Annotated in this window: 99 protein-coding genes, 1 tRNA gene and 1 pseudogene (1 of these 101 only partly in view); 62 read left to right on the forward strand and 39 right to left on the reverse strand. The window is 34.4% G+C overall.

Annotated features, from left to right (window positions below; all coding sequences use genetic code 11):
• Positions 1-5 precede the first annotated feature (5 nt).
• The 3 genes from ACFQ0I_RS03615 (at position 6) to ACFQ0I_RS03625 (ending at position 2,384) form a co-directional block, all read left to right on the forward strand.
• A complete protein-coding gene (locus ACFQ0I_RS03615; protein WP_379939415.1) occupies positions 6-1,118 on the forward strand; it encodes an NAD(P)/FAD-dependent oxidoreductase in 1,113 nt (370 codons plus the stop codon).
• Position 1,119: 1 nt separating this feature from the next.
• The gene (gene mtgA / locus ACFQ0I_RS03620; RefSeq protein ID WP_379939417.1) at positions 1,120-1,803 is read left to right on the forward strand and encodes a monofunctional biosynthetic peptidoglycan transglycosylase; all 684 of its coding nucleotides are present in this window, start codon (positions 1,120-1,122) and stop codon (positions 1,801-1,803) included.
• A 119-nt stretch (positions 1,804-1,922) separates the two neighbouring features.
• Positions 1,923-2,384 carry a GreA/GreB family elongation factor gene (locus tag ACFQ0I_RS03625; protein ID WP_379939418.1) on the forward strand — a complete coding sequence of 154 codons (462 nt, stop codon included), beginning with the start codon at positions 1,923-1,925 and terminating at the stop codon, positions 2,382-2,384.
• On the opposite strand, the gene ACFQ0I_RS03630 is transcribed toward ACFQ0I_RS03625, so the two are convergent.
• The 6 genes from ACFQ0I_RS03630 to ACFQ0I_RS03655 all read right to left on the reverse strand — a co-directional run bounded on the left by ACFQ0I_RS03630 (position 2,385) and on the right by ACFQ0I_RS03655 (position 8,986).
• Positions 2,385-3,299: an ABC transporter ATP-binding protein gene (locus ACFQ0I_RS03630; protein WP_379939420.1), complete on the reverse strand. Its 915-nt coding sequence runs from the start codon at positions 3,297-3,299 to the stop codon at positions 2,385-2,387.
• Between the two features lie 88 nt (positions 3,300-3,387).
• A complete protein-coding gene (locus tag ACFQ0I_RS03635) occupies positions 3,388-5,532 on the reverse strand; it encodes a prolyl oligopeptidase family serine peptidase (protein WP_379939422.1) in 2,145 nt (714 codons plus the stop codon).
• Positions 5,533-5,624: 92 nt separating this feature from the next.
• Positions 5,625-6,614: an aspartate-semialdehyde dehydrogenase gene (locus ACFQ0I_RS03640; protein ID WP_379939424.1), complete on the reverse strand. Its 990-nt coding sequence runs from the start codon at positions 6,612-6,614 to the stop codon at positions 5,625-5,627.
• Positions 6,615-6,758: 144 nt separating this feature from the next.
• A complete protein-coding gene (gene mscL / locus ACFQ0I_RS03645; RefSeq protein ID WP_379939426.1) occupies positions 6,759-7,160 on the reverse strand; it encodes a large conductance mechanosensitive channel protein MscL in 402 nt (133 codons plus the stop codon).
• Positions 7,161-7,236: 76 nt separating this feature from the next.
• A complete protein-coding gene (alr, locus tag ACFQ0I_RS03650; protein WP_379939428.1) occupies positions 7,237-8,346 on the reverse strand; it encodes an alanine racemase in 1,110 nt (369 codons plus the stop codon).
• On the reverse strand, positions 8,339-8,986 hold the full coding sequence (locus ACFQ0I_RS03655; protein ID WP_379939430.1) for a thymidine kinase: 648 nt from the start codon (positions 8,984-8,986) through the stop codon (positions 8,339-8,341). The genes alr and ACFQ0I_RS03655 overlap by 8 nt, the downstream gene beginning before the upstream one ends.
• A 106-nt stretch (positions 8,987-9,092) precedes the next feature.
• Between ACFQ0I_RS03655 and ACFQ0I_RS03660 the strand changes: the two genes are divergently transcribed.
• From ACFQ0I_RS03660 to ACFQ0I_RS03670, 3 genes are read left to right on the forward strand one after another with little or no spacing between them, the layout of a single operon-like run.
• Positions 9,093-9,836, forward strand: coding sequence for a hypothetical protein (locus ACFQ0I_RS03660; RefSeq protein WP_379939432.1), 744 nt, complete (start codon positions 9,093-9,095; stop codon positions 9,834-9,836).
• Positions 9,836-10,507 carry a 16S rRNA (cytidine(1402)-2'-O)-methyltransferase gene (gene rsmI, locus ACFQ0I_RS03665; protein ID WP_379939433.1) on the forward strand — a complete coding sequence of 224 codons (672 nt, stop codon included), beginning with the start codon at positions 9,836-9,838 and terminating at the stop codon, positions 10,505-10,507. Before ACFQ0I_RS03660 ends, rsmI begins: the two co-directional genes overlap by 1 nt.
• Before the next feature lie 6 nt (positions 10,508-10,513).
• Entirely contained in the window at positions 10,514-10,858 is a 345-nt protein-coding gene (locus ACFQ0I_RS03670) for a HopJ type III effector protein (protein WP_379939435.1), read from the forward strand.
• Positions 10,859-11,019: 161 nt separating this feature from the next.
• On the opposite strand, the gene ACFQ0I_RS03675 is transcribed toward ACFQ0I_RS03670, so the two are convergent.
• Complete coding sequence (locus tag ACFQ0I_RS03675; protein ID WP_379939436.1) at positions 11,020-11,610, reverse strand: carboxymuconolactone decarboxylase family protein; 591 nt, start codon at positions 11,608-11,610, stop codon at positions 11,020-11,022.
• A gap of 68 nt (positions 11,611-11,678) precedes the next feature.
• On the opposite strand from ACFQ0I_RS03675, the gene ACFQ0I_RS03680 reads away from it, so the two are divergent.
• Together ACFQ0I_RS03680 and ACFQ0I_RS03685 are read left to right on the forward strand one after the other, a co-directional pair.
• Positions 11,679-12,689: a dipeptide epimerase gene (locus ACFQ0I_RS03680; protein ID WP_379939438.1), complete on the forward strand. Its 1,011-nt coding sequence runs from the start codon at positions 11,679-11,681 to the stop codon at positions 12,687-12,689.
• A 5-nt stretch (positions 12,690-12,694) separates the two neighbouring features.
• Positions 12,695-13,714: an aminotransferase class I/II-fold pyridoxal phosphate-dependent enzyme gene (locus ACFQ0I_RS03685; RefSeq protein ID WP_379939441.1), complete on the forward strand. Its 1,020-nt coding sequence runs from the start codon at positions 12,695-12,697 to the stop codon at positions 13,712-13,714.
• A gap of 48 nt (positions 13,715-13,762) precedes the next feature.
• Here ACFQ0I_RS03685 and ACFQ0I_RS03690 read toward each other — a convergent pair whose 3' ends face one another.
• On the reverse strand, positions 13,763-15,259 hold the full coding sequence (locus ACFQ0I_RS03690) for a SusD/RagB family nutrient-binding outer membrane lipoprotein (protein ID WP_379939444.1): 1,497 nt from the start codon (positions 15,257-15,259) through the stop codon (positions 13,763-13,765).
• Between the two features lie 11 nt (positions 15,260-15,270).
• Positions 15,271-18,465 carry a SusC/RagA family TonB-linked outer membrane protein gene (locus ACFQ0I_RS03695; protein WP_379939446.1) on the reverse strand — a complete coding sequence of 1,065 codons (3,195 nt, stop codon included), beginning with the start codon at positions 18,463-18,465 and terminating at the stop codon, positions 15,271-15,273.
• A gap of 182 nt (positions 18,466-18,647) precedes the next feature.
• Here ACFQ0I_RS03695 and ACFQ0I_RS03700 point away from each other — a divergent pair, with 182 nt between their 5' ends.
• From ACFQ0I_RS03700 to ACFQ0I_RS03715, 4 genes are all read left to right on the forward strand, one after another.
• Positions 18,648-19,919: a D-alanyl-D-alanine carboxypeptidase/D-alanyl-D-alanine-endopeptidase gene (locus ACFQ0I_RS03700; RefSeq protein WP_379939448.1), complete on the forward strand. Its 1,272-nt coding sequence runs from the start codon at positions 18,648-18,650 to the stop codon at positions 19,917-19,919.
• A gap of 164 nt (positions 19,920-20,083) precedes the next feature.
• On the forward strand, positions 20,084-20,506 hold the full coding sequence (locus ACFQ0I_RS03705) for an OsmC family protein (RefSeq protein WP_379939450.1): 423 nt from the start codon (positions 20,084-20,086) through the stop codon (positions 20,504-20,506).
• A gap of 53 nt (positions 20,507-20,559) precedes the next feature.
• Entirely contained in the window at positions 20,560-22,248 is a 1,689-nt protein-coding gene (recJ, locus tag ACFQ0I_RS03710; RefSeq protein ID WP_379939451.1) for a single-stranded-DNA-specific exonuclease RecJ, read from the forward strand.
• A 104-nt stretch (positions 22,249-22,352) separates the two neighbouring features.
• The gene (locus ACFQ0I_RS03715) at positions 22,353-23,618 is read left to right on the forward strand and encodes an MFS transporter (RefSeq protein ID WP_379939454.1); all 1,266 of its coding nucleotides are present in this window, start codon (positions 22,353-22,355) and stop codon (positions 23,616-23,618) included.
• Here the strand turns inward: ACFQ0I_RS03715 and ACFQ0I_RS03720 are convergent.
• Positions 23,615-24,367, reverse strand: a complete 753-nt coding sequence (locus ACFQ0I_RS03720) for a UDP-2,3-diacylglucosamine diphosphatase (RefSeq protein WP_379939456.1) — start codon at positions 24,365-24,367, stop codon at positions 23,615-23,617. The two genes, ACFQ0I_RS03715 and ACFQ0I_RS03720, sit on opposite strands and share 4 nt — an antisense overlap.
• A 227-nt stretch (positions 24,368-24,594) precedes the next feature.
• A complete protein-coding gene (locus ACFQ0I_RS03725) occupies positions 24,595-25,047 on the reverse strand; it encodes a 6-pyruvoyl trahydropterin synthase family protein (protein ID WP_379939458.1) in 453 nt (150 codons plus the stop codon).
• A 115-nt stretch (positions 25,048-25,162) separates the two neighbouring features.
• Here ACFQ0I_RS03725 and ACFQ0I_RS03730 point away from each other — a divergent pair, with 115 nt between their 5' ends.
• Entirely contained in the window at positions 25,163-25,804 is a 642-nt protein-coding gene (locus ACFQ0I_RS03730; RefSeq protein WP_379939459.1) for a 2OG-Fe(II) oxygenase, read from the forward strand.
• 100 nt (positions 25,805-25,904) lie between these two features.
• On the opposite strand, the gene ACFQ0I_RS03735 is transcribed toward ACFQ0I_RS03730, so the two are convergent.
• The 3 genes from ACFQ0I_RS03735 to ACFQ0I_RS03745 are packed head-to-tail and all read right to left on the reverse strand — an operon-like array spanning position 25,905 to position 27,941.
• On the reverse strand, positions 25,905-26,081 hold the full coding sequence (locus ACFQ0I_RS03735) for a hypothetical protein (protein ID WP_379939461.1): 177 nt from the start codon (positions 26,079-26,081) through the stop codon (positions 25,905-25,907).
• Between the two features lie 28 nt (positions 26,082-26,109).
• Positions 26,110-27,444 (reverse strand): MATE family efflux transporter, encoded by a 1,335-nt coding sequence (locus ACFQ0I_RS03740; protein WP_379939464.1) that lies wholly within the window; start codon positions 27,442-27,444, stop codon positions 26,110-26,112.
• Positions 27,441-27,941 carry a GNAT family N-acetyltransferase gene (locus ACFQ0I_RS03745; RefSeq protein ID WP_379939466.1) on the reverse strand — a complete coding sequence of 167 codons (501 nt, stop codon included), beginning with the start codon at positions 27,939-27,941 and terminating at the stop codon, positions 27,441-27,443. Before ACFQ0I_RS03745 ends, ACFQ0I_RS03740 begins: the two co-directional genes overlap by 4 nt.
• Positions 27,942-27,987: 46 nt before the next feature.
• Between ACFQ0I_RS03745 and ACFQ0I_RS03750 the strand changes: the two genes are divergently transcribed.
• The 8 genes from ACFQ0I_RS03750 (at position 27,988) to ACFQ0I_RS03785 (ending at position 33,666) form a co-directional block, all read left to right on the forward strand.
• Complete coding sequence (locus ACFQ0I_RS03750) at positions 27,988-28,782, forward strand: universal stress protein (RefSeq protein ID WP_379939469.1); 795 nt, start codon at positions 27,988-27,990, stop codon at positions 28,780-28,782.
• A gap of 6 nt (positions 28,783-28,788) precedes the next feature.
• Positions 28,789-28,862: transfer RNA gene (locus ACFQ0I_RS03755), tRNA-Ala, on the forward strand.
• Positions 28,863-29,398: 536 nt separating this feature from the next.
• Positions 29,399-29,629, forward strand: a complete 231-nt coding sequence (locus ACFQ0I_RS03760) for a helix-turn-helix domain-containing protein (protein WP_379939471.1) — start codon at positions 29,399-29,401, stop codon at positions 29,627-29,629.
• Positions 29,630-29,709: 80 nt separating this feature from the next.
• Positions 29,710-30,918, forward strand: a complete 1,209-nt coding sequence (locus ACFQ0I_RS03765) for a primase-helicase family protein (protein WP_379939473.1) — start codon at positions 29,710-29,712, stop codon at positions 30,916-30,918.
• 208 nt (positions 30,919-31,126) lie between these two features.
• On the forward strand, positions 31,127-31,987 hold the full coding sequence (locus ACFQ0I_RS03770; protein WP_379939475.1) for a toprim domain-containing protein: 861 nt from the start codon (positions 31,127-31,129) through the stop codon (positions 31,985-31,987).
• Entirely contained in the window at positions 31,965-32,480 is a 516-nt protein-coding gene (gene mbpA, locus ACFQ0I_RS03775) for a mobilization protein MbpA (protein WP_379939477.1), read from the forward strand. The genes ACFQ0I_RS03770 and mbpA overlap by 23 nt, the downstream gene beginning before the upstream one ends.
• On the forward strand, positions 32,477-33,334 hold the full coding sequence (locus ACFQ0I_RS03780) for a relaxase/mobilization nuclease domain-containing protein (RefSeq protein ID WP_379939480.1): 858 nt from the start codon (positions 32,477-32,479) through the stop codon (positions 33,332-33,334). The genes mbpA and ACFQ0I_RS03780 overlap by 4 nt, the downstream gene beginning before the upstream one ends.
• A 17-nt stretch (positions 33,335-33,351) precedes the next feature.
• A complete protein-coding gene (locus tag ACFQ0I_RS03785) occupies positions 33,352-33,666 on the forward strand; it encodes a DUF6730 family protein (RefSeq protein WP_379939482.1) in 315 nt (104 codons plus the stop codon).
• Between the two features lie 123 nt (positions 33,667-33,789).
• Here ACFQ0I_RS03785 and ACFQ0I_RS03790 read toward each other — a convergent pair whose 3' ends face one another.
• Positions 33,790-33,966, reverse strand: coding sequence for a hypothetical protein (locus tag ACFQ0I_RS03790; RefSeq protein WP_379939486.1), 177 nt, complete (start codon positions 33,964-33,966; stop codon positions 33,790-33,792).
• A gap of 231 nt (positions 33,967-34,197) precedes the next feature.
• On the opposite strand from ACFQ0I_RS03790, the gene ACFQ0I_RS03795 reads away from it, so the two are divergent.
• Complete coding sequence (locus ACFQ0I_RS03795) at positions 34,198-35,262, forward strand: HNH endonuclease domain-containing protein (RefSeq protein ID WP_379939489.1); 1,065 nt, start codon at positions 34,198-34,200, stop codon at positions 35,260-35,262.
• Positions 35,255-36,115 carry an HIT family protein gene (locus ACFQ0I_RS03800; protein WP_379939491.1) on the forward strand — a complete coding sequence of 287 codons (861 nt, stop codon included), beginning with the start codon at positions 35,255-35,257 and terminating at the stop codon, positions 36,113-36,115. The genes ACFQ0I_RS03795 and ACFQ0I_RS03800 overlap by 8 nt, the downstream gene beginning before the upstream one ends.
• Positions 36,116-36,127: 12 nt before the next feature.
• On the opposite strand, the gene ACFQ0I_RS03805 is transcribed toward ACFQ0I_RS03800, so the two are convergent.
• The 6 genes from ACFQ0I_RS03805 to ACFQ0I_RS03830 form a co-directional block, all read right to left on the reverse strand.
• Positions 36,128-36,361, reverse strand: a complete 234-nt coding sequence (locus ACFQ0I_RS03805; RefSeq protein WP_379939493.1) for a helix-turn-helix domain-containing protein — start codon at positions 36,359-36,361, stop codon at positions 36,128-36,130.
• A gap of 433 nt (positions 36,362-36,794) precedes the next feature.
• Positions 36,795-37,655 carry a HipA domain-containing protein gene (locus ACFQ0I_RS03810; protein WP_379939495.1) on the reverse strand — a complete coding sequence of 287 codons (861 nt, stop codon included), beginning with the start codon at positions 37,653-37,655 and terminating at the stop codon, positions 36,795-36,797.
• Positions 37,656-37,713: 58 nt separating this feature from the next.
• On the reverse strand, positions 37,714-38,028 hold the full coding sequence (locus ACFQ0I_RS03815) for a HipA N-terminal domain-containing protein (RefSeq protein ID WP_379939497.1): 315 nt from the start codon (positions 38,026-38,028) through the stop codon (positions 37,714-37,716).
• A 2-nt stretch (positions 38,029-38,030) separates the two neighbouring features.
• Positions 38,031-38,240 (reverse strand): type II toxin-antitoxin system Y4mF family antitoxin, encoded by a 210-nt coding sequence (locus tag ACFQ0I_RS03820; protein ID WP_106659579.1) that lies wholly within the window; start codon positions 38,238-38,240, stop codon positions 38,031-38,033.
• A gap of 306 nt (positions 38,241-38,546) precedes the next feature.
• Positions 38,547-39,764, reverse strand: coding sequence for a tyrosine-type recombinase/integrase (locus ACFQ0I_RS03825; protein WP_379939499.1), 1,218 nt, complete (start codon positions 39,762-39,764; stop codon positions 38,547-38,549).
• Positions 39,765-40,016: 252 nt separating this feature from the next.
• Positions 40,017-42,893, reverse strand: a complete 2,877-nt coding sequence (locus ACFQ0I_RS03830; protein WP_379939501.1) for a triple tyrosine motif-containing protein — start codon at positions 42,891-42,893, stop codon at positions 40,017-40,019.
• 357 nt (positions 42,894-43,250) lie between these two features.
• Between ACFQ0I_RS03830 and ACFQ0I_RS03835 the strand changes: the two are divergent.
• From ACFQ0I_RS03835 to ACFQ0I_RS03880, 10 genes and pseudogenes are all read left to right on the forward strand, one after another.
• Positions 43,251-46,301: pseudogene (locus ACFQ0I_RS03835) on the forward strand (SusC/RagA family TonB-linked outer membrane protein).
• Positions 46,302-46,312: 11 nt separating this feature from the next.
• Positions 46,313-47,824, forward strand: coding sequence for a RagB/SusD family nutrient uptake outer membrane protein (locus tag ACFQ0I_RS03840; RefSeq protein WP_379939503.1), 1,512 nt, complete (start codon positions 46,313-46,315; stop codon positions 47,822-47,824).
• Between the two features lie 19 nt (positions 47,825-47,843).
• Complete coding sequence (locus ACFQ0I_RS03845) at positions 47,844-48,704, forward strand: hypothetical protein (protein WP_379939505.1); 861 nt, start codon at positions 47,844-47,846, stop codon at positions 48,702-48,704.
• A 212-nt stretch (positions 48,705-48,916) separates the two neighbouring features.
• The gene (locus tag ACFQ0I_RS03850; RefSeq protein ID WP_379939507.1) at positions 48,917-50,401 is read left to right on the forward strand and encodes a glycoside hydrolase family 30 protein; all 1,485 of its coding nucleotides are present in this window, start codon (positions 48,917-48,919) and stop codon (positions 50,399-50,401) included.
• A 19-nt stretch (positions 50,402-50,420) separates the two neighbouring features.
• Positions 50,421-51,878, forward strand: coding sequence for a glycoside hydrolase family 30 protein (locus tag ACFQ0I_RS03855; RefSeq protein WP_379939509.1), 1,458 nt, complete (start codon positions 50,421-50,423; stop codon positions 51,876-51,878).
• 23 nt (positions 51,879-51,901) lie between these two features.
• Entirely contained in the window at positions 51,902-53,644 is a 1,743-nt protein-coding gene (locus ACFQ0I_RS03860; protein WP_379939511.1) for a cellulase family glycosylhydrolase, read from the forward strand.
• 13 nt (positions 53,645-53,657) lie between these two features.
• Complete coding sequence (locus tag ACFQ0I_RS03865) at positions 53,658-54,731, forward strand: glycoside hydrolase family 16 protein (RefSeq protein ID WP_379939513.1); 1,074 nt, start codon at positions 53,658-53,660, stop codon at positions 54,729-54,731.
• 42 nt (positions 54,732-54,773) lie between these two features.
• Positions 54,774-56,441: a hypothetical protein gene (locus ACFQ0I_RS03870; protein ID WP_379939515.1), complete on the forward strand. Its 1,668-nt coding sequence runs from the start codon at positions 54,774-54,776 to the stop codon at positions 56,439-56,441.
• Positions 56,442-56,508: 67 nt separating this feature from the next.
• Complete coding sequence (locus ACFQ0I_RS03875) at positions 56,509-58,053, forward strand: sugar porter family MFS transporter (RefSeq protein ID WP_379939517.1); 1,545 nt, start codon at positions 56,509-56,511, stop codon at positions 58,051-58,053.
• A 65-nt stretch (positions 58,054-58,118) separates the two neighbouring features.
• Complete coding sequence (locus ACFQ0I_RS03880; RefSeq protein ID WP_379939519.1) at positions 58,119-59,384, forward strand: glycoside hydrolase family 2 TIM barrel-domain containing protein; 1,266 nt, start codon at positions 58,119-58,121, stop codon at positions 59,382-59,384.
• 34 nt (positions 59,385-59,418) lie between these two features.
• On the opposite strand, the gene ACFQ0I_RS03885 is transcribed toward ACFQ0I_RS03880, so the two are convergent.
• The 5 genes from ACFQ0I_RS03885 to ACFQ0I_RS03905 all read right to left on the reverse strand — a co-directional run bounded on the left by ACFQ0I_RS03885 (position 59,419) and on the right by ACFQ0I_RS03905 (position 68,905).
• Complete coding sequence (locus tag ACFQ0I_RS03885) at positions 59,419-60,261, reverse strand: alpha/beta hydrolase family protein (RefSeq protein WP_379939521.1); 843 nt, start codon at positions 60,259-60,261, stop codon at positions 59,419-59,421.
• The gene (locus ACFQ0I_RS03890; protein WP_379939523.1) at positions 60,262-63,021 is read right to left on the reverse strand and encodes a PD-(D/E)XK nuclease family protein; all 2,760 of its coding nucleotides are present in this window, start codon (positions 63,019-63,021) and stop codon (positions 60,262-60,264) included.
• A 73-nt stretch (positions 63,022-63,094) separates the two neighbouring features.
• On the reverse strand, positions 63,095-64,435 hold the full coding sequence (locus ACFQ0I_RS03895) for an OmpA family protein (protein WP_379939525.1): 1,341 nt from the start codon (positions 64,433-64,435) through the stop codon (positions 63,095-63,097).
• Between the two features lie 123 nt (positions 64,436-64,558).
• The gene (gene kbl / locus ACFQ0I_RS03900) at positions 64,559-65,752 is read right to left on the reverse strand and encodes a glycine C-acetyltransferase (protein WP_379939527.1); all 1,194 of its coding nucleotides are present in this window, start codon (positions 65,750-65,752) and stop codon (positions 64,559-64,561) included.
• A 21-nt stretch (positions 65,753-65,773) separates the two neighbouring features.
• A complete protein-coding gene (locus tag ACFQ0I_RS03905) occupies positions 65,774-68,905 on the reverse strand; it encodes a UvrD-helicase domain-containing protein (RefSeq protein WP_379939529.1) in 3,132 nt (1,043 codons plus the stop codon).
• Between the two features lie 125 nt (positions 68,906-69,030).
• Between ACFQ0I_RS03905 and ACFQ0I_RS03910 the strand changes: the two genes are divergently transcribed.
• The 7 genes from ACFQ0I_RS03910 to ACFQ0I_RS03940 all read left to right on the forward strand — a co-directional run bounded on the left by ACFQ0I_RS03910 (position 69,031) and on the right by ACFQ0I_RS03940 (position 72,908).
• Complete coding sequence (locus ACFQ0I_RS03910) at positions 69,031-69,639, forward strand: superoxide dismutase (protein WP_379939531.1); 609 nt, start codon at positions 69,031-69,033, stop codon at positions 69,637-69,639.
• 167 nt (positions 69,640-69,806) lie between these two features.
• Complete coding sequence (locus ACFQ0I_RS03915; RefSeq protein ID WP_379939533.1) at positions 69,807-70,382, forward strand: RNA polymerase sigma factor; 576 nt, start codon at positions 69,807-69,809, stop codon at positions 70,380-70,382.
• Between the two features lies 1 nt (position 70,383).
• A complete protein-coding gene (locus ACFQ0I_RS03920; protein ID WP_379939535.1) occupies positions 70,384-70,560 on the forward strand; it encodes a hypothetical protein in 177 nt (58 codons plus the stop codon).
• A gap of 23 nt (positions 70,561-70,583) precedes the next feature.
• Complete coding sequence (locus ACFQ0I_RS03925; protein WP_379939537.1) at positions 70,584-71,420, forward strand: mechanosensitive ion channel family protein; 837 nt, start codon at positions 70,584-70,586, stop codon at positions 71,418-71,420.
• Positions 71,421-71,428: 8 nt separating this feature from the next.
• A complete protein-coding gene (locus ACFQ0I_RS03930) occupies positions 71,429-72,250 on the forward strand; it encodes a GIN domain-containing protein (protein ID WP_379939538.1) in 822 nt (273 codons plus the stop codon).
• Between the two features lie 5 nt (positions 72,251-72,255).
• Positions 72,256-72,465 (forward strand): lipopolysaccharide assembly protein LapA domain-containing protein, encoded by a 210-nt coding sequence (locus ACFQ0I_RS03935; protein WP_379939540.1) that lies wholly within the window; start codon positions 72,256-72,258, stop codon positions 72,463-72,465.
• Positions 72,465-72,908 carry a hypothetical protein gene (locus tag ACFQ0I_RS03940; protein WP_379939542.1) on the forward strand — a complete coding sequence of 148 codons (444 nt, stop codon included), beginning with the start codon at positions 72,465-72,467 and terminating at the stop codon, positions 72,906-72,908. The genes ACFQ0I_RS03935 and ACFQ0I_RS03940 overlap by 1 nt, the downstream gene beginning before the upstream one ends.
• 674 nt (positions 72,909-73,582) lie before the next feature.
• Here the strand turns inward: ACFQ0I_RS03940 and ACFQ0I_RS03945 are convergent.
• From ACFQ0I_RS03945 to purN, 4 genes are all read right to left on the reverse strand, one after another.
• Positions 73,583-75,481 carry an amidophosphoribosyltransferase gene (locus tag ACFQ0I_RS03945; RefSeq protein ID WP_379939544.1) on the reverse strand — a complete coding sequence of 633 codons (1,899 nt, stop codon included), beginning with the start codon at positions 75,479-75,481 and terminating at the stop codon, positions 73,583-73,585.
• A gap of 86 nt (positions 75,482-75,567) precedes the next feature.
• On the reverse strand, positions 75,568-76,509 hold the full coding sequence (locus ACFQ0I_RS03950; protein WP_379939546.1) for a PfkB family carbohydrate kinase: 942 nt from the start codon (positions 76,507-76,509) through the stop codon (positions 75,568-75,570).
• A 101-nt stretch (positions 76,510-76,610) separates the two neighbouring features.
• Positions 76,611-77,252, reverse strand: a complete 642-nt coding sequence (locus tag ACFQ0I_RS03955; RefSeq protein ID WP_379939547.1) for a ribonuclease H1 domain-containing protein — start codon at positions 77,250-77,252, stop codon at positions 76,611-76,613.
• Between the two features lie 53 nt (positions 77,253-77,305).
• Positions 77,306-77,869: a phosphoribosylglycinamide formyltransferase gene (gene purN / locus ACFQ0I_RS03960; protein ID WP_379939549.1), complete on the reverse strand. Its 564-nt coding sequence runs from the start codon at positions 77,867-77,869 to the stop codon at positions 77,306-77,308.
• 259 nt (positions 77,870-78,128) lie between these two features.
• On the opposite strand from purN, the gene ACFQ0I_RS03965 reads away from it, so the two are divergent.
• From ACFQ0I_RS03965 to pyk, 5 genes are all read left to right on the forward strand, one after another.
• Entirely contained in the window at positions 78,129-78,362 is a 234-nt protein-coding gene (locus tag ACFQ0I_RS03965) for an acyl carrier protein (protein ID WP_007647141.1), read from the forward strand.
• Between the two features lie 13 nt (positions 78,363-78,375).
• Entirely contained in the window at positions 78,376-79,626 is a 1,251-nt protein-coding gene (gene fabF / locus ACFQ0I_RS03970; RefSeq protein ID WP_379939551.1) for a beta-ketoacyl-ACP synthase II, read from the forward strand.
• Positions 79,627-79,633: 7 nt separating this feature from the next.
• A complete protein-coding gene (gene rnc, locus ACFQ0I_RS03975) occupies positions 79,634-80,374 on the forward strand; it encodes a ribonuclease III (RefSeq protein WP_379939553.1) in 741 nt (246 codons plus the stop codon).
• 119 nt (positions 80,375-80,493) lie between these two features.
• Entirely contained in the window at positions 80,494-80,979 is a 486-nt protein-coding gene (locus tag ACFQ0I_RS03980) for an IPExxxVDY family protein (RefSeq protein ID WP_379939555.1), read from the forward strand.
• Positions 80,979-82,415 carry a pyruvate kinase gene (gene pyk, locus ACFQ0I_RS03985; RefSeq protein WP_379939557.1) on the forward strand — a complete coding sequence of 479 codons (1,437 nt, stop codon included), beginning with the start codon at positions 80,979-80,981 and terminating at the stop codon, positions 82,413-82,415. The genes ACFQ0I_RS03980 and pyk overlap by 1 nt, the downstream gene beginning before the upstream one ends.
• 126 nt (positions 82,416-82,541) lie before the next feature.
• On the opposite strand, the gene dinB is transcribed toward pyk, so the two are convergent.
• Positions 82,542-83,639, reverse strand: coding sequence for a DNA polymerase IV (gene dinB, locus ACFQ0I_RS03990; protein WP_379939559.1), 1,098 nt, complete (start codon positions 83,637-83,639; stop codon positions 82,542-82,544).
• A gap of 57 nt (positions 83,640-83,696) precedes the next feature.
• On the opposite strand from dinB, the gene ACFQ0I_RS03995 reads away from it, so the two are divergent.
• Genes ACFQ0I_RS03995 through ACFQ0I_RS04005 form a run of 3 tightly spaced genes read left to right on the forward strand, consistent with a single transcriptional unit; the run spans position 83,697 to position 85,633 of the window.
• A complete protein-coding gene (locus tag ACFQ0I_RS03995; protein ID WP_379939561.1) occupies positions 83,697-84,179 on the forward strand; it encodes a CYTH domain-containing protein in 483 nt (160 codons plus the stop codon).
• 9 nt (positions 84,180-84,188) lie between these two features.
• Entirely contained in the window at positions 84,189-84,764 is a 576-nt protein-coding gene (locus ACFQ0I_RS04000) for a YciI family protein (protein WP_379939563.1), read from the forward strand.
• Positions 84,764-85,633, forward strand: coding sequence for an endonuclease/exonuclease/phosphatase family protein (locus tag ACFQ0I_RS04005; RefSeq protein ID WP_379939565.1), 870 nt, complete (start codon positions 84,764-84,766; stop codon positions 85,631-85,633). Before ACFQ0I_RS04000 ends, ACFQ0I_RS04005 begins: the two co-directional genes overlap by 1 nt.
• A 2-nt stretch (positions 85,634-85,635) precedes the next feature.
• Here ACFQ0I_RS04005 and ACFQ0I_RS04010 read toward each other — a convergent pair whose 3' ends face one another.
• The 5 genes from ACFQ0I_RS04010 to ACFQ0I_RS04030 form a co-directional block, all read right to left on the reverse strand.
• A complete protein-coding gene (locus ACFQ0I_RS04010; protein ID WP_379939567.1) occupies positions 85,636-86,574 on the reverse strand; it encodes an endonuclease/exonuclease/phosphatase family protein in 939 nt (312 codons plus the stop codon).
• Between the two features lie 33 nt (positions 86,575-86,607).
• A complete protein-coding gene (gene pbpC / locus ACFQ0I_RS04015) occupies positions 86,608-88,959 on the reverse strand; it encodes a penicillin-binding protein 1C (RefSeq protein ID WP_379939569.1) in 2,352 nt (783 codons plus the stop codon).
• 119 nt (positions 88,960-89,078) lie between these two features.
• Positions 89,079-89,390, reverse strand: a complete 312-nt coding sequence (locus tag ACFQ0I_RS04020; protein ID WP_379939571.1) for an antibiotic biosynthesis monooxygenase family protein — start codon at positions 89,388-89,390, stop codon at positions 89,079-89,081.
• Between the two features lie 3 nt (positions 89,391-89,393).
• Entirely contained in the window at positions 89,394-94,958 is a 5,565-nt protein-coding gene (locus tag ACFQ0I_RS04025) for an alpha-2-macroglobulin family protein (protein WP_379939573.1), read from the reverse strand.
• Between the two features lie 84 nt (positions 94,959-95,042).
• Positions 95,043-96,065, reverse strand: coding sequence for an isoaspartyl peptidase/L-asparaginase family protein (locus ACFQ0I_RS04030; RefSeq protein ID WP_379939574.1), 1,023 nt, complete (start codon positions 96,063-96,065; stop codon positions 95,043-95,045).
• Positions 96,066-96,189: 124 nt separating this feature from the next.
• Here ACFQ0I_RS04030 and amaB point away from each other — a divergent pair, with 124 nt between their 5' ends.
• The gene (gene amaB / locus ACFQ0I_RS04035; RefSeq protein WP_379939576.1) at positions 96,190-97,743 is read left to right on the forward strand and encodes an L-piperidine-6-carboxylate dehydrogenase; all 1,554 of its coding nucleotides are present in this window, start codon (positions 96,190-96,192) and stop codon (positions 97,741-97,743) included.
• Between the two features lie 322 nt (positions 97,744-98,065).
• A complete protein-coding gene (locus tag ACFQ0I_RS04040; RefSeq protein ID WP_379939578.1) occupies positions 98,066-100,516 on the forward strand; it encodes a helix-turn-helix domain-containing protein in 2,451 nt (816 codons plus the stop codon).
• Between the two features lie 132 nt (positions 100,517-100,648).
• Here the strand turns inward: ACFQ0I_RS04040 and ACFQ0I_RS04045 are convergent, their stop codons facing one another.
• Together ACFQ0I_RS04045 and ACFQ0I_RS04050 are read right to left on the reverse strand one after the other, a co-directional pair.
• Positions 100,649-101,782, reverse strand: coding sequence for an ATP-binding protein (locus ACFQ0I_RS04045; RefSeq protein WP_379939580.1), 1,134 nt, complete (start codon positions 101,780-101,782; stop codon positions 100,649-100,651).
• Positions 101,783-101,827: 45 nt separating this feature from the next.
• The gene (locus ACFQ0I_RS04050; protein WP_379939582.1) at positions 101,828-102,580 is read right to left on the reverse strand and encodes an SDR family NAD(P)-dependent oxidoreductase; all 753 of its coding nucleotides are present in this window, start codon (positions 102,578-102,580) and stop codon (positions 101,828-101,830) included.
• Between the two features lie 227 nt (positions 102,581-102,807).
• On the opposite strand from ACFQ0I_RS04050, the gene ACFQ0I_RS04055 reads away from it, so the two are divergent.
• From ACFQ0I_RS04055 to ACFQ0I_RS04105, 11 genes are all read left to right on the forward strand, one after another.
• Positions 102,808-103,914: a DUF4382 domain-containing protein gene (locus tag ACFQ0I_RS04055; protein WP_379939584.1), complete on the forward strand. Its 1,107-nt coding sequence runs from the start codon at positions 102,808-102,810 to the stop codon at positions 103,912-103,914.
• Positions 103,915-104,100: 186 nt separating this feature from the next.
• Positions 104,101-105,105, forward strand: coding sequence for an AAA family ATPase (locus ACFQ0I_RS04060; RefSeq protein WP_379939586.1), 1,005 nt, complete (start codon positions 104,101-104,103; stop codon positions 105,103-105,105).
• A 115-nt stretch (positions 105,106-105,220) separates the two neighbouring features.
• Positions 105,221-106,087: a DUF58 domain-containing protein gene (locus ACFQ0I_RS04065; RefSeq protein WP_379939588.1), complete on the forward strand. Its 867-nt coding sequence runs from the start codon at positions 105,221-105,223 to the stop codon at positions 106,085-106,087.
• A gap of 7 nt (positions 106,088-106,094) precedes the next feature.
• On the forward strand, positions 106,095-107,756 hold the full coding sequence (locus ACFQ0I_RS04070) for a BatD family protein (protein WP_379939591.1): 1,662 nt from the start codon (positions 106,095-106,097) through the stop codon (positions 107,754-107,756).
• Entirely contained in the window at positions 107,756-108,763 is a 1,008-nt protein-coding gene (locus ACFQ0I_RS04075; RefSeq protein WP_379939593.1) for a VWA domain-containing protein, read from the forward strand. The genes ACFQ0I_RS04070 and ACFQ0I_RS04075 overlap by 1 nt, the downstream gene beginning before the upstream one ends.
• 114 nt (positions 108,764-108,877) lie before the next feature.
• Positions 108,878-109,915, forward strand: a complete 1,038-nt coding sequence (locus ACFQ0I_RS04080) for a vWA domain-containing protein (RefSeq protein WP_379939595.1) — start codon at positions 108,878-108,880, stop codon at positions 109,913-109,915.
• 180 nt (positions 109,916-110,095) lie between these two features.
• Positions 110,096-110,935: a tetratricopeptide repeat protein gene (locus ACFQ0I_RS04085; protein WP_379939597.1), complete on the forward strand. Its 840-nt coding sequence runs from the start codon at positions 110,096-110,098 to the stop codon at positions 110,933-110,935.
• Between the two features lie 46 nt (positions 110,936-110,981).
• The gene (locus ACFQ0I_RS04090) at positions 110,982-111,359 is read left to right on the forward strand and encodes a four helix bundle protein (protein ID WP_379939599.1); all 378 of its coding nucleotides are present in this window, start codon (positions 110,982-110,984) and stop codon (positions 111,357-111,359) included.
• Between the two features lie 19 nt (positions 111,360-111,378).
• Complete coding sequence (locus ACFQ0I_RS04095; RefSeq protein ID WP_379939601.1) at positions 111,379-113,148, forward strand: BatD family protein; 1,770 nt, start codon at positions 111,379-111,381, stop codon at positions 113,146-113,148.
• Position 113,149: 1 nt separating this feature from the next.
• Complete coding sequence (locus tag ACFQ0I_RS04100; RefSeq protein ID WP_379939603.1) at positions 113,150-113,899, forward strand: tetratricopeptide repeat protein; 750 nt, start codon at positions 113,150-113,152, stop codon at positions 113,897-113,899.
• A gap of 42 nt (positions 113,900-113,941) precedes the next feature.
• Positions 113,942-114,568 carry a carbonic anhydrase gene (locus ACFQ0I_RS04105; RefSeq protein ID WP_379939605.1) on the forward strand — a complete coding sequence of 209 codons (627 nt, stop codon included), beginning with the start codon at positions 113,942-113,944 and terminating at the stop codon, positions 114,566-114,568.
• Positions 114,569-114,578: 10 nt separating this feature from the next.
• On the opposite strand, the gene ACFQ0I_RS04110 is transcribed toward ACFQ0I_RS04105, so the two are convergent.
• Entirely contained in the window at positions 114,579-115,127 is a 549-nt protein-coding gene (locus ACFQ0I_RS04110) for a CvpA family protein (RefSeq protein WP_379939607.1), read from the reverse strand.
• Positions 115,128-115,234: 107 nt separating this feature from the next.
• On the opposite strand from ACFQ0I_RS04110, the gene ACFQ0I_RS04115 reads away from it, so the two are divergent.
• Positions 115,235-115,343, forward strand: partial view of a hypothetical protein gene (locus tag ACFQ0I_RS04115; protein WP_379939609.1) — the start only. Its footprint extends 248 nt past the window's final position; only the first 109 of its 357 coding nucleotides appear in the window; its start codon is at positions 115,235-115,237; its stop codon lies off the right edge, out of view.

The raw sequence follows: 115,343 nt of genomic DNA on the forward strand, positions 1-115,343 counted from the left end.
ACAAAATGAATCTGTCCTATTGGGAATTAAAATCGTGGTTTACCAACGTCGATTATACCATTGTTGGTAGTGGTATTGTGGGTTTAAGTTGTGCCTTGCAATTAAAAGACCAATTTCCAAAGGCCAATATTTTAGTATTAGAAAGAGGCATGTTGCCACAAGGTGCCAGTACAAAAAACGCAGGATTTGCCTGTTTTGGGAGCCTTAGTGAAATTATTGAAGATTTAAAATCACATTCTGAAGACGAAGTGGTTCAACTTGTAAAAAAGCGTGTAAATGGTTTGCAGTTGTTAAGAGAAACCTTAGGAGACCAAACGATAAATTATCAAAACCATGGTGGGTACGAGTTGTTTTTTAATAATGACGACTTGCTTGACACCTGTCTTTCAAAACGAGAAGCTATCAACAAATTGCTGGAACCCATCTTTAAAAAGGACGTTTTCAGTATAAAACCAAATAGTTTTGGATTTAAAAACATTAAAGAGCAGTACATTTTTAACCAATTCGAAGGGCAGATAGATACCGGAAAAATGATGGATGCACTGCTACACAAAGTACAATCAAAAGGCATTAAAATATTAAATAATATAAGGGTTGAAAGTTTTTCTGAAGATTCAAATTCAGTCAAAGTGAATACGGATATAACAGATTTTTCAACCTCTAAATTATTAATTGCAACAAATGGGTTTGCATCACAACTCATTAAAGAAGCTGTAAAACCAGCGCGGGCACAAGTACTTATAACCAAACCCATCAAAAATCTTTCTATTAAAGGAACGTTTCATCTCGATAAAGGCTATTATTATTTTAGAAATATCGACAACCGTATTTTATTTGGCGGAGGAAGAAATTTAGATTTTAAAGCAGAAGAAACAACCGAGTTTGGGCAAACCGAATTAATTCAAAATAAATTAGAAAGTATTTTAAAAACAGTAATTTTGCCTAATACACCTTTCGAAATAGAAAGCACATGGAGCGGAATTATGGGTGTAGGCAATCAAAAAAAACCTATTGTAAAAGAACTGAGTAATCATGTATATTGCGGTGTAAAACTGGGAGGCATGGGAGTCGCCATTGGAAGTATAATAGGTAAGGAATTAGCACAATTAATAGCATAGTATGTTTAAAAAGTTATTTAGATTTTTATTAAAAATTATGGGGTGGTTTTTTGCCATTTCTATTGGGTTGGTTATTGTTTATAAATGGGTGCCAGTTCCTGTTACCCCATTAATGGTAATACGTACGGTACAGCAAGTATCTAGTGGGGAAAAGGTTGTTTGGAAACACGATTGGGAATCTATAGACAATATTTCTAAAAACCTTCAGCTCGCAGTAATTTGTAGCGAAGACCAGAATTTTTTAAACCATTATGGTTTCGATATGAAAGCTATTGAAAAAGCGATTGCATTCAACAAAAAAGGCAAACGCACTCGTGGCGCAAGTACCATTAGCCAGCAAACCGCCAAAAACGTTTTTTTATGGCCCCATCGAAGTTGGGTTCGTAAAGGTTTAGAGGCTTATTTTACTTTTTTAATAGAATTGGTATGGTCTAAAGAACGTATTATGGAAGTGTATTTAAACAGCGTTGAAATGGGTAATGGCATTTATGGTGCCGAAGCTGCTGCACAACATTGGTTTAGAAAACCTGCCGCTAACTTGCGCCAACAAGAAGCTGCTGCCATTGCTGCCGTTCTTCCAAGTCCGTTGCGCTATCGAGCAAATCCGGCAACAAATTATATTCAGAGTAGAAAGAACTGGATAACCCGACAGATGCGCTTTTTTGGGCCTTTAAACTATGATTAAATTAAAGTTACAAAGTTACAAAGTTACAAAGTTTCAGAGTTTCAGAGTTTCAGAGTTTCAGAGTTTCAGAGTACATAGTACAAATTTAAAAGTCCTAAAATAGATAAATTCTATAATCCATGATTTCGTCTTTGAAAATTAAAGAAGATTTGTATTTGCTTTGTTTAGCTTTTGTTGAACATAGGTATAACACCATTCAAAACACCATAACAGAAATACAGGAATCTTTAACATCTGAAACAAAAAGTTCTGCAGGCGATAAACATGAAACAGGGAGAGCGATGCTTCAGCTAGAACGTGAAAAGACAGGAAATCAGCTAGCTGAAATTCAAAAAATAAAAGAAACTTTATCAAAAATAAATGTTTCGAAATCGTCTGAATTTATTGGTTTAGGAAGCCTTGTTTACACAACTAAAAGCAACTATTTTATAGCCATAAGCGCGGGCGAATTTAAAGTTGAAAACAAGGTGTTTTATGCTATTTCTCCAAACACTCCCATCGGGCAACTGCTAATGGGTAAAACAGTTGGAGACGAGGTTGTATTTAGGGAACAAAGGTTTAAAATTATAAACGTGCAGTAGCTATTTTATGATTGATAGATAGATGGTAGAACCTATTTTCAATGTTGATTTATTTTCAAAAAACAGTTTTTTCCCATTTAAATCGGCTTCAATGAGCCAATAAGATCCTTTAAAATACGATTGTACTACCAAGGCTTTTAGGTCTGATTTTTCAACCACTTGTAATTGATGCGCATACACAATCCCATAATTTTCTATCTCATTAAATTCATCAAAAAAGGAAGCAATTAATTTGTTTTCAGGGTTTTTATAAAGTTCCTGTGGTGTGCCTGTTGCCATAATTTTAGCATCATGTAATACCATCATATTATCAGAAAAAGATAAAACATCGTCTTTATCGTGAGTCGCAACAATACAGGTAATATTTTTTTCTTTTAAAAATTTAAATAAACTTCGGCGTAGCGATTGTTTTTTAAAATTATCGATATGGCTAAAAGGTTCATCGAGCAGTAAAATTTCTGGTTGTTTCGCAATAGCTCTGGCAATGGCGACACGTTGTTTTTGTCCGCCACTTAATTCTTTTACTTTAATATCTGCATAAGGTTGTAACTCAACAACATCTAAGAGTTCGTTAATGCGTATTTGCTTTTCTTCTGGATAAAAATTAGAGAGAAACGCCCCAATATTTTCAGCAACCGAAATAAAAGGCATTAAATCGAATTCTTGAGCAACATATTTCATGTAAGACGGACCAATAATCAGGTTGTGTTCTGGTCCTAAAATCGGGTTGTCTTTCCAAAATATTTCCCCTTCATTTAAATTGTAAGTACCGTAAAGCAATTTTAAAAGAGTACTTTTTCCAGAACCACTTTCTCCAATAATAGCATAATGTTCACCAGCATTTACTGAAAAACTAATGTTTTCTAAAATGAGCTGTTTTTTATATTTAAAGCTGAGGTTTTTTACGTGTAGCATACAAGAAATAATGTCTCATCGAGCGCGGTAGAGATGTTTTAAAGTAGTTCTCTATTGCGTTCTAGCGGACAAAATTATGGTTTTTATTTTAAGGATTGTTTTTATTTGGCAATTCTTTAAATCCCATATTGTATAATGTGAAGCCGAAAATGTCGGCATACAGTTCTATAATTTTATTTACTGGCGTTCCGGCACCATGACCCGCATCGGTTTCTATACGAATTAAAGTTGGGTTTTTTCCGGATTGTTTGCTTTGCAATTCGGCAGCAAATTTAAAACTGTGCGCAGGCACCACACGATCGTCATGATCGCCTGTTGTTATTAATGTTGCAGGATATTCAACGCCCGATTTAACGTTATGAAGCGGCGAATAGCTTTTTAAATATTCGAACATTTCTTTAGAATCTTCCGCCGTACCATAGTCGTAAGCCCAACCTGCGCCAGAGGTAAATTTGTGATAGCGTAACATATCTAAAACGCCCACCGCTGGCAAAGCGACTTTAGCTAAATGAGGACGCTGCGTCATAGTTGCACCAACCAGTAAGCCTCCATTCGAGCCTCCGCGAATGGCTAAATAATCGGATGCTGTATAGTTATTTGCAATTAAATAGTCTGCAGCGGCAATAAAATCGTCAAAGACATTTTGCTTTTTCATTTTAATACCTGCATCGTGCCAGGATCTGCCATATTCGCCCCCGCCTCTTAAGTTAGGAATAGCTAAAATGCCGCCTTGTTCCATCCAAACCGTGTTGGCAATACTGAAAGCAGGCGTTAAACTAATATTAAAACCACCATAACCGTATAAAATAGTTGGATTGGTTCCGTTTAATTTTAAACCTTTTTTATGAGTGATTATCATGGGTATTTTGGCACCATCTTTCGACTCGTAAAATACTTGACTGCTTTCGTAATTATTGCTGTTAAAATCAATTTTAGGCTGCCAATAGAGCGTAGTTTTACCAGTTTTAGGATTGAATTTATATAAGTTTGAAGGCGTAAAATAATTAGTAAAAGCATAGTATAAATAGGAATCGTCCTTTTTACCACTAAATCCGGTTACTGTGCCATTGCCAGGAAACGCAATGTCTGTAATTAATTGTCCTTCATAATTATATTGTTTTACTTTAGAAAACGTATCGACCATATAATTAGCAAAAAAGTAACCACTACCTTTTGATGGCGTTAAAACATGTTCTGTTTCGGGTATAACGTCTTCCCAATGTTCTGGTGTTGGGTTTGCGGCATCCACCGAAACGATTTTTTTGTTTGGAGCATTTAAGTTTGTTAGCAGATATAGTTTGCTTCCAACATTATCTATTACAGATGTGTTGCTATCTGTATGGTTTAAGATGGTAATAAATGGACTGTTTTTAACCGATAAATCTTTGATATATAATTTGTTGCCGGATGTTGAAGTGCGGGGAGTTAGAATTAAATAGTTATTGTCTTCGGTAACAGTAGCATAAATATAGCGGTGTTTTTCTTCAGGAGCGCCTCCATAAATTAAAGCGTCATTTTTTTGGGGCGTCCCGAGTTTATGATAATATACTTTATGCTGATCGGTTTTTGCTGATAGCTCACTTCCTTTGGGTTTATCGTAACTTGAGTAATAGAAACCTTCGTTTTTGTACCATGAAATTTGAGTAAACTTTACGTCAATTAAGGTGTCTTCTATTTGTTTTTTTGTTTCGGTTTCAATAACGATTATTTTTCGCCAGTCGCTCCCGCCTTCAGAAATGGAATAGGCTAAAAGCGTTCCATCTTTTGTGAAACTAAGTCCGTCTAACGAGGTGGTACCATCTTGAGAAAAGGTATTCGGATCTAAGAAAACTTCACTGTTGTTATCATCTAACTTTCTGTAAAGTATATCCTGGTTTTGCAAGCCATCATTTTTATAGAAATAAGTGTTTTTACCTTCTTTAAAAGGTGCCCCAACTTTTTCGAAGTTCCATATTTTAGCCAGTCGTTTTTTTAGCTCGTTTATATACGGAATTTGCTTTAAATAATTGGAAGTACAAGCATTTTGTAATTTTACCCAAGCTTCGGTTTCTGCACTTCTATCGTCTTCAAGCCAACGATATGGGTCTTTTACATCGACGCCAAAGTAAGTATCTACGCTATCTACGGTTTTTGTTTCTGGGTAATTCAAATTGGTATTTTTATTTTCTAATTTATCATTTTTACAGCCAAAAAACAAAACAACTGCAAAAATTGGAAATATTAAATTTTTCATGATTTTGAAACCTTATTGTTGTTTCAAAAATAATGAAAAAAAAAGCTTCTGTGGTTTATTACAGAAGCTTAAATTATTAAAGGTTAGTATAATTACACTAAATTATTTTCAATTAAATATTCTGCAATTTGGATGGCATTAGTTGCTGCTCCTTTACGTAAATTATCGGCAACAATCCACATGTTTAGAGTGTTAGGTTGCGACTCGTCTCTTCTTAAGCGACCCACAAAAACTTCATCTTTATCATGTGCTAAAATAGGCATTGGGTAGCTGTTGGTTGCCGTATTATCTTGTAATACAACACCCGGAGTTTCGCTAATAATGCGTCTAACATCTGCCAAATCAAAGTCGTTTTCAAACTGCACGTTTACAGATTCTGAATGTCCACCAGCGGTAGGAACACGTACAGCGGTTGCAGTTACCGAGAATGTTTTGTCGTTAAAGATTTTTTGTGGCTCTCTTGCCAATTTCATTTCTTCTTTAGTATAGCCATTTTCTAAAAATACATCGCAATGAGGTAATATGTTTCTACTGATTGGATAAGGATATGCCATCTCTCCTTCAATACCCGCAATTTCGTTTTCTAATTGTTTAACAGCTTTAACGCCTGTACCAGAAACCGATTGATAGGTTGAAACTACCACACGTTTCATTTTATATGCTTTATGAAGTTGCGATAATGCCAAGACCATTTGTATGGTAGAGCAGTTTGGATTTGCTATAATTTGATCGTCTTTCGTTAGCTCGTGCGCATTAATTTCTGGGACAATTAATTTTTTAGAAGGATCCATTCTCCAAGCCGAAGAGTTATCAACAACCGTAGTGCCCGCTTCAGCAAATTTTGGAGCCCATTCTAAAGAGGTATCGCCACCAGCCGAAAAAATAGCAATTTGCGGTTTTGCAGCTACGGCATCAGCTAATCCTATTACGGTATATTCTTTATTTTTATAGGTTAATTTTTTTCCAACAGAGCGTTCAGAGGCAACCAATAATAATTCGGTTACAGGAAAATTGCGTTCTGCAAGAACTTTAAGCATCACTTCGCCAACCATTCCAGTGGCACCAACAACAGCTACTTTCATTTATATGTAATTTTAAGATTCAATTTTATTTTCTGGGCAAAACTAATTATTAATTCTATTTTAAAGCGAAAAAAAAGCCCTTGTTTTATTAAAACAAAGGCTTTTTAACAACAAATAACACAATGTTATTTATTTAACAGATTGTTATTTTTTCAATAAATCTCTTATTTGAATCAATAATTCTTCTTGTGTAGGACCTGCAGGTGGTGCTGGAGCAGCTTCCTCTTTTTTCTTGGTTTTGTTAATACCTTTTATAAGCATGAACATTACAAATGCTACAATTATAAAGTCGATTAAACTTGTAATAAAGCTACCGTACATTACAGCAATTTCTCCAGTTACAGCCCCGGCTTCGTCTGCAACGCCTGGAGTGATAACATATTTTAGATCGTTGAAATCGGATTGGAAAATCAATCCAACTAATGGCGACACAATGCCCGCGGTAAATGACGTTACTACTTTGTTAAAAGCAGCACCCATAACAAAAGCAACGGCTATATCAACCAAGTTGCCTTTCATTGCAAAATCCTTAAATTCTTTAAGCATAAATATTAATTTTAATGGTTACAGTTATTAGACACCAAGATAGCGAAAAAAGTCACAATTGTAAAAGGAAATATATTTATTGACCTACAAATAGGCGTTTTACACGCTGAGAAATACCCGTAATAAGTTCGTAAGAAATGGTGTTAGCGGTTTCTGCTAATGCTTCGGCAGTTGCGTTTGGTCCAAAAACAATAACTTCATCACCTTCTTCACAGTCAATATCGGTAACATTTACCATAATCATATCCATACACACATTTCCTAAAATTGGTGCTTTTTGGTTATTAATTATTACATAGCCTTTTCCTTTTCCATATTGTCGGCCAATACCATCAGCATGACCAATTGGAAGTGTTGCAGATTTTATCACAGAATCTGTTGTATAAGCACGATTATAACCAACCGAATCGCCTTTTTGAATGGTGTGAATTTGAGATATAATAGTTTTTAATGTGCCTATTGGTTTGAAATTTTTGTTCTCTTTTGCTGAATTTCCAAAGCCGTAAAGCCCAATGCCCGATCGAACCATATCAAAATGTGCTTCGGGGTAATTAAGTATTCCCGAAGTATTACAAATATGAAGTAATGGTTTATAATTTAGAGCTTTTGTAATGCTGTCGGCTATTCGTTTAAATTTCGCTATCTGGTTTAAAGTAAATTCTTTTTCATTTAAATCTTCACTCGCAGCAAGATGCGAAAAAATTGATTTAACGGTAATAGCTGTTGTTTTCTTTACGGTTGTGCTGAGGTAATCTACATCAGTTTCCGAAAATCCTAAACGATTTAAGCCTGTATTAAATTTAATATGAACCGGATAATTGGTTTGATTTTCTGCAGAAGCAACAGCAATAAATTGGTTTAAAATTTTAGCGTTGTACAAATTGGGTTCTAGGCAATTATCAATTAAAATTTTAAAATTGGCCGCCTGCGGATGCAATACTAAAATAGGTTTTGTGATGCCCGCATTGCGTAGTTGCACGCCTTCGTGTACAAACGCTACCGCAAAATATTCGACTTCAAGTTTTTGTAAATAATTGGCAATCTCGCAAGCGTCGCTTCCGTAAGCAAAAGCTTTTACTACTGCCATGAATTTGGTATTGCTATTCAGTCTCGATTTTAAATGGTCAAAATTATGTTTTAATGCATTTAAATCGATTTCAAGTAAGGTTTCTTGTGCTTTAGGCATCTGGAGTATTTGGTTTTGAAGGTACTTCTTCGGCGTCATTCACTTTCATGTTTCTAACCTTATCGCGCATCATTGCTTTGTAATAAGCGGCTCTACTTAAAGGTTCGTATTCGTCTACTTCGCCTAATAAAACTAAATTATCATTCTTAGCTTTACGATAACTGTATTGGGCTAAATTACCAGTTCTTGTACAAACGGCGTGTACTTTGGTAACATATTCGGCTGTCGCCATCAAGTTAGGCATGGGGCCAAACGGATTGCCTTTAAAGTCCATATCTAAACCCGCCACAATAACACGAACTCCTTTATTGGCCAAATCGTTACAAACACGAACAATTTCATCATCAAAAAATTGGGCTTCGTCTATTCCAACTACATCACAACCATCGGCTAAAATAGGAATATTGGCTGCCGCCGGAACAGGTGTTGAGCGAATTTCGTTGGCATCGTGCGATACCACCATGTTTTCGTTATAGCGCACATCAATGGTAGGCTTAAAAATCTCAACTTTTTGTCTTGCAAATTGAGCACGTTTAAGCCGGCGGATTAATTCTTCCGTTTTTCCAGAAAACATGGAGCCACAGATAACTTCAATCCATCCAAATTGTTCTTTATGATTTACCGTATTTTCGAGAAACATTTTGTAATTTTAGCACTAAAATAAAGCGATTATTCGTTTTTATAAAGGTGGCGTAAATTTATTAAAAATCAAATGCCTAAATAGCATTAATTTAAAAATTATTAAAATGAAGAAGAAGTTAGAGTCTGAATTGGTGAGTATAGCTCATAGAATTCTTAAGCTGAAAGGAAAGGAAGATGTAATTAAAATGCACGCCGAAGTAGCGGTACTATTTGAAAAATTATCGGTGCTAAAATTTGCTAACGAAAATCTGGATGCCGATTTGCCCACCATTGGAAGTGGTACTTCTTTTTACGACACCATCAATAGCACTTTCAACAACAAAATTAGCGATAACATAGAAGTAGAAGACAGAATATTTGTAAATCTTGATGAAGTAGAAGACGATAATATTATGGAACATGGCATTGAAACCATTAAGGATATGGTGGCACAAATGCCAAAGGAAGCAGACGAGATTGAAGCCGTTTTAGAAGAAACTGTTATCAAACAAAAACATAAAGAAACAGACTTTGACGAAATAATGTCGGGGTTTAAAAATATGCCTGTTTTTGAACCGGTGACCAAAAATCAAACAAGCATTTCTACCGAAAAAAAATCGTTAAACGATAAATTAAAAGTTGGTGGATTTAATATAGGATTAAACGATAAAATAGCTTTTATAAAACATTTGTTCGACGGAAAAAGTGAAGATTACGAACGTGTAATGTCTCAGTTAAATTCTTTCGATTCGTTCGCAAACGCCAAAGATTTTTTAATCAATATTGTGAAACCAGATTATAACAACTGGGATAAAAAAGAAGAATTTGAAACACGTTTTCTTCAAATTTTAGAAAGCCGATTTAGTTAATGAGTAAACTCTATATTGTACCAACACCCATCGGGAATTTAAAAGACATGACTTTTAGAGCTGTTGAAGTTTTAAAAGAAGTCGATTTAATTCTTGCCGAAGATACGCGCACATCTGGAAAGCTTTTAAAGCATTTTGAAATTTCAACACACATGCAAAGTCATCATATGCATAACGAGCATAAAACGGTTGAAAACTTAATTCAAAAATTAAAAAGCGGAACCACCGTGGCATTAATTAGCGATGCCGGAACTCCGGCTATTTCAGATCCTGGTTTTTTATTAACCCGCGCCTGTATAGAAAATAATATTGAGGTTGATTGTTTGCCGGGGGCAACTGCCTTTGTGCCAGCATTAGTGAACTCTGGATTGCCTAATGATAAATTTGTGTTTGAAGGTTTTTTGCCCGTAAAAAAAGGCAGACAGACACGATTGCTATTGCTTGCCGAAGAAAGCAGAACCATTATTTTTTATGAATCTCCGCATAAATTGGTTAAAACGCTCAGTCATTTTTGCGAGTATTTTGGAGACGATAGAGAAGTGTCGGTATCTAGAGAATTGACAAAATTATACGAAGAAACCATACGAGGCACCGCCAAAGAAGTTTTGGAACATTACACTAACAAACCACCAAAAGGAGAGATAGTAATTGTGGTTGCAGGAAAAAAATAAATATTCATGAACATAAAGGAATTTATAAATAAACTGAAAACGAAACCTAGTACTGTTGAGTTTTCTGAAACCATGGCGGCAATAGACACAAACTACAATTTTACGCCAACCGCTTTTAAAAATGGCGAATTACAAAACAAGGCAGGAGAAAATTCGGGTTCATGTAAATTATTGGCATTTGCCAAATTGCACGGCTTTACAAAAGAGGATACCTTGGCATGTTTTGGAAGATTTTATTTTGAAGATGTTCTAAAAGACCCAAATGGTACCGGACATCAAAACATTAGAAATTTTATGAAAACGGGGTTTGATGGGGTGACTTTTGAAGGAGAACCCTTGAAATTGAAATAAGATTCGTCCAATTTGGTAAGTTAGGATGCCAATGCTATATCCATTTTAACCAATATAAAGCAACTAACAACAGTCATGTTTTTAAATCCTATATGGAGATAAAAACATTGAAAAACGTTCGTGTATTCGTGGCAAACGAGAGATTCCTGCTTTCGCAGGAATTAATGGTGCTTCCCTTTTTCCCAACCATGTTTTCCTAAATACTGTTCGCCACTTTCTACCGCGCCACTTTCAATAGTGGTTCCCATGCTATCATTCCATCTGTTCAAATACCCAAAGAGTGAAATAACACCGAGCATTTCCACAATGTCTCCTTCATCCCAATACTCGTACAAGCGTTTTTTTATATCTTCATCTACAGCGTTTGGCACTTGCGATGCCGCTAAACTAAAATCTAACGCAGCTCGCTCTGCATCGCTAAAAGCTGGGTGCGTGCGGTATTCCCAGATATTATCAAGTTGCTCTTGTTCGGCGCCGTATCGCTCTGCAGCACGTATGGCATGCGCCTGACAGTACCTGCAACCGGTAGCATTACTACTTACCCAGGCAATCATACGTTTTAAGGCAGAAGTAACGCGTCCTTCGTTCGCCATTACGGCTTTGTTTAAATTTATAAACGCCTTAGAAATGGCTGGTCTTTGCTGCATGGTGAGTACCGAATTCGGACAAAAACCGAGTGTTTCGTTAAAGAATTCGGCTAGTTTTTGGGTTTCCAAATCATGGTCCGGAGAAAGTGGTTTTACTAGAGGCATATTTTTAAAATTTCATTATACTCAAAGGTATAATTTTATTAACTTTCATCAATCATTTAAAGGTTTTTATGAAAGTTATTTTAAGATCATTCAATTTAAAATTAAAGCATACATTTTCAATTTCAAGAGAGTCATACAACATACAACCAACGCTGATTGTAGAATTAAACGATGGCGAATTTTCAGGGTTTGGAGAAGCTACCTCCAATCCGTATTACAATGTTACAGTTCAAAAAATGATAGATGCCATTACGGACATTCAACCCGAAATAGAAGCAGCATCACATAGTTCTCCAGAAACATTTTGGCAACACATGTACCCGCATTTAAAACATAATATGTTTGCGCTGTGCGCATTAGATTTGGCTTACAACGATTTATATGCGCGAAAACAAGGCAAAAAACTATACGAACTTTGGGGTTATAATATCTCAAACAATCCGTTAACTAATTACACCATCGGCATTGATACGGTCGAGAAAATGGTTTCTAAAATGAAGGAGATGCCTTGGCCTATTTATAAGATAAAATTAGGCACTAAAGAAGACATTAAAATTGTTACCGAATTACGAAAACATACAAATGCCATTTTTAGAATTGATGCAAATTGTGGCTGGACGGTTGATGAGACCGTTAAAAACTCTAAAATTTTAAAAACGCTTGGGGTTGAATTTTTAGAACAGCCTTTAAAAGCCGACGATTGGGATGGACATAAAGACGTGTTTAAAAAATCGGTTTTACCCGTTATTGCAGACGAAAGCTGTCAAGTAGAAGCCGATGTGGCGCGCTGTTATAATCATTTTCATGGTATTAACGTAAAATTGGTAAAATGTGGAGGGTTAACATCTGCAAAGCGTATGTTGTTACATGCTAAAGAACTCAACATGAAAACCATGGTAGGTTGTATGACCGAATCTTCGGTGGGTATTTCGGCCATTGCCCATTTATTACCGCTATTAGATTATGTAGATATGGATGGCGCTTTGTTGTTAGATCAGGACATAGCCGAGGGTGTCACTATTAAAAATGGCGTAGCGACTTACAGTGATTTAAACGGAACCGGTGTTTCTTTAATTTAGTCTTTATGATTATTGATACATTTCCTGATAGAGAAATACTTGTAAAAGGCAAACCGTATTTATACTTTGGAGGGACTTCGTACTTAGGGTTGACTACACATCCAGATTTTCAGAAAAACTTTATTACGGGAATAAAAAAATGGGGTACGGCCTACGGAAGTTCTAGAAATGCCAATATTAAGCTCGCCATTTTTAATGATGCAGAACAGCTTTTTGCAAAATTAATTGGGGCTGAAGCGGCGGTTACTTGTTCGTCGGGTACTTTAGCTGGCAAATTGGTAGTAGAATATTTATCTAAAACAGACAACAGGTTTTATCACTACCCGAAAACGCATCCAGCCATTTTGCAAAGTAAGAGTCTGCCCTTATTTATAAATAATCAATTGCATCCAAACTTGCTAACTTCTGTAACAGAAAACATAGTGATTACTGCCGATGCTTTTCTCGGTTTAGAAGTAACACCCACAAGTTTTGAATTTTTAAACGCCATTCCTTCCAACAAAAAAATAACCTTGGTGGTGGACGAATCTCATAGTTTAGGCATTGTAGGTCGTAATATTGAAGGGGTTTTCAAAACCATTTCAAATAAAAATCTGGTGAGGAAAATTATGGTGTCTTCTTTGGGCAAGGCATTAGGAATTTCGGGAGGGATTGTGGCTTCCGACAAATACTTTATTGATGCTTTAAAAAATGAATCCGATTTTATTTCCTCTTCTAGTATAAGTCCAGCTTATTTAGAGGCATTTATGGTATCGCAAGATTTATATATAGCACAGCGAAACAAATTGCAAGCTAATTTAAATTTTTTGTTTGATGGCTTGCATTTAAATAGCGATTTTAAATTCGATAAAAACTATCCCGTTATTTATTGTGAAGACGAAAAAATATTTGAAAATTTATTTGAAAAGGGCATAATCATAACCAATTTTAGATATCCAACCTATAAAAAAACGATGAGCCGAATTGTTATTACGGCGAGTCATACTTTTCAGGATTTGGAAAAATTAAAAGAGGTATTAAATTAAAACCCCACTTAAATTAATAAGCGGGGTTTTGGGCATTTGGTTTTTAGACTATTCAAATAACCAAATATCTACAACCGAGCTACTCTCGTTATATGGAATATTAGGATTTGAGTCTGTTTCAGACGTTGGATAAATAGCTCTCACATACCATTTACCAAGATATTCGTCATCTGGTTGTTGTATTCTTAGAGCTAAACCTTTAAATACATCCGAAGAGAAATTATATCTACGGAAATCGCTAAACGTTTCAGTACTATGAATGTTTGCAATATACTTTTCGCGCATAATGTTGTTAAGCTGTAAATTGGCTTGCCCCACAGCTATTGATGCATCTGCTAAATATGCAGTGCCATCAACACCTAATTTACTCATATTTGCTTGAATACCTGCTAAATAAGCGGTATAACCCGCAGCGGTAGTTCCAGAACTTGTGGTGCTGCCGCCATTAGCTAAAAACTCAGCTTCAGCTTTCATAAATAGGGCTTCAGAATAAGTGAGTAAAATTAAAGGCGAATTGCTAGAAGTTAAAAAACCGCCATCTTTGTAATACACGTTTCCAGAAAAACCATCAGACGATTCGCCATCTCCACCATTCATAAAACCGCGCCAAGGTGTTCCAACCGGAGCAGCTACTCCTACGCCTGTTTCCTTTACAAACAAAGCAGATAATCTTGGGTCTTCGGTTATTGTAATAAACGGGTATTGATTTCCATTCATTAAACTTATAAGCTGATCGTTAAGCGCATAATAAAAGTTTGATGTGCTTCTTTGCACCACGTTAATGCTGTAAAAAGGATTGATTTTATCATCTGGATAATTTAACTGAAAATCATCGGCATTCGAAGTAAATCCTTTGGCTAAAGAGGTTAAAACATCGGATGCTGTAGTGCCTCCGTTTTTAATCATTTTTAGCTGCATTCTCGCTTTATAAGTATATGCTGCTTTAAGCCATTTGCTAAAACCAGTCGTTCCACCACCATAAATAATGTCTTCAGATCCTAAGGTAAAACCAGAATTATCTGGCGCTTCTAAGGCAGCAATTGCTTCATTTAATAACGCATAAGCTTGATTGTAAACTGTTTCTCCATCATCTAAAGCAGGATAGCGATATGCATCAGGATTGGCCGCTTGAGAATATGCGACATCGCCCCAACATTCAACGGCAAAACTTATGTTTATGGCTTCCAAAATTTTAATTACTGCGCCATAATGCAGCGCTCCATTTTCGGTAGCTTTACTTTCTAAAACGCGAATATCTGGTAGAATATCTGTATAAATAATATTCCATGTACCGGATAGTGAGGTATAACCACTGGCACCAAATCCGTAGCTTCCAAAATTTTGAACGTAATTTCCAAATACAGTAGCGGCATAATAGTTGGCCAAAACGGTATTTTTCATAACGGGGGCTATAATATTGTTCATCTCTAATATGGCCTCGTCTTGAACGCCAGATGGTGTATTAACATCTAAGTAGTTATCACAACTATTAGCCATAAATATCAAAGAAACAACTAGCGTTAAGTTTGTTATATATTTTTTCATATTTTTCAATTTTAAAATTTGAATGAAACACTAAACGAATATGATTCTGCCAACGGAATGCTTCTTCCTGTAAAGCCATTAATATTACTTCCGGCGCTATAATCGCTTCCTTCGGGATCATACCCATCAAAAGGTGTCCAAATTAAAATATTGTTAGCACTTGCATTAAGGGTAATATTATCAATACTCTTACTTATAAGATTTCCTTTTAAGGTGTATGATAATCCTATGTTTCTAAGTTTAACCCAAGAAGCATCCTGTAGTAGTACTTCGGCATTTCTTCTCCAATATGCGGTGGTGTTAAAAAGATTATACAATGCAGATGATGTAGGCGATGTGTCGACCACCGTAGTATTTGTAATATAAGCACCCGCATTGTTAGGATCTGCCATTACACCATCAAACACGTAAGTGTCGTTTTCTCTAAATTGCAAGGTATATTCTGAACTACCCATTCTGTTGTTAATATAACTAGTCCATGAGTATTTATCACCGCCTTTTTTCCATTCAAATAAGAAATTAAAATTAAAATTTTTCCATTTTATTGTATTGCCAAATCCCATGGTAAAGTCTTCGGTAGAATTCCCAACAATTACCTTGTTATTAAAATCTGTAGTTGGTAAACCATTACTTCCAAGTATTAATTCGCCATCTTCGGTTCTATTGGAAAGGTATCCATAAATAGATCCAATGCGATCGCCTTCTTTAGGTTGTAAATATAAATTTGCTCCTGTTGGGTCTGGATCTGGGGTTACAAAATCGATATAAGGCACATCGTCTGGTAAGCTTGTAACTTTACCATCATTTTTAGAAAATGTATAATCGATAGAATAAGTAAAGTTGTTTGTTTTTATAATATCGCCGCTTATTAATATTTCATGACCAAAGGTGTTATACGTTCCTGCATTTCTTAAGTAAGACGTATAGCCAGAGGTTGGAGGGGTGTTTACAGGGAAAATAGCGTCGGTTACTTTATTGTTAAAATAGGCGTAATCTATACGCATACGATTATTGAAAAAGCGGAAATCGGCACCAAACTCCCAGCCTTTTGTTCTCTCTGGGCGTAAATTAGGGTCGCTAGACTGGTCGTCCAGTTCATAACCACCCACACCATTCCATGGGAAATCGCTATCTACAGAAAAATAAGGGCGACCACTTAAACCAAATCCAGTTCCATTACCTGCTTCGGCATAGGCAACACGTATTTTTCCAAATGAAAAGGCAGAATTTGAATCTTTTGAAAACAAACTATGAATATCGTAAGCTAAACTAGCAGAAGGGTAGAATACAGAATTGTTTTTAAACGGTAGCGTTGATAGCCAGTCGTTTCTTCCTGTGAATGTTAAAAAAAGCTGATCGTATAGCCCTACTTTAAGTTCGGCAAAAACACCAACTTCTCTGTAGGTTGTAACATCGTTTGATACAGCAAAGCCTGTTTGTGTGTTACTTATGTGGTTTACACGAGGGAATAATAAATCTTCGCCGTATTGTCTATTAGACACCCATTGTTTATCAGACACTTGATTACCTAAAAGTAAAGATGAGGTAATGTCATTTGAAAAATCGTGGGTAAAATTGACTAAAAGGTTCGATTCTAAGCCTGTGAAATTCACATTTTGATTGACAATGAATCCGTTTTCGCCAGCACCTTCATCTAAATCTGGAGCCACGAAACGGTTAAAAATAGAATTGTAATTATCTATTTGGGCCGAATAACTTACGTTAACCCATTCCGTTGGAGACCATATAAGTTTTGTATTGGCAAGCCAGCGATTAGAATCTTCGTTTAACGAACTATATTTGGCATTGTACAATGGGTTGTCAATAAATCCAGGGTATGGATTTCTTCTAGAACCATCAGGATTTAAAAAGTCTGATATAGGAAATGTTGGTGTCCAATACCCAAGAGCAGACATAATAGATTTGTCGCCTCCTGTTGGTTTTCGTGAATCTGATTTGGAATAACTTATAGAAGCATCCATTCTAAAAGAATTTGTTGCTTGGTATCCAGAATTTAATCTAATGGTAGTTTTGCCATAATCGGTTCCAGGAATAATGCCTTCTTCACTGGTATTTGAAGCAGAGGCAAAATAATTAAATTTATCTGAAGCTCCAGAAATGCTAACATTCACATTCTTATCAATCCCAGTATTAAATACATCGTCAAAAGGGTTGTAAGATCTATCGTTCGATAAATCTACCACGGTACCGTTATACTCAAAGCTGTCATCGGTGTATCTAACTCCCCAAGAATATGGACCATTACCACTACCTACACCAGTTAAGGTATAACCATCTTCTGTTTCGGGCGTGTAAAGTCTGTATGGTCTTCCATATCTTCCTTCTCTAAAAACATATTGTAAATTGGGGGTCTTTTTTACATTACTCGAAGAGATTGAGCTAGAAACAACTATTGATGCTTTACCTTCTTTTCCTTTTTTGGTGGTAATAATAATAGCACCATTAGCAGCTCTAATTCCATATAAAGCGGTAGCAGCAGCACCTTTCAAAACGTTGAATGATTCAATGTCGTCTGGATTTATATCGTTAGACCGCGATGTCGCAGAGTATTTTTCGCTGCTAGACACCCAGGCATTTTCTCCGCTACCTGTTAAATTTGGCACGTAAGAATCGTTGTTAATAGCAACCCCATCTACAACAATTAAAGGTTGGCTACTTACCGATGGACTCATAGAAGAAAGTCCTCTAATGGTAATATCAAAACCACTACCTACAGACCCTGAAGTTTTGGATATTTTTAAACCTGCAACCTGACCTTGTAATGCAGAAATTGCATTGCTTCTTCCGGCGGTATTAACATCACCTGCCTGAATGGTGGTAGCAGAATATCCTAATTCTTTTTCATTTCTTTTAATACCAAATGCTGTAATTACTACTTCATCAAGTTTACTGGCGTCTTCTTCTAAGATTACATTTATTAAAGCCTTTCGGACCAATACTTCTTTGGTCTTAAAACCTAAAAATGAAAATATTAATAAATCACCTTGTTTTGCCGAAATTTTATATTTCCCGTCAAAATCTGTTGCCGTTCCGCCACTTGAGTTTTGCACTTGAATATTAACACCTGGGAGAGGTACATTAGAAGCATCTGTTACCGTACCACTAACCGTAATGTTTTGGGCAAACAAGGCAGTATATGCGGTCGTAAAAAAAACAAGAAAAAGGAGGGTCGTTTTTTTTTTCATATAAAGAAAATTAGATTGTTATTCACTCAAATATATAAAAAAACTGACCCTATTTTTCTGTCATATAATACGTTTTTATTCAAAAAGCTTACATTTTTATCAATAAACTCAATTTTTTTTGATAATTATGTCAATGAGATAAAATTGAAATTTGTAAGATCCTGATAAATGCCAAATTCGTTATGCGTCGATTAAAAAGAAGTATCATTTTAATATGTTTTGCGGTACTAATTTGTGGGTGCAAACCTACTTTTGTCTCTAAGAAACTCTCTGAAGAGATAAACAACGATTTTTTTAACAACCAATTTACAGGAATATTGGTATATAATCCCAAAACAAAAGACACCATTTTTAAGTATAATGCCGATAAATTTTTCGTGCCTGCAAGCAACGCTAAAATTTTCACACTATATTCCGCATTATCGCTATTGCCAGAAAAAATACCAGCCTTTAAATACAGTGTAAAAGAAGATGGCATCAGTATTTTAGGTACTGGCGACCCTACTTTTTTACACCCATATTTTAATGATAGTACCGCCTTAAAAATGGCTGAGAAATTTAAAAAAGTAAATCTAGTTCTAAACAATTTATCGGAAGACAAATTCGGTCCTGGTTGGGCTTGGGAAGATTATGACGCTTATTTTAGTCCGGAGAGAAGTAGTTTTCCAATGTATGGTAATGTGCTAACAATTAGCAATCAAGATAGTTTAAAAAGTATCCCAAGTACTTTAAAAAATAACATTCAATTGTCGAAGGCTCCAAAACGCAGAAAATATAATGAAAACTCGTTCTTTTTTAATGCCAATGAAAAAGAAACCATAGAAGTTCCTATGGTTATTGATACGATTTTAGTTTCCAAATTATGGAACGCTATTTTACCAGAAAAAGTTTCTTTGTCTAATTATTCGGGTGAAAAAATGGAGCATATTGCTTATAGTGTTCCTTCGGATTCTTTGTATAAACGAATGATGCTTGTTAGTGATAACTTTTTGGCAGAACAAATTTTGATTCTTGCATCGTCAACAATTTCAGATACATTAAGTCCAGCGGCGATTAGAGTCCTTGTGTTAAATAATCAATTACAAGATTTAAAACAAAAACCCCGCTGGGTGGATGGTTCTGGTTTAAGCAGATATAATTTGTTTACACCTACATCGTTTGTTCAAGTTTTAGATAGATTGTACAAAGAACTTCCTCAAGAACGTTTGTTTAATTTATTTCCTGTAGGGGGACAATCTGGTACCATAAAAAATTATTATAAGGGCAACACAAAACCATACCTCTACGCAAAATCTGGGTCGTTAGATAATAATTACTCCTTAAGCGGGTACTTATTAACAAATTCAGGAAAAACCTTAATTTTTAGTTTTATGAACAATCATTTTACGGTGCCAACGGCTGAAGTAAAGAAACGAATGCAAGCTGTTTTCGAGTGGCTTCGCGATAATTATTAGGGTGTTTTTTTATGTTGAAAGCGTTAAAAAGGTACTGATTAGAAAAGTGATGCAGATGTAAAAGTAAAGCGTTAATAAAAAGCTATTAATGGCTGCCATAAAGGTTATTTTTTAAATTAATATGTAGTATTTTTGAGGTTTCGAATAACCTAAAAATTATAAAAATGACGAATCTTATAACAACAACTTGGTTGGGTAACATGAAGTTTGAAAGCACCAATCCTTCAGGGCATAACTTGTTTATTGATGCAGGTCCAGAAAACGACGGACATGGTGAAGGCTACCGCCCCAAAGCATTAATGTTGTCGGCATTAGCGGGTTGTTCAGGATTAGACGTGGCGTCACTTATAAAAAAAATGAAGCTGGATGTTGCCGATTTTAAAATAGACATTGAAGCAAATCTTACCGAAGAGCATCCAAAATATTACGATAAGGTGGCGATGCATTTTCATTTTTACGGCGACCAATTAAGCGAAAAGAAACTTCAAAAAGCGGTCGATTTATCGGTCGAGAAATATTGCGGTGTTATGGAAATGTTTCGTCAGTTTGCCACAGTATCTATCGAAACACATTTTCATAAAAAATAAATCACAGCACCAAAATTTATACTTTCTAAACTTGTAACTTTTCAATTAATTACATGCGCTGGACTTTAAAACCCAAACCTGAAACGAAAAAACTGGAAGCACTGCAAAAAGCACTTCAGGTAGATGAGGTAATCGCTGCTTTATTGTTGCAACGTGGTGTTGAAACTTACGAAGAGGCGAAAGCTTTTTTTAGACCAAGTTTAGACAATTTACATGATCCGTATTTAATGAAAGATATGGATAAAGCTGTTGCCAGAATTGAAAGGGCATTTGCTAATAAAGAGAATATTTTGGTTTATGGCGATTATGATGTGGACGGCACAACTGCCGTGGCTTTGATGTCGTCGTACCTGAAATCGAAATACAACTTAGTTTATACCTATATTCCTAATAGATATGATGAGGGTTATGGCATTTCTTACAAAGGCATCAATTTCGCATTAGAGAATAATTTCACACTCATCATTGCGCTCGATTGCGGTATTAAGTCTGTCGATAAAGTCGCTTATGCCAAAAAATTAGGCATCGATTTTATTATTTGCGACCACCACAGGCCAGGAGACGAAATACCGGATGCTGTTGCTGTTTTAGACCCTAAAAGAGACGATTGTACTTATCCCTATAAAGAATTATGTGGTTGTGGCGTTGGTTTTAAATTATTGCAGGCACTTGCTCAAAAAGACGGGAAAACTATTGATGATTTAACCGAGTACTTAGATTTAGTGGCCGCTGCAATTGGCGCCGACATCGTACCTATTGACGGCGAAAATAGAGTGCTAGCCTATTTTGGGTTGTTAGTAATAAATACCAATCCAAGACCAGGCATTAAAGCCATTCTCGATAAAGTTGAAAAGACAGAGTTAACCATTACAGACGTCGTTTTTATTGTGGCTCCCCGAATCAATGCTGCCGGACGTATGGAGCATGGGAATTATGCCGTAAGATTGTTAACCGAAGAAGATGAAGCCTTAGCCAACAAATATGCTGAAGAGATTAATGATTATAATTTGGAACGACGTGAAACAGATAAACAAATTACAGAAGAAGCTCTTAAGCAAATTGAAGAACAAAACGAACAGGACCGCCTTACTACTGTTGTTTACCATAAAGATTGGCATAAAGGCGTTATTGGTATTGTGGCTTCTAGATTAACCGAAACCTATTACAGACCTACCTTAGTTTTTACAAAAAGTGGCGATAAATTGGCGGCTTCGGCACGTTCGGTTCGCGATTTTGATATTTATAATGCTATTGAAGCCTGTAGTGAATATATTGAACAATTTGGTGGCCATAAATACGCAGCAGGATTAACGCTTTTAGAAGAAAATTATGAAGCGTTTAAACAAGCTTTTGAAGTTGTCGTATCAAAAACCATAGATAGAAACCTGTTGACGCCCGAAATTAAAATTGATACTAAAATAGATTTACAAGATATAACGCCCAAATTTTACAGAATATTAAAACAATTTGCTCCGTTCGGACCAAGTAATATGACACCTGTTTTTATGACCGAAGATTTATTAGATACCGGTTATGGAAGGTGTGTTGGTGAAGACAAGACGCATTTAAGAATAACGGTTAAACAGCCTCAATCGAATAGTTTAGTGGCTATTGGTTTTGGCATGGGAGATAAACTTAATATTATTTTAAACGGACAACCATTTAAAGCCGTTTACTCTATAGATGAAAACGAATGGCAAGGCAATGTCTCGTTACAACTTAAATTAAGGGATATTAAGTAATTTTAGTTTTTAAAAAATAAAATACATTTACCATATCCTGCAAGGATTTTATAAGCGTGTAGGTATTAATAAAACAGATTCCCGCTTTCTCAGGGATATAAAATATGGCAAAAACAGATCCTTATGCTGCTTTAAGAATAAAAGAATTTAATATCTTTTTGCTATTGCGCTTTGCATTAGTCTTTGGTTGGTCTATGCAGTTTATTATTATTGAGTGGGAAGTTTATAGAATCACAAAAGATCCTTGGGCTATTGGTTTAATAGGATTAATGGAAATTATTCCGGCGTTTACCATGGCTTTATTTGCGGGTCATATAGTAGACCAAAAAGAAAAAAGAAACCTTCTAGCCATCTGTATTGCCGCTTTTTCATTAATTAGTTTTGGGTTGTTTTTATTAACATGGCCAGAAATCGTTGCAGAATGGTCTACCAAAACCATTTTATACAGTATTTATGCATTGGTGTTTTTTGGCGGGTTTTTGCGTTCCTTTTTTGGACCAACCATATTTAGTTTGGTGGCGCTAATTGTCCCAAAAAAAATATACCCAAATGCCGCTACTTGGAGCAGTTCTACATGGCAAGTGGCATCTGTTTTAGGACCTGCATTTGCAGGTTTTTCTATTAAATGGATTGGCGTGCATTGGGCATTATGTATTGTGTTTGGGTTGGTAATATTTTCGTTGATGGTGTTGTTGTTTATTAAGAGGAAGCCCATATTAAATCCGAAAATTGGCGAGCCAGTGATTGAAAGTTTAAAAGAAGGGGTTCGGTTTGTATTTAAAACAAAAGCTATTTTAGGCGCGATTTCCTTAGATATGGTAGCTGTATTATTTGGTGGTGCCATTGCTTTACTGGCAGTTTATGCGCAAGATATTTTAAAGGTTGGCGCCGAAGGTTTTGGTATTTTAAGAGCAGCGCCTGCTGTAGGAGCGTCTATAACAATGCTGTTTACGGCATATCTTCCAATTAGTAAAAATGCAGGGAAGAAATTATTAGGGGCTATTTTCGGCTTCGGAGTTTGCATTATCGTTTTTGGGTTTTCAACCATATTTTGGGTTTCTGTATTAGCATTATTTTTTAGCGGTGTTACCGATGGGGTTTCGATGGTAATACGGCAAACCATTTTGCAAATAAAAACCCCCGACCATATGCGTGGAAGAGTATCGGCAGTAAACTCGATGTTTGTTGGCTCTTCGAATGAATTGGGTGCTTTTGAAAGTGGCTTAACGGCAAAACTAATGGGAACTGTTAATGCCGTAATTTTTGGAGGTACGATGACGTTGTTAATTGTTCTAACCATTGGGGCAAGAAACAAAACGCTTAGAAACCTAGATTTAACTAAAGATTTGGAAGAACACGATAGAGATTAATATTCTTTTAACTCAAAAGTATCGCCGTTAAAAACACCGTAGGTATAATATTGAATCCAATCGCCTAGATTGATGTATTTTGATGTTGCATTAAGTGAAATTTCTAAAGGTAAATGGCGGTGCCCAAACACAAAATAATCGTAATGTTTTTGGTTTAATTTTTCTTTAGAATATTGTACTAACCATTCGTTTTCTTCTCCTAGAAATTTCGCGTCGTCATCACCCGAAATAAGTTTATTTTTTACAGACATGTATTGGGCGATACGCATCCCGATATCTGGGTGTATCCATTTAAATAACCACTTAAATACAGGATTCGTAAACACTTTTTTCATGCGTTTATACCCTTTGTCTCCAGGACCTAAGCCATCGCCATGACCAATAAAAAACGTTTTGTTATTAAAGGTGAATTCTTTAGGTTGGTGAAATACAGGGATGTTTAATTCTTCTTTAAAATAGCCATTCATCCATAAATCGTGGTTACCAACAAAAAAGTAGATAGGAATTCCGGAATCGGATATTTCGGCTAGTTTACCAAGGGTTCTTGTAAACCCTTTTGGTACCACGGTTGTATATTCGAACCAAAAGTCGAATAAATCGCCTACCAAAAATATGGCTGCTGCATCGTGTTTTATACTGTCTAACCACGCCACAAATTTCTTTTCACGCGGGCGAGAAGCTTCGATGGTTGGTGCTCCCAGATGGTTATCGGAGGCGAAATATATTTTTTTTCCTTTGGGAATATTCATGGGGTAAATATAAATAAATTAGCCACAAATGCACGAATATTTGTTTTAGAACTAAACGTAGCTGACAAGCGCGTTAGGGATTGCAGCGGTATCCTTTTTAAAACGGGCTAGTAATAAACTAACTTTCTTGTAAATAATTGACAGATAGCAACGTTGCTCACTCCTCGCTATAATGTTTTAAAAAGATTTAGCGGAAAGCCCGACCTGAAAGGGAACGCCCAAATATTTTAAATATTATCGTAAGCGTACCATTCGGCAAAAGAACTATCGGTTTCCTGAAGCTTTAGGGAATGTAAATCGATATTTTCGGGTAAACGGCGCTTTATTTTTTTTGCAAAATCTACTACCATCATTTCGCTGGTTGGTTGATAATCTACCAGTAATACGTTGTGTCCGCGTTCTTCGAGTTCTTTAGCTAGCTCGACGTGTGGCGTGTTTTTGTTGAAAACCGTAGCATGATCGAATACGTTAACAATCTCTTCTTTTACAATTTTTTTTAAATCGCCAAAATCTATAACCATGCCGTACTTTACATTGGTTTTATCTGAAATTGGTTTTCCTATAACAGTAACCGAGAGTTTGTAACTGTGACCGTGTACGTTTTTGCACTTGCCATCGTAACCGTAAAGTGCATGGCCAGTTTCGAAAGAGAATAGTTTTGTAATGCGAATAAAGCTCATTATAGATGAATTTAAGATGCAAAGATAATCGTTTTGTAAAAGCAATACGATTTTAGATTACATTTGACGGCTAATTGGCGTTTTTTATGAAATATCCAATATAAATGCGCGAATTATGAGTCATCTTTTTGAAGCTATTGATTTTGTTGAAAACTCACTATACGAACAGATAATTTCGGATATAGGAACACAACAGTTTAGTATTGTTGAAGATTTTTTTACAAGCGATGAGGTGTTGCTTTTAAGACAATCGCTTTTAGAAAAGTACGATGAAGATGAGTTTAAAAAGGCGGCAATTGGTAATAGATTGAACGAAAGTATTGTAAAATCTATTAGAGGCGATTTTATTTTGTGGATGGACGAATTGAACGCAGATGCTACCGAAACGGTGTTTTTTAATAAGATTAACGATTTAGTTGGCTATTTAAATACCACCTGTTTTTTAGGGATTTTACACAAAGAATTTCATTACGCCATTTATCCGAAAGATACTTTTTATAAGAGGCATATTGATACCTTTCAGAATGATGATAGGCGCAAATTATCGTTTGTTTGTTATTTAAATGAAGACGGTTGGTTACCAGAAAATGGCGGTGAACTGGTCTTGTATTTAGATGAAAACGGTAAAGAAACTGAAAAAGTTATTTACCCATTTCCAGGGCGCGTGGTAATTTTTGAAAGTCAGATAATTGAGCACGAGGTAAAACCTGTGCATACCAAACGCTTTAGTATAACGGGTTGGTTAAAAACGCGTTAATTAGCGTCTTTTTCTACGGTTAACAAAATAAACAATTATTAAAACAAGGGCTAGCACTAGAAACAATCCGTTTCCACTTATAAATGACATAATATCCATATTATTCTTTATTAATTCTGTTTTTATTGTATCTGTAAATAAAATAAGCTAACAATACAAGAATTACAAAAGGCAACATAGAGCCAATAAAAACACCTATTTCATATTCTTTATTAGGTGCGTTCTGTATTTTTTCTTTAATGTTGATGTCTTGCAATAAAGCCCAAAAAAGCTGCATATTATAAGCTTGTTATTTTATTACAAAGTTAGTTGTTTTGTGAAAGTGGCCTAAATGTTTTTCTAAATTTCACAATTAAAGGAATCCCTCTAGCAATAATCCAGAATGTAAGTGCAATAAAAATACCATGTAGTTTATAACCTATACTATCTAACCAAAAAAGAATGGGTATAAAAACGATGAATGTAGAAAATAGCAATACATTTCTTAAGTGCTTCATGTTGCCTAACCCTTTAAAAATGCCATCAAAAATAAACGCTATGGCGCATAAAGGTTGCATGAGTAGAATAATCCAAAAAGAATCGTAAAAAAGGGATAAAACTTCGGGGTCTTTTGAAAAAAGACGTCCTAATGGATAATAGAATATGGCTCCAATTAGAGCCATGGCAATACCGATACCAATACCATACTTTATTAATGTATTACTTAATTTAAGAAGCGAGCTATACGCTTTAGCACCCAATAATTTTCCAGATAAAATATTACCAGCACTCGCATAACCATCTATAAAAAAAGCACAAAAAAACCACAAATTTATTGCTATCGTGTAGGCTGCAATATATGCTGCCCCGTAACCTGTAGCAAAACGCGTAGCAAAATAAAGTGTTATGTTTAATGCTAAGGTTCTAACAAACAAATTGAGAATCATGATAATGAATCGGTTAATTTCTTTGTTTAAAGGAAAACTTAATCTTAAGGGAATGCTTGTTTTTTTAAGTAAATAATAGGCCGATAATAAGGCCATTAAACATTGTGCGGCTAGACTTGCATAAGCAGCTCCTTTAATATTCATGGCAGGAATGTAATTTTGAATACCAAATACTAGAATATAGTCTAAAACAATATTTGTTAAGGCACCAATAATGGCAATAATCATGGGGTAATACGTATTTTGTAAGCCTCTAAACGTGCCAAAAACTGCCATGGTAAATAAGGTGAAAGGAAAACCGAAAACACGTATTTTATAATAATCTACGCTATATTCTAAAATTAAATTGGAGGCATTATAAAGTTTAAAAATATGTTTGGCGAAGGGATAAGTAGATAGAATAATTAAAATGCTTAACGAGGTAATTATAAAAATAGCCTGAGCAGGTAAGTTTTTTACTTTTTCTAGTTTATTAGCGCCTACATATTGAGAAACTATCGATGAAATAGCACTTCGTGTTTGCCCTAAAACCCAAATAATCATAGAAATAAATGCGCCAACAATTCCAACAGCGGCTAAAGATTCGGTGGCATTTACATTAATATTTCCAATGATGGCCGTATCTGTAATTGATAAGATAGGTTCTGATATGCCTGCAATTAAAGCGGGAATTGCTAATTTATTGATGTGTTTTAGACTAATATTTATACTCATATAATAAGTTCGTAACAATAAAAAGGATATTCGCTTTGTTTCGGGAAATAAATACCTTCTAAACGTTTATAGCCTCTTTGTTCGTAAAATGTTAGGTTTCGTTTGTTTTGCGAAAAAGTATCTAATCTAATGGATGTATAATTGTTTTCTCTAGCATAAGATTCTGCAAAACTCATGAGTTCTTGAGCGTAACCACGCGCTTGATAATTAGGATGTATCGCTAACCTATGAATGTAAATATTGTTAGTATTGGGTGTAAGCCATTTTAAGGGTTTGTAAAAAGGATCCATAAAGGTTGATATGGTAATGCAGCCAATAATGGTTTGGTGTTTTTCTAGAACAAACAATTCGTTGCGTTTTACATCTTCTACAAACACTTCTTTATTAGGATAGTGTTGGTTCCATTGCAAGATATTTTTTTCAATTAATTGAGCAGCGCAGGCTTTTGTAAGCTCTAAAATTTTATCGATATCTGCGTAAGTTCCTTTACGAATCATTTATTTGATTACTTTTGCATCAAAATTAAGTCGAAAATTTTTAATCATGAAAAATATATTAGTACCTGTTGGAGCATCAACAAACGCCTTAAGTAATTTACAATACGCTGTAGATTTCGCTGAAGCCTTTGGAGCAAAACTTTATGTTGTTCAAGTCTATAATGTATATACCAAAGCAGGCACCATGATAAAAATAGATCATATTTTGGAGCAAGATACGTTAGATTATTTAAACGATTTGGTATCTAAGGTTAATACAAAAAATGTTGAAATTATTGTAAAAGCGCTTAAAGGAAAGTTTGTAGATACTATAGAATTGGCGTGTAAAGCAGCAGAAATTGATTTAATTTTAATAGAACCTAGAATTTATTCTGAAGATGAAGACTTGTTTTTAGGAAAAACATCAGGAAAAATCGTTAAGCAAACTACCATTCCTACCTTAATTATACCAGATGGCTATGTTTATAAGCCTATCGAAACTATTTTAATGGCAGTAAAATCGGCTCTAATAAAAAAAGAAGGCGTTTTAAACCCGTTAAAAGCAATAAAAGATAATTTTAAGGCTGTTGTAAATCTTTTGTTAGTAAAAACTCCATATTATTCTGAAGGAGATTTTAATATAAACGATGAATTGTCTAATATTGTATCGGAAATAAGTTATTCTGAAAACCCAACCACTTATCATGGTGTTTTAGAACATTATAAGTCGCACAATCCAGATATGCTTTGTGTAGTTAGAAGAAAAAGAGGGTTTTTTATGAAAAAATGGGAGAAAAACCAGATTTATAAAAAAGATTTTAACAGTAGCTTACCTGTTTTAGTGTTAAGCGAATTAAAATAATTAAATGGGGATGTAGCTCAGTTGGCTAGAGTGCTTGACTGGCAGTCAAGAGGTCGTGGGTTCGAATCCCATCTTCTCCACAGTGATAGCAAGGCTTTACAAGGTTTTACCTTTTAAAGCCTTTTTAATTTGCACGCAATTTGCACGCGCTAGAAGCATTTAATTAAATTTGCATCCATTTGATGCCAATTGGTTTAATTTGTTTTCATTTAGTTTCATTTCATCTTAAATGTTTACTTTTTAATAATTTTTTACGATGTAATGTTTTGTAATTAAATATGTTATAATTATCAAAATCTGCGTTTTCAAACCTCACCATTTATCAAAACCCGTGAATTCCATTGTTAATAACTCAAAAACTGCCATAAAATGTCAGTTTTTGCTCGTTTAATTTGTTGCCATTTGTAGCCATATGACATAAAAAAAAATTCTACTCCAAAAATACCATTAAATTTGTTGCTGTTTGTGTTAATTTGTTGTATGTCAAATATTTGTGTATAACTAAACTATTTTATTTTTTCTTTCAACAGCCACGTTTTATACCTTTATTACCATAATCCCGTAAGGGAAAGCAAAAGCGCTTTTGTTCATTTTATTAATCTATAAAACAATAAAAATGGACACTATTTTAATACTAGAACGATTAGATCGTTTAGAAAAACTACTTATAGGAAGCAAAGAGGTCTTGACCTTTGACGAAGCTAGTGACTATACTGGCATATCCAGAAGCTACCTTTATAAACTGACAGCTTCAGGAAGAATTCCACACTCTAAACCAAACGGGAAAATGCTCTTTTTTGAGAAGAAGAAACTTGAGGATTGGTTACTTCAAAATGGAAGGGAATAATACTTCATAGACTTTCAAAATTCAAAACAAATTAGTTTAACCCTATACCATGATTTAATTGTGGTATAAAAACAATTATTATGGAAAAGATACCCTATGTACGTGTTGGCACCTCTTATTATAAACTTGTAAAGGCACCAACCATAGCCGGACATTTTAACGAGATCCTTGTGCATTGGAACATGGAAACCATCAAACAGGATCATGGTAAAGACCATTTAAGTAAAATTCCGAAATACGATGGCTTTACCTGTATTCCAAGCCATATAAATTTTAAACAGGAATATTTAGGGTTTTATAACATCTATTCCCCTTTGGGCAAAGGGCCCAAAGAGGGAGACATCTCTTTGTCCTTAAAATTTGTAAAACACATCTTTGGTAAACACTACGAATTGGGCTTGGATTATCTACAGCTATTATATCTAAAACCCATTCAGGTACTTCCTATCCTTTGCCTCGTCTCCAAGGAACGCTCCACGGGAAAAAGTACCTTCTTAAAATGGCTCAAGGAAATCTTTGAAAACAACCTGACCTATTTGACCAATGACAGTTTTAGCAGCCAGTTCAATGCCGATTGGGCGAACAAACTTTTAATCTGTATTGACGCAGTTCTGTTCAATAAAGAAGAGCTCACAGAGCGTATCAAATATTTGAGCACTACTAATATAAATAAGCTGGAAGCCAAAGGCAAGGATAAACGTGAAGTGGAATTCTTTGGAAAGTTTATTCTGTGTAGTAACAATGAAGACAATTTTATAAAGATTGATGCCAATGAGACCAGATTTTGGGTAATTAAAATCCCAACCGTTGATAAAGAGCAAACCAACTTCCTTGAAAACCTAATCAAGGAAATTCCAGCTTTTATGCATTTTTTATCAAACAGAAAACTAAGCTCTAGGCATTTAACCCGGATGTGGTTTACAGCACACCAAATTAAAACCCAAGCATTGGTAAAACTGGTTCAGAATAATCGTAATCGGGTTGAAAAGGAGCTGGCGAGTATTCTTATGAGTGTGCTTGAAAAATTCGATATAGAGACTGTAGATCTCTGTCCAATGGATGCCTTGTTAGCACTCAACAAAACCCGAGTGAAAACAGATTTGACACAATTGCGAAAATTACTGAAAACAGATTGGAAATTAAACAATCAGGAGAACTCGAACAAATATCAAAAATTTGTGATTTGGACCGATGGCGATATGACTTTGGTGGATGCTAAAGGCAGATATTTTACCGTAGAAAAGGATTTCTTGACCAAAAATTTTGATGAAACGATGACGGAATCGTAAAACCCCAATGTTTATAAGGGCTAAGACTGTCATCAAACTGTCATCATTTTGTCATCAAAAAAAATAATGATGATAGAAAAGAGGTTGAAAAAAACATAAATGATGATGTGATGACAAATCGATGATGGATTAAACCCAGTGATATAAGGGCTTTAGAGGGTATTGTCATCAAATCATCAAAAAAAAACAGCTAAAAAACCATTGGCTTATGAAAAGAAAAATAAATTGTGAAACAGCCCGTAATTTTTCAGTGGTAAAGGCACTGGAAAAATTAGGGCACTTTCCAAAAAAGACAACGGAAAAAGAAGCTTGGTTTCTGAGTCCTTTCAGGTCAGAAGCCCAAGCCTCTTTTAAAGTCTCTAAAACCAATAACCGATGGTACGACCATGGCGAAGGTGTAGGTGGTAACGTGATAGATTTAGTTTGTAAGATTTTAAAATGTTCCATAAAGGAAACCTTGGACTATTTAAACAATGGCATAACAAATTTTTCATTTCAGCAGCAAAAGGTTTTTAATGATAATGAAATCCAGATTGATATAACCAAAATTCAAGAGTTAACACATCCTGCCTTAATTCAATATCTAAGTTCCAGGGGAATTTCAATAGCCATTGCCAAGGCCTATTGTAAAGAGGTTTGGTATGGGTATAAAAATGCTCATTTTTTTGCCATCGGATTACAGAACCACAAAAATGGCTGGGAGTTGCGAAACAAGTTCTATAAAAACAGCAGCAGCCCAAAATCGTATACATCTCTTAAAAACAATCATAAGCAATTAATCATTTTGGAAGGTATGTTCGATTTGTTATCACTTGCCACCATAGATGAAGATACGATGAACATTTCAGACATTATTATTTTAAACTCCATCGCATTTATTAAACAGATAGAAAAACACATAAGTAAATACGAATTGGTGCAACTCTATTTGGATAATGACAACGCTGGAAAAAAAGCTGCTCAATATTTAATCAGTACATACAATCATGTCATTGATAAAAGTTCATTCTATAAAAACCATAAAGATTTAAACGACCTATTAAGCCATGAAAAAGGAAGAGAAAAATGATTTTTATTTTAAAGATGAACCGAAGCAGATTCTAATGATTCCTACTGAAGTAATCGGTCAATCAGATAGTTTGGAACTTGATTTGGAAAAGGATCTATCGGAAAACGAAAAGCTTGTGGGTAGGAATTCGAGATGTGTGCCTGTGGACACATTCTCGTTTGCTCCCCTTGGTCGCAAAGGAAAAAAAGTGTTTAAGGGGAAAGGTGACCTCGTTAAGTTTCGATGCTCCGTTTATGAAAAGAAGCTGTTGAATGTGAAGGCAACCAGTTGCGGATTGAGCTTAAGTGAATACATTCGGCGTAGCCTATTTCAAATAGAAATCACGGAACGTTTTACGGATGAACACATCGCACTTTATAAAATGCTGATTAAATACCACAACAATTTTAAGTCCATAGGCAACATGTTCAAAAAGCGGAATCCTAAATTGACCCAAGAAGTCTATGATTTGGCGAATGAAATTAAAGTACATCTTAAAAAATTCCAGGAATGATAGGAAAAGGAAAGAGCATATCACATACCAAAGCTTCCATGTCCTACGGATGGGATCAGGAAAAAGATGCCGAAATTGTTCTAAAGGAATTCCTGTATAGCGATTCTCCGGCAGAAATCACCAAAGAGTTTAAAATGCTCCAGGACCAGAATCACAACTGTACAAAGAACACGATATCCTTTATAATCAGTCCAACGATAGAAGATGGCAAACGATTAGAAACAAAGGATCTGAACGAAATCACAAAACGTTTTATAAATGAAATGAAATTAGGAGAACGGCAAGCCATTGCCTTTGTACATAAGGACAAAGAACACCGCCACATCCATTTATATGTGAACCGGATTGATTTTAATGGAGTTGCCTACAACGACAGTTTTATAGGGAAACGCAGTCAGCTGGCTGCTGAAAAAGTGGCGGAACAAATGGGATTGACCACCGTAAAACAAGTCCAGTTTGAAAAGCAATTTAATTTAGGGGAAATCCGATCAGAAATTAAACGCCGTCATGATCTGACGATGAAACAATTTAAACCTAGATCCTTTGATGATTATGTAAAGACAATGCAGGTTAATGGGGTAAAAGTGATTCCAACTATTAACAACCAAAACAAGTTACAGGGCTTTCGGTTTGAGTTCAATGGGCATAACCTAAAGGGCAGTGAAATCCACCGAAATATGTCCGTTGGTAATATTGGAAAACAAATATCAAGCATTCAAGGTAAAAGTATTTTAAAAGAAAACAATGTAAGTATCAAACTAGCTGGTAAAGTGGTTGACCTGACACCGAGTTTAGCCCTGAAGATTACAAAGTTTATTATTAAAAAAGCAATACAAAAAGGAATCGGATATTAAATTTAAAAACAGCAACTATGACAAAGCTTGAAGAATTAACAGCACTCTTAGTTAATGAAATCAATGATTTTAACAAGGGCGTTGAAAAACTAGAAAAAATCAGTGAGCAAATAAACTCGACCAAAATCAAAATGGATTTAACCGAGTACAAATCCATCATTGAAGAACATCAGAAACAAATGAGTATTCATAAAAACATGATGGAAGGTTTTGAAAATCGTTTCAACAATAAAATAAAGGAAGCTAAAATATATCCTTCTTGGGCTGTTGTGGTTTTTGTAATTTGTATTGTGGTAACTGTTGTATCAATATCAATGTTGATTTTAAAATAGTATAAAATTCCGGAATAAAATTCAGTAATGGGCCATAAAATTAGTTAGTCTTAAAAGAAAGAATTCTACATTCCTAACACCTCTAAACTGTGTTCTAAAGGCTTTGATTTTAATTTATAGAAATCAATTTTTTGAAAGATTTTCTTTTAATTTTACTATACTTTCTTTCAAATAAAAAAACGCATTACCCCGTTTTTCAAATTCAAGGTTACCTTGAATTCTATAGTGCATTAAATCACAGCCTTTTATATTTGCAGCTTTTTGTGTTTCCTTACTCGAAAGCCATTTTTTTTGTTCCATAACTAAATTATTGATTAATTAAAATCGAAAGATTACAATTAAGTTACGACAAAAAAAGAAGATTGATTCCTTGATATTAATTTATCGTAAAATTAAAAAGTTTACTTGTTGATTTTTGTAGTGAATTACGTTAATTTTGAAAGATTACAGAATATTATGATAAAAATAAGAAATAAAAAAGTTGAGGGCATAATTTCTGAGATTATTGACAAATAACAAACTCAAAATTTGATGAACTTACCTTTTTCAGATACGTTATCAATAAATAAATTAGCTTCTTCATTTGCTAATACTTCAGCAACATATAAATTTTATTGGCTAATTTCAATTATTGAATTAGTTGAAAAAGGTCAATCAACTATTGACAAAAGAGCTATTTTTTCCAGAATGATAAGTAATTCTTGGTACACTGTAAATTATTTCCATGTTTCTTTCGGAAAACAAGATTTAATTCAAAATGCTGTAGAAAGTATTTTAAAATATGAAAACTTATCAATTGACATCAAAAAAGAAAAACTGATTACAATTTTAGAAAATTCAAACAAATTTGACACTCAAAAAACATTAAAACATTTTAATCTTAATGTCCCGCATTGGTTTTTATCTCCTTGGTTTCCAAAGTTAAAAGATGAAAATAATTATAATTACAAAAAAAGAATATATAATAGTTCTCAAAATTTTGAAAACGAATGCTTTTACGGATTATATGATGAACATGTAATAATAAATCCAATTTGGATAAATTATATTAAAACTAATGCAAAAATTCTCAAAGATTTTTGTTTTTGGAATTTAGCATTATTCCTTCAAACTAGAAACCCTAATGTTCCTGATATACCAAATAAATTAATTAAACCAGTCACTAGAAATGGACTAACCAAGCAGACAAATCAATACTGGAAATTAGTTTTTAAAGAATTAGGCTCAATCCAATGTATTTTTACAGAGACAAAATTATATTTTGATGCAAAGAATTATGCCCTAGATCATTTTGTGCCGCATGCATTTGTTTCGCATGATTTAATATGGAATTTGTTACCCATAGAAAAGAAATTTAATGCTTCTAAAAGTAATAAATTACCATTATTTGATAAATATTTTGATAAATTTTATGATTTACAAAAAGTAGCTTTTGAAATAAATAAACAACATAATTCAAAAAGTAGATATATGGATGAATACTTATCTATTTTTCCAAATATTGATAGTTTTGAAAAAGAAAATTTTTCAAATACAATTCAACCTTTAATCACAATTGCGAGTAATAATGGTTTTTTATTTATGAAGAATGAATAATCAAAATTCAAATAGCCATTTAACTGCAATTGAAAGAACTTCACTATCATATCCAGCTAGAATTGTATTAAATAAAAAAAAAATTATTGGGAAAGTTCTTGATTTTGGTTGCGGTATCGGAAAAGATGTTGAACTTTTAAAAAATAAAGGAATTGATATTATTGGGTATGATCCGTTTTATTTTCCAGAATTTCCAACCGAAAGATTCGATACCATTTTGTGCTTTTATGTTTTAAATGTTTTGCTTCCAGAAGAACAAGCAGAAGTTTTAATGAACGTTTCAAATCTATTAAAACCAAATGGGAAAGCATATTTTGCTGTTCGCCGAGATATTCAATACGAAGGATTCAGAATTCATAAAGTTCATAAGAAAGAAACGTATCAATGTTTAATTAAATTGGCTTATTCGTCCGTTTTTAAGAACGAAAACTGTGAAATATATGAATATGAGCATTACACAACTTTAAACAAAGGAAACGTAGATTTAAGTCCATTTTTAATTGGAGACGAAACAAGAGAATTAATCGTTGAAACCGCAACAGTTTTCTCGTTTTATGATAAATTTCCGGTTTCAAAAGGTCATTCTTTGATTGTTCCAAAAAGATTAGTTTCAAATTATTTTGATTTGAGTTTAAAAGAACAAACAGCTTGTTGGATTGTGGCAAATAAAGTAAAAACAATTATTCAAAAAAAATACAATCCTGATGGTTTTAATATTGGAATCAATATAAATGCAGATGCCGGTCAAACAATTTGGCATGCTCATATTCATATGATTCCAAGATATAATGGTGATGTAGAAAATCCAAGAGGAGGTATTCGAGCCGTTATCCCAAATAAAAAGGAGTATTAATGTTGTGAATTGTTATTCAAATAATTGATGCATTTCAATTTCGAATGCTTTTGGAAGTTTATTTATAATTTCTAGAGAAAAATTTCTTCTGCCTGCTTCAATACTAGGAATATATGTTCTATCTAAATCAGAAATCTCTGCTAATTTTTCTTGTGAATATCCATTAGAAACCCTCAATTGTTTAACTCGTTTCCCGAAATTTACTTTAATATCTTCCATGAAGGGAAATTCGTCTATTGTAGACAATTGTACAATAGACTATTGTCTACTTTTTCGCTATTGGATAGTGAGGGAAACGTAAATCAATTGAGGTGTATAAAAGTGAGCATAGTTGTATACTTAAAGTCCGTGGTTATCAGAAAATGGGTTTTCAACTCAATTATTAAATCGCTATAAATAGAGTAACTGGCTTTAGTCCATAGAAACAGGTGTGTGGATTTATAAAAGCCATATCCATGAAAGAAATTCCATAGAGTAGATATAGATTTTTTAATAATCGCACACCTAAAAATGCAAAAAACAACTTATTTTGCACATATAGAAATGCAATCCGGAACAATTACTAGAAAAATCGGCAGCAAGAGTACAACAAAGGCAGTAGCTGCTAAACGGTTTAAGTTTTAAAGTCTCAGGTTAAAAATTAATTTGAGAATTTTTTATTCATTACAGTAATTTCTAATTACTCAAACATTACTATTCTAGTTTCCAATAGCTTGAAATATTTTATTTTCATTTCATCAGAAAGAAAAGAAATTTCAAGTAATTCCTTCCATACAGGAATTGCTTTTTTCATTTGTTCTAGAATTAAAGTTATTGTTTTTTCGTTGAGTTGTAGTCTTTCTTTGGCGTAATAGTCAATAAAATCAGCTGATTTTAAATTACTTTTTTTTCCTTTCAAGGTGAGCGCTATTTCTTCATCGGGATTTTTAATAGCTATGGTAGAGTTCAGGAAATCATAAATGGGCGATAGCGTTGTTTTACCATTTTTAGTAATCAATGAAAAGTTTTTCAAGTGCATATCTTCATTTCCACTAACATAGCAAAAAAGTATTCTTTTGAAAAAATCAGCTTTTTCGATAGCAGGGAATGAACAATATTCGTCAAGTACTGGAATGAGTTTCTCCATTGTAAAACGGTATTTTGTATCTCTAGTATTTCCAGTTAATTGAGCAAAATCTTCTGTAGCCCATTTTTTTCCTTTACCATAGCGGTCAAAACGTTTAATAAAATAGGATAAACTACCATCTTTGCCATAAAGCATTCCGTGAAAAGGAACTTCTAAACCAAATGCTTTTGCCATTCGCATGGTTACATCTTCGTTCTCGGGTAATTGTGGGAATAAATCATTTTGTGGCTTTATGATATAGGTTCCAAATTGATCAACAATTTTAAATTCTTGATCTACTATAGAAACAGATGCACTAAGCTTTGGTTGTACTCCTTGAATGGATAGCTTTTTAGCTCTATTGGCGGCTTCTTGACGTAATTCTACTGCTGTATAAGGTAAATTGTTTAAGTGCGTTAATTTAGGGGCAATCATGCGTATTCCTTTTTCGCTATACTTATTCGTACCGCATAATTTGTATGTAATGGGGCATCTATTCATTTTCCAATAATTGAACTGTTACAGATCCTACTAAATCGTTTCCTGTAGCAATTAGTTGAGAGAAATAATCTTTTTTGTCGATTTTGGCAATGCGTAATAAACCTTCTAACATAACACCTTCAGGTAATAACCCTTCGAAAAAAGGAGGGAAGGATTTGTAGCTATACTTTTTGTTGTTAGTGGGCATAGTTAATGATACTGCTTCACCATCATAATTTTGATCGTACTCAAAATGATAGTCGTTAGCAGCTACTTCTGTTAAAATTCCAGCTCTTTTTCCGTGAGCCAATATTATTGCTTGTCTCATGATTATTTAGTTAATGGACTTTTGAATTCTACTTTAATGTTGAGTACCTGGAGTACTGCAAATAGATTATTTAATCTTACCGTTTCTTTGTTCTTTTCAATATCAAATACAGTTGTTTTACCAACTCCTGCTAAATTAGCTAGTTCCAGTTGGGTAAGTCCTGCTTTTTTTCGATGGTCTTTTATCAAAGCACCTAAATCAAAATCATTCATTTTATACTGTTTAGGCGGTAAAAATACGTAATTTAAATATTTAAAAATATATATTTTGTATAAAATTGTATTTTATTACTGTTATAGCAGTAAATTAAAGAAGATTTATAATTTTTTAAGAGTGAAAAAGTAAAAAACGCACTCAGTTACTGCTATAGTGGTAATTAATTATTATATTCCTTATGTTTCGCGATTCGCAAAACACGAATTTGTAATTATTTAAAGCATTATTCAAAAATTACAGCCTAAAATTACAATAGTAAAAGAAATTATCTCCTAATTTTAATAGCCTAGTCTTTAAAAGAATTAAAACTGCATTAATTTTTTATTATAATCATCTAAAACTTCACTAGGTAGTGATTTAAGATAAATTTGAGTAGTTGTTAAGCGGTTATGTCCTAGCATGGCAGAAATAGCCAGTAAAGGAACATCTTGAAGCATTGCTTGAGTTGCAAAACTATGGCGAGAAACATATGATGTAAGACGTTGTTCAATATTACATTTTTCTGCAATTTGCTTTAGCCCCTTGTTATAAACTTTACGAGCCCATAACACATCTTTGTATTGAAGTTCGTAGGTGTCTCTTTTTATAATTGGAAAGATAAAATCTGATTTTTCTTTGTCTTTTGTGTAAAAATCAAGTATCTCTTTTAATGGAGCGGTGATTTTAATATCATACGGTTTAGATGTTTTACTTCTAAAAAATTTTATACGATTATCTATAATGTTTTCAAGTTTTAAAAATGCCATATCAATAAATGAAACTCCATAAAGCATGTAGGACGCTAAAAAGTAATTTCGAAAATGAAAAAGATTGTCCGATTCATCTAATTGCAATAGCATGATTGATTTTATACTTTTAATATCAAGTGCTCTTTTTTCGGTAGGCGTTGTTTTTATCTTATAATTTACAAACGGATAAGCTTCTTTCGCAACAATTCCAGCTTTGATGGCTTTATTAAATATGGCTCTTATGGTCTTCATATAAACAGCTAATCCATTAGTGGAATTTCCTCTAGAATAATGAAATTGCTCAAACTTTTTAAGAAACTCGTAATTAACTTCGTTAAATTTTAAATCATTTTCATTATTGAATTTTTTTAAAATTTTAGTAATTGCGTAGTAGGAATTGGCATTTCCATAGCGCTCAACCTTATTAAGGTCTTCTATGATGCTGTTACTATATTCAAAAAATGAATTGACCGTAACCTTTTTTGTGATTTTGTTTTTTATTTGAGAAATAGATAAATAGTTGAGTTCTTCCTTTTCATTTAAGTGGTCAATAATATTTATTGCACGCACTTTTGCTTTTAATAGATTATTGTTTAATTTTTTTACGGTTACAGAAGTACCATAAGATTTTTTTATTTTTTCGCTTCGTTCATCCCAAAAATTTAATGGCACAGATGCTCCTAACCGAATTGATGTGGTTTTTCGAAAATGACTAAGCCTTAAAATTATTGGAAAGGAGTTGTCTTTTTTCTTTCTGCGGGTGTCTAAAGAAAGTTTTATATTAGTATTCATGATACCCAAAGATAAAAAAAATTTGCACGCAATTTGCACGCAGATAGATGATATCAAACGATATCATTTGATATCAAAATTAATTAATTAACTGAAAATCAGTATTATATGTTTGTGTTTGGTGCCGTTTGATGTGCTTATTTCAACTCTGGCAGTCAAGAGGTCGGCGGTTCGAGCCCGCTCTTCTCCACTTAGTGATAGAAAAGTCTTCAAGCGATTGAAGGCTTTTTTTGTGTTGTAAATTAGGATGAATTAAACACTCATTAAGTATCCGGTTAAATTTTCCTTTCTTTTTAGTCCAAGTTTTTTACGTAAACGGTAGCGAGCAAGCTCAACACCTTTGTTAGAAATATTCATAACCTCCGATATTTCTTTGGTAGACATATTAATGAGCAAATAGGTGGATAAATCGAGTTCTCGCGGCGTTATGTCCGCGTGTTTCTCTTTCAATCGCTTTAAGAAATCAAAATGAACGTTTTTAATATGTTTTTCAAGATCTTTCCAGCTATTATCTGCTTTAATTTCTTTAGCAATATTTTTCTTTAAAGCATTAAATTGAACTTTGGTGTTTTCATTCACCGACTCAATTTCCATAGTTTTAAGCTTTTGTATAATGTTATTTAGAATTTTGTTTTTCTTAGCTACTTGAAGCGAGTTAGTAACCAGTTCTTTGTCTTTGGCCCGTAATTTTGTTTGTAGTTTATCTCTATTTAATTTTTCAATTTCCTTTTCTAATAGATATTGCTCCTTCCTAATTTTAGATTCCTTTTCTAAATAAATTTTTCGTTGCTCGATGGTTTTGTAGTACTCTCTTTTGCGATATCTCATTTTTACCATAACCGAAACCAAATAAATTATAAAGGCTAGAAGCAAAATATAAGCTACATAAGCTAGATAATGACGATACCACGGCGGTTTTACGGTAAAGTTCAATGAATAGACATCAGATTCTTTACCAAAACTGTTCCGCACCTTTATTTTCATAATATAGTTGCCTTCTCTTAGGTTGGTATATTCTTTAATATATGTATTCGACCAATTGCTCCAGTTCTTATCAAATGGATAAAGTTGATAAGCGAATGTTAAATTTTGTGAATTTTCAAATTCGGGTGCAGAGAACGTAAATTTTACATTATTTTGAGCATAAGGCATTATGTATTCACGTTTTTTATCTTTAGGATTACCATGAATAATAGTGTCTTGAGCATAAGAAAAACTACGAATATATACTTTAGGTTTATCTTTAAAGCTGCTATTAAATTTCGAATCAAAACGCGCTAAACCATTGGTGGTTCCAATAAATATATTATTCTGATTGTAGGTGTTAATAGATAGGTAATTGCTAACCAGATACCCATTTAAATTTGAAAATATGGTTTGCGAATGTTTAAAATTTCCATGATCATCCTTTAAATGAGCACCGAGCGACTCGCCAGATCGATACCATAGGTTACCATGCGAATCTTCTTTTACATAGTTTATAGGCGGACACTTACTAAATAAATTACTTAACCAAGGTGCTTCATTAAAAACATTTTTTTCCTTAGAATAGGTATAAAAATGATTTTGGCTCTCAAAATAGACCGTGTTATTAATCTTTTGTAAACTATTAATAGCGCTTTTAGAAGGTCGTAGTTGCACAATGGTTTCTATAGAAGTAAATTTTTTATTATTTATATCTAGTTTTAATTTGTATAGATGCTGGTCCCGTATTAACCATAAAAAAGTTTCATCTATTTCAAAAAAGTTGGTTGAATTTGTAAAGCCTTCTATTGGGCCTTTATATTCTAAACCTGTTTTTGTTTTTTCGAATAGGCTAAAGCCACCATAGTTTGCTCCAATTACAAAGTTTGGATTTGAAGGTGTTTCTTTAAATGCAAAATAGCCTTGATTGTCTAATTTTTTTACTACGCTATTACCTTTTATTATATAGGCACCATTGTTGTTAGCGCAAACTAACTCATTTCCAATTACTTGAATGTTCCACGATTGGGCGGTAATGCCGTTTACCAACGAGAAATTATTGTCTAAAAACGACTTGTTTAATTCATGATAAAAAACACCTTGGTTGGTTGCGGCATACAAGTAATTATCGTAAACCGCAGAGGCATATACCGTGCTAAGATTATAGCTAGCATTAAAAAAGGTAAAAGGAGAGTTCTGGTTTACAAACGTTATCCCATTGTCTAAACCTAACCAAATATCATTTTTGTCGTCTACATACGATTTTAGCACCGTATTATTTTGCAGTCCTTTTTTAATGTCTAAATGCTGGGTTATCTTTCCTTTTAAATCGCATATTATTAAGCCATTTAGCACAGAATTTATTAGCAGCGCATTATTTTTAAGTACCGCACCGCCTAAAGAGCCGTTTTGTTTAATAAAAGAATTCGCTTCGGTGTTCCAAGGCGTTATTTTCTCATCTTGGTAAATAAAAAGTCCTTTTTCGAGTGTGGCAATTAGTATTTTGTTCTGTGGAATCGAAAACATGCCCCATATCTCAGAATTATTAAAAAAGGTGGATTCTTTTAATGGGTGTAAAAATCCTTTTTTATATTCAAGAATTCCGTCTTTTATGTCTTGAAAGTACAGGGCATCATTAACCACAAAAGAAAACTGGAAACGATTAGGTGCTTTTAATACGTTAATTTTATTGTTTTTATAGATATAAGCACTCATAAAGGATTGAAAAACAACTTCATCATTATAAACGTGTATTTTCCAAATGAAATCAGATAGATTATGATTAGAATCTGTGATTAAATGCATTAAAGAAGTATAAACTAATTGGCCATTTAACCCGCTTTCAAAATAGCCGAATTCATTGTAGCCACCAACAAATATTCTACCAGAATTATTATCAACTTTAACGGCTCGAACATCTAAAGAGTTTGGTATCCTGTATACACGCCAAGTAAGACCGTCAAATTGTAAAAGTCCATTTTGATTCGCAAAATAAACATTCCCGTTTATGTCTTGATCTATATCCCAATTTTGAGTACCACCTCTATAGTCACTTTTACTAAAATTTTTGATACTAGGAATTCCCACGGCATTTATTTGAGCATGCGATAATGAAATGCCAGTTATCAAACAGAGTATAAAAGTGTATAGCTTAATTAATTTCATATGTGTTTTTTACATATAATTCGTTAAGAAATAATATTAAAATTGATAGTTTAAATTGTGTTAAAAGTGCTAAGTTATGTGATTTTTTAGAAATGTAGTATTATTTAAAAAAAACACGGGTGTTTTTAAAATGATTAAAATATTAAAAAACAGATAGATAGTATTTATTTTGATGAGTTTTAGTAGTGTTAAAAATTGCAGTTTGATGTGTTTTTGTATAATACATAAATTGATAAATCGGTAAAAATGATTTTATCTTAGTGTCAGATTAACAAAAATATTAACTCTAAACTAACTAAAATGAAATTAAACAAATTACATGTTTTATGTTTTTTAACTATTCTTTTTTCAGTTTATATGCAAGCGCAAAACCTTGTTATAAACGGAATTGTTAATGATGAAATGGGTATGCCCGTCCCTGGAGCAACTATTTTACTAAAGAATACTAATAAGGGTACTACCACCGATTTTGATGGTAAATTTAGTATGGAAGTTCCTTCCAATGGTACATTAGTAATTAGCTATATTGGCTATACTACTGTTGAAACTCCTGTTAATGGAAAAAAACAATTTACAATTGCACTTGCACCTAATCAAGAATTATTAGACGAGGTTGTAGTAGTAGGTTACGGAACTCAAAAGAAAAGCGTTGTAACTGGAGCTATTTCTAGTATTAAGGAAGGCGATTTAGCAGAGCTTCCTATTACAAGAATCGAACAATCGCTACAAGGGCGTGTTTCCGGCTTAACAATTGCTGCGAATTCAGGTCAACCTGGTTCGTCATCCACTATTCGAGTGCGTGGTATTACTACTTTTGGTAGTAATGAGCCATTATGGGTTGTAGACGGTGTTGTGGTTGATGCCGGTGGTATTGGGTATCTTAATCAAGCAGATATCGCTTCCATTGAGGTTTTAAAAGATGCCGCGTCGCAAGCAATCTATGGAGCAAGAGCTGCAACTGGTGTAATTCTTGTTACAACTAAAAAGGGTAAATCTGGTAAGCTTAGTGTAAACTATAATGGCTTTACAGGGGTTTCTTCTCCGGCAAGAAAATTAAACTTGCTAAATGCTACCGAGTATACTACGTTAATGAATGAAGCCTCTGTTGCAGGTGGTGGTGCAATAAAATTTGCCAATCCATCTTCTTATGGTGAGGGAACAGATTGGCAAGGGCAAATATTTAATGATAATGCACAACGCTACAGTCATGAATTAAGTTTAAGTGGTGGGAATGATAAATCTACTTATTACGCTTCTTTTGGAATGACAGAACAAGAAGGTATCGTAATGAGTGATATCTCTAATTAAACAAGAAAAAATATCCGTTTAAATTCATCTCATAAAATAAACGATTATATCCGTTTCGGACAAACCGTTGGATATTCTAGAGAGAAAACTGTGGGAATTGGAAATACAAATAGTGAGTATGGTGGACCACTATCTTCTGCCATAAACCTAGACCCTTTAACACCAACCGTTGAAACAGACCCTATTCTTGCTAATCAGGCACCTTATACCAATAACGGTATTTTTAGAGACGCGAATGGGAACCCTTACGGAATATCGACGCAGGTTGGTCAAGAAATTACAAACCCTTTAGCGTATCAGCTTACTAGATTAGGTAATTATGATTGGGCAGACAACTTTGTAGGGAATGCCTATGTTGAAGTAGAGCCAATAGAAGGATTGAAAGTAAGAACAACCTTGGGTGGTAAATTAGCCTACTGGGGAGGAGAGAGCTATACTCCTGAAGCGTATTTAAATGCATCATATATTGTTTCTCAAAACAACATTTCAAGAAATACAAATACAGGATTTGGTTGGAATGTTGAAAACACAATAGCTTATTCTAAAGTAATAAGTAATCATAATTTTAGTGTCTTATTAGGGCAAGGTGTTTATGTAGACAATATTACAAGTGGAGAAGGAGTAACGTATTATGATATTCCTGCAGATAATTATAAAGATGCATCTTTTAACTTTAGTGTGCCAACAGATCAAATAGATGCTTACGGTTATACAGGCAACGAGCATATAGTTACGTCTTTGTTTGCTAGGTTAAATTACGATTACAAAGAAAAATACCTCTTAACAGGTATTATTCGTAGAGATGGTTCTTCACGTTTTGGTTCAAACAATAAATACGGTGTTTTCCCTTCATTCTCTTTAGGTTGGGTACCTTCTAAAGAAGACTTTTGGCCAGAAAATGATGTTGTAAATCAATTAAAAATAAGAGGAGGTTACGGTGTAACTGGTAGTGACGCAATTGGTGATTTTCAATATTTATCAACCATTGGCGATGGTAGAAATTATACTATTGGCTCTTCAGGAGCGGTAACCATAGGAAATAGTCCTAACGCACCGTCCAACCCAGATTTAAAATGGGAAGAAACCAGTCAAACCAACATAGGTTTTGATGCAACGATTTTACAAAATTTCAGATTATCTGTGGATTGGTATAACAAAACAACAACAGGAATTTTACAATCTGTGCCAATTCCTGGTTACGTTGGTTCTACAGGAAGTCCTGTTGGTAACGTAGCCGATATGGTAAATAAAGGATTAGATATCGAGTTGGGGTATAACAAAAGCTTTAACGAGTTGAATGTTTCTATTAATGGTAATGCCTCAATCTTGAAAAATGAAGTAACATATTTAGGTAACGGAATCGAATTTTTATCGGGTGGTGCAACCATTCAATCTAGTACGTTTCCAATAACCAGAACTCAAGTGGGTCAGTCATATAATTCGTTCTACGGATTTAAAACAAATGGCATATTCCAAAACGAAGCTGAAATTAATGCATACACTAATACCTCTGGTGGACTTATTCAACCTAATGCAAAACCAGGAGATTTTAAATGGCAAGATGTTGATGGTGATGGTCTTATAACAGATAACGATAGAGATTTCTTAGGAAGTTCAATTCCTAAAGTAACCTTCGGATTTACACTTAATTTAGATTACGAGAATTTCGATTTAATGGTATTTGCTCAAGGAGCTAGTGGTAACAAGATTTTTCAAGGCTTAAGACGTTTAGATATCGGAAATGCTAACTACCAAACCACTGCCTTAGGAAGATGGACTGGAGAAGGTACTTCAAACGATTTCCCAAGACTTACTACGAACGATACCAACAAAAACTTTAATAACCCATCGGATTTTTATTTAGAAAAAGGCGATTATTTAAGATTTAAAACAATCCAATTTGGGTATGTTTTACCTAAACAAGTTATAGAAAGAGTAGGTCTTGAAAAAGTAAGAATCTATTTAACAGGTGAAAATTTATTCACATTTACTAAATACTCTGGATACGACCCTGAGATTGGAGGCGGAATATTTGGAATAGATAGAGGGTACTATCCTCAGGCTAAAACAGGCATGTTAGGAATTAATTTACAATTTTAAAAAAAAGCATTATGAAATTTAAAAGTATAAAATTTACAATGTATAGCTTACTGATGTTTTTAACCATTATGTCATGTAGCGAATCATTTTTGGAAGTAGAACCTAAAGGAACTGCGTTAGAAGATAACTATTATCAAAATGAAAGCGAAGCCTATGCTGGTTTGGTGGCAGTTTATGATTTATTAAGAAAGCAATCGGGTGGTTTTGATAATATGATTGCATGGTTTAATGCAGGGTCAGACGATCATTATGCTGGCGGTGGTGGTGCTACCGATGGTACCGGAATTCAATCCTTCTCAGATTATTCCATCAGCCAATCAACTATTCCAGTAAGTTATTGGAATGATTTTTATCAAGGTATTTTCAGAGCCAATGTTTTATTGTCCAAATTACCAAATGTATCTATGGACGATAGTACAAGAGCAAGATTTACTGCCGAAACCAAAGCATTACGTGCTTACTACTATTTTGAATTGGTTAGAATGTTTAAAAACATCCCATTAATTACAGCGCCTATCTCTTCAAGCGAAATTTATAATGTTGTTCAGGCAACTCCTGAAGCAGTTTACGCTCAAATTGAAACCGATTTAATGGATGCTATGCAAAGCTTGCCAAATACGGTGGTTGTTGCAACCGAAGGCGGACGATTCTCTAAAGGTTCAGCACAAGCATTATTAGGTAAGGTATATCTTTATCAAGGAAAGTCTGCTCAGGCTGCGGCAGAATTAGCAGTAGTAAATGGAACACCTGGAGGGACCAGTATATACGGGTACAAGCTATTATCAAATTTCAAAGATTTATGGACAATAAGTAATATATATAATTCTGAAGCTATCATAGAGATTGCGCATACAGATAAAAGTAATGCCGATTGGGGCTTTTGGGGTACAGGAGCTGATGAAGGAAATACATTAAACGTAATGGTAGGCCCAAGAAGTTATTCAAGAACTAGTGGTTCTACGGCTCCAGATTATGCTTCTGGATGGAGTTTTAATGTAATTACTCAAAGCTTATACGATGCTCTTAATGGCGACCCTCGTTTTGATGCTACTATTGCAGATTTAAAAGCATTAAAAGCAGCAGGTCAAGTAGATTACACGGCTGGATATTTAGACACAGGTTATTTCCTTAAAAAGTTCATGCCTTTAACCACAGATGTTTCTACAGGTGGTGGAGCAACCGTTTTAAATTATAAGCAGCACGTGTATGCTATTAGATTAGCCGACACCTATTTGTTAGAAGCAGAAGCTTTAGGTGGAACTGGCGCAAGAGCACAAGCATTATTAGATGCTGTAAGAGCTAGAGTTGGTTTACCTTCTGTTACTGTTTCTATGGATGCTATTTTAAAAGAAAGAAGATTAGAATTAGCAGGAGAAGGACACCGTTGGTTCGATCTTGTAAGAACTGGTAGAGCTGCAACAACCTTAGCTAGTAGAGGATTTTCTGCAGGTAAAAATGAAATTTTACCAATTCCTTTAAAAGAATTAGAGAATACTAAGATTGTACAAAATCCAAATTATTAATTATTAAAATTGAAAAATTATGAACATGAAAATAATATTCAATAAATACGCATATGTAGTGTTATTAGTACTTGGTTTAGGTACTATAATAGGCTGCCAGCCAAACGATTCTGTAGAAGGGAATGGTTTATCAGATGCCAATGTAGATGCTTCATTTACTATAACACCTGTTGAAGGTGCCGTTAATACCTATTTATTAGAGTCGCAAACTACTAATGTTATCGCCTCCAAATGGGATATAGGCGAAGGAAGCTATGTAGGCAAAATGACTGAAAAAATTTATTTGCCAGATGCAGGAACTTATACTATTACCCATACCTCAATAGGTCGTGGTGGCGAATCAAATTCATTAAGCAAAGAGCTTATTGTAGCCGAGTCAGATCCTGTTGCAGGAAATCTTCTTAAAGGCAGTAAATTTGAAAGCGTTGATGACTTTAATGAATGGACCATATTAAACATTAGTGCCTCTGGAGCAGCTTGGTCTTACATACCTGGATATATTAATATTTCAGGTGGCGGATGGAGTCAGCAAGGTATTTACCAAGCGGTAGAAGTTGAAGCAAACAAGAACTACAAAGTAGACATGAAAGTTTGGGGTGATGGTTCTTCAAATACTTGGTTTGAGGTGTATGTTTCTAAAACAGTGCCAGTTCAAAACAACGATTACTCAGGCGATATTCGCATGGCATTAAATACGTGGGCTGGATGTGGTACGTCTGCTTTTACTGGTAAACTTTCGGCAGTTGGCTGTAGTGGTTCTGGAAACATCGTTAATTTTAGTGAAGCCGGTACTGTTTATATAGTTATAAAGTGTGGAGGTGAAAATATTGGTTCGTCTGGAATTAACGTAGACAACGTTGAATTTAGAGGAAGCTTATAATCATTGAATCACCCAAGTTTAATTTAGTTTAGTTGATGGGGCAAATAGCCTATAATGCTTATATTATAGGCTATTGCTTTAATAACACGATTGCAACTAAAATTTTTAATAATTATTATTTCATTAAAAGGGTTAATAGTGAATTGTTTAAGGCATGTATGGTATAATCTTTTGTGAAATTAAGTTTGAAGAGAATATAAAAATATAAAAAAATGAATTTAAAATATGTTAAAATGGTTTGCTTGAGTTTTTCTTTGGTAGCTTGTAACTCTCCTAAAGAAGAACAAAAGAATTTGGAAGAATCGCCAATTCAAGCACAAGAATTTTCAACTGAAAATAAAAAAGTTACGGTATATACAACAGCCAGCGATACAGATTTTAGATTAACCATAACAGATCAGCGATCTTTTTCCGAAGGTGTTCAACCATTAGAATCAGAAATTTCGGTTTTTGTAGAACCTAAAAAAACATTTCAAACCTTTATTGGTGTTGGAGGCGCTATTACCGATGCGAGTGCAGAAGTTTTTGCCAAATTAGACCCTAAGAAACAACAGGAGTTATTAACATCCTATTACGATACTGAAAATGGTATTGGCTACACGTTGTTAAGAACCAGTATCCATAGTGCAGATTTTGGTTCAGGCAGTTTTACCTATGTAGAAGAAGGCGATAAGGAATTAAAAACGTTTAGTATAAATCACGATAAACAATTCCGTATCCCCATGATAAAAAGAGCTATCGAAATGGCAGGCGGAAGTTTACTGTTTTATGTATCACCGTGGAGTCCGCCCGCATTTATGAAAAGCAATAACAACATGCTTCAAGGAGGAAAATTATTGCCAGAATACTATCAATCATGGGCAAATTATTACGCTAAATTTATTAAAGCCTACGAAAAAGAAGGGATGCCAATTTGGGGATTAACCATACAAAATGAACCTATGGCAACTCAAACATGGGAATCGTGTATTTATACGGCTGAAGAAGAAAGAGACTTTTTAAAAAATTATTTAGGACCAACGCTTGAAAAAGAAGGCTTGGGCGATAAAAATATTGTAGTTTGGGATCATAATCGCGATTTAATGACGCAACGCGCCAATGTGATATATTCAGATCCTGAAGCTGCAAAATATGCTTGGGGGATGGGATTTCATTGGTATGAAACCTGGGCAGGTGGCGACCCAATGTTCGACAATTTAGCAAAAGTAAATGAAGCCTATCCTGATAAAAAGTTATTGTTTACAGAAGGTTGTAACGAAAAATTTGATCCGGCTAAATATCAGTTTTGGCCAAATGCAGAGCGTTACGGAAATTCTATGATTAACGATTTTAATAACGGAACGGTTGGTTGGACCGATTGGAATATTTTATTAGACCAAACTGGCGGACCAAACCATGTGGGTAATTTTTGTTTTGCACCTATTCATGCCGATCTTAATACCGGAGAATTAATATATACACCTTCGTATTACTATATCGGGCATTTTTCAAAATTTATAAGACCAGAAGCAAAACGTGTTAGTACAACCGTAAGCAGAAGTACTTTAATTAGTACCTCATTTTTAAATACCAACGGTAAAATGGTAACTGTTGTGATGAATGCAAGTGATGAAAAAGTAAGCTATAATTTATTTGTTGGAAATCAAAAAACCGTTGTTGAAATTCCAGCGCATGCCATTCAAACTTTAGTTTATTAATTCATAAAAACACGTGTAAATGATTTTTTTAAAAAAGTATATTATGAATTTGTGGTCGTTGTTTTTAGTATTTGCCTTTATAAATTGCTCATCTTCTGGCGATAAAGAGGATAATCCAAATCCAATTGAGCCTCCCGTTGTAACAACAAGCGATGTCGATTTCTGGTTAACTAAAGGCAATCAGAGTGTGCTTTTGCAAAAACAATCATCTGTTTTAAGTTTCGGGACAGCTTCAAATATTTATGCAAATATTGAAGTATCCGATGCTCAAAGTTATCAAACTATCGATGGCTTCGGGTATACCTTAACAGGTGGCAGTGCACAGGTTATTAATCAATTAAGTGTAGCTAAAAAGCAAGAATTATTACAAGAGTTGTTTGGAGTTGCAGAGAATTCAATCTCCATAAGTTATTTAAGAGTTAGTATTGGGGCATCCGATTTAAATGCAACTCCTTTTACTTATAATGATCTAGCTACGGGCGAAACCGATGTTACTTTAGCTAAGTTTAGTCTTAGTAAAGATGCCGAAGTAATTGCAATGTTAAAAGAAATACTAGCCATAAATCCGAATATAAAAATATTGGGTTCGCCATGGTCTGCACCGGTTTGGATGAAAGATAATAATAGTTTTATCGGTGGTAGTTTACAACCTCAATATTACAGCGTTTATGCACAGTATTTTGTAAAATATATACAAGGCATGAAAGCAGAAGGAATCAACATAGATGCTATTACCATTCAAAACGAGCCTTTGCACGACGGTAATAACCCAAGTTTGTATATGACGGCAAGCCAGCAAGCCGATTTTATTAAAAATCATTTAGGGCCTGCTTTTGTGGCGGCAAATATAAACACCAAAATAATTGTTTGGGATCATAATTGCGATAATCCGCAATATCCTATAGAAGTTTTAAACGATTCGGGCGCCAACCCTTATATTGATGGTGCAGCTTTTCATTTGTATAATGGCGATATTACTGCGCTTTCAACAGTGCATAATGCTTTTCCTAATAAAAATGTGTATTTCACAGAACAGTACACCTCTTCTACAGGCGATTTTTCGGGCGATTTAAACTGGCATCTTAAAAATGTTGTTATTGGGTCTATGCGAAATTGGAGTAAAACAGCCTTAGAATGGAATCTTGCTAATAATGCAGCTTTTGGTCCGCATACAGACGGCGGATGTACCGTTTGTAAAGGTGCAATTACTATCAATTCCAGCGAAAGTTTTCAAAGAAATGTGGCCTATTATATTATTGCGCATGCATCAAAATTTGTTCCTGCGGGTTCGGTACGAATAAATAGTAATATAAGCGGAAATTTAAATAATGTAGCTTTTAAAACGCCCCTGGGTAAAAAGGTGTTAATCGTTCAAAACGGCGGCAGTACCAATCAGATTTTCAATATAAAGTTTAATAATAAATGGGTAACAACCTCGCTTGATGCAGGTGCTGTTGGAACCTTTACCTGGGAATAGCCACATAAATTTAAATTTATACAATGAAGCACTTGGTTTTAATATTGTTTTTGGTAACATCTTCTATTGTTCAATCGCAAAATTTTTTACATCGCGACGGACAAAATATTGTTGATAAAAACGGAAACAATGTGTTGCTTCGAGGTTTAGGACTTGGAGGATGGATGGTACAAGAAGGTTATATGCTGCAAACTGGAGATTTTGCAGGACCGCAACATGTTATTAAACAAAACATAGAAAACCTTATTGGCAAGGAAAAAACAAAACTATTTTATGATAGTTATTTGGCCAATGGTATAACCAAAAGAGATATAGATTCGCTTGCAGCCTGGGGGTTTAACTCTGTGAGGTTGCCTATGCATTATAATTTATATACGCCACCTATTGAAGATGAAATAAATGATGAAATCACCTGGCTTGATAAAGGATTTCAAATGACAGATGAATTGCTGGAGTGGTGTAAAGCAAATAAAATGTATCTTGTTTTAGATTTGCATGCAGCTCCAGGAGGTCAAGGAAATGATGCAAACATTTCAGATTACGATAAATCTAAACCGTCGCTTTGGGAAAGTGAAGCTAATCAGAAAAAAATGATTGCCTTATGGCGAAAGCTCGCCGACCGCTATAAAAACGAGCCATGGATAGGTGGGTACGATATTATTAACGAGCCTAACTGGAATTTTACAGGCAAAAATAAAAATGGTTGCGATGAAACATCTAATGCGCCTTTAAGGGAGTTAATGATTGCTATTACAAAAGCTATCAGAGAAGTCGACACAAATCACATTATTTTTATTGAAGGTAATTGTTGGGGAAATAATTACGAAGGAATTTTACCAGTTTGGGACGACAATATAGTTTTAAGCTTTCATAAGTACTGGAATTACAACACGATTAAGTCCATACAAAAAATGTTAGATTATCGTTCGCAATACAATATTCCCATTTGGCTTGGCGAAAGTGGCGAAAATTCGAATGTGTGGTTTAAGGAAGCTATTAGTTTAGTGGAGAGTAATAATATTGGTTGGGCATTCTGGCCAATGAAAAAAATAGAAAATATAGCTGGTGTTACCTCTGTTACCAAAAATCCGGAGTTTGAAATTATTCGCAATTATTGGAAAAATGGAGGAGAAAAACCTACTGAGGCATTTGCGTTTAATGCGTTAATGCAACTAGCCGAAAACTATAAAATGGAACATGTAACAATTAAACGCGATGTTATTGATGCTATGTTTCGGCAAGTTAAAACAAACACTACCAAACCTTATAAAAAACATGTTGTTCCAGGGTTGGTTTACGCAACAGAATACGATTTAGGAACCAATGGGTATGCCTATCTAGATAACGATTTTGTAAACTACAGGGTAGATACTGGTAAAGCTGTAAAATGGAACAGCGGTAATAAAATGCGGAATGATGGTGTCGATATCCAGATTTGTAATGATAAAATTTCAAATGGATATGAGGTTTTTGATATTCGCGATGGCGAATGGCTGCAATATACCGTTACCGCAAATAAAAAGGGTTCGTATAATGTACTAATTAGGTATGCCAATAATTCTAAAAAAGCTAAAGTGCATTTAGAAAACGAAAAAACACATATTTCTAAAAAATTCAAACTTCCTGTTGCCACAAACAACGAAGCACCTTACAGAACGTTTACCATTCCCGATGTAACATTAGAAAAAGGAGAAAATCAAATTAAAGTGGTTTTTGATAAAGGAGGCTTTATTTTAAACTCTTTAGAATTTAAATCAAATAATTAAAAAACTAAGAAAAATGAAAAGATCTATTTTTTTTGCACTCATAATACTGATACTCTCATGTAGTGGGAATGATGATAGTGATAACGGAGGCCAAAATAATTTAAAACCGTCGGATTTAACAGTAGTAAGTACCGTAGTTGGTACCGATAGTAATAACCCTAATGGTGACGGTAGCGGAAAAGTTGATTTCACAATTTCAGCTACAAATGCAACGTACTATAAAGTATTAATAAATAACGAAACCTTAGAGTTTACACAAAACACATTTAGTTATACATTTACTAATGGTGGAACCAATACTTATTCTATTATAATTGCAGCCTATAATGGCGTAGGGTCTGTTAGTATTACGCATACAGTAAAAGTTTATGTGTATAAAGAGTTGCTGCTCGTGTGGCAAGACGAGTTTAACCAAGAGGGCGCACCAAATACTTCTAATTGGGGCTACAACACCGGCACTGGAGATAATGGTTGGGGAAATAACGAATCGCAATATTATACAAACAGACTAGATAACGCTAAAGTTGAAAATGGGGTGTTAAAAATAACTGCACAGAAAGAAGCTTATCAAGGTTCTCAATACACTTCTGCAAGACTTCTTACTGCTGGTAAGTTTGATTTTACCTATGGAAGAATTGATGTACGCGCTAAATTACCTGCAGGTGGTGGGGTATGGCCAGCTATTTGGATGCTTGGTTCTAATATTAGTTCTGTAGGATGGCCCGCTTGTGGCGAAATTGATATCATGGAATATGTGGGCAACAATTCAGGAAAAATATCTAGCGCTATTCATACAACTAGTAGTTCTGGTGCTACCGTTAATTATAAAGCTGTTTCCATTGCCAATGAGACCACAGAATTTCATATATACTCTATGGTTTGGACAGCAGAAAGTCTAACGTTTATGTTAGATGATGTGGCTTTCTACACTTATAATCCAACAACAAAAAACGATCAAACGTGGCCCTTTTATAACAAGCAGTTTATTATTCTAAATATTGCCATGGGCGGAAATTTAGGCGGTACTATCGATCCAAATTTCACATCTGCAACTATGGAAATTGATTACGTAAGGGTTTATCAATAAAACGAAATTAAACGAAATACAAATAGATTAAAAATAAGACAAATGATTAAAAAAAAGGATTTGAAACGAAATTTAATAGTAACAAGCATCTTGTTATTGGTGGTCGCTGCTTTCGGATATTCCCAAACTAAAACTAAAATTGAATTAAAAGACAACTGGTATTATTTAAACGGACAAAAGTTTTTTATTAAAGCGATTGGCTATGAAATAGGCGCTCGTCCGGGTGAAAATCCTTATGAGGATGCCAGAAAGGATCATCTGGAATTAATGAAATTTGATCTTGAAAAAATCAAAGAAGGTGGTTATAACACAATTAGAACCTGGAGTCAATATTCTGAAGCGCAACTAAAACTTGTTGAAGAGTCAGGTTTAAAACTCATTATGGGTTTAGAAATAAATCCTGAAGCAGATTATGGCGATCCAAAGTTTATAGCGCAGTGTAAATTAGATATGAAAAAGCTTATGAGTTACGCGAAAAAGTACGATTGTATCATTTCGTATCTAGTTATTAACGAGCCGCAAACAGACCATATTCATAAGGTTTCCGGAAAGGCATTTGTTAATTTAATGAAACTACTTATAGATACCATCCATAAAGACCATCCAGGAATTCCGGTAACACTTTCTGCAAATGCGATGATTAGCGATTATATGGATGAAAGTATATTTGATGTATATGCCTATAATTGCTACGATCATAATGAAGGGCAAACGGCAACAATGGGCTTTAAAGATTACATTAAAGGCTTGAACGAATTAAACGGATTAGATAAACCATTTATAACTACCGAATTTGGATATTCGGTGTCGCCAGAAGGCGGATTTGGTCAATATGGCTCAAATACCTTAACTCAGCAAAGTGATGGGTTAATCTCAAATTATCGCGATCTAATTGATGCAGGCGCTGTTGGCATGTGTCCGTTTTATTACGCCGATGGTTGGTGGAAAGGTGGAGACAAAAGTAAGCACAACATCAATCAACCAGAAGAATGGTTTGGGTTTTGGGGCTATAAAGATGTAAACGATAAATATGGGTCGCCTCGTCCGGTTTGGTTTGCAATGCGAGATTATATGAAAGGATTAATTATAAGTCCGAAAAACAAATCAATTCATACCAACACGCAAATACCTTTAGAACTTTATAATTCTGAAGAGGTTAAAAAAGTTGTTGTAAAATATCTTGATAACGTTATCTTCGAAAAAAAGATTACAAACGAAGGTTATTTTGCCGATACAATAACCATAAATCCAGATGGTATAGAAGATATGGAGCTGGCATTCGAATTTTATGATAATGATAATAATATTATTAAAAATGAATCGATCATGATTTTGGCATCAAAATCAGCTTTCGAATTGCCTAAATTAACCATTGAAGTAACTCCAGGAAAAGATTTAAATGAAGGAAAAATAGGGAGTATAAAAACAAAGATTGAAACCAAAGAAAACTTTAAATTAGTGGGCGATTTAAAATTAAGCTTTAACACACATCTTGGATGGGATGTTGGGCCACAAACATCGGTTTCAATTACGAATCAATCGCAACAAAAAATCATTACTTCCGAGAATTTCTTTAACATCCCAGATAATAGTTGGGTAGTTAATGCATCGGCAGGTGTTTTCGTGCAATATGGTAAATTCATATTTAAAATTCACGATCAAAAAATAATTTACAGGGGCGATTGGGCAAAGGAAGTTGGCCGAAAATAATCAGTCTAAAAATATAATACCGACGTAATCGTCAAATTGATTATTAAATATAAAAGAGAATTTAAATATGTCTAAAAAATTATTACTCATTGCATTTGTAGTTTCCTTAGGAGGCTTCCTATTTGGATTTGACGCCGGAATTATTTCGGGCGTCATGTCTTATGCAGGTCCAGAATTTAATCTAAACGATATACAATCGGGCTGGGTAGTTAGCTCACCATCATTTGCAGCTATGATTGCTATGATTTTTTCTGGACGATTAAGTGATATTGTTGGGCGAAAAAAAATTCTTATTGTAGTGGCTTTTTTATATGCTGTGTCTGCATTACTCTCGGCCTATGCCACATCATATGAAATGCTTTATATAGCAAGAATGATTGGCGGATTAGCTTTTGGGGCAGCATTGGTTTTGGCACCAACATATATTGCCGAAATTTCTACAGCAGAGAATAGAGGAAAACTCGTTTCTATTCAGCAATTAAATATAGTACTTGGGTTTTTCGCCGCATTTTTAAGCAATTATTATTTCAATAAAATAAATATTGAAGGTGGATCTTTTTTTACAGATCAAAATGTTTGGCGCTGGATGCTTGGTGTCGAATTAATTCCAGCGCTTCTATATTTTATATTATTATTTTTTATTCCGAAAAGCCCACGGTGGTTATTTACTAAAAACAGAAACGATGAAGCTAAACAAGTGTTGGTAGGTGTGTATGGCGAGGAAAAAGCAAGCATAGAAGCCAACACCATACTTAGTAGTTTAAAGGGTGCCACAACTAAATTAGAAGAAAAGGTAAAACTGAAAGATCTTCTTAAACCATCTTTAAGATTCGTTTTAATAGTGGGATTGGTAGTTGGGGTTTTACAACAAATAACAGGAATAAATGCTGTTTATTTTTATGCAACATCCATTTTTAAACAAACTGGTATAGGCACCAATGCGGCATTTGCGTCGGGGATATTGTTAAGCACTATCACAGTTATTTTCACCCTAGTTGCCATGTATTTGATAGATAGAATGGGTAGACGCCCTTTACTTTTAGTTGGTACAGCGGGCATCGCCATTAGTTTATTAGTATGCGCCTATGGTTTTAAACAAGCTACGTATCAATTAACGCTAGAAACTATTTCAGAATTAAAATTCGAAGGTGCTAATAAGCTTAACGCTTTCGCGGATAAAGTTTATAATAGCGATGTCGATTTTAAAAACGATATGATATCTGTTTTAGGTAATAAAGTGTATAGCAAAAATGATGGCGCTATTTTAGAAATGGCAACCACCATAAATGCTACCTTAGTATTAATAGGAGTTTTAGGTTTTATCGCCTGTTTCGCGTTTTCTTTGGGACCAGTAATGTGGGTGTTACTCTCAGAATTATTTCCGAATAAATACAGAGGATTTGCCATTGGCGTTATAGCCTTTGTAAACTCATTTATAAGTTGGATGGTTCAGTTAATTTTCCCTTGGGAATTATCAAACTTTGGTAATGCCTTAACCTTTTTTATTTTTGGAGCGATTGCTTTTATTGGATTTTTTGTGATGTTAAAAATACTGCCGGAAACCAAAGGAAAATCATTAGAACAAATAGAAAACGAATTAGTCACAAATTAATGAAAACAAGCATTAAAATTATTTTCACAACGTGTATGTGTCTTTTTATGCTTTCGGCGTGTAAAATGAATAAATTTGAAGAACAAATCACAAAAACGACAGATAAAACAGTGGCTGCTAAAGTAACATTAAAAAATACAGACGGGAATTATCAGTTGTTAGTAAATAATAAACCATTTTATATTAATGGAGCAGGCTTAGAATTTGGAAACATACCTGCTTTGGCGAAGCATAACGGAAATTCATTTAGAACATGGCGTACCGATAACGGCGAACAAAGTGGAAAAGAAGTTTTAGACGAAGCGTTTAAGTATGGGTTAATGGTAACTATGGGAATTGAAGTTGCTAGAGAACGCCATGGTTTCGATTATAATGATGAGGTCGCAGTTAGGGAGCAAAAGGAAAGAATTAGAAAGGAAGTTTTAGAATATAAAGATCATCCGTCATTACTTATTTGGGCTATAGGAAATGAACTTAATTTACGAGCAACCAACCCAAAAGTGTGGGATGCCGTTAACGATATTTCTAAAATGATTCATGAAATAGATCCAAATCATTTAACAACAACAACACTCGCGGGAATTTCGCAACAAGAAATTAATTATATAAAAGAGCGTTGTACAGATATTGATATTCTATCGGTTCAATTATATGGAAAAATCGAGCACTTGCCAGAATATATAAAGGAGTTTGGATGGACAGGACCTTATATTGTTACCGAATGGGGCGCTACAGGACATTGGGAAGTACCAAAAACCTCGTGGAATATTCCTATTGAAGAAAACAGCACTGTAAAGGCTGCAAATTATTTAAAAAGGTATCAAATAGCCATAGCAGGAGATCCGAAACAATGTTTAGGGTCTTATGTGTTTTTATGGGGACAAAAGCAAGAACGAACGCCAACATGGTACGGTGTGTTTTTAGAAGATGGTAAAGAAACACAATCGGTAGATGTGATGCATTATATCTGGAATAATAAATGGCCAGAAAACAGAACGCCTCAGGTAAAATCGTTTACCCTAAATAATAAAACGGCGTACGAAAGTGTCATCTTAGAAGCACAACAAGAACAGGTTGCGGTTTTTAAAGTGGTGGATCTAGAAAACAATAACATCAATTATCGTTGGGAGTTGCTACATGAAAGCACATCTTTACAAGATGGTGGCGATTTTGAAGAGCGACCAGAAAGCGTGAAAATCGACATAATAAGTGATAAAAAAGGCGTGTTAAAATTTAAATCCCCCAAAAAAGGAATGTACCGATTGTTTGCTTATGCCGACGATGGTTTTAATCATGCTGCCACAGCAAACATTCCTTTTTTAGTAAATTAAAACCAGCCAAACATCTTCGGGATTTTAAGATGTATTAAGGCAACAAAAAGGCAAAACTGTGTTTTACAACTTCGTTTAACTGACTCGATACCTTTTCTTTCTGCCACGGATGTTGCGTCTCAAATACATGATTAGCGCCCTCAATAATAATCAATTTACTTTGAGGGTTCCATTGGTGTAACTGTTCGGCTTCGTCTATTAAAACACTCGTATCAGTATCACCATGAATTATTAGATGTGGTATGTTTAAATTAGAAACGGCACGTTTAATGGTGAGTCGTTCCTTGTTAGCTTTAAAATCTTCGTAAAATTGATAGAAATGTGGCATTTGCTGCTTTGTTCTGCCGTTTAGAACATATGTAACGCCTTCTTCCTTCCACTGCTTTAAATCGCCAATTGCGGCGGTTCTGTTTGCAAAATCGCAAACACCTGCTAGAGTAATAACGGTTTTAACTCTTTTATCTTCTTCAGCTTTTATTAAAACAATGCCACCACCGCGGCTATGTCCAATAAGACTAAGCGTATTTACGTCTGTTAGTTTAGTAACCTCCTTAGTGTTAAAAACCCAATCTATAACAGTTTCCAAATCGTCTAATTCTTTGGTATAATTATTATTTCCAAATGCTTCTAAATCCGGAAAATCTATGGGTTGCTCAACGGTGCCGCCATTATGTGAAAAATTGAATTTTATAAAATAGAATCCTGCTTTGGCAAAGGCTTTTGCCATAAGGTTCCATGCGCCCCAGTCTTTAAATCCTTTGTAGCCATGACAAAATATAATAATGGGCAGCTTTGTTTTATTTTCGGGGTAAGAAACATCAATTACAATTGGTTTTTGGTGTTTCCCATGTATTACGAAGTGTTTTTGAGTTTCCATTTAAATATCTTTTTCGGTGAAAGGGATGTTCGGATTACAAATTTCTAAAATAAGTCGGTTTAATTCAACTTTAAAGTTATCCAGCGTTTCGTTGGTTATCAAGAAATCTTTCTGAGCTCCTCTGCCAGATTTATCTTTTTTAGCAAATTTTAAAAAGCCCGCATTCAAATTTTTAAAGGAGATAATACCAGCTTCAACTGGAAGTTTTATAGCGCCCATTAAATGCATCATATAAGCATAGCTAAGTACTTGAAAGGGCTTGCTGTATTTTTTATAATCGGTTGTAATAGCTTCCCAGTCAACAATTTCTACATGACCTTGTTCTACACTGCCTGTTTTATAATCTATAATTCTGGTAATGCCATTGTATTCATCAACTCTATCTACTTTTCCAACCAGTTTTACAGGAAAATTAAGCTCGTGTATCTCTAAAGTAATGTCGTTATTTGCTTCAATAGCGATAATTTTTATCTGATTTCCTGCTTTTAAATCGCGAATTTCTAAATCTAAAAAATTAGACACATAACGTTTTGCTATTTCAAAAACAATCAGGTTTTTACCTTTGCTAATATCCCCTTCTTTGTATTCATTCTTAAAATGATGGCTTACTTTTTCGTCAATATGCGACTTTAATTTTTTAATATTCTCTACCGTAATAAAAGTGCCAATGAAGGGTTTGTAGAAATCTTCTAAAGTGTTATGCACTACTGTTCCTAAGGTGTTGGCGGCTACAGTTTCTTCAACATCATCGTGTTCTTTTATTTTCAAAAGTTTCTGATTATAAAAATCAATTGGATTTCTAATGTATGAAGTCAGTGATGACGGCGAAAAGCCTTTTTCGGCAAGTTTCATTATATCGTTAACAAGGTTTTCGTTCTTTTCAACTGTTTGTAAAGCAGCTTGAATAACGGGTACTTGAGGCGAAACAATTTGATGATTTATAGCGTGTTTACCTTCTAATTCTAGTTGGGTAATAAACCTGCTTTTTTCGCCACCAGTTAACACATCGGCTTCAGTATTGTACAAGATATAAACTTGTTTGGCGCGCTGTAATAGTCTGTAAAAGTGATAGGTGTAAACAGCGTCTTTCTCTTTGTAAGTGGGAAGCTTGTTTTCCAATTTTACATCAAAAGGGATAAACGAATTATTACTTTTTCCAGAAGGTAGTACGCCTTCATTTACCGAAGAAATAATGACGGTTTCAAAATCTAAAACGCGCGATTCTAGCATTCCCATAATTTGTAGGCCTTGTAAAGGTTCGCCTTGAAAGTCTAAAGTTTCAGAGGTTAGTAATTCTTTATAAATGCTAAACAGTGTTGAAACATCCTTTATATGGCCGAATTCTATGTTTAATCGAGCCAATTCATTAAACAATTCATTGAAGCGGTATAAATATTCCAATGGAAGTAAATTAGCGGCTTTATTGCTGTCTAAATGACTTTTTATAATTAAGATGAGCGCAGAACAGTTTTTTAGGGTTTTTTCAATTGATTGGTCCCAATTCGAGAATACTATGTTGATGAGATCTTCATGTAAAGGCGCCATTTGCTTTAGGCGTTCTGTGGAAACGTAAATAATATTGTTACTCTCTATAGTTTCGATAATTTTTGAAGCATAGTCTATCGAATCTTCATAAAATAGTGGTCTGATGAATTGGTGCGCTATGATATTAATAACATCTTTATAATAAAATGCTTTAGATGGGTTTTTATGAAGATGAAATAGCGATTCGAATAACGAAGCAAGTGGGATAGACTTTAAAGGAAACCCCATGGTTATATTTAAATCCTCAATATTTTGTGGTAGTGAATTTAGAACCGGAATCAATAAATTTTCGTCACCTAACACCACCGCTGTGTTTTGTAAGGACTGATTTTCTTCTTTTAAATTGTTTAAAAGCGACCCAATAAATTTGGCTTGCCCAATGTTTTTAGGAACACCAAAAACCGAAATATTTTTTGGGGATGAATAGTTTTCTGTTATCCAATTAAACGGGTGGTTTTTAAAATAAATCCAATTGGTTTTGTGCTGTCTCGTAAATAAGGCGGCGTCATGACTTGTATTATTTATAAATACCGCATCGATATCCCAATAAATTTTGGCAAGATCGTTTTGAAGTAATTCTTGAATAATCGTTTCTTCGGCCGTATTTAAGGCATTAAAACCTAAAAATACGTGTTGTTTATTGGAATTGTTTTGAATGTAGGCTTCTAAATTTTCAACAGCTTCTCTGTAAATTAAACCTTGATACCCAATTTTTTTGTTTAGTAATTGTTCTGTATAATGCTGGTAATAAACAGGAAGTTTTTTCCAGAAGGATAAATATTTTTTAACAAAATCGGTTTTGTTTTCTTCGAGCGACCAATGTTTTAAATCTTGAATAGCGCTTAAATAATCGAAAATATTCTTTTGCAGAATAAGATACCTGTCAATTTCATTAAAGTCTTGAAGTAAGATTTGCGCCCATTTTGAAAACGTTTCGAATGAATCGGGTTCAGACTCTTTAGTTAAGTGAACGTAGGTGTTATAAAAATGGAAAAGCAGCTCAGAATTTGATATAGATTTTAATTGCGACATTTCTTCAACAAACTCTTCAATACTGAGAATGTGTGGTGAAAAAATGGTTTGATTGGTAACTTTTGAAAGTTGATGTTTTAAAAAGAGACCTGCTCTTTTGCTAGGTAAAATGAAGGTTAATTTAGAAAAGTTTACATCTCTTGAATGTAAATCTTTAAGCACATCAAAAATGAAAGTTGTCATTGTATAAAAATAAAAAACGCTTCGGATATCCGAAGCGTTTTTAAAAACTTATTTTTAAGTTAACTCGCTATAATTATTTAGCTAAGTTAATTTCAACACGTCTGTTGTTAGCTCTACCTTTAGAAGTAGTGTTTTTGTCAATTGGTTTAGACTCACCGTAACCCATTGCAGATAATCTAGAAGCTTCAATTCCGTTAGCTACTAAGTATTCTTTAACAGAGTTAGCTCTTGCATCAGATAATTCTTGGTTTAATTTATCGCTACCAACGCTATCAGTATGACCTTCTACTGTAAAGTTAGAATTTGGATACTCATTAAGTATTTTAATGATATCTCCTAATACAGCTTGAGATTGTTTTTGGATAGAAGATTTACCTGTATCGAATAAGATAGTTTTAGCGTAAGCATTTAAAGTTTTTTGAACTTCTGCAGAAACTTCAGGACAACCATTGTTAGCAACAGTTCCTTTTACTTTAGGACATTTGTCATCTTTATCTAATACACCGTCACCGTCTGTATCTGGCCAAGGGCAACCTAAGTTAGCAGCAGGACCAGCAACTGTAGGACATTTATCGTCAGCATCAGTTACACCGTCACCGTCAGCATCAGGACAACCAGCTAAAGCTTTTAATCCAGCAACTGTAGGACATTTGTCATCTTTATCAGCGATACCATCACCGTCAGCATCAGGACAACCGTTTAACTCAGCTAAACCAGCTTCGTTAGGACAAGCGTCTTTGCTATCTTCGATTCCATCACCGTCAGTATCAGGACATCCGTTGAATGCAGCAATACCTTTAACGTCTGGACAAGCATCATCTTTATCGTAAATACCATCACCGTCAGTATCAGTTCCACCAAATTTGATAGAGATTCCAGCAGTATGTTGGAAATGAGGTGCTAAATAATCTTCGAAAGAATGTTTGTAAGCAGTTTGTAATGTTAAACCGATGTTTTCGTTAAACCAAATGTTTAAACCAACAGTTCCGTTTAAAGTACCAGCTCCGATTTCATCAATCCAAGTGTAACCACCACCAACTCCTAAATAAGGATCGATAGTTGTTCCTTCTAAGAAGTTGTATTTAATTAAACCGTCTAAACCATAGTAAGATAAATCACTTACTGATCCAGCGTTCCAATTTTCAATTTTATTTAAAGATCCCGCAACTCCAAAAGAGAAACCGTCACCTAAATTTTTAGATACAGAAATTGTTGATAAAGAAGGTAAAATATTCCAGTTATCTCCAACATTAAAGAAATCTGAGAACATTCCGCCAACATCTTCCGTTGGGTAATTATCAACCGCATTTGCACCAATAGTAATTTGCCATGGGTTATTCTTGTCTTGCGCATTAGCGTTGCTATAACCAAGTATAAGCAACATAGCGAACATTAATCTGCTAAGATTTTTCATATTCAAAAGTTTAATTTTTAAGTGTTAATTGTAAACAAAAGTAAGTTGTTAAATTTTATTAACAAAGACAAATATATAAAAAAATCATTTATTTCGTTCTATAACGGCTTGTTCAGAATGATTTTATATAATATTTAAATTCTTACCTACTTTCGAAAATGCAAGAATAGCCTTGTCTAGATGCGCTTTTGTGTGGGCAGCTGAGAGTTGCACACGAATTCTAGCCTTATCTTTTGGCACTACTGGAAAAAAGAATCCAATAACGTAAATACCTTCTTTTAATAACAAGTTGGCCATATTTTGTGCTAGTTTAGCGTCGTAAAGCATCACTGGTACAATTGCCGAATCGCCGTCAATTATATCAAAACCAGCATTTTTCATCCCTTTTTTAAAATAATTGGTATTATACTCTAAAGTGTCTCTTAATTTGGTGTCGTTTGCCAATAAATCAAATACTTTAATAGAAGCTCCTACAATGGCTGGGGCAAGAGAATTTGAAAACAAATAGGGTCTGGAGCGCTGGCGAAGCATATCAATAATCTCTTTTTTACCCGTGGTATAGCCACCCATAGCGCCACCCAAGGCTTTTCCAAGTGTTCCTGTAATAATATCAACTCGACCCATAACCCCTTTTTCTTCCAGGGTACCACGACCGGTTTTACCTATAAATCCGGCGGCATGACATTCGTCAACCATCACCAGTGCATCATATTTATCGGCTAAATCGCAAATGGCATCAAGCGGTGCTACAACGCCATCCATAGAAAACACACCATCGGTAACAATTAGTTTAAACCTGGCGCCATTTTTATCAGCTTCAATAAGTTGGGTTTCTAAATCTTGCATGTTACTATTTTCATAGCGGTATCTGGCCGCTTTACATAAACGCACGCCATCAATAATAGAGGCGTGATTTAATGAATCTGAAATAATAGCATCTTGCTCATTTAATAAGGGTTCGAAAACACCGCCATTAGCGTCAAAAGCAGCGGCGTATAAAATGGTGTCTTCGGTTTGATAGAAATCTGCAATCTTTTCTTCTAAAGTTTTGTGAATATCTTGGGTGCCACATATAAAACGAACAGACGACATACCAAAACCATGTGTATCCATAGTATCTTTGGCAGCTTGAATAACCTCTGGATGCGATGATAAGCCCAAATAATTGTTTGCGCAAAAGTTTAATACTGTTTCGCCCGTACTTAAGGTGATTTCTGCACCCTGTGCCGAGGTAATAATACGTTCTTCTTTATAAAGTCCGTTATTTTTTATGTCTTGAAGTTCTAATTGAAGGTGGTTTTTTAGTTTTCCGTACATATTTTTGCGATTTTAGCAAAGTTATACTTCTTTTACTGAAATATCATTATTTATATACACAAGAATCTTCTTTTTAACAGATATTTTCATGTCCTCTAAAACATCTTGGTAGAGTTGTAATTGTTGTGCATGTTTTTTGTCTTCGGTACCCGTTTTGTAATCAATAATAACCGCTTCGTTGTTGCTATTTACAACAATACGGTCGGGTCTTAAAATAATGCCTTCTTTGGTAATAATATCGCGCTCATTATAAACCGTCTCCGTGGTGTTGAAGAAAGTTGCTAGCTGTGAATGATTAACAAGTTCTAAAACCTGATGTTTTAAGGTTTCGGCTTGTTGGGTAGTTATGGTGGCTTCGTTTATCAAATCATTCATCACAAAATCAACATCATCTTTTGTAATTATTTTTGACATGATGTAATGCAAAATATTTCCTTTTTCGATGGCTTCTTTTTGACTGGTATCCCATAGCAAGCCAGATTTTGTAACCACTCTAATATTATGCGTTTCTTTTGCAGTAGAAATAAATTCGGGTTGAATAGCGTTTTCAGTGGATGTTGGTTCACTTCGACTCGTTTTTGTAGCGTTACCGAAGGTGTATTTAGATTCTGTAGCGTTCCAAACACTTAAATGTTGTAAAAAATTGATAAATAACCCCGAGTACTTTTTGCTATTACCGTCGCCACTGCTCGAAATTTCTTTTGTAGAAATAATATATAATTGCTCGATAGCTCTGGTTAGCGTTACATATAACAGGTTTATATTATCGAGTTCTTGTTCTGCCTTATGATTGTTAAAGATTTCCAATCCGCTGTCGCCAAAATATTCAAAATCTTTATTAAAGTTTAACAAGGTGTGCGAAAACCCGTTGTAAATATCTTTGTTAATTGGAAACCATTCCTTCGGCTCTAATTCTCTATAAATATCTAAATCGGCATAAGGAAAAATAACCACCGGAAATTCTAATCCTTTCGATTTGTGAATGGTCATTATTTGTACTGCATTTTGTCCTTTGGGCGATACAATGCTTAACGTGTCTTTTTTCTTGTCGAAATAGTCTAAAAACCCAGAAATATCAGAACCCTTTTTCTGAGAAAAATCTAAAACAACATCTAAATAAAACTGAATGTAGGCATTCGATGTTTTAACTAAATTAAAGCTTCGAACAATAGCTTCGGCTAAATCGAACAATGGCAGTTGCAATAAATTAGCAGCATCAATATAAACATGGAAAGCTTCGAAACTTTTAAATAATTGTGGAAGATTTAATTTTAAATGAGCGGTATAAAAATCGTGTTTGTTCTCAATCTTAAACAAACCGGTTAAATAGCTTAAAACCTTAATTTTAATTTCGCTGTTTTTTGGCTGAATTAAAAGTGCCATGAGGTTGTTTACAAAAACAACTACAGGCGAATTATTCAGCAATAGTGTTTCCGACGAAACTATTGGGATATGATGCTGACTTAAATAATTGGCAACAGAAACGCCTTCTTTTTTCTTGCGAACCAATACACAAATGTCTTGGAGTTTAAAACCATTTTCTTGGCAATTTTGAATGGTTTTTAAAATAGTTTCTGAAAATATTTCGTCTCTATCATCTTCTTTATCAACATCTAAAAATAATAATTCAACATAACCTGTATCTTCTAAAAAGCTGTTTTGATGCGCTGTTTCATAGAGTGTCTGATATTCTTTTTTGGTAAAAACTTCGTTAGACAAATACTTGAAAAAGGAATTATTAAAGGCAACTATTTCTTTAAAACTTCTATAGTTAGTCGGAAGGTTTTTAACTCCTTTTTCTATTTGAAACGGGTTATCGTCATTAAACAAGCCGATAAATTGTTCAGCTTTGCCACCACGCCAGCGGTAAATAGCTTGTTTTGCATCGCCCACCAACATAGCGCTTCCTGTTTCTGCAGACAAGGAGTTACTTAATAGCGGAATTAAATTTTCCCATTGTAAAACAGAAGTATCTTGAAATTCGTCGATAAAATAATGTTTGAATTTTTCGCCAATACGTTCGTAAATAAAAGGTGTTGGTTGGTTTTTTATTTCGTTGCTAATAATGCTATTAAATTCTGAAATAAGCATTTTGTTCTGCTCTTCTTTTAGCAATTTTAGCTCGTTATTAATAGCGTTAAGTACCGATAGCGGTGTTATATTTTTGTAAAAGGCTTTGATGAATTTATGATGAAAAACAGCTTTTTTAGTTTCATTAAAAGCGGTTGCTAATTGCGGTTGAATTTGCTCTATGGTAGATGCAATCTCCTTCGAAACTCGTTTTGGGTACAGTGTTTTACATTCAATATCTTGTTGCCAACCTGCTTCAAAATTCACATCAAATGTATTGTTTGCTAAATTATTAAAGTGTTTTGGCAAATAGCCTCCAGAAAAATCGCCGTGTTCTAAACCAGCTTCTGTTATTAGGTTTAAAACACTTTGCGCAGTTTCAATAATGGTCGTTTCTAAAGTCGATATATCTTTTTTTAACTGTGTTTTAAGAGCATTAAAATCTTCTAAAGTTTTATCTTTTAATGTTTCAATAAAAGGTATGTCGTTTTCGTTAACCAGTAATTTTGCAATCTTGTTAAAATCGAACGATACATCCCAACTTTTATCGTCATCTGCTTTTTCAATGGCAAAATCCACTAAAATTTTAGTTAAAGCAGTGTCTGTTCCGGCTTTAGAAATCAGGCTATCTACGGCTTCATTCAACAGTGCATCCTGGTCTAATTCTACTTCAAAGTTTAAAGGTAATTTTAAATCGTAGGCAAAAGTTCTAATTATTTTATGCGTAAATCCGTCAATGGTCGAAATATCAAACGCCGCATAGTTATGTAAAATAGTGTTTAATAAGGTTTTAGATTTTTCATGAAGCACATGAGGTTTTGTTTGTGTTTCTTCACAAATCGCATTAAATATACTATTCGGATTTTCTAAAATGTCTTTGTTAGAAAATTGTTTTAATGTAGCAATAATACGGTCTTTCATTTCGGCAACCGCCTTATTGGTAAAGGTAATGGCTAAAATGCGTTTAAATTGATCCTGATTATTCGATAAGAATAATATTTTTAAATATTCTTTTACAAGTGTAAATGTTTTTCCGCTTCCTGCAGAGGCGTTGTAGATAGTAAAAGAAGGGTTTTGTGGCATAATTTAGAAATTTGGATACAAGATAAAAACTATCGATGAGCCGATAACTATTTATTATTTTTAATTGATGTGTTTTATCCGTAAATTTGAAAATAAAATAAATATTAACAGAAAAATAAAAAATTATGGCTTTCGAATTACCAAAATTAGGATATGCTTATGATGCTTTAGAGCCTCATATAGACGCAAGAACTATGGAGATACACCATACAAAACATCACCAAGGTTACACAAATAATTTAAATGCGGCCATTGAAGGAACCAATTTAGCTGGAAAATCTATTGAAGATATTCTTACTAATTTAGATATGAATAATGCTGCAGTTCGAAATAATGGCGGTGGATTTTACAATCACTCTTTGTTTTGGGAAATTATGAAACCAGAAGGAAAAGGATATTTATCTGGCGAATTAAAAGATGCTATTATCGCAGCTTATGGTTCGGTTGATGCTTTTAAAGATGTGTTTAGTAAAGCCGCAGCAACGCGTTTTGGCTCTGGTTGGGCATGGTTATGTGTACACAAAGGCGGAAAAGTTGAAGTGTGCTCAACGCCAAACCAAGACAACCCATTAATGCCAGGAGTTTCTTGTGGCGGAACACCAATATTAGGTATTGATGTTTGGGAACACGCGTATTATTTACACTACCAAAACCGTCGTCCAGATTACATTAATGCATTTTTTAATGTTATTAACTGGAATGAAGTAGAACGTCGTTACGCAGAAGCGAAATAGTTCTTTTTACAGTATATAAAAAACGTCTAGAAATTTTCTAGGCGTTTTTTTTGTGCTTAAAGTCATCTTTTTTAAAGCTAATATGGTTTTAAATAGGTAAATGTGGTATCTTAATGTGACTTTTTAAAAATAGAGCAGTCATAATAACATAATTAATTATAACTAACGTGAAAACCGACTATACAAGTCTTCTGTCGGATGAAGAACTTGTAGAACAAATTGTAAAAACTAAGAACGATATTTTGTTTGGAGTACTATATGAGCGATTTGCCCATGTAGTCTATAACAAGTGCTATGGATTTACAAGAACAAAAGAAGAGGCGCAAGATTTAACTCAAGAAGTTTTTGTTAAACTTTTTGTGAAGCTACCTTCGTTTAGCGGAAGATCTAAATTTTCTACATGGCTTTATGCGTTTACGTATAATTTATGTGTTGATTATGTTAAGAAAAATGTACTTCAGAAAGTGCATAGTAACGATTTAGACCCCGAAAATTATGAGCAAGCTCACTTACAAATAGAAGTCGATGATTCGTCTTTATTTAAGTTAAAAGAAGAAACGCTCAAAAAAGCTTTAGAAATTATAGCTCCAGAAGACAAAATGATTTTGTTATTAAAATATCAAGATGATTTTTCAATAAAAAACATTATGGAGGTATTGGAGATTGGCGAAAGTGCAGTAAAAATGAGATTGAAGCGAGCCAAAGCTAGAATTATAGTGGCGTATAATAATTTAAGAAACTAAAATGGAAAATCCGTTTAAAAAAATAGCCTCACCACCACAGGAAGTTCCTGAGGAGTTGAAGCATAAAATTATGGCAGATGTGGCCAGAATAAAATTGTTTGCCGATATAACAGATTTATTCACGTCTAATTACCCATCGGCGGCTAGCGCTTTTTTTGAAAAAAAGAAAAAAGAATAAAAGATTTAATTTAATAGAAAACTATGGAAACCATTAAAAATATTAAGGATTTAACCTGGGAATCACTAAACCAATTGGCAATAAGCACATCCGAAATAGCTCCCAAGGTAATATCAGCCTTATTAATTTTAATTTTTGGGTGGTTAATAACCAAATTTATAGCATATATTTTAAAACGGACTTTAACATTTGCTAAAGTAGATAAACTTACAGACGTTGTTAACGAAAAGAAATTGTTTGGTACAAGCGATTTAAAATTCAACGTTACAAACGTTATTGTTGGGTTTGTTAAGTGGGTAATGTATTTGGTTTTTTTAATAATTGCTTTCGATGTCATGAATTGGGAAATTGTATCGATAGAGATAGGCAACTTACTTCGTTATCTACCTAGACTTTTTAGTGCCATTGCTTTATTTATGATTGGTTTGTATATCGCAAACTTTATAAAAAATGCCATCAGCGGATTGTTTCAATCATTTAATTTACATGGCGAGAGAGCCATTAGTAGTTTGGTTTTCTATATCATAATAATTACCATCACCATTACAGCATTAAATCAGGCTGGAATTCAAACCGAATTAATAACAAATAATCTTACCATTATTCTAGGAGCATTTCTAGCAACTATAGCCATTGCATTTGGCTTTGGTTCTAGAGAGGTTATAAAAAACCTGCTGTTTTCTTATTACACAAAGAAGAATTTTGAAGTGGGACAGATTATTACAATAGATAATATAACAGGAAAAATAGTGTCCATCGATAACATCTGTGTAAGTATTGAAGTAAAGGACGATATCATTGTCGTTCCAGTAAAAGATATTGTTGATGCACGTGTAACAAAAAAAGGAAATAACAAATAATGAAACAAATGAAAATAGTATTATACGCATTAACCATTCTAATATCTTTTACTGTTACTGCACAAAAAAAGCAGAAAGTAAAGGGCAACAAAGAAGTTATTGAAGTTCAAGATAATTTACCACCCTTTAATCAAATAGAAATTATGGATGGGCTGGAAGTAACTTTAATGCAAACCAGTACTTCGGGCTACCGTTTAAAAACAGATTCTAATTTGGTTAACGTTATAAAAATAAATGTACTAGACAGCATTTTACATGTTTACAGCACACATAAAATAACATCCAGTAAAACCATCGAAATTGATATAGATTTTCTGAATTTAGATCAAATTGTTATTCATGAAGATTCAAAACTTACGGGAAAAAATCTATTCAATTTAAATGCGTTAACAATGAGTACCGATGAAGGCTCCAATTTTGAGCTTGATTTAAAAACAAATGCGTTGTTGTTACAAATGAATGGAAGCGCCAAAGGAAAATTAAATTTAAATGCCGATACAACAAAAATAACTTTAAATGATAAAGCCTTTTTAAAAGGCACCATTTCATCCAATAAACTTGAAACCTTCTTAAAGGAAAAATCAGATATGACTATTGAAGGCGATACCGAAGATTTTAATATTCAAATTGCGGGATCATCAAATATGAAGGCTAATAATTTAAAAGCTACCAACGCTTTTGTGAATGCGGCAAACAGTTCAGACATTGCTATTTACGCAAGTAAAAATTTGAATCTATATGCAAAAGGAAAAAGTAATATTTACGTATATGGCAATCCAGAAATTAAAGTAGAGGGGTTAAACGACAAATCTCAAATTATTAAAAAGTAAATGCTATGAAACTAAAAACAATTTTAGCATTGGTTTTTGCGGCCATAATTGTTGTGTTTTCTATTCAAAACGCAAGAGTTATTGAAATTAGTTTCCTTTTCTGGAAATTAGCGGCATCAACAGTTTTAGTAATATTAGGTAGTTTTATTATTGGGATATTGGTTGGGGTACTATTATCATTAAAACGAAAAACTAAATCAAAAACACTTTTATAATGGCAAAATTAGATGCTGTTTTACTTAAATCAATTCCAGAAGTTATTAATGTTGGAGACGACATTAACGACATTACTATTATTACAAAAATAGAATTTCACCCCTTAGATGTAAGTTTGAAAATGGAATACTTACTTTATCTTTTAGTATACGATGTTCATGGGAAACCAGACGTGCCAGTAATTATAAACAATTGGGATGAAAGTGAAGTAATCGGTTTAAAGCAAGAGAATGAAGATGATTTTTTAGGACGAAAAATTGTACCCATTTGCGCCGACGAGCTTATTAAAACAATCGAGACTCCCATAGCCTTAAAATTGGGGAATTTAAAAGATAGTGGTTCGTTTTATAAACGGAAATTAGAAGTGCTTGCCACTATTATTCCTGCTATTGGTAGAGCAACCAAATGGTCTGAGCCATTTGAATGCGATTTAGTATATTAAATTACTATTTTAAAACTCTTGAAACCTCTGTTATTAAAAATTATAATAAGAGGTTTTTTTATGCTTTACTTTCTGGAAAGTATAATAAAATGAAAAAGGTGAACGAGTGTTCACCTTTTTGCCCCAAATCTACCATGAACTTAACCTACTTATGTTATGGTGAGGTAAATGTATGCATGTAAAATAGTTTTGCGAAACATATTGGTTAAACGACTTATATTTTGGCTCAAGCGGTTTTTATAAATTTAGAATCTCTTTTAAGTATGGATTTAAGAATAAAAAGGGCACAAAAAAAGGTGAACGAGTGTTCACCTTTTTGCCCCAAATCTACCATGAACTTAACCTACTTATGTTATGGTGAGGTAAATATATGTATGTTAAATAGTTTTGCGAAACATTTTAGTTAAACGACTTAAATTTTGGCACAAGCGGTTTTTATAATTTAAAGATCTATTTTAAGGAAGAATTTAAGAATAAAAAGGGCATAAAAAAAGGCGAACAAGTGTTCACCTTTTTTTGCCCCAAATCTACCATGAACTTAACCTACTTATGTTATGGTACGACCAATTTATGCGTATTTTATATAATTCGATTATTTATTAGATGAAACGCGTTTTTTTCAGATTAAATGCATTTTTGCCAATATAGATACGCGGTAATCAACGATTTAATAATTAATAAGCACGTTCTTTGTTGCCTTCGTAAAAATTTATGAATGCACGGTTCACCACACGATTACCTCCTACTGTAGGATAGTTTCCGGTAAAATACCAGTCTCCTAAATGTTCCGGACAGGCTTTATGTAAATTGTCTACCGATTGAAAAATAATCTTTACTTCTGCCTTAATAGATTCGTCACTTAAAAGTTCTGCAATCTTATCAGAAATTTGTTCATCGGTAAACGGATCATAAATTTCCTTGACAAAATTTTGAACATATACATCTTCCAGTTCGGTTTGATCAACACATTTTTCGTAAACTTCTTTTACAATGTGGTATTTGTTGGCGTCTTTTAATAATGCTAAAGCAGCTCTAAAGGCTACTAAGCTTTCTAGGTTAGCCATATCAATTCCGTAGCAATCTGGATAGCGTATTTGCGGCGCAGACGATACCACTACAATCTTTTTAGGACTTAAGCGGTCTAACATTTTTAAAATACTCTTTTTTAATGTGGTACCGCGTACAATACTATCGTCAATTATTACTAAGTTATCGTTTGGTTTTATAACACCATAAGTAACATCGTAAACGTGTGCTACTAAATCATCGCGACTACTGTCCTCGGTTATAAAAGTTCTAAGTTTTACGTCTTTAATGGCAATTTTTTCTACGCGAATGCGCTCCGATAGAATTTCGGTTACTTTATCTGCCGAAATAGAACGTTGACCATTTAGAATGGCATTTGTTTTTTTCTTGTTTAAGGCAGCTTCGGCAGTTTCTATCATTCCAAAAAAGGATGTTTCTGCAGTATTTGGAATATAAGAAAACACCGTGTTTTTAGTGTCATTATCAATGGCTTCTAATACCTTTGGCATTAATAATTTACCTAGCATTTTTCGTTCTTGGTAAATTTCTGCATCACTTCCTCGCGAAAAATAAATGCGTTCAAAAGAACAGGATTTGCGCTCTAATGGCTCAAGTATTTTTTTAATTGAAACTTTGCCAGATTTTTTAGTAATAATAGCATGACCAGGTTCTAATTCGTGAACATCTTCAAATTTCACATTAAAAACGGTTTGAATTACAGGACGCTCTGATGCGATTACAACAATTTCATCATCTTGATAGTAATACGTAGGTCTTATTCCCGCCGGATCGCGTAAAACAAATGAGTCTCCATGCCCTATTAATCCAGCCATGGCGTAACCTCCATCCCAGTTTTTGGCCGCTTTTCTTAAAATTTTCGCAACGTTTAAGCGTTCGGCAATTAATGGAGACGCCTCCATTTTGTTATAACCTTCCTTTTTTAGGTCTTTGTAAATTTTCGCAACTGCATCATCTAAGAAATGACCAATTTTTTCCATTATGGTAATGGTATCGGTATATTCTTTTGGGTGCTGTCCTATTCTAATAAGGTTGGCAAATAATTCTTTAACATTAGTCATGTTAAAGTTTCCGGCCATAATTAAATTTCTGTGCATCCAGTTATTCTGTCTTAAAAACGGATGTACACTTTCTACACTATTTTTTCCGAAGGTACCATAACGCACATGGCCTAAAAGAACTTCACCTATATAGGGAATATGTTTTTTTTGAAGCGCCACATCTTCTAGGTATTCTGGATGAGCAACAAACTCTTTATTGACTCTATCGTTTATTTGCGCAAAAATATCCTGGATAGGCTGTTGCGCAATGGAGCGAACTCTACTAATGTAACGTTCGCCAGGTTTAGTGTTTAATTTTATACTTGCAAATCCGGCACCATCTTGACCACGATTGTGCTGTTTTTCCATCATAAGGTACATTTTGTTTACCCCATAAAAAGCGCTGCCATATTTTTCTTTATAATATTCAAGCGGTTTTAAAAGTCTTATAACGGCTATGCCACATTCGTGTTTTAATATATCACTCATTTGTAAAGGGTTTTTGCACTATTGTTGTCTTAAAGTAGATTTGCGAAAATGATAAATTACTATTTAAATTAAAAACGCGCTCTTTTTTAGAGCGCGCTGGTTTGTGTTAATTTTATTTCAAATTGTGTTAATTTCTTAAATTGTAATAAACGCTTTTGAACCTCGTCATGTTCTAATTTTTCCATGCGTTCTGTTCCAAATTTTTCAACACAAAATGATGCTAATGTAGACCCGTAAATAACGGCGTTTTTCATATTTTCAAAAGAGATGTCGTTTGTGCTTGCAAGATAGCCTGCAAATCCACCAGCAAAGGTATCGCCAGCACCGGTTGGGTCAAAAACTTCCTCTAATGGTAAGGCAGGAGCATAAAACACGTTGTTATTGTGAAATAATAACGCACCATGCTCTCCTTTTTTTATGACCACATATTTAGGTCCCATAGTATGTATTTTTTTAGCTGCCACAACTAACGAATATTCACCAGTTAATTGTCTTGCTTCCTCATCGTTTATTGTAATTACATCTACACGTTTCATAACGTTATGTAAATCATCAAGAGCGCTATCCATCCAAAAATTCATGGTGTCTAAGACCACTAATTTTGGTTTGCTTGACATTTGATCTAACACACTAGATTGGACGATAGGATGCAAGTTTCCTAACATAACTACCTCGGCATCGCGATAATTTTCGGGTACAACAGGGTTAAAATCGGCAAGCGTATTTAATTCTGTTACTAAGGTGTCTCTAGAATTCATATCGTTGTTATAACGACCACTCCAAAAGAATGTTTTGCCTTCTTTTACAATTTCGATTCCAGAAATATCTATATTTTTTTGAGACAAAAGGTCTAAATATTGTTGAGGAAAATCGCCGCCAACAACCGAAACCGCCGCAGCATCAACATTAAAATGCGAAGCAGCCAATCCAATAAAAGTTGCAGCACCACCAAGAATTTTATCGGTTTTCCCGAAAGGCGTTTCAATAGCATCGAATGCTACGGTGCCAACAATTACTAATTTACTCATAAAAGTAGTGTGATATTTTGGTGCAAATATAAGCCTTTTAAATACTAAGGCAAGAATATTTTTGTGAATACTATCTTTTTAAAAAGCATTAAAAAAAACAGTTATTTTCTTCCAAAATCAGCAGGAATTTCTCCCCATGCTTTAGTTTCCCATTTTACAATAGTAGTATTGTAGGTATTGGTTTTCAACCAATTGATAGCGCGGTCTACCAATTCGAACAGTTTTTCGTTTTTTGCGTTACGGTTTAATTTAGTATTACAGGTTTTCTTTTTTACCCAACTAATGGCGGTTTTAGAATCGGTGTAAATAATTTTATCGCTATTGTGTTTTTTAAGCAGCGCCAACCCATGCACAATGGCTAAAAACTCGCCTATATTATTAGTGCCTTCTGCAAACGGACCTTGAATAAACAGTTGTTTTTTGGTTTTAGTATCAACACCACGGTATTCCATGATTCCGGGGTTGCCGCTGGAAGCAGCATCCACTGAAATGGAATTGTAATTTGGCTGGCCAATTTTTTTTAATTGCTCTGCAGATAATTCACTTTTAAAACTTGTCTTTTTTCCAATATAATCAAAATAGTTGCCTTTTGATGCTTCTTTAGCAGCATCAAAACTGTCAAACGATTTATATTTTGCACCTTCAAAATTGGTAATTTGCGCTTTACAATCGTTCCAAGTTTCGAAAACACCAGTATGATGTCCTTTCCAAACGGTATAATATTTCTTTTTCTTTTTAGACATTTTATGTCATCCTGAACTTGTTTCCGGATCTCATCTATTTAAATTTCTAACTTCTATTTTAACAATTCTTCTACAACCTTCGGGAAATGTTCCATTTCCAAGTCATGAATTTTTGCCGCAACATCTGCTGCGATATCAGTGGGAGCTACCTCACATTTTGCTTGAAATATAATAGCGCCTTCATCATAATGCTCATTCACATAATGTATGGTAATACCTGTTTCGGTCTCTTTGTTTGCCACAACAGCCTCATGAACATGCATACCATACATGCCTTTGCCACCATATTTAGGCAAAAGCGCCGGATGAACGTTAATTACCTTGTTTGGAAATTCGTCAAGGATAAATTCAGGAAACTTCCATAAAAAGCCAGCTAAAACAATTAAATCGGGGTTTGAAGCTTTTAAAATATTAAGAACATCGTTGGTTTTTGTAAGAGCTATAGTATTAAAAGATAACGCACTAACTTGAAGTGTTTTGCATCGATCTAGAACTTTGGCATGAGGATTGTTGGTAAGCACCTGAATAACAGATGCATTATCGCTGTTTCGAAAATATTTGATTAAATTTTCAGCATTCGTTCCACTTCCGGACGCAAAAATTACAATTCGCTTCATTAAATGAGTTTTAAATGTTTATTGTAAATTGGACTAAAGGCATGATTTGTAAAATTTTTCATAATTACTTCAAAATACAAAACAATAATGTTACTTTTATTCAGACAAAAAAAAGAATAAATAATAACAAATTAGTGCTTAAAATAAAATACTTAAAACTATTTTACTAAATTACAATCACATTTTTGAATTAAAGATGTGTTTTAAAAATAAAGTTTTTTATTTTTGCCACTTAATTAAAACTTAAAATTAAAAGATTATGTCAGACATTGCATCAAGAGTAAAAGCGATTATCGTAGACAAATTAGGAGTTGATGAAAACGAAGTTGTAACTGAAGCAAGCTTCACGAACGATTTAGGAGCAGACTCTTTAGACACTGTAGAATTAATAATGGAATTCGAAAAAGAGTTCGATATTCAAATTCCAGACGATCAAGCTGAGAATATAGCAACAGTTGGTCAAGCTATCTCTTATATAGAAGCAGCAAAATAAGCAAAAACAATTTATGGAATTAAAGCGAGTTGTAGTCACGGGTATAGGGGCTTTAACACCTATTGGCAATACCAAAGATGAATATTGGGAAGGTTTAATAAGTGGAAAAAGCGGTGCTGCGCCTATAACATATTACGATACCGAAAAGTTTAAAACAAAATTCGCTTGCGAATTGAAGAACTTTAATGCTACCGACTTTATTGACAGAAAGCTAGCAAGTAGAATGGATAAATTTACGCAATATGCTATGGTGGCAGCCGATGAAGCCATTGCAGATGCTAAATTGGATATTGATTCTATGAACAAAATGCGAGTTGGAGTTATCTGGGGAGCAGGTATTGGTGGATTAGAAACCTTTCAAGACGAAGTATTAAATTACGCTAAAGGCGACGGAACACCAAGATTCAATCCGTTTTTTATTCCAAAAATGATCGCAGATATTGCTCCAGGAAATATTTCCATTAAGTATGGATTTATGGGGCCTAATTACACAACAGTTTCTGCATGTGCTTCTTCTGCAAACGCTATGTTTGATGCTTTAAACTCTATACGTTTAGGGCATTGCGATGTGGTTGTTACCGGAGGTAGCGAAGCAGCAGTTACTATTGCTGGAATGGGTGGATTTAATGCTATGCACGCCTTATCAACTAGAAACGAAAGTCCAGAAACAGCATCGCGTCCATTTGATGGCACAAGAGATGGTTTCGTACTTGGAGAAGGTGCTGGTGCACTTGTTTTAGAAGAATACGAGTATGCAAAAGCAAGAGGCGCAAAAATTTATGCTGAGTTTATAGGTGGCGGATTATCATCTGATGCGTACCACATGACAGCACCACATCCCGATGGAATTGGTGTTATTGCCGTAATGAAAAATTGTTTAGAAAACGCTGGCCTAAAACCAGAAGATGTAGACCATATCAATACTCATGGAACATCTACACCGTTAGGAGACGTTGCAGAATTAAAAGCAATTTCAGAAGTATTTGGCAGTCATGCTAAAAATATAAATATTAATTCAACCAAATCAATGACTGGGCACTTATTGGGTGCAGCAGGCGCTATTGAAGCAATTTCGGTTATTTTGGCGATGCAACATGGTGTTGTGCCGCCTACAATAAACCACACTACAGTAGATGAAAACATTGATCCTGAGTTAAATTTAACTTTAAACAAAGCTCAAAAACGCGACATTAAAGTAGGAATGAGTAATACATTTGGATTTGGCGGACATAACGCTTGTGTATTATTCAAGAAATTAGACTGAATCCCGAATGAAATACATTCGTAACATATTGAATTCCCGTTTTAAACGCAACGGGAATTTTTTTATGGCATTAATTAAAATTTTAGAATTTAAACCTAAAGACATTAAATTCTACAAAAAAGCCTTTACACATCGTTCCATGAACATAAAAGATAGCAAAGGAAATGCTATTAATTATGAACGATTAGAGTTTCTGGGAGATGCCATGTTAAGCGCTGTTATTGCATCTCATTTATATCTTGAAGTTCCTGCGGGCGATGAAGGTTACTTAACCAAAATGCGCTCTAAAATTGTAAGCAGAGAACATTTAAACGAACTTGGCAGAGAGTTAAACTTAATAAGTTTAGTTGAAAGCAAGATACCTCCTGGTCAGTTTGGAGATAATATTCACGGTAATTTATTTGAAGCTTTGGTTGGCGCCATATTTTTAGATAAAGGCTATAAATACTGCGAAAAATTTATTTTCAAAAGAGTCATTATTCCGTATGTAGATATTGAAACTTTAGAAGGAAAAGTAATAAGCTACAAAAGTTTGCTTATTGAATGGTGTCAAAAAGAAAAAAGAACCTTTAGTTACAATGTTTACGAAGACACTGGTAACGATGAGGTTAAACATTTTTCTGTAAAGCTTTCAGTAGACGATAAAGTCATAGCCAAAGCCAGAGCAACTTCAAAGAAAAAGGCAGAAGAAAAAGCGTCTAAACGCGCGTTTTTTGTGTTTCAGAGCCAGATTTCTAAAATGATTTAAGAAATTCGTAAAATAAAGGCTATAACTATAACGTTTTAGTAGCTTAACCCATTAAGAATCGTTAAACTTTTATAATGGAAAGTTTTTAAGTAGTATATTTGCGGCGTTTTATGTAAGTTATGACTGTTCACAAACTTATTCTAGATGATGTTTTTGAAGAAGTAGAATGTACTCTAATTGGAATTCATTGTACTATTGAAGATTATCGTTTAGCCTATTTGCTAAACAAACATTTAGGGATAAGTCTTTCGAGAAAATCATTAGATTTAGATTTTAATGAACGTAAATGTGCTTTTTCAATTTTTGATTGGGAAGATACAAAACAACTTGAAACCTGGAGTTTGGTCTCTAACGTATTTAAAACAGAGGTATATCAATCGGGTAACCAATCATCTTTGTTCGATACTCAACAAAGCATTATTAAAACAACCTATTTAATACCAGAACAAAAGGCTGTGAATTATTTTTTAAAAATAAATAACACCTTCAATTTAAATAAAGAAAAACAAATTTTAAATAATATTATCAAAATACCACTGGTTGCAACAGCTTTTAGTATTGATATCAACCAATTAAAATCCAAAGACAATTTAATTTTTAGCTAATGCCAATAAGAAAAAAGACCAAAATAGTTGCCACATTAGGACCCGCAACAAGCACAAAAGAAGTTTTAAAGGGAATGCTGGAAGAAGGAGCTAACGTTTTTAGAATCAATTTCTCTCATGCCGATTATAATGATGTAGCCGAACGAATTAAAATGATACGCGAGTTAAACGATGAGTTTGGCTTTACCGCAGCAATTTTAGCAGATTTACAAGGACCAAAACTTCGTGTAGGAGTTATGGAAGACGATGTATTTGTTGAACCAGGCGATGAGATTATTTTCGCTACAGGCGAACGCTTTGTTGGAACAAAAGAACGTGTTTACATGACTTATGAAAGGTTTCCGCAAGATGCCAATCAAGGTGAAAGAATCCTTCTTGATGACGGAAAACTTATTTTTGAAGTTGTTTCTACAAACAGACAAGATGAAGTAGTTGCCAAAGTTATTCAAGGTGGACCATTAAAATCTAAAAAAGGTGTTAATCTTCCAAATACAAACATATCGCAACCAGCTTTAACAGAAAAAGATATTGAAGATGCTATTTTTGCTATCAGTCAGGATGTAGATTGGATTGCTTTATCGTTTGTGCGTCATGCAGAAGATTTAATGCAATTACGCGATTTAATCGAAAAACATAGCGAGCATAAAATTCCAATTATAGCTAAAATCGAAAAACCAGAGGCCGTTACAAATATTGATAAAATCGTAGCACATTGCGATGGTATTATGGTTGCTCGTGGCGATTTAGGTGTAGAAGTTCCTGCTGAAGAAGTACCACTTATTCAAAAACAGTTAGTACTTAGAGCCAAAAAGGCTAGAATACCTGTAATTATAGCAACCCAAATGATGGAGACTATGATTACGAGTTTAACACCAACAAGAGCTGAGGTAAATGACGTTGCAAATTCAGTAATGGATGGAGCGGATGCCGTGATGCTTTCGGGTGAAACATCTGTAGGTGAATATCCTGTTCAGGTTATCAAACAAATGAGTAACATTTTAATTAGCGTAGAAAATTCTGCATTAATTAAAGTACCTCAATTACCACCTCATATTCGTACTAACCGTTATATCACAAAATCTATTTGTTATCATGCGGCTAATATGGCCAACGAAATCAGCGCTAAAGCTATTTCAACATTAACAAATAGTGGTTATACAGCATTTCAAATTTCGGCTTGGAGGCCATTATGTCACATCTTAGTTTTCACATCAAACAAACGTATCTTAACCCGTTTAAGTTTACTTTGGGGAGTTCGTGCATTTTACTACGATAAGTATGTAAGTACCGATGATACCATTGAAGATGTAAATGCGATTGCTTATGAAAAAGGTTACTTAGAAGAAGGCGACATGGTAATTAGTTTAGCTGCGATGCCAATTCAAGAAAAAGGAATGGTAAATACATTACGCGTTAGCGAAATCACCAAAAAATAATAAGTAAAAATATATTGTAACGTTACCCATTTTAAATAAAGTGGGTAACGTTTTTTAATTTAAGCCTGCCTATAAGCAGGTTTTTTTGTGCCAATAATCAAGATAATCTTGTATGTGCAGGCGAAGTTAAAACTCAAATTTTAATTGTACACTCACACTTTTTTGTTCTACGGGTTTTTTAGTTTCGGTATTTAAATTAGACATCGAAATACCCAATAAGCGCACCGAATTACTCAGTGTTTCTTGATATAAAAGGTCTTTTGCAGTTTCTAAAATTAAATGCGAGTCGTTGATAAAATAGGGCAGCGTTTTGCTCCTAGTTTGTAATGTAAAATCGCTGTATTTTATTTTTAAAGTGACCGTTTTTCCAGAGACGTTACTTTTTAATAATCTTCTTGATACTTCTTCGGCAATATGCGTTAGTCTTTCAAGCATAAACACTTCACTCGATAAATTTTCGCTAAAAGTACGCTCGGCAGCTAGACTTTTTCGAATGCGATTCGGTTTCACTTCACTATTATGAATGCCGCGTACCACATAATAATAATAACTCCCAGATTTTCCGAAGTGTTCTTCTAAATAATCTATAGATTTTAATTTTAAATCCTTGCCGGTAAATATACCTAGTTGATACATTTTCTCCGCCGTTACTTTGCCAACACCATAAAATTTCCGAATGTCCAGTTGTTCTAAAAAAGTGATGACTTCTTCAGGATTTACTGTTTTTTGGCCGTTTGGTTTATTGTAATCGCTCGCTACTTTAGCAATAAATTTATTAATAGAAATACCCGCCGAAGCAGTTAAGCCAATCTCATCATAAATTCGCTTACGAATTTCTTTTGCTATTAAAGAAGCACTTGGGTTTCCTCTTTTGTTTGTTGTAACGTCTAAATAGGCCTCATCTAGCGAGAGAGGTTCCACTAAATGGGTATAGTCATAAAATATTTTGCGTATTTTCTTAGATATTTCGGCATACCTTTCAAATCGCGGTTTTACAAAAATAAGTTCGGGGCATAATTTAATAGCCAAATTGCCCGCCATAGCGCTTTTAACACCAAATTTTCTGGCTTCGTAGCTGGCAGCACTTATTACACCACGCTTTTCGCTTCCACCAACCGCAACGGGTTTTCCTTTTAGGTCTGGATTGTCCAATTGTTCAACAGACGCATAAAAAGCATCCATATCGATATGAATAATTTTTCGAATTGGTAAATCGCTAAACATACTGTAAATTTAGGCATTAAATGCTATTTTAGTATGGCCACTTTTATAAGATAATTAATGATTGAAATAGAACGTAAATTTTTAGTTTTATCAAATGCATTTAAAGAAGAAGCATTTAAAAACACACGAATAATTCAAGGGTTTTTAAACACCCATAAAGAACGCACAGTACGTGTAAGATTAAAAGGTGATAAAGGATTTATAACCGTTAAAGGGCTTTCAACTAGCGATGGACTTTCCCGATTTGAATGGGAAAAGGAAATCTCTAAAGAAGAAGCCGAAGCGCTATTAAAATTATGTAAACCTGGAGTTATGGACAAAATGCGATATGAAATTAAAGTCGGAAATCATCTATTCGAAGTCGATGAGTTTTTCGGTGATAATGAAGGTTTGGTTATTGCAGAAATTGAACTCGAAAATGAAAGCGAAATTTTTGAAAAACCAAGTTGGTTGGGGAAAGAAGTTACAGGAGATGTAAAATATTACAATTCACAAATAAGTAAGCATCCGTATAATTCTTGGGTTGACACTGAAAAATAAAATAGAAAAATGAAAAAAGTAATATTATTTAGTCTCGTTATTATAAGCATTTTTGCGTGTAGAAAAGTAGTAAAAGAAGAGTCAAATCCGGTGGTTGAAACACCTCAGGAAGTTGTAGGTGATTCTACTGAGCAAGATTTAAAGGAATCCGCCGATAAAATAGCGGTCGTTAAATCAGGAAAGCAATCAGATATTCAATCAACAAAAAAATTAAAAGAATCGTTAAAGGCTAATGGCTTTCAATTATTTGACTACGTTGATGAAAAGACAAAAGACACGATTTTAATGCAGCAATATTTCATTGTCTTTTTAAAGAAAGGTCCGATGCGCTCACAAAGCGAAGAGGAAGCTGCACAATTACAAAAGAAGCATCTGGCGCATTTAGGCAAGATGTACGATTTAGGATATGCCGATATTTCGGGTCCTTTTGGAGATAACGGAGACATTCGCGGCATTACCATTTACAATGTACCCACACAAAAAATGGCTGATAGTTTAGCCAATGCCGACCCCATGGTTAAAGCAGGACGTTTAGTTATTGAGGTACATCCTTGGTGGGCAGCAAAAGGGTTTTCTCTACGATAATGTGGCGGTTAATTAAAATTCTTTATTGGATTGCAAACCTTTTAATAATAGGTGCGTTGTTATCTGTGCACTTTGTTTTAAAGGAACGCAGTTATATCGATGCCTTACGATTTTACATGTTTCCTTTGCCTGTAATTATAGGAATAATCCTTTGTTTGTCCGTTTTTGTTAAAAAAAGAAGATATCATTTAATGTTAGCAGGGGTTTTATCCTTGGTTTGGTTAGGACGAAGTTTTAAAATTCACATACCCGAAACTATAGATAATTCAGATATTGAGGTTGTTTTTTGGAATGCTTCTCGGGATAATGGTTTTACAGAAGCTTTTAATTTACATAAATCGATTCCAGATGTTATGGTTTTGGTGGAATCTAAACCTAATAACATCAAAGAATTTCAATCAAAATATCCAGAATATTACTTTTACAAATCGAACGTAGGTATTTATATATTTTCTAAAAATCCAATTGAAATTGAAAATGAAGTAACTTCTAAATATAATTCAACCGTTATAAATTTTAAAAGCTATGGCATTAATTTTTACGTGGTAGATGTTACAGGTAGCACCGATGTGCCCCGTAATTGGGAGTTGAATTTTGTAAATGATTTGATTAAGGAAAACAAAAACACGATTGTTTTAGGCGATTTTAATGTACCTTTTGAATCGAAAAATTTAAACAAAATTAAAAGCACTTTTAATCATGCTTTTAACGAAAAAGGCAATGGATTTAGAGAAACCTGGTTTTGGAATTTGCCTTTACTGTCGCTAGACCACATTTGGGTTTCTAAAGATTTAAAAGTGCTTAAAACGCAAAAAATAAACACCTTTAAAAGCGATCATTGTATGCTTAAAACCTATGTTAGAAAATAGTTTTATAACTCTAATTGAATCCACATGGTTCTATGATCGGAGATATAATATTTCAAATATTTTTTAAAGTTTGAAACGTTTGTTTGCCATAAATCCGGGAATATGGCCGAATCGAAATCAAATACGCCATTTGCTTTAATTTTCGATTTTAAGGAAGGTAAAAAAGCTATTTGGTCGTATTGTTTATCGTTGTTGATATTGGAATATATTTGTGTTGAATGATCTGGGAGTTTTAATCCGCGATTCATTAACGCATCATAAGTTTGGTCGCCTTTTTCAACTTTAGGAATATTAAAATCGCCCATGGTAATAATGTTTTTTGAAAAGGCATATTTAGAATTTTTACGTAAATCGGCATAGCGCGATATAGCATAGGCTTCTAACGACCGTCTTTCAACATCTACTTTTTTTTCACTCCCAAAAAAGGAATGCACTGTTATAAAAATAAGCTTATGGTTTTTCCATTGAAATGAACATAAATAGGGGTTTCTATCAAAACCTGAAAATTTTGATTTGACGTCTTTCAATTTAATATGCCTATAATCTTTAGGTGGAATGGATATTTCGGCAACCAATTGAAGTCTGTCAACTTTTTTATTATTGAAAATGAAAACCGACCGTTCGTTATTACCACCAGCATCAGAAAAAACTAAATCGTAATGGTTTGGCAATTCTAATTCTATATTATTTAACCCTTCAAGATTATCGTTGGCTTCTTGTATGGCAATAACATCGAACCAGCTAATAATTTCAGCAAGCATTTTGTAATGTTCGTTCCATCTTTTTTGTAAACCTAAATTAGCAATGTTCCATGTTGCGATTAGTAATTTGTCATCCGATTTTTCAGGAATATTCCGTTTGGTTTTGTGGTTTATTAAATTTTGAATTTCTTGGTTAACATCAAAATTATAAACAAAATTGGGTTTAGGAAATGCAGGCATATTTCAACAGTATGGTTTTCATAAAGTTACACATTATTTTGTGATACTAATACGTCTTTTTGCTTCATTTCCAAATTCGTCCACCACGGTAATAATGTGTTTACCTTCTTTCGGTATAATAGCCAATTCATGAATGTCTTTGGTAGTTCCTAAAAACATTTCATTTAAATACCAAAACAAAGTTATATCTGGTTTAGAATGCGCTATTTTTAAGATTAAATCGTTGGTTTTTTCATCAAAATCCTTTGGTAAAAAAATGGTGCTTTGGTCTTCAGGATAAATAAATTCCATGGTTACGGCATTATCGCCCAAACAGTCGCTTCTAAATTTTGGCAATGGTTTGTAAAAAGGGTTTTTAGTTTTATAATAATAAGCCATTAATGGGGGCAACACAAACCACGATTTGTTTAAAATATTACTTAGGTCTTCGCAGGATGAATTTACTTGATAGGTTTCAGAAGCATCTACATGCACCAGGATATGATACGGACAAGACTTCGTTTTTAAACCGCTTAATTGAATAAATTTTTCTTCAACATCATCGCAGTATTGAGAGGCTCTGTAACCACTTTTTTTGCAGATTGAAACTTCTTGCATCTCATCAAAAGGTTTTGAAAACCAATTGCTTTTTGGTAAAAGGTCGAATACATCGAATAGTATTGGAGCTGCAACTTGTACACCAACTAAACCCGGTCTGCCTTCGCCATCGGCATTTCCAACCCAAACGCCCACTACGTAATCCTTAGTGCTGCCAATAGCCCAAGCATCGCGAAATCCAAAACTTGTACCTGTTTTCCATGCTATTTGTTTGGAGCTATCAAAAAACTCCCAACTTTCGTCACCTTCAGGACGGTTTACTTCTTTTAAACTTTCATAAGTTAAATAGATTGAAGCAGCGTCAAAAAGTGTTTTGTTGGATGTTTTCTTTCCGAAGTCAATCTTCTCTGACGCTAAAAAAGTAGGTTCACAAAATTCGTTGCTGTAATATTCGCTAGACGTATCGGAAAAATGATTTAAGGTTGAAGATAAGGCCGCATAACTTTTACATAAATCCCACAGATTACTTTCGGCGCCACCTAAAATGAGCGATAACCCATAATGATTGGCGTTATATTTTAAATCTTTAAGCTTTAGTACTTTTAAATAATGATGAAAACGATCTAAACCAAATTCCTGAAGCATTCTTACGGCAGGCACATTCAAAGAGCGCGATAATGCACGACTAGCAGTTACAGCACCATCGTAGGTTTTGTTATAGTTTTCTGGGTTGTAGCTTCCAAATTGGGTAGGAACATCAGCAACCAAGGTATTTGGGAGAATGTCTCCAGCATCCAACATGGTTGTGTAAAGAAAGGGTTTTAAAATGCTTCCAGTACTGCGTGGCTTATCTATAACATCTACGTCTTTTTCATGTGTTTTATCGGTTGGCGTATTACCAATATAAGCCATTACTTTTCTGGTTTTAACGTTTAAAACTAAAACCGCGGCGTTGTAAATTCCATTCTGGCTTAATTGATTGTAATGGGTTTGTACAATGTAGTTAATACGTTCTTGCAAACGCAAATCGATACTGGTTTGAATACGTTTGCCGGCATGTTCTTGAGATACCTTTTGAAGCAAATGAGGTGCTATTTGGGGCAATGCGTATGGCTTTTGTGGCAAACCTTCTGCAATAGATAAATGGTAAGTTAATGAATCTATTACCTGATTTTCTAGAAGTTTTTTAAGCAGCGCATTTCTTTTTTGAATTAAGCGTTCTTGGTTTTTTCCGGGATAAATTAAACTAGGAGCGTTTGGTAAAACCGCAAGAGTAGCACTTTCGGCCCAAGATAAATCGTTGGCATTTCTATTGAAATAACGCCATGCGGCAGCATCAATACCAACAACATTACCCCCAAAAGGCGCATTGCTACTATAATAAGCCAAAATTTGATTTTTTGATGCCCTAAACTCTAATCTGGTGGCAAGAATAATTTCAATGATTTTTTCAAAATAAGTCCGTTTTTGTCCTTTTCTTGATAAACGAATTACTTGTTGCGTAATAGTGCTTCCACCCCGTTTTACGCTGCTCGATTTTAAGTTATCGCGTAAGGCTTTAAAAATAGAAATAGGGTTAAACCCCGGATGTTTATAAAAATATTCGTCTTCAAAATGAATGATACAGGTTTTGAATTTATCGGGAATAGAATCATTTTGCGGAAATCGCCATTGGCCATCAGTGGCAATTTGCGCTCCTAAAAGTTCGTTGTTGGAACTTGTGATGACAGTCGCTGTTGGTTCTTTAAAAAGTTGTCTTGGTAAACTGAAATAATAAGCAATTATAATCAATGTAATAATTGCTGATTTAATTTTATGGGATTTTATGTAGGCTATTATACGTTTCAAATTTTAATTGAAGGGTTAATGCGAGGCGCGAAGCAATCTGTCTAACTTAAATTTAATTGCAAAGATTCATTTAAAAAGATTACTTCAGTCATGCTTCCTTCGTAATTACGACACAGTTTTTATCTATTAAATTCATACTCACGCTCCACTTTACAAATCCGCACGTTGTACCAACTATACCAGTTTTCTCGACCTTTTTGTTGCGCTAACATATGGTCTGTATGTTGTTTCCAGTTTTTTATGGCTTCTAAACTTTCCCAATAACTTACTGTAATACCAACATCGTTTCGTGCGCTATCCATTCCTAAATAGCCTTTTTGTGTTTTTGCCAAGTCTTCCATTTTTGATGCCATTTCATCATAACCTTTAATGTTTTTGTTTTGGGTTGAGGTGAAGATTACGGCGTAATAGGGTTTAAAATCTTTTGTCATAGGTTATTTTTCAACCGTTATCCATTGTCCTTTTGTTCTCACTAAATACTCATTATCATACATGGCTTCAGCTTGAATTCCTGGTAAATAATACGTTCCTAAGTAGGATGCATTCAGCATAACGTTAAATGTTTTTGTGCTGTGTTTTCCTTTTTCGGGCAAATCAAAATAGAAATTTACACGGTCATCTTTTATATCTGTGTAGCGCGCTTGACTTGTAGTAGCATCTCCAAATTCGGTAAAGCGGGTATTTACAATTTCCCATCCCGAAGGGAAAATTTCGGTTAGGGCTACATTTTGAACAGCTTCATTCTTCATATTACTAACGCTAACGTTAGCCACAAAATCTTGACCTTGTTGTAATCGAGATACGTCTATTTTATTGCCTTTTAAATCTTTGTATTCAACAGAAATACTCAATCCACGTTGTTCTGCTATTTCTTCGCCTAGCGGTAATTTTCCAGAGTTTAAAACACGCACGTAAACAACGTTATCTTTATTATTGGTAATTGTTAAATTGTTGGCTCCGTCAATCACTTTTAAATCGCGTTGCGCAATGGCACTTTTAGAATTAATGGTTTCTGTTTTGCCATTTATAGTGTAACTAATATTCAACGCTTTTCCGCCATTAGAAGTTACCATTTTTGCCATGGCCAATAAACTATAAGCGGTGGTTTGGGTGCTCATCCAGCGATTGCTAGATAAATCTTTGGCAATATATTGCGCCAATTCTCGTGTTTTAGAATTTTTGGTAAGCATCATGGTTTCTAGCGCCATAGCTCTGTTTCTATCTACCGATCCGTACGTGTAATAGTTATATTTTGGCGGAACGAAGTTAATATTTGCTGTTTTCGAAATGCTATTACTAGCCTCTTTTTGTCCTGCCAATGCATAAGCTGCGGCAAGGCGCCATTTGGCTTCGTTTGAAATTTCGCTGAATTCCCGCAATCTATTCATAGAAGCTAAATCGGCATTGCCGGAAAGTGCTAAGGTATATAATCGGTAAGCCTGCGCTAAATCGGAATTGTAGGTTCTATAACTTGGCCTCCAATCTCTAGCAGCCTGTTTTTGGTATTTTAACCAATTGTTTTTAAAGGTTAATGGTAGCACATAGCCTTTTTTCTCTGCCTCAATCATGAAATGGCCCGCGTAACTGGTTCCCCAATCGTCGGCAGTACTTTCTCCAACCCAATAACTTAATCCGCCATTTGGTTGTTGAAAATATCCTAACTGAATGATGCCTTCTTTAATATTACTTTCAATTTGCTTCTTTTTATCGTAAGTTAAATCGAAAATATCTCCTAAGAATAACTGCGGGAACACGCTCGATGTAGTTTGTTCTACACAGCCATGAGGGTATTGAATTAGGTATTGCAAACGACGAGAAAAATCCATGGGCGGCATGGTTGAAAACTCAATGGTTGCACTATTGGTTCCAGCAACACCAAAGGTTGAAAACTCTAAAGTTTCTTTAGTGTTGGCTTCTAGGTTTTTATCAATAGGAATTGAGGTGATTGGGTTTGGATTTATAACATCTAATTCAACCTTATAGGTCGATGTTTCACCATTGCCAGTTGCAATTACTTCAACTGTATTAATTCCTTTGGCTTTACTTACATCCAACTCAAAATAAGTCATTTGTTCATCGGGTCTTGTAAATGATAACTGCTTCGTTTTTTCTCCTACTACCGAAATTCCATTGCTTAATTTCAAACTGATGTTTACATTTTTCACATGGTTTTCCATAGCAAACACCGTTACTGGAAGTGTTACTTTTTCACCTGGACTTAATTTCCGCGGAAGCGTAGCCAATACCATTAAAGGTTTTTTAACTTCTACCGATTTATCTGTGCTGCCATAAGCTTTGGTAGTAGGATTTCCTGCAACGACCATAGTGCGTACTGCGCCTATATAATTTGGAAGTTTTATGTTATGGTTTTTTGTTTCGCCAGCTTTTAAGGCAAACGGACCTAAATAAATAACCACAGGTTTAAAGCGGTTGGCTTTTTTGTTTTTTCCTGCGGTTGCATTTCCGTCGCCACCAATGGCAAAAACTTGGTCGATGCTACCGCTATAAGCACCAATAACGTCATCAAAAACATCCCAAGTTTTTACGCCCAAAGCTTCGCGGGTATAAAATGCATCCCAAGCATTTGGGGTTTTAAATCGTGTTAAATCCAGTAAACCTTCTTCAACTACGGCGATGGTATAGGTCATAGCTTTTTTGTTTTTTTCTGAAACAGACAGCTGAAAACCTTGTTCTGGTCTTAAAACATTTGGCATTTTTAATTGAGGTGCTAATTTGGTTGATGGGTCTTCGACCATAATTGGAATTACGCCGTATAAACGTATTGGTAAATCGTTGGCTGTTATGGCGTGCGGTTGTAAAAGGGAGATGTTGATAAATACATTTGGGGCCATTTCTGAAGTTATGGGAATTTGAACCGTGGTTTCTCCTTTGGTGGTTTTTACCCATTTATAATCTAACACTTCGGTGCCATTTTCTACACTTACTAGCGCTCGACCTTCACTACCCGATTTAAATTTAATTTTAGCCGTTTCACCTACGTTATAATTTTCTTTATCGGCTGAAAATACGAGCATTTTAGCAGCTTCTTTATCGCCAGCAGGGGCATACCAGTTTTTATAAAAATAAGCCGTTTGTCCTGTGGCATGACCACTAACAGGATCTACAATTCTAATGAGATATCGACCCCGTTGGTTGTCTGGAATTTTGATGTTGATTTGTGCTTTTCCGTTTGAATCGGTATTTATTTTGCTATTTAAAAATGGCTTGTGAAATGAACTAGACACATAACTTGATAGGTTGTCGTAAGACGAATTCCACCACCAACGCCATTCTACTTTATACACTTTTACTTCCAGATTGTTGCGATTTACAGGTTTTCCATTAGGATTAACAACGGCAATATCGAAGGTTTGGTTTTCGTCTGTAAAAAAGGAACTATACGCATTTCCTTTTGGGGCACGTAAACCTACAAACGACTCGTAAGGGGCATATTGTTTGGTAAAGGCATCCATAGAAAAATCGCCACCGTTCTCAAAAGCACGCACCAAAAACTGAACGTTTAACATGCCCGGAGCATTTTTACCAATTTCTAGTTTATTGTTTATTTTTGCTAATCCTTCAGCATCCACAGAGCCTTCAAAAACATTAATTTCTTCGGTATTAAATTCTTTTGTTGGGTCGTTAAACGTGTAATCCTTATAGTTTTTAAAAGCCGTATTGGAACTGCTAAATTTGGCTTTAATTTCGGCTTTTAAATTTTTTCCAGGCGCACCATGAAGCCATTTTACATCTAAAGTTCCTTTTAAAGCTTCTTTGCTTGAAAGAATGTCGTTTTCAAAATCTACTTTAATTTTTAAACGGTTTGGTTTAACGGTTTCAATTTTTAATCCTTTGTAAAAGGTGGCGCCACCAACCGAAACTTTGGCGTTGTAGTTGCCTGTTTTGTCTTCAGAAGACGTTGGAAACGTAAATTTATAAAAGTTATTTACGTTGTACGATGTTACGTTTTTATACACCAATTTCCCATTTGGGTCTGTAATTTCCATTTTAACAGGATGTCCTTTTGGTAAAGGATTGGTAAAATCGTTCAATATAAATGTTAAATGTAGTGTGTCACCAGGGCGCCAAACTCCGCGTTCGCCGTAAATGTAACCTTTTAGTCCGCGTTCTAATTTATTCCCAGAAACATCAAACTTACTAAGCGACAAGGAGTTTCCATCGGCGAGTTTTATATAGGAGGTATTTTTTCCTTTTGAAACAATTGCAAACGCCGCATTTTTGTTTAAGTCTACTAAGGTTAATCCATCTTTATCGGTTAAAGCACTTGCTAATTCCTGTTGTTGAAAATTGTATAATTTAACGGTTGCATTGGCTTCTGGTTCGGTGGTTAGAATATTGGTAACCGCAAAATAATACGAGTTATTGGTACCTTGTTTTGCTATAACACCTAGGTTAGATGCCAATAAGTTTTGTGAAACAATTTTAGATTCGTTATAGTAGGCATTATGGCACGGGTTGTTTTCTTCGTTCCAATTGTAGCTGTAATTTTTGTAACGGTACACTAGGTTGTCCCAATAGGCTTCTTCACGTAATTCTTCTTCTTCAGGAGTGCTTTCTGTGGGATTGTTATCGTAATATTCATCTTCATAATACGCGTCATATTCGTCGTTTTCCGTATTTGTTGTAGAAGGGTTGGCATCACAATTATATAAAGAGTAATCTTTATTAAAACTTAATTCTACGCGATAAATAGCACCCGGATCTGCCTTAAAAAACTTCGATAAATCGATGCTGTATGCTTTCCATTTTCCTGTGTTTTCGGCAGGGGTTTGTAGTTGAATGGTTTGTTTTGCAATTCGCCGCCCTACTTGTCTAATCGTATAGGAATCGCTATTATTTAAATCGTTATCTTGTAAAAATTGCAGGATGTTATCTTTAAAAATTTTAATAATTCTAACATCAACTGCTTTTAGATTTACGGCTTCAAAATTGAATTTAAGTTCTTGCGAATTAGGCAAAATAGTCCCATTGCTAATTAACCGAACTTGAGGTTTTAATTCTTCAAAAGCTATAATTTCGGAAAAAGGTTTTTTAAGTTTAAACCCGTCGGTATTAGAAATGCCCTGAAATACATCAACTTGAATATTTCCAACTAATTTAGATTCAGGGTACACTTTAAGCACATTGCCATCTACTACATATTTTGGATTTTTTACCGTTTGAAGGGTTACCAATCCATCAAAGTTTTGCTGAGTTTTTAAGGGGTCGGAAAAGTTTATTGAAAGGTATTGTTCTGGCGTTTGAATCACTTCAACATTAACAATTGTAAAGTTGTTTATTCCTGGAATAAACACTTTGTTTTCGCCTTCGTTATCTGCCTTAATTGCTTTGCCGTTCCATCTTACCAGAATTTCGCTATCATCAATTTTGCGGTTAATGCTATCAATTTTAAACTCATATAGTCTGGCATGTTTGCTCGTTTCATTAAAGGCAATAGGTAATTTTTTTTCACCTTGAAAAGCTTCAACTAATTTTTTGGCATCTTCTAAAGAAATAACATCTGCCGAGCGCAAAACAGCTTCTAAATACTGCCAATTTTTACTGTACGATTGTAAATTATTAGTAACAATATTGAAATTTGGCGTGATGGTTTTAAATTGAAAAGTGTATGTTTCGAAACCTTTTTTAACCTTTTTATAGATGTCGCTTAGCTTTACACTTACAGTATATTCGGTTGATGGGTCTAAATATTCATCGGGGGTAAAAAGTAAGGCGTGGTTATTTGCAACAGTTAATGTTCCTTGAACATGGGGCGTGATGCTTATAATATTTTGGTTAAGATCTTTGCCCATTTCCCAACCGGCAACCTCTTTTGCTAAATTGATTTCGATAGGGTCTGCAACCGAAACCAACCCAGAAGTTGTATAGCTTATATATTCTCGAAATTTGAATAAATTATCGGTTTCTACTTCTTTATTTTTACATGCTGCGACTAATGCGATTAGAATAACAAGGACATAAAACTTTTTAACGGACATATAATGGTGCTTTATTTTGAGAGTGAAATTTACAAAAAGAAATAGTAAGTTGTTTCTTATTGTTTAAATAGCGTTTGAATTTTATTAATTTTCGTACAAACCAATATAAAGTTCTCCTTTATCATTCATGCTTGCCCTAAACATACCAGGAGTATTAAATTCCATCGTCATATTTCCATTTTTATCAACGGCAATGATACCACCATCGCCACCTAGTTCCGGAACTTTCTTCTGAATAACTTCAAACGCTGCCTCTTTTAAACTTAGCCCTTTATATTCCATTAAAGTAGAAATATCGTGTGCAACAACGGCGCGTATAAAATACTCACCCCAACCTGTGCAAGACACCGCGCAAGTGCTATTATTAGCATATGTCCCAGAACCAATTATGGGCGAATCGCCAATGCGTCCCCAACGTTTGTTGGTCATGCCACCTGTAGAGGTTCCTGCCGCTAAATTGCCTTCCATATCTAAGGCAACACAGCCTACTGTTCCGAATTTAGAATCTTTTATGGCTTCATTATAAAATGCTGTTTTTTGCATGTCTTTAACCCGTTGTAAAGCCTTATAACTTTTTTCGGTGTAGAAATAACTGGGGTCTACAATTTCTAAGCCTTGTTCTTGGGCAAAGGTTTCGGCGCCTTTTCCAGAAAGCATTACGTGTGGCGAATGGTCCATGATGGCACGCGCCAAATTAATGGGGTTTTTAACTATGGTTGTTCCTGCTGACGCTCCGGCTTTTAATGTTTGTCCGTCCATAATAGATGCATCGTGCTCATTCGTTTCGGCATTTGTAAAAACCGCGCCTTTACCAGCGTTAAAAAGCGGAGAATCTTCTAGAATATTAATTGTTTTTTGAACCGCATCTAAACTAGAACCGCCATTTTTTAAAATCTCATAACCAATGCGAATGGCTTCTTCAAGTTTTGCTTTATATAATAGTTCTTGTTCGGGCGACATATTTTTCTTTAAAATTGAACCGGCACCACCGTGAATTACTATTGAAAACTGTGCTTGTTTTGGCTCAGTCTTTTCAATCTTTGAATTTGAATGATTTTTACAAGACACAAACAATACAATTAGCGCAAGAAGAATGATATTTTTCATGATAGAAGAATAACTAATAAGTTGCAATAAAGTTAATAGTTTTATCTTTAATAAACTTCAGCTAAAACGACTTTTTATTGCTATATTCGTAAGTAAATTTCAATAGAATAATAATTCAATAAACATGCAAGCTACAGCAACCAATTTCGGAATGCAAAATGCCCTAAATATTTTAGGGGTAAAAGATATAAACGACGGGACTTCTACGGGTTCTAATAATTTTTCTAATGGAGATGTTTTAGAGTCATATTCGCCAGTTGATGGGCAATTAATAGCGAAAGTAGCCACTACTACGGTCGAAGATTTTGAAAAAGTAATGGATGCCGCCACCAAAGCGTTTAAAATTTGGCGATTAATGCCAGCACCACAACGCGGGGAAATTGTACGTCAGTTTGGAGATAAATTACGCGAGAAAAAACAGGCTTTAGGAAAATTGGTTTCGTATGAAATGGGGAAATCCTACCAAGAAGGTTTGGGTGAGGTTCAGGAAATGATTGATATCTGCGATTTTGCAGTTGGTTTGTCAAGACAGTTGCATGGGTTAACGATGCATTCTGAAAGACCAGGACATCGCATGTACGAGCAATACCATCCGCTTGGTGTGGTTGGTATTATTTCAGCATTCAATTTTCCGGTGGCTGTTTGGAGTTGGAATACGGCATTAGCTTGGGTTTGTGGCGATGTTTGTGTTTGGAAACCCAGCGAAAAAGCACCACTTTGCGGCATTGCCTGCCAAAATATTGCGGCCGAAGTTTTTAAAGCAAACAATTTACCCGAAGGTATTTCATGCTTAATTAATGGCGATTATCAAGTTGGAGAGTTAATGACTAAAGACAAGCGTATTCCGTTAATTTCGGCGACAGGTTCTACTAGAATGGGTAAAATTGTGGCGCAGGAAGTGGCAAAACGTTTAGGCAGAAGTTTGCTAGAATTAGGCGGAAACAATGCCATAATTGTAACCCCAGATGCCGATATAAAAATGACGGTTATTGGCGCTGTTTTTGGTGCCGTTGGAACCGCAGGACAACGTTGTACGTCTACGCGTCGTTTAATAATTCATGAATCTATTTACGACAAAGTAAAAACCGCGCTTACCGATGCATACAAACAATTACGTATAGGAAATCCTTTAGATGAAAAAAACCATGTGGGTCCTTTAATCGATACAGACGCTGTAAAAATGTATCAAAACGCTTTAGCCAAAGTAGTTGAAGAAGGAGGAAAACTTATTGTTGAAGGCGGTGTTTTACAAGGCGAAGGTTATGAAAGTGGTTGTTATGTAAAACCAGCGATTGCCGAAGCCAAACCCGAATTTAAAATTGTACAACATGAAACATTTGCTCCAGTTTTATACTTGTTGAAATATACTGGTGAGGTTGAAAATGCTATTGAGATTCAAAATAATGTGGCGCAAGGTTTAAGTTCTGCAATTATGACGAATAATTTACGTGAAGCAGAGCGATTTTTATCGGTTGCAGGATCTGATTGTGGCATTGCCAATGTAAATATAGGAACATCGGGAGCCGAAATTGGAGGTGCTTTTGGAGGTGAAAAAGAAACGGGTGGCGGACGCGAATCGGGGAGCGATGCTTGGAAAGTGTATATGCGACGCCAAACGAATACGATTAATTACACTACTAGTTTACCTTTAGCGCAAGGCATTAAATTTGATTTGTAAAATTCCTGCGAAAGCAGGAATCTATTTGTTTAAAATATAGATTATTCAAGACCTCACAGGTTTTAAAAACCTGTGAGGTCTTTTCTTCCGCGTTAGGGATTGAAGCGATATCCTTTTTAAAAACTTAAGGAATATATTTAGGATAGAACACGGTGTGGGCAGATTGCTTTGTCGTGCCTCCGCGCAATGACGTTTTAAAAAGATTTAGCGTAAAGCCCGACCGCCTGCCCTGAGCGGAGACGAAGGGTGTGGTAACGCCCAAATAATTTATAAGGATTTAACTATATTTGTTTTTTAGAAAACATTGATTTTAAAACCCCCAATGTCCAAAAACCAAGAACTTGAGTTAGCCTGGGATTTTGTTGAAAAAACAGATAGAAACGTTTTTTTAACCGGAAAAGCAGGTACCGGAAAAACCACTTTTTTACACAGTTTAAAGCAAAAATCGTTTAAGCGATTGGTAGTTGTGGCACCAACAGGTGTGGCGGCCATTAATGCGAAAGGAGTCACTATACATTCGTTTTTTCAAATGGCTTTTGGTCCGGTTTTGCCAGAAGAAACTGGTTTTCAAAGATCGGAATCCGGCTTTCAACGAAAATTTAATAAGACTAAAATTGATATTATTAAGTCGTTAGACCTTTTGATTATTGACGAAATTAGTATGGTTCGCGCCGATTTATTGGATGGTATCGATCAGGTTTTAAAACGCTATCGAGACCGAACTAAAGTGTTTGGTGGCGTGCAAGTGCTTATGATTGGCGATTTGCAGCAACTCTCGCCCGTGGTGAAGGACAACGAATGGGACCTACTTAAAAACTACTACGATACACCTTATTTTTTTAGTAGCAAGGTGTTTAAAAGTTGCAACCCCATTAGCATTGAGCTGAAACATATTTACCGGCAGGATAACGAAGTGTTTATTAGTATTTTAAACGAAATTAGGAATAATAAACTAACTAGTAAATCGGCGGCACTTTTAAACGAACGCTATATCGTAGACTTTGTTCCGAATAAAAACGATGGTTACATTACCCTTACCACGCACAATAACAGAGCCAATGCAATGAATGATTTGGAGTTGCAAAAAATAACATCTAAAAGCTATTTTTATAAGGCGGCGGTTGAAGGTAATTTCCCTGAATATTCGTATCCAACACATGAAAAGCTAGAGTTGAAAAAAGGCGCTCAGGTGATGTTTGTTAAAAACGACAGCACAAGCGAAAAGCGCTATTTTAATGGGAAAATTGGCGAGGTTATCGAATTAAATAAAGATGAAGTTACCGTAAGATGTCAAGGTGACGATTTTGATATTGTGGTGACACCCGAAATTTGGGAAAATATTAATTACAGTATTAATAAGGAAACCAAAGAAATAACCGAGCAAGTTTCGGGAGCGTTTTCACAGATGCCGTTACGATTGGCTTGGGCAATTACAATTCATAAAAGCCAAGGGCTTACTTTTGATAGAGCCATTATTGACGCGCAAGCATCGTTTGCGCATGGGCAAACCTATGTCGCTTTAAGTAGATGCAGAACCCTTGAAGGGATTGTTTTAAAAAACCCGATTAGTGAAGACAGTATTATAAACGATATGCGCGTGAGTTCGTTTAACGAATCGGTTGAAAATAAGCAACCAAACGAAGCAATTTTAAACGAATCGCAAAAAGTATATCAGTTAAACTTAGTTGAAGAACTGCTTAATTTTTATGACTTTATGTATCCTGTTAACCGATTAATGGATATTTATTATAAAAATTCCAGTAGCTTAAAAGGAAATATGATTGAACCTTTAATTGCGATTAAAGACGAAGGCATCACCAAATTATTAAAGTTAAATACCAGTTTTTTAGCACAATTAAAATCGTTGTGTGCTGATGTTTTGGAGCCGGAAAAAAGTCCAGTTATTCAAGAAAGAATTCATAAAGCTTTAGAATATTTTACAAAACACACTTTAGAATATATAAAATCGCCTTTTGATTTAATTACATTTTCTACCGAGAATAAAGAAATTGATAAAGAAATCAATAAACAGTTAGATACAATTGAAGAACAATTGGCAACAAAACTATTTTGTTTAAATGGGTTAAAAGATAACTATAGCAGCCTAAAATATTTGGAATTGCGTGCGAAGGCTGTTTTGCAAAAAACCAAAACCACCTCGGTAAAAAAGGAGCGCAAAGATACCTCAGAACATCCTGTGTTATTTGAAAAGCTAAAAGCATTGCGAGCGGAATTTGCAGACGCCGAAAATGTACCACATTATGTTGTTTTTACTCAGAAATCATTATACGATTTATGCGATATGCTACCGCTTACTAAAAAGCAGTTACTTGCTGTTAACGGTATGGGAAAAGTGAGAGTGGAAAAATATGGCGACGAAATTCTGGATATTATTAAAGAGTATTGCGATACAAATGAACTTGAAGCGAGCCAAACAATTTCAAAAAAAGAACCTATAAAGAAGGAGAAGTCAAAAAAAGAAGACACTAAAAAGGTGTCGTTAGACATGTTTAAAAGCGGTATGTTGATTGCAGAAATTGCTAAAGAACGCGGTTTTGTTGAAACTACTATTCAGGGGCATTTAGTGCATTACATTCCAACAGGCGAAATAACAATTACAGATTTAATGCCAAAAGAAAAGTATCTAGAGTTAAAAACAATTATTCAAGCTACCACCTTCGAAAATCTGTCTGATCTTAAAAATAAAATTGATGATAAATTCACTTATAGTGAGATAAGATTGGTATTAGGATCTCTTGAAATTAACGCATAAAAAAAACCCTGCCTCAATGCCGGGTTATTACGGGAGAGACAGGATTTACATCTTGAAAAGATTAATAGCGCTACAAATATATGTATTTTTTCTCACGAATTGAAAGCTAAAAGTTAATTTAAAGTTAAGTCTTTAGCTGTATTTTACTTTTCTTAAAATTCGCATAGATTCTTTATATAATTGATATATTTCTTCGCTATAATTTCGTAAAAATGGTTTTGCTTCTTCAAGTTTATCTATAGCTTCATGAAATAAATTCAGGTAACAAATTAAATACGTTACGGGTAAATTTTTTAGATCTAATTCTTCGTTTTTAGTAAAGGGAATGCCTTTTTTTAGCTTTTCTAAAATCGCATTGGTAGCGTTGTAAATGTGGTGAAGTACTTTCTTGTCGTATTGTGGCGCTTCAAAAAGTAATTTGGTTTCAATATTATAATTGGCGTTGTTTTCAAAGCTAATTATAGTTTCTTCCAGTTGATAGTATTTGTTAGAGTTTTGAAACCCTAGATTAACATATTCAATAATTTTAAAGGATTCTTCATCAATAAAAATGGCGACTTCATCTAAGGCTGAAAAAAACAACCGAACCTGTTCGTTAATAAGTTCAATATCAACTCTAGAATAAAAAACTTCATTTTTAACCAGCTTCTTTTGTCCGGCCCAACAGACTACAAAATACTCCTTAAAAACCTTGTATTGCGGATTGTAATCTTTTCTCTTTTTAAAAAAATCGAAAACCCCGTTTAAGGTATGTTCAATATTGTTTTGCGCATTGTTTTCGATAGCTTCAACGATCTTAGAATTATTATCTTGAAGTTCTATATCGAATACTTTGGGCATGCTCATACTGCCATCTCTAAAAAACACGGAGCCGCCGTAATATTTCCAGATGTTTTTTCTCAGAGAAGTTATTTTTCCTGTTGGCCTAATGGTTACTAATCCCACAACTTTATCGTCTGGCAAATGTGGAAAAGGAATGTTTTCGTATTGAACAATAGGCGGATTGGTTAAATATGCATTAATAAGATTTTGAATTTTACTATCATCAAAAAAATCGACACCTACTATTTGGTTGTCTTCATCTTCAACACCAATAACAATATAGGAGTTGTTATTTGGATTGCTGTTAGAAAGCGCGCAAATATGTTTTAAAAACTTTGCTTTTCCTTCTTTAAAACTAATATCCACTTTACGTTTTTTATCGTAAAAACTGTTTTCGTCGTTATGCGACAACAAGTGTTTTATAAGTAGGCGTTTGTTAATCATCTTTTTGTCATTCCCGCGAAGGCGGGAATCTTATTCTTATCAGTTCTAAATATCCTTTTTCAAAATAGTGCTATTCGCCTGCGCCGTACAAAACATCAACACATCGGCAATATTTACATGAGCAGGTCTCGAAACAACAAAATATATTACTTCTGCAACATCTTCGGCTTGAAGAGCCTTGAAACCTTTGTACACAGAATCGGCTATTTTATCACCCTTAAAGCGTACTTTCGAAAATTCGGTTTCAACTAACCCCGGATTAATAGCACCAACTTTTATTCCGTAAGGGTTTAAATCTATGCGCATGCCTTCAGTAATAGCTAAAACGGCATGTTTGCTGCCACAATACACGTTTCCTTTCGGGTATACTTCTTTTCCCGCCGAAGACCCGATATTGATAATATGCCCCGATTTACGTTCGGTCATTTGCGGAATTATAGCGCTACTAACATACAATAAGCCTTTAACGTTTATATCCATCATGGCGTCCCAATCATCTAAACTTCCTTCGTTTATAGGGTCTAATCCATGCGCATTACCGGCATTATTAATTAAAATATCTATGGTTTTAAATGGTTCCGGTAGCGATGCAATGGCTTTTAATGTTTCAGCTTTATCTCTAACATCAAAATTTAAGATGTGCACATGGGTTAGTTTTTCTAAGGCTTTTTGTATGGTAGTAAGCCGGTCTAAACGTCTGCCACATAACACCAAATTAATGCCATGTTTAGCAAATTCGAAAGCCGTGGCATGTCCAATTCCACTTGTTGCTCCAGTTATTAAGGCTGTTTTTGTCATATTTTTTTATTCTTTAATTAGCAAAACAACATTTCGTATAAGTATTTATGCAATTCATGTATAAAAATACTTAAATGAATTTTAAAATTGTATTATTGAAAATAAATAATGTGAAGTGTTGATTATAAGCGATTTAAAAGGTATCGGAATTCTAACATTTTTATTTTCCATCTAAAAAGAACTTTTTTCACGTATATCTAAATATAATATTTTAAAAAAATAGAATGATGAGTAAACTGAAAATTTTAAAATTAATGTTCCCTTTATTTTTTATTGCATTTTTATTTTCATGCGATTCTAATAAATCGGGAGACATGAATGATGTTGCGCCAACTATTAGCGTAAGATTAGTGGATGCACCTGGTGATTATGAAGCTGTTAATGTCGAAATTGTTGATGTTATGATTAAAATGGATAACGACAATACAGATGATAATGGATGGATATCTCTTAATGCGTCAAATGAAATAGTTAATTTATTAGATTTCACAGGTGGTTTTAGTAAAGTGTTAGTGGATAGATTTCCAATTCCCGCCGGAACATTAAGTCAAATGCGATTGGTGTTAGGTAATGGAAATACAATTGTTATCAAAAACCAAAATAACGAAAACGAAACGTTTGAACTAAAAACACCAAGCGCACAACAATCAGGTTTAAAACTAAAAGTTAATACTTTAATTGAAGAAGGTTTCACCTATGATTTTGTTTTAGATTTCGATGTTGCAAAATCAATTGTTCATGCAGGAAACTCAGGGAACATTATTTTAAAACCAGTACTTTATGTAAATGCAGAAGCTAGCTCTGGTATTATAAAAGGCATGGTTAGTCCAACAGATGTGCCAGCAATGGCATCGGTTTTAGTGGATGATAATGGAACGCCAGAAATAGAAGATGATTTTATTATTTCGGCATATACAGACAACACAGGCGCTTTTGCATTATGGGGAGTGCCGGCAGGAACATATGATGTGGTAGTGACACCTTTAGACGAAACATCGGATTATGCTTCCGGAAGCGCAATAGGGGTTGTAGTTAGCAACGGACAAATTACAACCATTACAAATCCTATTGAATTACAATTTAAACCAGGCTCAATAAGTGGTGATGTAACAAATAACATTGTAGTTACTGTAACTTTAAAATTAAAAGGCACCACCGAAAATATAGCTACCGTAAATTCTAATGCTAATGGAGAATTTCTTTTAGAAAATGTGCCAGTCGGAACTTACATCGTTACTGTTAGTGCAACGGGGTATGTTTCCCAAGAAATTGAAGCTGTAGTGGTACCACAAACAGAAACAGCATTAGCCGATATTACATTGGTAGTCCCTTAAAAACTTATCTTAGGGTATTGTTGAAAAGAGCAGTTTCTAATAAAACTGCTCTTTTTGCATTTAACCTATTATTAACTATTGATAAAAATTATTTTAACCAATCTTTAACAGGGTTCAAAGAAAAATTTTAACAATTTGCACTGCTCAAATAAGCTTACTATATTCGGGCTTTTAAAAATAATAAAAATGATAGAAGACGCAGGTACAATTGATATTAAAACAATTAACGAGAAAATTGAAAAGGAAAGTGCTTTTGTTGATTTATTGATGCTAGAGATGAACAAAGTCATTGTTGGGCAAAAGCATATGGTAGAACGTTTGCTTATTGGATTGCTTGGACAAGGACATATTTTACTTGAAGGTGTTCCAGGACTCGCAAAAACCTTAGCCATTAATACCTTGGCGCAAGCTGTAGATGGCAGTTTTAGTAGAATACAATTTACCCCCGATTTATTACCTGCCGATGTAACAGGAACCTTGATTTACAACATGAAGGTAAATGACTTTTCTATTAAAAAAGGTCCGATTTTCGCAAATTTTGTGTTGGCGGATGAGATAAACCGTGCACCTGCAAAAGTGCAATCGGCGTTGCTTGAGGCCATGCAAGAAAAGCAGGTTACTATTGGCGATGAAACTTTTAAACTTGACAAACCATTTTTAGTAATGGCTACTCAAAACCCGGTAGAGCAAGAAGGAACCTACCCATTACCTGAAGCACAGGTAGACCGTTTTATGTTAAAAACGGTAATAGATTACCCAAAAATTGCAGAAGAGCAATTAATTATGAGAGCGAATTTAAAAGGCGCTTGGGACAAAGTGAATTCGGTTATAACTACCGCACAAATTCTTAGAGCACAACAAGTAGTTCGCGAGGTGTATATGGATGAGAAAATTGAGAAATACATTCTCGATATTATTTTTGCCACTCGATACCCAGAAAAATATAAACTTGCCGATTTAAAACCATTAATTTCATTTGGAGCTTCACCGCGTGGAAGTATCAATTTAGCTACTGCTGCTAAATGTTACGCTTTTATAAAACGCCGTGGCTATGTAATTCCAGAAGATGTTCGTGCCGTTGTGTACGATGTGTTACGACACAGAATTGGTATTACTTACGAAGCTGAAGCCGAAAATGTAACTTCAGAAGATATCATCACCAAAATAGTAAACGAAATAGAAGTACCTTAAAAGAGTTTCCAGTATTCGGTCTCAGAAAGCAGTTGCTTACTCAACTGAATACTAAAAAAAGCTCAACGGTTTAATGATAACTGAAAACTGCGACTGAAAACTGTTTACTGAATAAATGGATACTAAAGAATTACTAAAAAAAGTACGAAAAATAGAGATTAAGACACGCCGGTTGTCTGATCATATATTTGGAGGTGAATACCACTCAACCTTCAAAGGGCGAGGTATGACTTTTAGTGAAGTTCGTCAGTATCAATTTGGGGACGATGTTAGAAACATAGACTGGAATGTAACCGCGCGTTACAACGAACCGTTTGTAAAAGTATACGAAGAAGAACGTGAGCTTACCATGATGCTAATGGTAGATGTATCGGGCTCTGAATTATTTGGTACCAAAGAACAATTTAAAAAAGAAGTTGTTACCGAAATAGCAGCAACTTTAGCATTTTCGGCAACACAGAACAACGATAAAATTGGACTTATTTTATTTTCAGATAAAGTCGAGCTTTATATTCCGCCAAAAAAAGGACGCTCGCACGTGCTTCGTATTATTCGCGAATTAATAGAATTTCATCCAGAAAGTAAACAAACAAATTTGGCAGAAGCTTTAAAATTCATGCAAAATGTTATGAAGAAAAAGGCTATTGTGTTTGTGTTATCCGACTTTATTGCAGACGATTACCATCAAACCATGAAAATTGTTTCTGGTAAGCACGATGTTACAGGAATTCGAGTGTACGATCAACGCGAAGAAGAGATACCAAATATTGGTATCGTACAGATGGAAGATGAAGAAACAGGCGAATTAATGTTGGTTAATACGGCATCGAAAAAAGTGCGCATTAATTACGGCAAATATTACAAAGAAAAAGTCAATTATTATAGAGATAGTTTTACCAAATCGGGTGCAGGAACTATTGATTGTCGCGTAGACGAGAGCTATGTGAAAAAACTGTTGGGATATTTTAAACGAAGAGGATAAGAGCATTATGAATTACGAATTACGAATTATGAATATGAAAACGATGGTCATGAGTCTTCGGTATTCGGTCTTTTTTACTTTCGTCTTGGTATTTTCATCTTGGTTCTCATTCGCGCAGGTAACCTCTTCAATCGACTCCACTAAAATAAAAATAGGCGCGCAAATTACCTATAAAATATCGGTTAACGCCGAAGCGAATACCTTTGTGGTTTTCCCAGAAGGACAAACATTTGCGCCTTTAGAAATGATTGAATCGTATCCTATCGATACAGTAAAAAACAAAGACAAATTCAATCTTATTAAAAAGTACGGATTAACTCAGTTTGATTCAGGTAAATACACGATTCCAAGACAAAAAATTATTATTGGCGATAAAACATTTTTCACCGATTCCTTACAAGTTGAAGTAAATAATATAGTTGTAGACACCACAAAACAAGGGCTTTACGATATAAAACCGATTATTGAAGTTAAAAAACAGGGTGGCGATTGGTGGAAATGTCTGTTAATAATACTCTTGATAATTGGCGCCATTGGGTTTTTAATGTATTGGTTTATTTGGAGAAAAAAACCATTAACCGAAGAAGAACAAATTGCTTTATTACCACCTTACGACAGAGCAAAATTAGCATTAAAAAAATTAGACGACAGCAAGTATTTAGAAACCGAAGCCATAAAAGAATATTATTCCGAACTTACCTTTATTATTAGAAAATATCTCGACGAAAAAGTGTACGATCGTGCTTTAGAAAGTACGACAGACGAGTTAATTAGCAGACTAAAATTACTTAAAGAAGGTAATCAGGTTGATTTAAGTAACGACGATATTAAGAACTTAGAAAGCATTTTAAAACGAGCAGATTTGGTAAAATTTGCTAAATCAGCTCCAGATATTGAGCTGGCAAAAATAGATAGAAACACGATTGATATCGAAATTGATAATGTTAAAGAAGCATTGCCAGAACCATCTGAAGAAGAAAAGCTTTTAGATGAAAAATACCGACAAGAATTAGAACGTAAAAAGAAGCGCAAAAAAATAATCATCACCGTTATTATAAGTGTGTTTTTACTAATGGCAACATTTGTTGGGTTTTCTATAAAATACGGATTTGGTTATGTAAAAGACACTTTAATAGGGCATGATAGTATTGAGTTGTTAGAAGGCGATTGGGTAACTAGCGAATACGGCTATCCACCATTAACTATTTCTACACCAAAAGTGTTAAAGCGTATGGATGCGCCGCTGCCAGAAGAGTTAAAAGCACAAATAGAAGTAACTATGTTTGGTTACGGAAGCTTGTTAGAAAGTCTTAACATCGTAGTGGGAACCACGAAGTACAATAATTTAGGAGAGAATAAAATAGACTTGCAAAAAGCGGTTGAAGGCAGTTTTAAAAACTGGGAGTCTATGGGAGTTCAAAACTTATTTGTTAAAAATGAGAAGTTTGTTACTCCAAATGGTGCAGAAGGATTAAAAGTTTTCGGTTCTGCAGATTTCCCTACTGTTATACCAAATAAGCTCGAAAGAGGAAACTATGTTTTATTGAATTTTACGACCGAAAATTATATGCAGCAAGTGGTTTTAACCTGGAAAGAGCACGATAATTACGCAGATCAAATAATGGAACGCATTATAAATTCAATAGAACTTAAAAAAGCGGAACAATAATGTTTGAAGGAATAGAGTTTGTAAATAAGCAATGGTTTTGGGCACTTTTAGTGTTGCCAATAGCCATACTTTGGTATGTTTTTAAGCATAAAAAGCAAACAGCAGAATTAAAAATATCGAGTTTAAAAGGTTTTAAAACCAGTGCATCTTTGTTGCCGAAATTAAAACACGGCTTATTTGTTTTGCGCCTTTTGGCTTTAGCATTATTAATTACCGCGTTGGCAAGACCACAATCGGTTGATGTATCTACAAGAACAAAAACCACTCGTGGTATCGATATTGTTATGGCAATAGACGTATCGGCAAGTATGTTGGCAAAAGATTTATCACCCAACAGATTAGAAGCCTTAAAAAATGTAGCCGCAGAATTTATAAAAGGCAGACCCAACGATCGTATTGGTTTGGTAGAATATGCTGGCGAAAGTTATACAAGAACACCTGTTACAAGCGACAAGTCAATTGTTTTAAGCTCATTAAGAGATATTAAATACAACACTATTATCGATGGCGGAACCGCTGTGGGCATGGGCTTAGCCACCGCCGTGAATCGACTAAAGGATAGTAAAGCAAAAAGCAAGGTTATTATTTTGTTAACCGATGGGGTAAACAATACAGGTTTTATAGACCCTAAAATAGCTAGTGAACTGGCGGTAGAATTCGATATTAAAACCTATACGATTGGTTTAGGAACCAACGGTATGGCACTTTCTCCTGTGGCGATAGACCAAAGAACTGGGCAATTTCAATACGCACGTGTTCAAGTAGAAATCGATGAGGTTTTATTAAAAGAAATAGCTCAAGTAACCGGCGGAAAATATTTTAGAGCAACCAACAACAAAAAGCTTGAAGAAATTTATAGTGAAATCAATAAGCTTGAAAAAACAGAAGTAGAAGAGTTTAAATATTCAAATTACGACGAGAAATTTAGACCATTAGTGATTTTAGCCATGGCACTTTTGCTTTTAGAGTTTTTATTAAGGAACACAGTGTTTAGAAGTTTTGTTTAGAAGCGAAAAGAAAATAGAATAAAGAGAAGAAACAACAAGTTTAACGAAAATAAAAAGTTCCCTTTGGGGATATTTAGGGGATAAACAAATCCACGAAAAACGAATTAACAAGTAATGTATCAATTAGAAGAAAAAATATGGTTTTGGGTTTTAGCAGTTATTCCGGTAATTGTGCTGTTCTTTTTGGTGCTTCAATTCTGGAAATACAGAACCCAACGTAAATTTGCAGATAAAGAGTTACTTAAAAGGTTAAGTCCTAACACCTCGTTTTTTAAATCAGTTTTAAAAATTATAGTACTTTGTTTGGCTTTTGCCAGTTTAGCCATTGCATTGGTAAACCCAAAAGTGGGTACTAAATTAGAAACTGTAAAGCGCGAAGGTGTCGATATCGTATTTGCTGTCGATGTTTCTAAAAGTATGCTTGCCGAAGATATAGCGCCTAACAGGTTAGAAAAGGCTAAACAACTGGTAACACAAATCATTAATAATTTAGCAAGCGACCGCGTTGGTATTATTGCTTACGCAGGAAAAGCGTTCCCGCAGTTACCAATTACAACCGATTATGCTTCGGCAAAAATGTTTTTACAAAACATGAATACCGATATGTTATCGTCTCAAGGAACTGCGATTAACGAAGCCATTAGATTAGCAACAACCTATTTTGATGACGAACAACAAACCAATCGTGTACTTATTATTATTTCAGATGGTGAAGACCATAGTGAAGAAGCAGCAAGTGTCGCCGAAGAAGCAAATGAAGAAGGAATCCGAATTTTTACAATTGGTGTAGGTGATGTTAATGGCGGACCAATACCAGAAAGGCGAAATGGCGTGATTGCAAATTATAAAAAAGACAGCCAGGGCGAAACGGTTATTACGCGTTTAGACGAAGAAACGCTCAAAAGCATAGCATCCTTAGCCAATGGCGTTTATATAAATGGGAAAAATACGAATGAGGTAGTAGAAACGATTAGCGAGATTTTAAATGCTATGGATAAAAAGGAATTTGAAACCAAACAATTTTCAGATTTTAAAGACCAGTTTCAATGGTTTTTAGGCTTTGCCGTTTTCTTTTTATTACTTGATATTTTCTTATTAGAGCGCAAAACCGCTTGGTTGAAAAAACTAAATCTGTTTAACGAAAACCTATAGAGAATAACGAATTTAGAACAACGATTTTTGAAATGTACACATTAATGGAAATAGCAATTTGTCATTCAGCAATCCAAAATCATCAGTCGTTTCCGGTTAAATATTGAATTGGTTTTTTATAAAACCTTTAACTATAAGCATTTATTAGGTTTTATATATTTATAAACTGAAAAAATTAAAATGAAACATATACTATTAACCATAATAACTTTAATAACATCGCTTTCTTTTTCGCAAGAACAAAATAAAGAGGCGTTATTAGCTGCGCAAAAAAAGGCTAATAATTATGTGTATGAAGCTAATAATTTAATTAATGAAGACGATTTTGTTTCCGCTGAAATGGAATATCGCAAAGCCCTTTCTGAACAAGCATCATCGGTTGCAGGCATTTACAATTTAGGAAGTTCCTATATTAAAAAAGGCAGTTATGAAGAAGCACTATATCGTTTGGAACAGGCAACAAAAGCGTCTACTTCAAAAGCAGAAAAACACAAAGCATTTCATAATATTGGCAACGTTTTAATGCAGAATAAAAAATGTAAAGAAGCGGTTGAAGCTTATAAAAATGCCTTAAGAAACGACCCTACCGATGAAGAAACCCGTTATAATTTGGGCATAGCAAAAATTTGTGCCGAAAAGCAAAAAGACCAGCAAGATCAAAATAAAGACGATAAAGATAAGGATAAGGATAAGCAGGACGATAAAAAAGATCAGGATAAAAAAGACGGCGACGACAAGAAAGATCAGGATAATAAAGATCAGCGCGATAAAGATAAGAAGGAAGGCGACGATAAGAAAGATGATAAAGGAAACCCTAAAGATGACAAAAAGGATAAAGGGAAAGATGGCGACGATAAAGACAAACAGCCACAGCAACCTAAACCACAACAAGGACAAATGTCTCCTCAGCAAGTAAAAAACTTACTAGAAGCGATGAACAATCAAGAGCAAAAGGTTCAGGAAAAAATGAATGCCGAGAAACAAAAAGATGTCAAAATAAAAACAGATAAAGATTGGTAGTATAGAATGTTGATTAACGATTAGCGAATTTTGAAATTAGAATTGGATGAAAACGAACGATTTAGAAGAAAGAATTATAGATTTTTCGGTCCTAATTATTAATCTCGTTGAAGAAGTTAAAAACAATTACGCGGGAAATTATTATGGAAATCAGCTCATCAGATCTTCTGGTGCACCAGCGCTAAATTACGGAGAAGCAAGAAGTGCGGAATCGCATAAAGATTTTGTTCATAAAATGGGGATTTCCTTAAAGGAATTAAGAGAAAGTCATAATTGCTTAAGGATAATTAAAAAAGCAAATTTATATAAAGGAAATGACGAAATTATTTTAAAGGCTATAGACGAAAACAATCAGTTAATTTCAATTTTTGTTGCTAGTATTAAAACATCAAAGAGCAATAATTCAAACATCAAAAATCGTTAATCGTTGTTCGTTAATAAATATGAAACTCAAAAAATACATATCGATATTAATTCTCATACTTACAACAAGTATAGCTTCAGCACAAGTAAGGTTTGAAGCAAAAGTTAGTAAGCAAAAATTAGGCGTTAACGAACGCTTGCGTGTAGATTTTGAAATGAATCAAGATGGCGATAATTTTAATCCGCCAGATTTTTCAAACTTTACAGTCATTGGCGGACCCAACCAATCGGTGAGTAATTCATGGATAAATGGGGTAAGAAGTTTTAGCAAAACCTACAGTTATTTTTTAGCGCCTAAAGGTCGCGGAACCTTTACGATTTCTCAGGCTACTATAAATATTGGTGGTGAAACCTACAAAACAACACCCGTTAAAATAGAAGTTACTGCTGCGGTCGATATTCCTAAAGACCCAAATAACCCGGAATATATAGCATCAGAGAATATTCATTTAGTTGCTGAGGTTTCTAAAACCAACCCGTATTTAAACGAAGCCATTACGGTAGTTTATAAATTATACGTATCACCAAACATTGCGGTAGATAATTGGAATGAAATCGATAGTCCGAGGTACAACGATTTCTGGAGCCAGAACATCGATACGCAGGGTCAGAAAGTTCAAAATGGCACCTTTAAAGGCGAAGAATACCGGTTTTTAGTTTTAAGAAAAACCGTTTTATACCCGCAAAAAACTGGAAAATTAAATATAGAACCCTTAAGTTTAGATATTGCATTGCGGGTACCTACCAATAGACGCGATATTTTTGGAAGTCAACTCTTATCGCGAGTTAATAAAGTGGTGTCTGCGGGCAATAACACCATTACAGTTAAACCATTACCAGAAGCAGGAAAGCCGTTAGATTTTTCGGGTGCTGTAGGGTCGTTTAGTTTCGATGTAAGTACCACAAAAAAAGTGCTAAATGCTTCAGAATCGTTTCAGTTAAAAGTTGCGGTGAAAGGTAACGGAAATTTAAAACTGTTTAAATTACCAAAACTGTCGTTACCGAGTTCGTTAGAGGTTTATGAACCAGAACATTCCGAAGACGTTAATACGTCCTTGTCTGGTATGCAAGGAAGTATTTCTGATAGTTATACGGTAGTACCGCAATACAAAGGAAAGTATCCAATTCCAAGTGTGTCGTTTTCATATTTCGACGTGAATTCTGAAACGTATAAGCGGTTATCTTCCAATGAAATTATTGTTGATGTATTAGCTGGTCCGTTAAATAATGCTGGTAATAATTCTGGCCTTGCCAATAATGGAAAACAACCCGTAACATTAAGCAATAATCAATTTGCGTATATTAAAACAAAAACGGATTTTACTAGTGTAGATAGCAGTTATTTCTTCAAAACTAAAGGCTTTTGGAGTTTAATATTATTACCATTTTTAGCCATTCCATTGGCCATAGTTATCAGAAACAAAAAAGCTACCAGAGATGCCGATGTTTATGGCAATAAAATTAGAAAAGCCGATAGATTAGCGAAGAAATATTTAAGTCACGCCAAAAAATCGCTGGGTAAAAAAGAAGCCTTTTATATTGCGTTAGAAAAAGCGTTACATAATTATTTAAAAGCAAAATTACATATAGAAACTGGCGATTTAAGTAAAGAAAACATCAATGAACTACTTGCGAAAAAGCAGATTGATAACGAAGTTATTTTAGAATTTAATAAAATTTTAGAAAGTTGTGAATTAGCACGATATACGCCTATTGACATCGTTACCATGCAGGAAGATTATGATAAAGCAGCTAAAACTATTTCTTTAATTGATAAACAAGCGCGTTAAGATGAAAGCAAAATTCTACATACTATCGTTTTTGTTTAGCCTTGGTCTATTTGCGCAAAATAATGTGCTTTTTGAAAGAGCCAATGCTTTTTACAACCAGGGAAAATATGCTGACGCAATAAGCAGTTATGAAGCTATTTTAGCAACAAAAAAACATTCTGCCGATTTGTATTTTAACCTAGGGAATGCGCATTACAAGTTAAATCATGTCGCTCCGAGTATTTATTATTACGAAAAAGCGTTGAAGCTAGCCCCGAATGATACCGATATAAAGAATAATTTAGCATTGGCAAAAAACATGACCATTGACGCTATAAATGTGATTCCAGAAGCTGGATTATCAAAAGTATTAAATAATGCTGCTAATACTATGACTTTTGATGGTTGGGCAAAAGTATCTGTTGCTTTTGTGTTTTGTTTTGTGGTATTGTTTTTAATCTATTATTTTGCGTACTCTACATTAAGAAAGCGTCTTACTTTTTTAGGAAGTATGGCATCATTGCTTTTAATGTGTGTGAGTTTAATATTCGCGTTTCACAAGTTTAACTTAGATAAGCGCGATAAACCGGCGATTGTTTTTGCGCAAGAAAGTCAGGTTAAAGAAGCACCAAATTCTAATAGCGAAGAATCGTTTACCTTACACGAAGGCACAAAAGTACAGGTTTTAGATACCGTTAATAACTGGAAAAAAATAAAAATTCAAGACGGCAAAACAGGTTGGATTTCTTCATCCGATATAAAAGCACTTTAATTAATTATTTGATGTATATTGAAGTCAAATAAATGTGCTACTATGAATCTTGACAAAGTATTTGAAAACAACGAAAAATGGATTAAAGAAAAGCTCGCTGTAGACCCACAGTATTTCGAGCATATGGGCCAAGGCCAAAATCCAGAACTTTTGTTTATCGGGTGTTCAGATAGTCGTGTAACCGCCGAAGAATTAATGGGATTAGGCCCGGGCGAAGTGTTTGTTCATAGAAATATTGCCAACATGGTAATTAGTATCGATTTAAATGTGATGTCTGTTGTTAATTATGCGGTAGATCATTTAAAGGTAAATCATGTGGTTGTTTGTGGGCATTATGCCTGCGGTGGTGTGCATGCCGCCATGCAATCGGCAGATCTGGGTATTTTAAACCCATGGTTAAGAAACATTCGCGATGTGTTCAGAATTCATAAAACCGAATTAAATGCCATTACCGATGAAGAAAAAAAGTACGATCGCCTTGTAGAACTAAATGTGCAGGAACAATGTGTAAATCTTATTAAAACGGCGGCAGTACAAAAAGCGTATAGAGACAGAGGCTTAAAAGTACATGGTTGGGTGTTCGATATACATACAGGAAAACTAATCGACTTAAAAATTAATTTCGACGACATTCTAAAAAACATCATGGAAATTTACCATTTAGATTAGATGCTCATTCCTATAAATACAAGAATCCACTTTCTATAGTTAATTCGTTGCTTTCCAATTCTTCACCAATTGGTTTTCCGTTAATAATCAAGCTGGGAAAAATTAAAGGAATTATAGATTTTACGGGTTTGTAGAGCGTCGAAATCTCTTTGTCTTCTTCAACAGTAAACGGAATCGTTCTATTCATTTTTTCAAATATAATAAGTATCGCACTTAAAATTACAGCTACTTTCAATCCACCAAAAAGCGCTCCCAAAAGTTTATTAATCAAACCTAAGGATGCAAAATCAGCAATTTTTGTTAAAGCTTTACCAGCTAAAGCAATCACTATTACAATAACTAAAAGTGTAGAAAAAAAAGCCGCAATGTTTATGGAATTTTGGTTCCAATCAAATTTAGCTTCAAAAAAATTAGCAGCAAAATCACTAAAATGAAATGCCCCGTAAACACCGGCTACCAAAGCAACAAGTGATGCTATTTCAACAAAAAGTCCACGCCAAAATCCTCTAAACAGGCCAAAACCCAAAAAAGCTAATAAAACTATGTCTAAAACATTCATTAAAATCAGTTTCTGTAAATATATAATTTTTTAGGAAGAGATACGGCAAACAGACCTGAGGTTTATTAACTTTGCTCCTTTAAAACAATAATTTTCATTAGTAAAAAATGGCAAGAGACGAACAATTAAAAGAGCGCTGGCAACTGGTAGTAACAAAGCTATCAAATCAATTTGCCGATGGAGATCTTCTGGATCTTGATGCCATAATATATTTAA

The sequence above is a fragment of the Mariniflexile aquimaris genome (genome assembly GCF_042676825.1).
Lineage (GTDB): Bacteria > Bacteroidota > Bacteroidia > Flavobacteriales > Flavobacteriaceae > Mariniflexile > Mariniflexile aquimaris.

Coding starts and splice junctions, on each gene's coding strand:
- ACFQ0I_RS03615 (WP_379939415.1), top strand. CDS start 6: ATGAATCTGTCCTATTGGGAATTAAAATCGTGGTTTACCAACGTCGAT.
- mtgA (WP_379939417.1), top strand. CDS start 1,120: ATGTTTAAAAAGTTATTTAGATTTTTATTAAAAATTATGGGGTGGTTT.
- ACFQ0I_RS03625 (WP_379939418.1), top strand. CDS start 1,923: ATGATTTCGTCTTTGAAAATTAAAGAAGATTTGTATTTGCTTTGTTTA.
- ACFQ0I_RS03630 (WP_379939420.1), bottom strand. CDS start 3,299: ATGCTACACGTAAAAAACCTCAGCTTTAAATATAAAAAACAGCTCATT.
- ACFQ0I_RS03635 (WP_379939422.1), bottom strand. CDS start 5,532: ATGAAAAATTTAATATTTCCAATTTTTGCAGTTGTTTTGTTTTTTGGC.
- ACFQ0I_RS03640 (WP_379939424.1), bottom strand. CDS start 6,614: ATGAAAGTAGCTGTTGTTGGTGCCACTGGAATGGTTGGCGAAGTGATG.
- mscL (WP_379939426.1), bottom strand. CDS start 7,160: ATGCTTAAAGAATTTAAGGATTTTGCAATGAAAGGCAACTTGGTTGAT.
- alr (WP_379939428.1), bottom strand. CDS start 8,346: ATGCCTAAAGCACAAGAAACCTTACTTGAAATCGATTTAAATGCATTA.
- ACFQ0I_RS03655 (WP_379939430.1), bottom strand. CDS start 8,986: ATGTTTCTCGAAAATACGGTAAATCATAAAGAACAATTTGGATGGATT.
- ACFQ0I_RS03660 (WP_379939432.1), top strand. CDS start 9,093: ATGAAGAAGAAGTTAGAGTCTGAATTGGTGAGTATAGCTCATAGAATT.
- rsmI (WP_379939433.1), top strand. CDS start 9,836: ATGAGTAAACTCTATATTGTACCAACACCCATCGGGAATTTAAAAGAC.
- ACFQ0I_RS03670 (WP_379939435.1), top strand. CDS start 10,514: ATGAACATAAAGGAATTTATAAATAAACTGAAAACGAAACCTAGTACT.
- ACFQ0I_RS03675 (WP_379939436.1), bottom strand. CDS start 11,610: ATGCCTCTAGTAAAACCACTTTCTCCGGACCATGATTTGGAAACCCAA.
- ACFQ0I_RS03680 (WP_379939438.1), top strand. CDS start 11,679: ATGAAAGTTATTTTAAGATCATTCAATTTAAAATTAAAGCATACATTT.
- ACFQ0I_RS03685 (WP_379939441.1), top strand. CDS start 12,695: ATGATTATTGATACATTTCCTGATAGAGAAATACTTGTAAAAGGCAAA.
- ACFQ0I_RS03690 (WP_379939444.1), bottom strand. CDS start 15,259: ATGAAAAAATATATAACAAACTTAACGCTAGTTGTTTCTTTGATATTT.
- ACFQ0I_RS03695 (WP_379939446.1), bottom strand. CDS start 18,465: ATGAAAAAAAAAACGACCCTCCTTTTTCTTGTTTTTTTTACGACCGCA.
- ACFQ0I_RS03700 (WP_379939448.1), top strand. CDS start 18,648: ATGCGTCGATTAAAAAGAAGTATCATTTTAATATGTTTTGCGGTACTA.
- ACFQ0I_RS03705 (WP_379939450.1), top strand. CDS start 20,084: ATGACGAATCTTATAACAACAACTTGGTTGGGTAACATGAAGTTTGAA.
- recJ (WP_379939451.1), top strand. CDS start 20,560: ATGCGCTGGACTTTAAAACCCAAACCTGAAACGAAAAAACTGGAAGCA.
- ACFQ0I_RS03715 (WP_379939454.1), top strand. CDS start 22,353: ATGGCAAAAACAGATCCTTATGCTGCTTTAAGAATAAAAGAATTTAAT.
- ACFQ0I_RS03720 (WP_379939456.1), bottom strand. CDS start 24,367: ATGAATATTCCCAAAGGAAAAAAAATATATTTCGCCTCCGATAACCAT.
- ACFQ0I_RS03725 (WP_379939458.1), bottom strand. CDS start 25,047: ATGAGCTTTATTCGCATTACAAAACTATTCTCTTTCGAAACTGGCCAT.
- ACFQ0I_RS03730 (WP_379939459.1), top strand. CDS start 25,163: ATGAGTCATCTTTTTGAAGCTATTGATTTTGTTGAAAACTCACTATAC.
- ACFQ0I_RS03735 (WP_379939461.1), bottom strand. CDS start 26,081: ATGCAGCTTTTTTGGGCTTTATTGCAAGACATCAACATTAAAGAAAAA.
- ACFQ0I_RS03740 (WP_379939464.1), bottom strand. CDS start 27,444: ATGAGTATAAATATTAGTCTAAAACACATCAATAAATTAGCAATTCCC.
- ACFQ0I_RS03745 (WP_379939466.1), bottom strand. CDS start 27,941: ATGATTCGTAAAGGAACTTACGCAGATATCGATAAAATTTTAGAGCTT.
- ACFQ0I_RS03750 (WP_379939469.1), top strand. CDS start 27,988: ATGAAAAATATATTAGTACCTGTTGGAGCATCAACAAACGCCTTAAGT.
- ACFQ0I_RS03760 (WP_379939471.1), top strand. CDS start 29,399: ATGGACACTATTTTAATACTAGAACGATTAGATCGTTTAGAAAAACTA.
- ACFQ0I_RS03765 (WP_379939473.1), top strand. CDS start 29,710: ATGGAAAAGATACCCTATGTACGTGTTGGCACCTCTTATTATAAACTT.
- ACFQ0I_RS03770 (WP_379939475.1), top strand. CDS start 31,127: ATGAAAAGAAAAATAAATTGTGAAACAGCCCGTAATTTTTCAGTGGTA.
- mbpA (WP_379939477.1), top strand. CDS start 31,965: ATGAAAAAGGAAGAGAAAAATGATTTTTATTTTAAAGATGAACCGAAG.
- ACFQ0I_RS03780 (WP_379939480.1), top strand. CDS start 32,477: ATGATAGGAAAAGGAAAGAGCATATCACATACCAAAGCTTCCATGTCC.
- ACFQ0I_RS03785 (WP_379939482.1), top strand. CDS start 33,352: ATGACAAAGCTTGAAGAATTAACAGCACTCTTAGTTAATGAAATCAAT.
- ACFQ0I_RS03790 (WP_379939486.1), bottom strand. CDS start 33,966: ATGGAACAAAAAAAATGGCTTTCGAGTAAGGAAACACAAAAAGCTGCA.
- ACFQ0I_RS03795 (WP_379939489.1), top strand. CDS start 34,198: ATGAACTTACCTTTTTCAGATACGTTATCAATAAATAAATTAGCTTCT.
- ACFQ0I_RS03800 (WP_379939491.1), top strand. CDS start 35,255: ATGAATAATCAAAATTCAAATAGCCATTTAACTGCAATTGAAAGAACT.
- ACFQ0I_RS03810 (WP_379939495.1), bottom strand. CDS start 37,655: ATGATTGCCCCTAAATTAACGCACTTAAACAATTTACCTTATACAGCA.
- ACFQ0I_RS03815 (WP_379939497.1), bottom strand. CDS start 38,028: ATGAGACAAGCAATAATATTGGCTCACGGAAAAAGAGCTGGAATTTTA.
- ACFQ0I_RS03820 (WP_106659579.1), bottom strand. CDS start 38,240: ATGAATGATTTTGATTTAGGTGCTTTGATAAAAGACCATCGAAAAAAA.
- ACFQ0I_RS03825 (WP_379939499.1), bottom strand. CDS start 39,764: ATGAATACTAATATAAAACTTTCTTTAGACACCCGCAGAAAGAAAAAA.
- ACFQ0I_RS03830 (WP_379939501.1), bottom strand. CDS start 42,893: ATGAAATTAATTAAGCTATACACTTTTATACTCTGTTTGATAACTGGC.
- ACFQ0I_RS03840 (WP_379939503.1), top strand. CDS start 46,313: ATGAAATTTAAAAGTATAAAATTTACAATGTATAGCTTACTGATGTTT.
- ACFQ0I_RS03845 (WP_379939505.1), top strand. CDS start 47,844: ATGAACATGAAAATAATATTCAATAAATACGCATATGTAGTGTTATTA.
- ACFQ0I_RS03850 (WP_379939507.1), top strand. CDS start 48,917: ATGAATTTAAAATATGTTAAAATGGTTTGCTTGAGTTTTTCTTTGGTA.
- ACFQ0I_RS03855 (WP_379939509.1), top strand. CDS start 50,421: ATGATTTTTTTAAAAAAGTATATTATGAATTTGTGGTCGTTGTTTTTA.
- ACFQ0I_RS03860 (WP_379939511.1), top strand. CDS start 51,902: ATGAAGCACTTGGTTTTAATATTGTTTTTGGTAACATCTTCTATTGTT.
- ACFQ0I_RS03865 (WP_379939513.1), top strand. CDS start 53,658: ATGAAAAGATCTATTTTTTTTGCACTCATAATACTGATACTCTCATGT.
- ACFQ0I_RS03870 (WP_379939515.1), top strand. CDS start 54,774: ATGATTAAAAAAAAGGATTTGAAACGAAATTTAATAGTAACAAGCATC.
- ACFQ0I_RS03875 (WP_379939517.1), top strand. CDS start 56,509: ATGTCTAAAAAATTATTACTCATTGCATTTGTAGTTTCCTTAGGAGGC.
- ACFQ0I_RS03880 (WP_379939519.1), top strand. CDS start 58,119: ATGAATAAATTTGAAGAACAAATCACAAAAACGACAGATAAAACAGTG.
- ACFQ0I_RS03885 (WP_379939521.1), bottom strand. CDS start 60,261: ATGGAAACTCAAAAACACTTCGTAATACATGGGAAACACCAAAAACCA.
- ACFQ0I_RS03890 (WP_379939523.1), bottom strand. CDS start 63,021: ATGACAACTTTCATTTTTGATGTGCTTAAAGATTTACATTCAAGAGAT.
- ACFQ0I_RS03895 (WP_379939525.1), bottom strand. CDS start 64,435: ATGAAAAATCTTAGCAGATTAATGTTCGCTATGTTGCTTATACTTGGT.
- kbl (WP_379939527.1), bottom strand. CDS start 65,752: ATGTACGGAAAACTAAAAAACCACCTTCAATTAGAACTTCAAGACATA.
- ACFQ0I_RS03905 (WP_379939529.1), bottom strand. CDS start 68,905: ATGCCACAAAACCCTTCTTTTACTATCTACAACGCCTCTGCAGGAAGC.
- ACFQ0I_RS03910 (WP_379939531.1), top strand. CDS start 69,031: ATGGCTTTCGAATTACCAAAATTAGGATATGCTTATGATGCTTTAGAG.
- ACFQ0I_RS03920 (WP_379939535.1), top strand. CDS start 70,384: ATGGAAAATCCGTTTAAAAAAATAGCCTCACCACCACAGGAAGTTCCT.
- ACFQ0I_RS03925 (WP_379939537.1), top strand. CDS start 70,584: ATGGAAACCATTAAAAATATTAAGGATTTAACCTGGGAATCACTAAAC.
- ACFQ0I_RS03930 (WP_379939538.1), top strand. CDS start 71,429: ATGAAAATAGTATTATACGCATTAACCATTCTAATATCTTTTACTGTT.
- ACFQ0I_RS03935 (WP_379939540.1), top strand. CDS start 72,256: ATGAAACTAAAAACAATTTTAGCATTGGTTTTTGCGGCCATAATTGTT.
- ACFQ0I_RS03940 (WP_379939542.1), top strand. CDS start 72,465: ATGGCAAAATTAGATGCTGTTTTACTTAAATCAATTCCAGAAGTTATT.
- ACFQ0I_RS03945 (WP_379939544.1), bottom strand. CDS start 75,481: ATGAGTGATATATTAAAACACGAATGTGGCATAGCCGTTATAAGACTT.
- ACFQ0I_RS03950 (WP_379939546.1), bottom strand. CDS start 76,509: ATGAGTAAATTAGTAATTGTTGGCACCGTAGCATTCGATGCTATTGAA.
- ACFQ0I_RS03955 (WP_379939547.1), bottom strand. CDS start 77,252: ATGTCTAAAAAGAAAAAGAAATATTATACCGTTTGGAAAGGACATCAT.
- purN (WP_379939549.1), bottom strand. CDS start 77,869: ATGAAGCGAATTGTAATTTTTGCGTCCGGAAGTGGAACGAATGCTGAA.
- ACFQ0I_RS03965 (WP_007647141.1), top strand. CDS start 78,129: ATGTCAGACATTGCATCAAGAGTAAAAGCGATTATCGTAGACAAATTA.
- fabF (WP_379939551.1), top strand. CDS start 78,376: ATGGAATTAAAGCGAGTTGTAGTCACGGGTATAGGGGCTTTAACACCT.
- rnc (WP_379939553.1), top strand. CDS start 79,634: ATGAAATACATTCGTAACATATTGAATTCCCGTTTTAAACGCAACGGG.
- ACFQ0I_RS03980 (WP_379939555.1), top strand. CDS start 80,494: ATGACTGTTCACAAACTTATTCTAGATGATGTTTTTGAAGAAGTAGAA.
- pyk (WP_379939557.1), top strand. CDS start 80,979: ATGCCAATAAGAAAAAAGACCAAAATAGTTGCCACATTAGGACCCGCA.
- dinB (WP_379939559.1), bottom strand. CDS start 83,639: ATGTTTAGCGATTTACCAATTCGAAAAATTATTCATATCGATATGGAT.
- ACFQ0I_RS03995 (WP_379939561.1), top strand. CDS start 83,697: ATGATTGAAATAGAACGTAAATTTTTAGTTTTATCAAATGCATTTAAA.
- ACFQ0I_RS04000 (WP_379939563.1), top strand. CDS start 84,189: ATGAAAAAAGTAATATTATTTAGTCTCGTTATTATAAGCATTTTTGCG.
- ACFQ0I_RS04005 (WP_379939565.1), top strand. CDS start 84,764: ATGTGGCGGTTAATTAAAATTCTTTATTGGATTGCAAACCTTTTAATA.
- ACFQ0I_RS04010 (WP_379939567.1), bottom strand. CDS start 86,574: ATGCCTGCATTTCCTAAACCCAATTTTGTTTATAATTTTGATGTTAAC.
- ACFQ0I_RS04020 (WP_379939571.1), bottom strand. CDS start 89,390: ATGACAAAAGATTTTAAACCCTATTACGCCGTAATCTTCACCTCAACC.
- ACFQ0I_RS04025 (WP_379939573.1), bottom strand. CDS start 94,958: ATGTCCGTTAAAAAGTTTTATGTCCTTGTTATTCTAATCGCATTAGTC.
- ACFQ0I_RS04030 (WP_379939574.1), bottom strand. CDS start 96,065: ATGAAAAATATCATTCTTCTTGCGCTAATTGTATTGTTTGTGTCTTGT.
- amaB (WP_379939576.1), top strand. CDS start 96,190: ATGCAAGCTACAGCAACCAATTTCGGAATGCAAAATGCCCTAAATATT.
- ACFQ0I_RS04040 (WP_379939578.1), top strand. CDS start 98,066: ATGTCCAAAAACCAAGAACTTGAGTTAGCCTGGGATTTTGTTGAAAAA.
- ACFQ0I_RS04045 (WP_379939580.1), bottom strand. CDS start 101,782: ATGATTAACAAACGCCTACTTATAAAACACTTGTTGTCGCATAACGAC.
- ACFQ0I_RS04050 (WP_379939582.1), bottom strand. CDS start 102,580: ATGACAAAAACAGCCTTAATAACTGGAGCAACAAGTGGAATTGGACAT.
- ACFQ0I_RS04055 (WP_379939584.1), top strand. CDS start 102,808: ATGAGTAAACTGAAAATTTTAAAATTAATGTTCCCTTTATTTTTTATT.
- ACFQ0I_RS04060 (WP_379939586.1), top strand. CDS start 104,101: ATGATAGAAGACGCAGGTACAATTGATATTAAAACAATTAACGAGAAA.
- ACFQ0I_RS04065 (WP_379939588.1), top strand. CDS start 105,221: ATGGATACTAAAGAATTACTAAAAAAAGTACGAAAAATAGAGATTAAG.
- ACFQ0I_RS04070 (WP_379939591.1), top strand. CDS start 106,095: ATGAATTACGAATTACGAATTATGAATATGAAAACGATGGTCATGAGT.
- ACFQ0I_RS04075 (WP_379939593.1), top strand. CDS start 107,756: ATGTTTGAAGGAATAGAGTTTGTAAATAAGCAATGGTTTTGGGCACTT.
- ACFQ0I_RS04080 (WP_379939595.1), top strand. CDS start 108,878: ATGTATCAATTAGAAGAAAAAATATGGTTTTGGGTTTTAGCAGTTATT.
- ACFQ0I_RS04085 (WP_379939597.1), top strand. CDS start 110,096: ATGAAACATATACTATTAACCATAATAACTTTAATAACATCGCTTTCT.
- ACFQ0I_RS04090 (WP_379939599.1), top strand. CDS start 110,982: ATGAAAACGAACGATTTAGAAGAAAGAATTATAGATTTTTCGGTCCTA.
- ACFQ0I_RS04095 (WP_379939601.1), top strand. CDS start 111,379: ATGAAACTCAAAAAATACATATCGATATTAATTCTCATACTTACAACA.
- ACFQ0I_RS04100 (WP_379939603.1), top strand. CDS start 113,150: ATGAAAGCAAAATTCTACATACTATCGTTTTTGTTTAGCCTTGGTCTA.
- ACFQ0I_RS04105 (WP_379939605.1), top strand. CDS start 113,942: ATGAATCTTGACAAAGTATTTGAAAACAACGAAAAATGGATTAAAGAA.
- ACFQ0I_RS04110 (WP_379939607.1), bottom strand. CDS start 115,127: ATGAATGTTTTAGACATAGTTTTATTAGCTTTTTTGGGTTTTGGCCTG.